Source organism: Nonomuraea sp. CX421, from assembly GCF_059358955.1.
Genome location: NZ_JCADBK010000004.1, coordinates 284,875 through 396,671, shown reverse-complemented (window position 1 = coordinate 396,671; position 111,797 = coordinate 284,875). Strand labels below are relative to the sequence as shown.

Genomic DNA, 111,797 nt, shown 5'->3' with positions numbered 1-111,797 from the left:
CCAGGTCGAGGCCCTGGACAACCAGATCGACACCGACACGCAGATCGCCATGCTGCTGGAGGGCCGCAAGCTGGCCGAGCGCGGCACCCGCTGGCTGCTCATCAACCGGCGTCCGCCGCTCGACCTCGCGGGCTCGGTCGGCTTCTTCGTCAAGGGCGTGGACGGTCTGCTCGCGCACATGCCGAAGCTGCTGGCCGGCCCCGACCTGACGGCCTTCGAGGATCGCCGCGACTCGTTCGTCGCCAGGGGAGTGCCGATCGAACTGGCCGAGCGGGTGGCGGCCATGGTGCCCGCCTACTCCACCTTCGACCTGGTGGAGATCTCGTCGCTGACGAGCCGGCCGGTCAACGAGGTGGCGGAGGTCTACTTCGACCTCGCCGAACGCCTGCAGCTGGCCCGGCTCAGGGAGCGCGTCATCGCGCTGCCCCGCGACAACCGGTGGAACTCGATGGCCCGATCGGCCCTGCGCGACGACCTCTACGCGGCCCACGCCTCGCTCACCCGGGACGTGCTGACCCACAGCACCCCCGGCCTGTCGCCGGAGGACCGCCTGGCCCACTGGACCGAGGGCAACGCGGCGGCGGTCAGGCGCTCGCGGCAGACGCTGTCGGAGATCTGGGAGAGCGACACCTTCGACCTGGCCACCCTGTCGGTCGCGCTGCGCGCGATCCGCACCCTGGTCGCGGCCAGTACGCTGCCTCCCCACACGGAGGCCTGACACCTCGTCCGGTACGGCGAGGCGTCGCGGCGGTGACCCCCACAGGTCACCGCCGCGCGTCGATCCGGGACAGCAGATCCTGGGTGGCCCGGCTGATCAGCGGGGCGACCCCCAGGTCGTCGAGCATGTCGGCGGCGGCCCGCATCTCGGCGGTGCGGCGCACGGCATGGCGATGAGTGCCCTCCACCAGCCGGCGCACGGTGCCGGCGTCAGCCCGGGTCAGCTCGTCGGCGATGTTGTCGCGGAGCCAGTCCTCGCAGCCGGCGGCGCGCGCCGCGGCCAGTGCCTCGATCACCGCGGCGGCCAGGCCCTTGAAGAACACGCTGCGCAGCAGCTTGCGCTCGGCCGCCAGCCCGGCGGGACCGTCGAGCACGTCGACCAAGGCACCGAGCGGGGTGAGCAGTCCGGCGTAGCGCCGCGCGCCGGCGCCGGAGACGAGCATCGGGGTGCGCAGCCCGCGTCCCGGCACGGGAGTCATCAGGGAGACGTCGGCGAAGCCGATGCCCCGCTCGGTGGCGATGCCGTCCAGCTCCCGCTTGACCTGCGGGGACGCGGTGTTGAGATCGGCCCACAGGGTGCCGGGGGCGCAGCCGTCGAGGCCCGCGCGCAGGGCGCCGGCCGACGCTGCGGAGCTGTTGACGCTCAGGACCAGGTCGCTACCGCGCGCGGCCTCCGCCTCGCCGGCTGCCTCGGTCACGCCCGGGGGCGCCGGCACGGCCGGGTCGTAGCCGCGTACCGAGGCGCCGGCGGCCACGAGGTCGATCGCGATGGCGCTGCCCGCCTCGCCCAGGCCGAGCACCGCGACGCGAGGGCGGCCGTTCACTTCGAGACTCAAGATCCGTTTCCTCTGGTCTTCGGCTACGGGAATGTAGCACCAGATTGGTGACAATATCGCTGACGTCTGGCCGCCAGAGGAGGCGGTCCGACGCAGTCGGGATGCCCAGGACGAGGGCGAGGAGCCGAGGGCGACGGGCCGCGGGCGGCGAACGGGTAGATGATCCCGGGCTTGACGCCGGCAGCCAAGATCGTTAACACTTCATTGCCCTTTATGTCGACAATCAGAGGTGGGCATGGCCGGCCAGCCGACGCCTTCCCGGCGGGCTCGCGAACTTGTGGCGGGCGCGTACGACATCCACATCCACGTCGCGCCCGACGTGATGCGCCGGCGCATCGACGACCTGTCCCTGGCTCCCCGGTTCGCCGAGACCGGTCTGGCCGGGTTCGTGCTCAAGTCCCACTACGTACCGACGGCCGAGCGGGCCGCGGTGGTGCGCGCCGCCGTGCCCGGCTTCGACGCGGTCGGCGCGATCACCCTGAACGGATCGGTCGGCGGCATGAACCCGGTCGCGGTGGAGTTGGCCGCCCGGAGCGGCGCTCGCGTCGTCTGGCTGCCGACCGTCGACAGCGCCAACCAGCGGGAGTGCGCCGCCCACGACCCCGAAGGAGCCCGGCCCCCGATGTGGGCGCGGCTCCAGGAGGAACTGCGGGCCGATGGGCTGGCGGCCGACCCGGTCGACGTCGTGGGCCCGGACGGCGGCGTGCTCGACCACACCCGGCAGGTGCTCCGGGTGATCGCCAAGCACGACCTGACCCTGGCCACCGGCCACGTCAGCTCGGCGGAGAGCGAGGCCGTGGTCGACGCCGCCGTCGAGGAGGGGGTGCGCCGGATGGTGATCACGCACCCTGAGTTCACCTCGCAGCGGATGGAGCCGGAGCGGCAGCGCCGGCTGGCCGCCAAGGGCGCGCTGCTCGAACGCTGCTTCACCACCCCGCACACCGGCAAGATCAGTTGGGAGACCTGGCTGCGCACCATCCGCGCCGTCGGTCCCCGGCACTCCGTCCTGTCCAGCGACCTCGGCCAGCCGTTCAACCCGCCGGTGGAGGACGGCCTGGCGCTGCTCGCCGACCGCCTGCTCGCCGCGGGGTTCACCGACGAGGAGATCCACGTCATGGCGGTGCGCAACTCGCGATGGCTGGCCGGCGCCGACGACCGCGCGTGAACCGCGGGCCGGTCACTCCCCGGAGGCGCGGGTCAGGGTGCCGTCGTGGGCGATGACCCGCGCGGCGGCCGGGGCCGACGAGGGGGGCACGGACGTGGCGTACTGGTGGGTCTCGGTGAGCCTGAGCGTGCGCCGCACCACGTGGGCGTCGACCGCCCACCGGGCGTTTTCGGGCACCGGGATGTAGTCGTCCTCGGCCGTCTTGGTGGTCGTGGTCGTGTTGCGCGACAGGGAATACTGGATCAGCGCCCCGCCGCCCTCGGTGCGCAGGGCGTAGACGGGATAGTCGTTGCCGCTGAAGATCGAGTCGTAGCTGAACCCGTCGGCCTTGGCCCGGTCGCGCTCCACGGTGATCTCCTCGGCGAGGTCCGTGGTGTAGGGGCCCGAGGCGATCAGACCCGCCGCGCCGGTGGCCCCGGTCTCCGCCACGGTGGCGTGCAGCGGCCCCATGTACTGAGGGCTGATCGTGACGCTCCTGTCGCCAGGGGCCACCACGGCCGCGTAGCCCTCGGCGTCGAGCGCGATCACCGGAGCCTTCTGCCCCGGCAGCAGCCGCGTCGCCGAGCTGAGCCGCCAGTCGCCGGACTTGGCGAAGGTCAGCAGCGTGGGCCGGTCGTCGCGGGTGACCAGCACGGTGAACCAGGGGGCGGCCTCACCCGCGCCGAACCGCGGCACGTAGAAGGTCGGAGACCCCCACCGGTAGCGGGGCGGCTTGTTGCCGGTGGACTTGAAGGCGGCCTCGGTCAGCTTGGCCTCGGCGTCGCGGTTGATCTCCAGGGCCAGCCGCAGGTCGCCGCCGGCCCGCAGCAGGTCGTCGGTGGCGACGAAGGTGGCGAAGGCCTCGGCGGCCTGGGCCCGCGTGACGGCGGGGGGCTGCGGCGCGGGCGTGGCGGGCCCGCTCGCGGCCGTCGTCGCCGCCGCCTCGGAAGGAGCGGGCGGCGAGGAGGCGGAGCAGGCGGTCGCCCCGGCCAGCAGGACGGCGGCGAGCGCCAGCGCCTTCCGCCGACCTTGTGTACGCACCTCGCCATGTTATTCGGGCGGGCGAGGGTCGCGTACCCTTGGGAGACGTGGCAGTCATCGATCCGGCAGAAGAGATCAACGAGCTCGCGGGCACCCTCCGGAGCATCCAGGACGTCCTCGACCTCGACGCGATGCGCAAGCAGATCGAAGAGCTGGAGCAGCAGGTTGCCGCCCCCGATCTGTGGGACGACCCCGACCAGGCCCAGAAGGTCACCAGCAAGCTGTCCCACCTCCAGGGGGAGCTCAACAGGGTCGACGGCCTGGTCCGCCGGCTCGACGACCTCGGCGTCCTCTACCAGCTCGCGGCCGAGGAGGGCGACGACGACACCAAGGCCGAGGCCGACAAGGAGCTCTCCTCGCTCCGTTCCGACATCGGCGCGCTCGAGGTCCGCACTTTGCTGTCCGGCGAGTACGACTCCCGCGAGGCGCTGCTGACGATCAACTCCCAGGCCGGCGGGGTCGACGCCGCCGACTGGGCCGAGATGCTGCTGCGGATGTATCTCCGCTGGGCCGAGCGCAAGGGCTACTCCACCGAGGTCTACGACACCTCCTACGCCGAGGAGGCCGGCATCAAGTCGGCCACCTTCACGATCAAGGCCCCCTACGCCTACGGCACGCTCCGCGGCGAGCACGGCACCCACCGGCTGGTCCGCATCAGCCCGTTCGACAACCAGGGCCGCCGCCAGACCTCGTTCGCGGGCGTCGACGTGGTGCCGGTCGTCGAGCAGACCGACCACATCGACATCAACGAGGACGAGATCCGCGTTGACGTCTACCGTTCGTCCGGCCCCGGCGGCCAGGGCGTCAACACGACCGACTCGGCGGTGCGCATCACCCACCTGCCGACCAACATCGTGGTCTCCTGCCAGAACGAGCGCTCGCAGTTGCAGAACCGCGCCTCGGCGATGGCCGTGCTGCAGGCCAAGCTGCTGGAGCGCAAGCGCCAGGAGGAGGCCGAGAAGATGTCGGAGCTGCGCGGCGCCAGCACGACGTCATGGGGCACGCAGATCCGCAACTACGTGCTGCACCCCTACCAGATCGTGAAGGACCTGCGCACGGGCACGGAGGCGGGCAACCCGACGGCCGTCCTCGACGGCGACATCGACGACTTCATCGAGTCGGAGATCCGCTGGATGCGTCGCCAGGAGTCAGAGACCGCCTGAAGGTCAGAGACCGCTCAGGTGCTTGAGCGCCAGGGTCAGGAAGAGCAGGACGACCAGCAGCAGGATGATCAGCGCGGGTGACAGCCCGCCGAATCCGTGGTGGTGCATCCGCTCGCGATTGGCTCGGCAGAGGGCGCAGCGGCCCTCGATGACCGGGTGGGCACACTGCGCGCATACGAGGTGTTCGCAACTCATGTCAGCCCCAAGTCTAGCCGCACAATCGTTTTGTTTCCGTTATGGACGTTCCATGCCAGTCTTCCCCCTAGACTGTCCTCTGGCCAATCGGAACGTCGATCTTTGGTAAAGAGAGACGTCCCCGATGGGCGAGCGGCGGGAAGTGGGCATGTGCCACCCTCGCTTCCGTCTCGACCTCTAGACTGGCATGCCGTGATGCTCTCGTGATCCATTTCGATAATGTCACCAAGGTCTACACGAACCAGAACCGGCCCGCGCTCGACCACGTCTCCGTCGACGTGGACAAGGGCGAGTTCGTGTTCCTCGTCGGCTCTTCGGGGTCAGGGAAGTCCACTTTCCTGCGCCTGATCCTCAAGGAGGAGCGGCCCAACTCCGGTGCGATCCACGTCGCCGGCAAGGACCTGGCCCGCCTCTCCAACTTCAAGGTGCCTCACCTGCGCCGCCGCATCGGCTGCGTGTTCCAGGACTTCAGGCTGCTCCCGAACAAGAACGTCTACGAGAACGTGGCGTTCGCGCTCGAGGTCATCGGAAAGCCGCGGCGGTTCATCCGCAAGGTGGTGCCCGAGGTCATCGAGCTGGTCGGCCTGGAAGGCAAGGCCCACCGGATGCCCGACGAGCTGTCCGGCGGCGAGCAGCAGCGCGTCGCCATGGCCCGCGCGTTCGTCAACCGGCCGATGATCCTGTTGGCCGACGAGCCGACGGGCAACATCGACCCCGCGACGAGCATCGGCATCATGAAGGTGCTCGACCGGATCAACAGGACTGGCACCACGGTCGTCATGGCCACGCACGACGCGGCCATCGTCGACTCCATGCGCAAGCGCGTCGTGGAGCTGGAGGACGGCAAGATCGTCCGTGACCAGTCGCGTGGCGTTTACGGCCAGGCGTACTGACAGGAGTAGCAGGCAGAAATGCGGGCGAATTTCATCTTCTCCGAGGTCTGGATCGGCCTCCGGCGCAACCTGACCATGACGATCGCGGTGATCATCACCGTGGCGGTCGGCATGGCGATGCTCGGCGTCGGCCTGATGATCAACACTCAGGTCTCGATGATGAAGGACTTCTGGTACGACAAGGTCGAGGTCTCGGTCTTCTTGTGCAACAAGGGTTCCGCCATCCCTGCCTGCAAGGGCAAGGCGATCACCGCCGAGCAGACCAAGGCCCTCCAGGCCCAGATCCAGCAGACCCCCGGGGTCAAGGAGGTCTTCTACGAGGACCAGGCCCAGGCGTACAAGAACTTCCAGCAGTCCTACGCCTCCAACAAGGCGCTCGTCGACGCCACCAAGGTCGAGGACATGCCGACGTCGTTCCGGGTCAAGCTGTCCGACCCCGACAACTACCAGCCGGTGGTCGCGGCGGTGGAGGGCAAGCCCGGCGTCTCGCAGGTGACCAACCAGAAGGACCTGATCGGCAACTTCTTCAGCATGCTCGACACGCTCCGCTGGGCCGCCCTGGTGGTGGCGGGTGTCCTGGTTTTGGCCGCGGCGCTGCTGATCGGCAACACCGTCCGGCTGTCGGCCTACAACCGGCGCCGCGAGACCGGCATCATGCGGCTGGTGGGGGCGTCCAACCTCTACATCCAGTTGCCCTTCGTGATGGAGGGCATGATCGCCGGCCTGATCGGTGGCGTGGTGGCCGCGGTCTTCCTGATCATGGCGAAGGTGCTCATCTTCGAGGAGGTGGCCCGCTACCTCGCGATCGGCAGCCAGCTGGGCTGGGACTCCGTTGCCACGGTCATCATGGGCACTTTGGGGATCGGCGTCGTGATCTGTGTGCTCGCGTCCTTTATCACGCTTCGCCGTTACCTCAGGGTCTAGCGGAACGCCGGTAAGGTCGAGTCATGCCACGTGAGACCGGGCGGAAAGTCATCGCCCAGAACAAGCGTGCCCGGCACGACTACCACGTCGAGGACACCTTCGAGGCGGGTCTGGTGCTGCAGGGCACTGAGGTCAAGTCCCTGCGTGAGGGCCGGGCCTCGCTCGCCGACGGCTACGCCACCATCGAGGGTGGCGAAGCGTGGCTGCTCAACGTCCACATCCCCGAATACACCCAGGGGACGTGGACCAACCACGCCGCCCGGCGCAAGCGCAAGCTTCTCCTGCACAAGAAGGAGATCGACAAGCTGGCCGCCAAGACCAAGGAGGGCGGGCTGACGATCATCCCGCTCCTGCTCTACTTCAAGGACGGCAGGGCCAAGGTCGAGATCGGCATCGCCCGAGGCAAGAAAGACTGGGACAAACGGCAGACACTGGCCGAGCAGCAGGCCAAGCGGGAGATGGCCCGGGCGCTGCGGCACCGTAGCCGATGAGCCGAGCTCGCCGTACTCTCAGCGCGACCGTCACGCTGGCGCTCGCGTGCACCACTCTGACCGGGTGCTTCGACGAGTCGTCGCCGCACGACGCGGTGCGCGACTTCCTCGTTGGGTGGCAGTCCGAGGACTACGACCTGGCCGCCGGCCGCACCGACGGCGAGCGGGCGGCGGTGCGCAAGGCACTGGCCAACGCCAAGCTGGAGCTCGACGCGGCGTCGTTCCGCTTCAAGATCAAGAGCGTGAGCATCGACGGCGACGAGTCACGGGCCGACTTCAGCGCCGAGGTCGACCTCGGCGAGAACAACCCGCTCTGGGTCTTCGACTCGGTGCTCCCGCTGCACCTGGTCGATGGCAGGTGGAAGGTGCGCTGGTCGCCCTCGGTGCTGCATCCGCAGCTGAAGGAGGGCCAGCGGTTCGCCGTCGACACCAAGCCCACCCGGCGCCAGCCGGTGGTCGACCGAAACGGCGCCTCGCTGCAGCGCCCCCAGTTCCTCTACGTGGCAGGTGTCATCCCGTCGCAGCTCGGCGACAAGGACGAAGAGGTGGTCAGGCGACTCTCGGCGATCACCGGGTTCGCCCAGGACCGTCTGCTGAGCCGGATCCGGTCGTCGCCGCCCAGTAAGTTCGTGGAGCTGGCCACGTTCGGGCGCACGCGCTACCTCGCGATGAAACCGAAGCTCGACACCATCAGCGAGATCACCACCCAGCGCCAGGAGCAGCTTTTCGCTCCCGACGCGCCGATGGAGATCGTCGGCAAGGTGAGCGCCCTCACCCCGGAGACCGAGCAGAAGCTCGGCGGCCCGCAGCGCGCCGGCGACTCCGTCGGGCAGAGCGGGCTCCAGCAGGCCTACCAGGACTACCTGACCGGGTCCACGCGGACCAGGGTGATCACCCTTGATCTGCGGACCGGCAAGGAGTCGGCCCTGCTGCAGGAGTGGCCCGGACGCGAGAACCTCTCGGTCAAGACCACGATCGACCGCGCGATCCAGGCCGCCGCCGAGTCAGCGGTCGACCAGGCCGAGGTCAGCGCCCTGGTGGCGGTCGACCGGTCCAACGGCGAGATCCGCGCCGTGGCGGCCAAGGGCCTGGACGAGGAGGACGACGGGCTGGCGGGCAAGTACCCGGCCGGCACCACCTTCTCCATCGTCGCCTCCGACGCGTTGATCAAGGCCGGGGTCAAGCCCACGCAGCGGCTGGCCTGCCCGGCCGAGCGCACCGTGGGCGGCGCCAGGTTCGCCGAGGCGGGCCAGGTGGGCGGCCCGTCTCCCACCTTCCAGGAGAACTTCGCCAAGGGCTGCGTCACCGCGCTGGCCTCGCTCGCGCGCCGGGTCGACGCGGCGGCGCTGGCCAAGAGCGCCAAGGCGTTCGGCATCGGGCAGTCCTGGCAGTTGCCGCTCCAGTCGTTCAGCGGCTCGCTGCCCAAGCTCGACAGCGACGCCGACAAGGCCAAGGCGATCTCCGGCCAGACCGTCCAGGTGAGCCCGCTGTCGATGGCGCTGGTCGCGGCCGCCGTCGCGTCCGGCACCTGGCGCCCGCCCGTGCTGGTGACCGAACCGAGCTCGCCCGACCCGACCGCGGAGATCGTCCCCGAGCCGCCGCCCCAGCCGGTCGCGCTCGACCCCAAGGTGCGCACCGCGCTGACCGCGATGATGCGCGCCGGGGCCGTCGGCACCCCCGCGCAGACCGGCAGCGGCCGGGTCTACGGGGTGGCCGCCCCGGCCGGCGACGAGGGCAGCAGGCAGGCGTGGTTCGTCGGGTGGCAGGGCGACGTCGCGATCGCCGTCCTGGCCCGCAACCACGATCCCGCTGCCGTGGCCGGCGACTTCTTCGCGACGCTGCACGACCCTTCGTGAAATCGTCGTCACGGTGAGCAACCGATCCGGGTGGCGCGGGCGTCTTACACAGTGACCGGGCCCGCTCGGGGGGTTGCGGACCCGGTCGCCGCGATGAGCCAGGACTTCATCTCGGGGGAAGTCCTGCCGTCCGGACCGGCTCGACCCTGCCGGTCGGCCCCCGGGAGCGTGTGCCTCGCGCCGCGCTCCCGGGGGTTCTGCCATGCCGGGAATCAAGTTGGCATCTCAGGCGTTAACCGGGGTATCGTCATGTTGCTCGGTTCTTCGGAACCGTGTTGACAACTGCACAGGGGGTGACTGGCTTCGACTTTGACTTTGCAAGTCAGGTGAAGCGGGCCGAGGACTGCGGACATAACCTCGTTAATCCTGTGACCGCAAACAACAAGTGCCAATTCTAAGCGCACTGTGGTCGGCCAGGGTTCCCTGGCCCTCGCTGCCTAAGTAGCGAAACCACTGTCAGCCCGGGAGTGCCTTCGGCCCGGTGTCTGGCATCGTTAGAAGGCTCAACCGAGCTACCCGGCCACGGGGGAGCTCGGGAAACCCAACAGTGGCTGAGCCCGTCGGTGACACGCCTGCGTGATCGCCGGGGCTGAGAAAAGCACAGCAGGCTGCGCCCGGAGAAGCCCTGCCTTGGAGTTGAAGGACGCGGGTTCGATTCCCGCCACCTCCACACGAGAAAACCGCCCTCTGCCTGCGGAGACATCGCAGGCAGAGGGCGGTTTTCGCTGTTTCAGGGTGCATCGTCGTCCCGTGTTCTGGAGGAGGCGTCAGCCCCTGACGGTGCCGCCGCCGCTCGGATGGCTCGTCACGTACGGCTCAGGGACGCCTGAACCCGGAGATCTCGCGGTCCCCTATGGTGGTCGGCCGGCTGGCGTCGGCCGCCCGATGCCAGGCGAGCGCTCCCGCGGCCGCCACCGGGATGAATTGCACGCAGGACAGGATCACCGAGGACAGCCGGGTGCCGAGGAACTCTGTGACGGGGCGCAGGGCGGGGTTGAACCGGGCCGCGATTCCGGCGCCTGCGATGGCGGCCAGGCTGACGCCGGAGAATGTCAGCGCGATGAGGTGGATACGGTTCAGGTCGCGAACCGTGTCGGACAGTGCGGCGGACAGGCGGTGTGTTCTCTCGGTGAGATGGTTGCCCGCGGCGATGAACTCGACCAGCCTCAGCTCGGCGGAGTTTTTGGCAAGCCCGTCCCAGGACGCGGCGATGGCCTCCCGTACGGCAAGGGTGTCGTGTCCGAAGATCTTTGCACAGTCGTAGGCGACGCTGTCCCAGCCCGCGATCGCGCGGTCGAGGTCCTCGTCTGAAGGGACGACCATGGAGATCCAGGCGAGTGCGGCGGCTGCCACCGTAGTGGAGAACGCCTTCGCGTACGTCAGGTTCCTCAGCGTGGCCTGGCTCCGCTCGGCGATCTTCGACGCCTCCAGCTGATAAGCCGAAGCGCCCCGCCACTGGTAGCGCTCCAGGCGCAGGTCATCGCTCTTAAGGGCCGGTCCCTGCTTCTTCTCCCACGCCACCCAGCTCCGGCCGATCAAGCTCGGCGCCACGAAGCTCAGGCCGATGGTGAACGACCACGGAGAGGACGGCATCCGATCGTCCACGTAGGGAGTGGGAACCGTGGCGGTAACCTGCTGGGATGTGTCCACGGCGGCGAGCACATTGTCTACGCTCCCGCTCTCAGCCGTGCTGTAGCCACGCTCGGTCGCCTCTAGGAGCCAGGTCAGGCGCTTGGCCTCCCTCCTGCCATGGGAAAGCTCTTGCTTGAGATCTTCCCAGGTGTTCATGAACTCGTGCCGGGCCGGCCACTCGCACGCCGCACTCAGGGCGGAGATGCCGAGCGAGACCTGTTGTGCCGCGTAATAGTCCACGCGGCCCAAATCTTCCGCCGCCGATCTCAGATATATCATCGCGGGCACAAAGTCGGCGCTCTCGAAGGCGAATCCGTCACGAGCCATTGTGATCATCCCATCGCGTGGCGATCGTCTCGTAAGTGTGATCACACGCTATCGGTCGGGGGAGTCTCGCTCAGACGGCGCAGTGACCGTCGTCGCAGCCGCCCGCCGCTTCCCGTGCCTACGCCGAGGTCGTCAGACCTTGGGGCAGACGGTGCCCTTCTTCGGCGGGACGCGGGTGATCAGGTAGCGGTCGACCGCGGTGTTCACGCAGCTCGACGGGCCTCCGTAGGCGGTGTGGCCGTCGCCGTCGAAGGTGAGCAGCACGCCCTTCGACAGCTGCGAGGCCAGCGACCTGGCCCAGGCGTACGGCGTGGCCGGGTCGCGTACGGTGCCGACCACCAGGATCGGGCCCGAGCCCCTGGCGTGCAGCGCCTTGGGCGTCGTCCTGCTCCTGACCGGCCAGTAGTCGCACGGGTTGGCGCTGGGCAGGCTCTGCTTGCCGGTCCTGGCGCGCTTGGAGGGGTGGTCGAGGCAGTTGATCGCGAGGCGGGCCTCGAAGTCGTTGGTGTAGGTGGCGTCCGGCCGCCGGTTGTTGCCCTGGTCGGAGAGCCACAGGAAGATCTCGCCGTCACCCTTGAACGCCTGGGCGAACGCCTTGCGCAGCAGGGGCCAGGACTCCTCGCTGTAGAGCGAGGTGAGGATGCCGTTGGTGACGATGGCCTCGTTGACCTGCCGGCCGTCCGCGTTGTTGCGCAGCGGCGCTCGATCCGTACGGCGGAGCAGGGCGTCGACCCGCTTGACGGACGGGCCGATCCGGTGCGTCCTGAACGGGCAGTCCTTCACCTTGAAGCAGTCCTTGAGGAACGACGTGAACGCCACGCCGAAGCCGCCGCCCTGCCCGGAGACCATCTCGGCCGACGACTTCGTCGGGTCGATCGCCCCGTCCAGCACCATGGCGCGCACCTTGGCAGGGAACAGGTCGGCGTAGGTCGCGCCGAGATAGGTGCCGTACGAGTAGCCAAGGTAGGTCAGGCGCGACTCGTCGAGGGCGGCCCTGAGCACGTCCATGTCACGGGCGGCGTCGGGGGTGCCCACGTGGGGCAGCAGCTTGCCCGAGTTGGCCTGGCAGCTCCGCGCGAACACGCGCTGCGCCAGGTCGAGCCGCTTCCGCTCGGCGCGCGTGTCGGGGGTGCCGTCCAGTGCGAAGTAGGCGTCGAACTGGGCGCTGGTGAAGCAGCGGACCGGCGCGGAGGCGCCCACGCCACGGGGATCGAAGCCGACGATGTCGAAGCGTGAGCGGATGCGGGCCGGGAAGACCGTTTTGGCGCTGGTCCTGGCGAACTGCACACCCGAGCTGCCGGGGCCGCCGGGGTTGACCAGCAGCGAGCCGAGCCGCTTGCCGCCGCGGGCGCGCAGCCGGGTGACCGCGATCTGGATCCCGGCGCCCGCCGGCTTGGCGTAGTCGAGCGGCACCTTGAGCTTCGCGCACTGGAAGCCGCCACCGCAGGCGGACCAGGCGAGCCGCTGGCCGTAGTAGGCGCTCAGGCCGGCGGGTCCGGTGGCCGTCCGGGCGTTGGCAGTCCAAGCGTTGGCTGTCTGGGCGGTGGCTGTCTGGGCGTTGGGTGTCTGGGTGGTGGCCGTCCGGGTGGTGGCCGTGTGGGCGTTGGCGGGCCCGGTGGCGAGGAGCCCCGCTGAAAGCAGTCCGATGATCAGGGGCGTGATGAGCCCCGCAAGGCGTCGCATGATCCTGTCCTCGTCTGGCGGCCGAGTGGATGCGGATGGTCTGGTCTTCTGATGGTTCGCCGGGCCGGTTGCGAGCGTCTTTAGAGCCGCTGGCGAGCCGCATGCAGGACACCACCCCCGTTTTCCGGCGCGCGGATGCGATCATCGCCTCATGACTCACCCATCGCTTGGCCCTGATGAGCTGCTCACGACCACCCGGAGCGTGCGGAAACGTCTTGATCTCAACCGTCCTGTTCCGATGGAGCTGGTACGGGAGTGTCTGGAGATCGCCCTGCAGGCACCGAGCGGCAGCAACCGCCAGGGCTGGCAGTGGATCGTGGTCACCGATCCCGGGATCCGCGCGAAGATCGGCGACTACTACCGCCGCTCGTTCGAGGTCTACTACCGCTCCGGCGGCTCGGCCGCGGCCCTGTTCGAGGACGACCCAGACCGTGCCGAGGTGCAGCGACGCGTCTCCGAGAGCGCGGCGTACCTGGGAGATCACATGGGCGAGGTGCCGGTGCTGTTGATCCCGTGCATCCAGGTGGGGTCGCGCGGGCTGCCCGAGGGCAACCAGGCGGGGCTCTGGGGCTCGTTGCTGCCGGCGGTGTGGAGTTACATGCTCGCCGCGCGGGCGCGCGGGCTGGGCACCGCGTGGACCACCCTGCACCTGGCCTACGAGCGCGAGGTGGCGGAGCTGCTGGGCATCCCCGACGACGTCCGGCAGGGGGCGCTCATCCCCACCGCCTACTACACGGGCGACAGCTTCCGGCCCGCTTCGCGCGTTCCGCTCGACGAGGTCCTCCATCTCGACGGGTGGTGACGTCCGGCCGGTACGAAGCCACTCGCTCATCCGGAAATATCGTGATCTGGCTAATGTGTCTGCGATGAGTGGAGAGCGGGTCATCGGCGGGTACGTGCTGCGGCGCGTCCTGGGGCGGGGCGGCATGGGTGAGGTGCACCTCGCCGCCACCCCGACCGGTGGCCTGGCCGCGGTCAAGCTGATCCATCCCGAGCTGGCCCGCGACCCCGCCTTCCGGCGCCGCTTCGAACGCGAGGTGGCCGCCGCCAGGCGCGTGGCCAGGTTCTGCACCGCTCCCGTTCTGGACGCCGGGATCGACGGTGACGTCGCCTACCTCGTCACCGAATACGTCAAGGGTCCCGACCTGGCGCGGGCCGTACGAGATCAGGGGCCGTTGTCCGGGTCCAACCTGGAAGCCCTGGCGGTGGGCATCGCGACCGCTCTCACCGCCATCCACGGCGCCGGGGTGATCCACCGGGACCTCAAGCCGTCGAACGTCCTGCTCTCACCCCTCGGGCCGCGTGTGATCGACTTCGGCATAGCGCAGCTCGTGGACGAGAGCCAGATCAGCCAGTCCATCCTGGGCACCCCCGCTTTTATGGCTCCCGAGCAGGTACGCGGTGAGCCGCTCAGCCCGGCCACCGACGTCTACGCCTGGGGCGGCGTGATCGCCTTCGCCGGCACGGGCCGGCTGCCGTTCGGCGGCGGCGCGCCGGGTGAGGTGCTGTATCGCATCGTCAACGAGGGGCCCGAACTGGACGGGCTCGACCACGGGCTGCGCGAGCTGGTCGAGCGGGCCCTGGCCAAACGGCCCGAGCTGCGGCCCACGGCCCAGCGGCTACTGGAGGCGCTGGTCGGCGGCGGCCACGCGCTCACCCCCGCCACGGCCACCCAGGTGGTCGAGCACACCTGGACCGGCCCCGCCACCCCGCCCGCGTCGGGCGCTCCGGTGTGGTCCGGCGCGGGTCGGCCTGATGGTCCGGTCGGGTTGGATGGTCCGGCTCGGTCTGGTGGTCTGGTCGGGTTGGATGGTCCGGGTCGGCCGGAGGTCCCGGCGTGGCCCCAGGTTTCCGTGCGGCCCGAAGGCGCGGGGCGGTCGGAGGCCCTGGTGCGGCCTGACGGTGCGGGTCGGCCGGAGGCCCTGATGCGGCCCGAGGGGTGGTCGGACAGGTGGTCGGATGGGGCAGGGGGTCGCCAGGGCGCGATGGACAGCACCCTGGCACACGGGCCTTCAGGGTCCGGTGGCGAGACGGGCGGAGGCGTCTCCGCCGTCCAGGGTGGTGGGACCGGGACCCGGCGGGCAGGCCGGCGGTGGTGGTACTGGGGGGTCGGCGTCGTGGTGGCGCTCGGTGTGGCCGGTGCCGTGGCGTTGTCGCAGGCCGGGCCGGAGAGCTGGCCGTACGAGGCCGACTTCGGTGACGGGTGGGCGGTCGGGACCTCGGAGGCGGGTGACGCGCGGCCGGTCGGGTCCGGCTACGTGCTGACCGTCAGGCCGGGATGGCGGCTGTGGAAGACGGCGCCGCGACTCGAGCCGGACGGGGTCGTGGTGGTGAGCGCGAAGGCGCGGCTGGAGCAGGGGGCCGGAGCGTACGGGGTGTGGTGCCGTGGGGCGGGCGCCGACGGGAGGTATGAGTTCGCGGTGAGCGGCGCCGGCCAGATCACGATCGCCAAGCGCCTCGGGGGGCAGGACCCCGTGATCCTGTACGGCCCCGAGAAGGCGCCGAAGGCGGACGCCGCCCGCGTCGTCGCCGAGTGCGGCCAGAGCGGTGGCAAGGCGAGGCTGCGGATGTGGCTGAACGAGGCGCTCGTCGCCGAGGCCACGGACCCCGGAACCCCGCTCGGCCGGGGCGAGTCCGGGGTCCACGCGGCGCCCGACGGCGCGGACGAGCTGCGCGTACGGTTCGAGTCGTTCGCCCTCCGGCCCGCGAAGGGGTAGTCGTGGAGCGCGTACGGTTCGGCGTGCTCGGGCCGCTCCAGGTCGAGGGCGGGCGGGTGCCCGGCCCGGCCAAGCACCGGGCGCTGCTCGCCGCCCTGCTGCTGTCGGCCGGGCGGGTGGTGCCGATCGAGCGGCTGATGGCCCTGGTCTGGGACGACCGGCCGCCGGCGTCGGCGGAGCCGGTGCTCAGGGTGTACGTCAGCGCGCTGCGCAAGGTGGTCGGCGGCATCACGACCGTGCCCGGCGGCTACCTGATCGACGTGCGGCCCGACGACGTCGACTGCCATCGGTTCGAGCGGCTCGTGGGTCAGGCGAGGACGGCCCGGGAGGCGGGGCGGGTCGCCGAGGCCGCCGCGGGGTTCAAGGCGGCGCTCGGCCTGTGGCGGGGGGCCGCGCTGGCCGATGTCGACTCGTCCGCGCTGCGGCGGTTGCACGGCGTGCCTCTGGAGGAGCTGCGGCTGACCGCGCTGGAGGAGCGCGTCGTGCTGGACCTGTCGCTGGGCAGGGGCGGGGAGGTGGTCGGCGAGCTGCGCGGGCTGGTGGCGGCCTACCCGTTGCGCGAGCGCGCGTGGGCTCGGCTCCTCGACGCGTTGTGCCAAGCCGGCCGGCGATCGGAGGCGCTGGAGGCGTACCAGGAGGCGCGGAAGACGCTCGTGGACGAGCTGGGGCTGGAGCCGGGGGCCGAGCTGCGGGAGGCGCACCGGCGGGCGCTGTCCAGCGAGCCGGCGCCGCCCCCGTCGCGGCGGATGCCTATAAATGAGACGCCGCCTGATATTTCGGACTTCACGGGCCGGGCCCACGTCCTCTCCTGGATCACCACCGCCGCCCAGGGGCGGACGCTCGCCTCCGGATCGGGCGCGGTGACATCAGGCGCGGTGACATCAGGCGCGGTGACCTCGGATGCGGTGGGTTCGGGCGCTTGCGCGTCGGGGGCGGTTGGATCGGGGGCGGGCGGATCCGGTGGGTCCGGGGTGGACGCTCGCCGGGCGCCGGTGGTGCTGGTGATCCATGGGCCGCCCGGCTGCGGCAAGTCGGCCGTCGCGGTGCACGCCGCCACCCGGCTCGACCTGCCCGACGGCCGCCTCTACGCCTCCCTGGACGCCCGGCCGCCGGGGGCGGTGCTGGAGGATCTGCTGCGGTCGCTGGGCTGCCCCGACGGGGCGGTCCCCGCCGCGCTCGACGAGCGGGTCCGGATGTACCGCAGCCTGACGGCCACCCGCGCCCTGCTCTTGGTCCTCGACGACGCTGCGGACGAGGCGCAGGTGCGCCCCCTGCTCCCGACCGGGCCGGGCAGCCTGACGCTGGTGACCAGCCGCTCACCGCTCGCCGGGCTGGAGGCCGCCAGAGCGTACGAGCTGGGTGTGCTCGATCCGGACGAGGCCGTGGCGATGCTCGCCGGGGTGGCGGGCCGGGACAGGGTGGCGGCCGAGCCCGAGGCGGCTCGGCGCATCGTACGGCTCTGCGACGGCCTGCCGCTGGCCCTGCGCATCGCGGGCTCCCGCCTGGCCAGGAAGCCGGGCTGGACGCTCGACCACCTGGCGGGGCGCCTGGGTGACGAGCGCCGCCGGCTGGACGAGCTGAGCGCGGGCGACCTGGCGGTGCGCAGCAGCCTGGCGCTGGGCTACCGGGGCCTGGCCGGCCCGCAGCGGCGGCTGCTGCGGAGTCTGGGCGCCCTGTCCGCGCCCGACTTCGCGCCGTGGGTGCTGGGCGCCGACCTCGAACCGCTGGCCGAGGCAGGTTTGCTGCAGTCGCGCGGCCTGGACGAGGCGGGCCAGGAGAGGTATGGCTGGCACGATCTGACCAGGCTCTACGCCGCCGAACGCCTGGCCGAGGAGCGGTCCGTCCCCGTCGCCGCCGAACCCGGAGGGGAACCGGCCGGCCGGTCCGGCGCCGAGGGGGAGGACGGGTCCGGGCGGGGCCGGGGTCCGGTGAGCGGGCGGGAGGCACGGGCGCGGGTGCTGGCGGAGATCGCCGGGGAGGTGCTCGACCGGACGAGGCGGGCCAGGACGGCCCTGTTGCCCGCCGAGCCGGGCTCCGGTCAGACGGTGGCGCGTACGGCTGAGGAGATCATGGAGACCGGCAGGCTCCGCGCCGAGGCTCGCTGGCTGGGCGCGGAGCGCAGGTTCCTGGTGGCGACCGTCGGCGACTTCCACGACGTGGGCCTGCACGAGGCGGCCTGGCGGCTGGCCTTCTACCTGACCCCGCTGTTCGAGCTGGGCGCGCACCACGACGACTGGCACGCCACCACCGCCACCGGGCTCGACGCGGCCCGCGCGGTGGGTCACCGGCAGGGTGAGGCGCTGCTGCTGCGCGGGCTGGCCGATCTGCATCGGGCCGAGGGCAGGCCGCAGTCGGCGGCGGCGGCGCTCAGGGCGGCCCAGCCGCTGGTGGAAGGGCTGGAACTGGCCAGGATCACCCTCCGGCTGGGCCTGGTCGAGCAGCGGCCGGAGGCGGCCGAGCGGGCGCTGGCGGGGTGCCTGCGGGTGTTCGAGGAGGCCGGTGACCGGCGTGGCAGGGCCGACGCACTGCGCGCGCTGGGCGCCGTCCGCCGGGACCTCGCGGTGCTGGAGAGCGCCCTGGCGGCGTACCGGGAGCTGGGGGACCCGCGCGGTGAGGCGGAATCGCTGCGTGACCTGGCCGGGCTGCATCTCGACGCCCGCCGCCACGCCGAGGCGCGCGAGTGCGCCGAGCGGCGCTTGCGCGTCAACCGGCGGCTGGGCGACCGGCTGCCGGAGGCGGCGTCGCTGCTGCTGCTGGCCCGGATCGCCACGTCGGAGGGCGTCCCGGGCGCGGCGGAGGCGTACGCGCGTGAGGCGGTGGCGACCTTCGAGCGCCACGGCGACCGCCGCGGGGCCGGCCGTGCCCTGCTCGTGCTGGCGCGGGCGCGTCTCGAGCTGGATGAGACGGATGGGGCGGTTGAGGCGATTACGCGCGCTATGGGAGAGTTTGACGTTCTTAGTGACACGCAGGGCAGGGCGGAGGCCGAAAGCCTGGCGCGGGAAGCGCGCGGGCGAGGCGGCCGGCCGTGGCGCGACTATGCGGATCCTGAAGGTCGTCGCCCTAACGTCGGTCATGAGTGAGACCCCTACGCGACAAAGGTGATCGAAAATGCGGAAAACGATCGCGCTGGCCGTCGCGGCCATCGCGTTGACCGGGTGCGGGATGCTACTGGGGCAGCCGGGCGGCGGCGGCGAGGAGAAGCAGGCCCAGCAGACGGCGGCCAAGGAGGACACCCCGTCCACGGCCGCGGACGGCGAGCCCGCGGAGAGCGCGCCCGCCCCGGCCGAGCAGCAGAGCGCGCCGCCACAGGGCGGCCAGGTGATCGCGACCCTGGAGGCCAAGGCGTCGTCGGGTGGCCAGTCCGGCACGGCGCGCGTCGACATCACGGCGCTCAAGCGACAGGGCCGGACCGTCAGCCTCAACTGGACCATCACCTCCGTCAAGGGCTCCGTCAACGTGCACAACGGTCTGGGCACCGGGGTCTTCGACTACTCGGTGGCGGCCGTCTCCCTGATCGACCCGGTCAACGCCAAGCGCTATCGCGTCGCCCGCAACGGCAGCGGCAGCGAGGCCAAGTGCGTCTGCTCCGGCACCCAGGGGCAGTTCCTGAAGGACGGCGAGGCGTCCACCCTCTACGCGGTCTTCGCGGCGCCGCCGGCCGACATCACGAAGATCAACATTGAGATGCCCATGCTGGGTGTGCTGACCGATGTTCCGATCTCTTAGCGCCGCCGCCATCGCCCTGACCACCTCGCTGAGCATGGCACCCACCTCGCCGCCCACCTCGCCGCCCACCGCCCCGCCCACCGCCCCGTCCGACGCGACGGGCGTCGTCGAGGACCTGGTCTTCCCCATCGAGGACGTCATCGGCGCGGTCGAGTCGCTGGACGGCTCGGAGAGCGAGACCAAGCAGGGCGCCCAGGTCACGGTCGCGCTCACCAGCGACGTGCTGTTCGCGCTGGACAAGTGGGTGCTGACCGCCAAGGCCAGGCAGCGCCTCAAGGAGGTGGCCGCCAAGGTCAACACCGAGGGCGCGGGCGGTGTCGTGAAGATCGAGGGGCACACCGACGACCAGGGCGCCGACGCGTACAACGCCACGCTGTCGCAGCGCCGGGCACAGGCGGTCGAACGGGTCATGCGCGGCCTGCTGACCGGCGCGGACGTGACCCTCCAGGCCAAGGGGTACGGCGAGAGCCGCCCCAAGCTGCCGAACGTCGTCGAGGGCAAGCCGGTGCCGGCCAACCGCGAGCGGAACCGCAGGGTGGAGATCGTCTACAACATCGAGCAGTGAGCGGCTCACTCGCCGGGCAGCTCGCCCAGGGTGGCGGTGACCGTCTCGGTGTCGCCGCTGGGGAGCAGCACCTCGACCTTGACCTGCTGGCCGGGCTTGCGGGTGGTCAGGTATTCGGACAGCTGGGCCATGGTGCGCGTCTCCTGGCCGTCGATGGAGAGGATCACGTCTCCCGGCTTGATCCCGGCCTTCTTGGCGCCGCTGCCGGCCTCGACCGAGATCACGCCGACGCCGGCGGGGTTGCCGGTTCGGCCGACGATCGTGCTGCCCCTGATGCCGAGGGCGGCCCGGTGCGTGTTGGTGACCTTGCCGTCGCGGACGATCTGTTCGGCGATGTCCGTGGCCGTGTTGCTCGGGATGGCGAAACCGATGCCGTTGGCCGCGCCGCCGCTCAGGTTGGGGTCGACGGCCGACAGCGTCGGGATGCCGATGACCTGACCGGCCAGGTCGACCAGGGCACCGCCGCTGTTGCCCGGGTTGATCGCGGCCGAGGTCTGGATCGCGTTCGCGATCGTCGCGCCCGGCGAGCCGGGCTCCTCCGGCTCGCTCACCGTGCGGCCGAGGGCCGAGACGATGCCGTTGGTCACGCTGCCCGACAGGCCCAGTGGGTTGCCCATGGCGAGCACTACCTGGCCGACCCGGAGCTTGGCGGAGTCGCCGAACCTGGCCGGGGTCAGCCCCTTCGTGTCGTCGACCTTGATGACCGCCAGGTCGCCGGGGGCGAAGCTCTTGACCAGCTTGGCGTCGCGTTCGGTGCCGCCGGTGGCCAGTGTCACCGTCATCCGCGTCGCCTCGCCGACCACGTGCGCGTTGGTGATGATGTGGCCCTTCGTGTCGTACACGATGCCGGAGCCGAGCCCCACCTTCGTGGTGATCTGCACGATCGACGGCAGCACGTCGTGGATGACCTGCTCGTAGGCGGCTTCCAGCTCATGTTGCGAGACGGTGGCGCTCGGGGTGGCGGCCGGTGTGGTGGCGCCGGGTGAGGGGGAGACGATGCTGGCCGGGACGCCGGCCGCGCAGCCGGTGAGCAGCACAGCGGCGGCGATGCCCGCGACGATCTTCCTCATGCGAGGATATCTGCCCAGCTCAGCGTGAAAGATACGCCTCGCGTACGTCCCTCCGGCTCAGCTTGCCGGTGGGGGTTCGGGGCAGGGTGTCGCGAAACTCGATGACCCGTGGGTGCTTGAGTTTGGCCAGGCGGGGCGCGCAGTGGCGGAGCAGTTCGGCGGTGAGCGCGTCGGTTCCGGGTGCTCCGGGGGCGGGCTGGACGAGCGCGACCACCGACTGCCCCCATTCGGGATCCGGCACGCCGATCACCGCGACGTCCGTGACCGCGGGATGTTCCATCAGCGCGGCCTCGATCTCGGCGGGATAGATGTTGACCCCGCCCGAGATGATCAGGTCGGTCCGGCGGTCGAGCAGGAACAGGTAGCCCTCCTCGTCGAGGTAGCCGATGTCGCCGGGCGTGTAGGCGTGCCCCCGCATGGAGGCCGCGGTCTTGGCCGGGTCGCCGTGGTACTCGAAGCGGTTGACGCCGCCGATGTAGACGAGGCCGGGCTCTCCCGGGGGCACCTCCTGACCGTCGTCGCCGACGATCGTGAAGGCCATCCCGTCCAGCGCCCGCCCGACCGTGCCCGGTCTGGCCAGCCATTCCTCGGAGGAGACCATGGTGGCGATGGCCGCCTCGGTGGAGCCGTAGTACTCCCACAGGACGGGCCCGAGCCAGTCGATCATCGCCTGCTTGGTCGCGGGCGGGCAGGGGGCGGCGCCGTGGTAGAGGTGGGTGAGCGACGACAGGTCGTACGACTCCCGATCGGGCACCGCGAGCAGCCGGTGGAACATGGTCGGCACCATGAAGGCGTTCGTCACCCGGTGCCGCTCGATCAGCCGCAGGGTCTCGGCCGCGTCGAACCTCTCGGGGGCCACGATCGCGTGCCCGAGCTGCAGCGCCATCATGGCCTGGCCGTACGGGGCGGAGTGGTAGAGCTGCGAGCACACCAGGTGCACGCCGCCGGGCGGCAGCCCGAAGTGCCGCCAGCTCTTGCGCGTCAGGATGGGGTGGAGCTCCTCGGGCGTGAGGTCGAGCAGCCGCCGGCGCACCCCCTTGGGGCGGCCGGTGGTGCCGGAGGTGTAGAGCATCATCGAGCCGGCCCGCCGGTGCTCGGGCGGGCCGTCGGGCTGCCCGTCCGCGAGCTCGGCGACCGTGAGCGCGCCGGGGGCGACGACCGTCCCGGCGCCGCAGTCGGCCACGATGTAGTCGATCTCCTCGGCGGTGAAATGCCAGTTGACCGGTACGAGATAGGCGCCCACCTGGTAGCTGGCCAGCATCATGGTCAGGGCGTCGGGGCCGTTCTTCAGCACGGTCACGACCGGGTCGCCGGGCCGCACGCCCCGCGCGACGAGGCCGTGTGAGGTCCGGTTGACCAGGGAGAGCAGCTCGCCGTAGGTCATGGCGTCGTCGCCGAGCAGGGCGGGGCGTCCGGGGTCGCCGGCCGCAATCTCGTAGAAACCGCGCATGACCGCGACCATACAGAATTACATTCTGCCGTGGGAATAGCGGAAAAATCCTTCTCGCTGGTGACGTAGCCTCATGGCCATGGCGGACGTTGGAGACCAAGGAAACGAGCATGACTCTCCTACCACCCCGTTCCGGAAGATCGTTCTTCCCGCCGAGGAGACGGTCCAGATCCGACGGCCGCCGGCTCCCCGACCGGTCCCCCCGCCGCCCCCTCCGCCCAAGCGGGGGCTGGCGGCACGCATCGGGGACATCCCGATCCGGGTCGTCTATCTGATCGGCGCCATCCTCGCGACGGTGGCGGCGGTGTTGCTGATCTTCACGCTGTTCTCGGGCGACGTGCCGGGCAAGGACGAGCAGTCCGCGCGGGTGGTCCCCGTCGCGCCGGTCCCCGGCAGCGTCACCCCCTCCGCCTCCGCCTCGGCCACGCCGTCGCCGACGGTCAGTGAGGTCGCGCTGCCCCCGGTGCCCAGGGCGAAGGTCTTCGCCGACCTGCCCGGCACGGCCTCGGTGGTCACCGGCATCATCAACGACACCAAGAACGGCATCAGCTATCCGCGGCTCGGCGACCCCTGGACGGCCAGGTCGTTCCCGCCGTTCACCGTCGCGCAGCGGGTCGGCAAGGTGGCGGTGCCGCACACGGTGATCGCCTCGGCCATGTTCCCGGCCGAGGCCCCGGAGACCAAGCCGTCGACCGACGCCGACTACCGGGAGATCGCGGCCCGCGCCGCCCGGTGGACGCTGCGCTCGCAGTATCCGGCCGGCGCCACGCTGGCCTGGACGGGGTCGCAGAAGGTCCCCGTCGGTAAGGGCTGGACCCTCGCCTACCGGGTCACCTACACCTTGTCCGGCAAGCGTCAGTCGGCGCAGGCGCTGGTGTCGGTGGTCGAGGTCGGCAAGACGAAGCCGGCGATGCTGCTCGCCTCGATCCCGCAGAGCGGCAGATCCCACTGGCGGGATCTGAACACTCTCGCGACCCGCGTTCGCCCGCTCTAGGCTAGAAGCGTCCTCTAGAATATGGTTCTGGCAAGAACAGGACCTGCTTGGAGGATGCGCGATGGCGATCGGATTGAGCGAGGAGCACGAGGCGCTCCGCGAATCGGTGCGCGGCTGGGCCGACCGGAACATTCCCGCCGAGCTGCTGCGCTCCGCGACCGACGAGCGCCCGCCCTTCTGGACGGGGCTCGCCGAGCAGGGGCTGCTCGGCCTGCACCTGCCTGAGGAGGCCGGCGGCTCCGGCTACGGGCTGCTGGAGGCGGCGGTCGCCATCGAGGCGCTGGCCGAGCGGATGGCGCCGGGGCCGTACGTGCCGACGGTCCTCGCGAGCGCGGTGATCCACGCCTCCAAGCGTCACGACCTGCTGTCCGGTCTCGCCGACGGCACGGTGACCGGCGCGGTCGCGCTGACGGGCGCGCTCAGTGGCACCCGCGCCGCCGACGGCTCACTCGTGGTCTCCGGCACGGCGGAGCCCGTGCTGGGCGCCTCCCAGGCCGGCGTGCTCGTGCTCCCGGTCTCAACCGCCGACGGCGAGGAGTGGATCGCGCTCGACGCCTCCGCCGCGACCGTCACCTCCGTGAAGTCGCTGGACCTGACCAGGTCGGTGGCGAAGGTCGAGCTGTCGGACGTGACCGTGCCGGCCGACCGCGTGCTCGACGGGGTCGAGGGCCCCGACGTGCTCAACCTGGCCGCCATCCTGCTCGGGGCCGAGGCCGCGGGGCTCGCCTCGTGGTGCGTCACCGCCGCCGCCGACTACGCCAAGGTACGCGTCCAGTTCGGCCGGCCGATCGGCCAGTTCCAGGGGATCAAGCACAAGCTGTCGCGGATGCTCGTCGCGCTGGAGCAGGCCCGTGCCACGGTGTGGGACGCCACCCGGGCCGAGGGACGTGAGCTGGAGTACGCCGCCGCGATCGCCGGGGTGATGGCCCCCGACGCGGCCGTCCAGTGCGCCAAGGACGCGATCCAGACGTTCGGCGGCATCGGCTACACCTACGAGCACGAGGCGCACCTCTACTACCGCCGCGCGCTCACCATCCGCGCGCTGCTCGGCTCCTCGGCCGAGTGGGCGGCCTCGGTCGCCGCGCTCGCCCTGCAGGGCGTCACCCGCGAGATGGAGATCGAGCTGCCCGAGGACGCCGAGGCCCGGCGCGAGTCGATCCGCGCGGAGATCGCGCAGATCGCCACCCTGGAGGGCAAGGAGCAGAAGCGGGCCCTGGCCGCGCAGGGCTTCGTCATGCCCCACCTGCCCGCGCCGTGGGGCCGTGGCGCCAAGCCGCTGGAGCAGGTGCTGATCGCGCAGGAGCTCAAGGCGGCCAAGGTGAAGCTGCCGGCGATGATCATCGGTGCCTGGGTGGTGCCGTCGCTGGTCAGCTACGGCACGCCGGAGCAGCAGGAGCGCTTCCTGCCCAAGACGCTCAGCGGCGAGATGATGTGGTGCCAGCTGTTCTCCGAGCCCGGCGCCGGGTCCGACCTGGCGTCCCTGCAGATGAAGGCGGAGCGGGTCGAGGGCGGCTGGAAGCTCAACGGCCAGAAGATCTGGACCTCCGTCGCGCACTTCGCCGAGTGGGGCATCTGCATCGCCCGCAACTCCTCCGAGGGCTCCAAGCACGAGGGCATCACCTACTTCCTCGTGGACATGAAGGGGCCCGGCGTGACGGTCCGGCCGCTGACCGAGATGACCGGCGAGAACCTGTTCAACGAGGTCTTCCTCGACGACGTGTTCGTGCCCGACGAGCTGGTCGTGGGCCAGGTCGGCGACGGCTGGAAGGTGGCCCGCAACACGCTGTCCAACGAGCGCGTCTCGCTCTCGTCCGGCTCCGGCGGCACCGGGTCCTCGGTGCCCGACCTGCTCGGGCTGATCGGCCGGCTCGGCCGCGAGCTCACCCCGGTCGAGGCGCGGCAGGTGGCCGAGGTGGTCTGCGAGGGCCACTCGATCAACGCGCTGTCGCTGCGGGTGACGCTCAAGCAGCTCGCCGGGGCGGAGCCGGGCGCCGACGCCTCGGTGCGCAAGCTGCTGTCGACCTCGCACGCCCAGCACGTCTCCGAGACCGCGGTCGACCTGCTCGGCGCCTCGGCCGTGGTGGCGGCGGACATGAAGCTCGGCGACGCGGGCTACTGGAACCGGGCCGTCCTGGCGACCCGGGCGATGACCATCTACGGCGGCACCACCGAGGTGCAGCTGAACATCATCGGCGAGCGCATGCTCGGCCTGCCCCGGGATCCCGAACCGGGCAAGTGAGCGGCGGGGGGCCGGGCATCGTCCGGCCCCCAGGGGTTAGTTCGTACACTGTCGCACGGCAGAAGCAAGGTGCAGCGGGCGAACGGCTTGACGCAGGGCCAGTTGGCCGAGGCGGTCAGCTATTCCCAGAGCTGGGTTTCCAAGATGCTGCGGAATCGTCAGCCGCTCACCGTGGAGCAGGTCCGGGAACGCCCTCACGGTGGGTGTCACCTACGGCTCCGAACGGAGCATTCAACGCGTCAGACGGTTCCGCCGCCCCCGTCTGGCAGGCGCCCCAGAAAAATGGGTCACCTAGCTTGACGTTGGTGCCGCCAACGCTGCAGTAATCCACGAGGTGTCAGCAGCATGGCGATAGGTCTCCTGTCGGCATTGGGGGCCTCAGCTCAAGCAGCGGAAACCCGTGGCGTCAGGCGAACCTCGACATCGGCGTCCAAGGCGCGTGCCAAGCGCTCCAGAACCGGCAACGTGGGCACGGTTCCGCCCGCCTCGAACCGTGCCACGGCCGACTGTGTCATGCCTGCCGCACGAGCCAGGTCGTTCTGGCTCCAGCCTCGCCCCTCGCGCATCCCCCGGACCGTCTTACCCAGTTCGTAGGCGAGACGTGTGGCCTCATAGGCCTCAGCCGCGCCCGGCTCGGTCATCCGACGATCTCTGAGCTCTCGCCAGCTTCCCTGCTCGCTCATGCTGTTTCCTCTTCCTCGTTGACGGTGTGCGCCGATTCGACACAGCGACGCATGGCCCGCCGAGCCCGCTCAACCTCACGGTCATCACGCATCCGCGTCTTGTGAAACACGGTCAAGAGCACGATCCGGCGATGAGGTGCGATCCAGTAGGTGATGCGCACGGCGAACTCGTCAAGGTGAAACCGGAGCTCGCGTAGCTTGCCGTCAAGCTGCTTCGTGTAGGGCTCCCCCAGCAGAGGCCCCTCCATCGCAAGCAGATCGACATAGAAAGCCACCCTCGCAAACGATGCCGCGGGCAGATCCTCAAGCCACTTCCGGACTTCCGGTTCCAGTTCTACGGTACCCCAGCTCATAGCGTTGATGCTATGAGACATGCGTCTGTCACGCTCTGCTTTCGCCTGAACACATCCTGACGCAAGCATTGCTTTCCACGAGAATGACGGCAAAGCCGCACAGTCGACGATGCGACTCCCAGAACAGGACGAGCAGCCATGCAAACGGAATTCGAGGACTACTCCTCGGTCGGGACCAGGTCCGTCTGGCAGGTGCCCCACTGTGACGGGTCCCCCAGCTTGACGTCAGTGCCCACGGGTGTGCGAGGTCCCGGTGGTCAGGGGGTGACGGGCTGCAGCGGGCTGGGCGTGCCCGACTTGGCGGGACGCGGGACGCCCACCTTGATCTGCCCGATGCACGCCGGGCGGCCGTCCGCCGTGCGGATCGTCAGCTCGGCCCCGCCGCCCTTGACCGCGGCGAACGTCCAGCCGAAGTCCTTGCCCGCCGGGACGACGGCCTGCCCGCCGCCCAGCCGTACGGCGAGGCTGGTGGGCGTCGGGTTTAGGTAGCCGACCTGCGCCGTCCACTCACCCTCGGGCAGCGTCGCCGGGAGGCGGAAGACCACCTCCCGGCCCGCGACCGGCACGCAGCCGGCGCTCTGCGGGATCGTCACGCCCACGATGTCCACCGGACGCAGGCGGCCCTGCGGGTCGAAGACGAGCGGGTTGCGCACCGGGCCGGTCAGCTGCCGGGTCCAGGTCACCGGGTACGGCGCGATCGGGCCGAGCACCTTGGAGACCCGCGCGTAGTCGTAGAAGAAGATCGGGTAGACGACCTTGGCGGGGACGTGCGTGTCGAGGACGACGGGGTTCGCCCCGGCCCGCTTGAGCGCCAGCCGGCCCGTCTCCACATAGCTCTTGACGTGCTCACCGAGCGGCAGGCGGGCGTAGGCGGTGACCGACCAGACCGAGCCTGCCGCGAACGCGACGCCCAGCGGGATCCACGCGCGCCTCAACCGGGGCGCGGCCGGCCGCCGCCAGGGCCGTTCCTCGCCGCGCAGCGGGATGAAGGCCAGCCCGATGACGATCGCCAGCACGGTGGCCGTGGGGGAGACGTAGCGCAGCTCGGAGCCGCCCAGGTCGGGACCGAGCTCCTCGATGCGTCCGATCATGACGGGCACCACGTCGGCGAGCACGAAGTAGGCGAGCAGCGCGGCCCAGGCCAGCCAGGCCCGCCGCCGGTAGAGCACGGAGACGGTGACCACGGCCGCCACGACGGCCAGGCTCACCCAGGCCATCACGGGCGGCGTCGCGGCGATGGCGTAGTCGTCGCCGATCGGCCGCCACTGCCACGGGCCGCCGAGGGCCGCGGGCACCAGGGAGTCGGTCAGCAGGTTCCAGGCGAAGCCGGCGGCGATCGCCGGGTCCGGCAGCCCCGGCCGTACCGTGTCGTTGGTGAGCTGCACGGACGTGAACAGCTGGCGGAAGAAGATCACGGCGTAGACCGCGATCACGGCGAGGTAGAGCAGCCAGACCGGCTTGCGCGCGGCCCGCGGAAACCAGCCCAGGGTCAGCACGAAGGCCAGCACCGGGATGAAGGGGGCCTTGACGAAGAACAGCATGGCGAGGATGACCCAGGCCGCGGCGGCGAGCGCGTGCCGGAAGCGGCCGGTCCGGTTGTAGAGGACGTGCGAGCTCAGCGCCATCGGCAGCGCGATCTGGAACGGCAGCGTCTCGATCACCACCGCCCACCACGACAGTGACGAGATCGTCAGCGGCGTGAGCAGGTAGAAGCCGAGCGGCACGAGGATCGCCGGCCGGGCGCCGAACAGCACCCAGAGCAGCCGCAACAGCGCCAGGCCGGCCGCGCCCAGCAGGCTGATCGTGATGGTGTGGGCGAGCATGTCGTTGTAGACGCCGAGCCGGCCCATCATCCACTGGATGGCGAACGGCCCGGGCACCAGGTGCCCGTAGTCCACCCGCATCAGGTAGTCCCAGGTGAGCCCGTGTTCCAGGCCGCGGGCGATGAAGGTGAAGTCGTCCTGGCGGAAGTAGGTCCGCTGCACCAGGCCGAACTTCCACACCAGCTGGACGGCGATCATCGTGATGGCCGTGGCCAGCACGGCGTCCGAGCGCGCCCATGGCCGGGCCGCCACCGTCACCTCGCTCGTCGCCACCCCGCCCTCCCCATCCGGAAGAGTAGCCACGGGATGATTTATACGGAATGCCCGTTGTGTGGTTGTGATGTCATAGGGGGATGCCGTACACGACCCGCGCCGGGCCGATGGCCGCCCTGCTCGGTCTCGCACTCGGCTGCCTCACCCTCGGCCCGGCTCTGGGCTGGGGGTTCGTCCTGGCGCAGGACATGGTCTTCGTCCCGGACCCGGCCTTCTCGCGGTTCACCTTCGGCCTGGCCGGGGGCGCGCCGCGGGTGGTGCCCAGCGACGCGGTGGTCACCGCCCTCTCCTGGGTGATCCCGGGGGAGCTGGTGCAGAAGGCGATCCTGCTCGGAATCTTCGTGCTGGGCTGCTCGGGGGCCGCGCTGCTGGTGCCGTCGGAGTCCCTGGCGCCCCGGCTGGTCGCGGGGGCGTTCTACGTGTGGAACCCGTACGTGGCCGAGCGTCTGCTGATGGGGCAGTGGGCGCTGCTGCTGGGCTACGCGGGACTGCCCTGGGTGGTGGGCGCGCTGGTCTCGGGCCGGCGGCAGGCCGTGGCGATCCTGCCGGCGGCGGTGGGCGGGTTCGCGGCGATGACGATCACCGCGCTGACGGCCCTCCCGCTGGCGCTGACCGGCACGCGGAGGTGGGCGGGGACGCTCCGGACGGGGGCGATCGTGGTGGCGTTCAGCCTGCCCTGGCTGCTGGTCGCGGTGCTTCGCCCCGACGGGGTGACGGGCGACGGGGTCGGCGTGGAGGCGTTCGCCGCGAGGGCCGACGGGCCGTTCGGGGCCGTGGGGAGCCTGCTCTCGCTCGGGGGGATCTGGAACTCCCACGCCGTTCCGGCGGGCTACGACACGCTGCCGGGTGCGGTGGCCAGGCTGGCGCTGGCCGTGGCGGGGATCGCCGGGTTCGCCATCCTGGGGCGGGTGGCGTACCGGAGGGGGCTCGCGGTGGCGGCGGCGGTGGGGTTCGCGATCGCCTGCCTGGGGGTGACCGAGCCGGGACGGGCGCTGCTCACCTGGCTGATCGGGGTGTGGGGCGGGTTCGCGGTGTTCCGGGACGCCCAGCAGTTCGTCGCTCCGCTGGCGCTGCTGGTGGCCGTCGGCCTCGGGCTGCTGACCGCCTCGGCCGCCTCGGTCGCTTCGGTGGCCCGCCGTGCCCCGGTGTGGGCGGGCGTCATGGTGCTGGTGCCCCTCGCCGTGCTGCCCACCCTGGCGTGGGGCGCGGCCGGGGCGCTGCGGGCCGTGAGCTATCCCGCCGACTGGACGGCCGCGCGCGAGCTCATCCGGCGGGACGGCGAGCCGGGCGACATCCTGGTGCTGCCGTTCGAGTCCTACCGGCGCTTTCCGTGGAACGGCCACCGGGCGGTGCTGGACCCGGCCCAGCGGTTCTTCGCCGTCCCCGGTCGCGACGTCGTCTCCAACGACACCGTACGGGTCGGTTCGATGGTCGTCGGAAGTGAGGACGGACGGGCCCGCCAGGTAGAACGCGTACTAGTAGAACCTTCACCGAACCTGCTCCGGGCCGGATTTCGGTACGTGGTCGTCGATGCGGGAACCCCGGACGAGCGCCGGGTATTCGAGGGGTGGCTCCGTGACGCGACGCTGGTGGTGGACGGTGTTGACCTGCGGCTGTACCGACTGGACCGCGCGCTTGGGCAGGGTACGTCCGAATAGGGTATTTGATCAGTGGGTTTATTAAGATTTCGTTTAGCTACTTCCGAGTAGCAAGAATAGGTTCTAGGTTTGTGACGGTCACCACTGCCGTGTCCGAGGAGGAACCCCCCAAGTGATCAAGATCCTCTTAGCAGCGATCATCGGTGTCGCCGTGGCTACGCTCGTGGCGACGGTCACCACCGTCTCCTTTACCGGCGCCACGGCCACACCGGTCAATCAGCCGCTCTACAACTACGGCGACCGGTAACCCGAGTCGTCATGCCGCCCTCCCTCCGAGGGGACGAGAGGACGAGCCGACCACCACTGCTCGAGATCGTCGTTCCGGCGTACAACGAGGAAGGACGACTCCCCGGGGGGCTCCTGCAGCTGTGCGCGAAGCTTGCCCGCATGCCGTTCCCGACCGCCGTCATCGTCGTTGACAACAACAGCACGGACGCCACCGCCGAGATCGTCAGAGCCTGGCCTGAGGGCACGGTCCCGGTCCGGCTGATCCAGTGTCCGGTTCCCGGCAAGGGCGCCGCCGTACGTGCCGGGTTGCTTGAGACTCACGCGCCTTTCGTGGGGTTCTGTGACGCCGACATGGCCACCGACCTGGACGCCATCGACGTCGCCTTCGGCCTGCTCCTGTCCGGGGAGCGTGTGGTCGTGGGTTCGCGCGCGCACACCTGCTCCGACGTGGAGAACCGGCACAGCCGGGTGCGCGAGCTGGGCGCCGTCGGCTTCCGCTCGCTGGCCAAGGTGCTCGTGCGCGGGGTGAACGACACCCAGTGCGGCTTCAAGTTCTTCGACGGCGCACTCGTCCGTCAGGTGGCGCCCCGGTTGCGCACTCCCGGGTTCGCCTTCGACGTCGAGCTGCTCGCGCGGTGCGCGGAACTCGGCGCCAAGGTGCTGGAGATCCCGGTGCAGTGGCGGGACATGCCGGGCTCGCGCTTCTCGCCGACCCGGCACAGCGCGGGCATCCTGCTCGAACTCGGCCGGATCTGGCTGACCCTGCGCACCGAACCGCGTGCCGGCCCCCGGCCCGCCTGGGACCAGCCGCTGGACTCCGTCGGATATCCGTGAGCCGGAGTTTCGTGAACATCGCCGTCGTCAACTGGCGCGATCCGTGGCATCCCGCCGCCGGAGGCGCCGAGACCTACGCCTGGGAGATGGCCCGGCGCTTCGCCGCGTCGGGCCACCGGGTCTGCTTCGTCACGGCCCGGGGCCCCGGCCAGCCCGCCAAGGACAAGCGGGACGGGGTACGGATCGCCCGGATGGGCGGCCCGTTCACCGTCTATCCCCTGGTGCTCGGCTGGCTGCTGCTCCGTCGCTCGCTGTTCGACGTGGTGCTCGACTGCCAGAACGGCATCCCGTTCTTCACCCCCTGGGTGCTGCCCCGCCGCGTGCGGATCTTCTGCGTGGTGCACCACGTGCACGACCGGCAGTTCGAGGTGCACCTGCCGCGCTGGCTGGCGACGGTCGGGCGGTTCCTGGAGGGGCCGGTCTCGCGGTGGACCTATCGCGGGCAGGTGAGCGTGGCCGTGTCGCCGTCGACGGTCAACGCCATGCGGGAGCGGCTCGGGTGGCGGGGGCCGATTCATATCGTCCCCAACGGCGTAAGCATCAATGGATCACGAAATATCGGGAGAAGTGGGGTGCCTCGACTCGTGTGCGTGGGCCGGCTCGTCGCGCACAAACGCGTCGACCTGTTGCTCGACGCCGTCGGAGAGCTGAGGAAGCGCTGGCCGGGCCTGACCGTGGACGTCATCGGCCGGGGTCCCGAGGAGGACCGCCTGCGCGCCCGGCTGCCGGAGGGCGTCACCATGCACGGCTACCTGTCCGAGGACGACAAGGAACGTCTCATCGCCTCCGCCTGGCTGCAGGTGAGCACCTCCCAGGGTGAGGGCTGGGGGCTGTGCGTGCTGGAGGCCGCCGCGCTCGGCGTCCCGACGGTCGCCTTCGACGTCGACGGACTCAGGGACGCGGTACGGCACGGCCGGACCGGCTGGCTGCTCCCCGAGGGCACCGACCTGGCCAAGGGCATCGCGGCGGCCCTGGAGGAACTGGAGGAGGCCGCCCCCGCCGACCCGTACGGAGACAGAAGCCGGCAGTGGGCGGCGAGGTTCTGCTGGGACCGCAGCGCCGAACGCATGGCTCGGCTGATGCGGGGCCACGCCGTGGAGCCCGTCTGGGAGGAGTCGTGAGCGAGCGAGCCCTGAGCGGTGGAGGCGCGCACGAGGGAGGCGCGCACGAGGGAGGCGCGCACGGGGGCGTCCGCGAAGGAGGCCCGCGCGGGGGAGGTGCCCGCGAGGAAGGCGTGAGCGCCAAGGCCCGGCACCGGCTCTGGCTGGTGATCTGCTGCCTGGGGTTCGCGGTGCTGTCGTTCACCACGGTCCCCGGCCAGATCATCTCCGACACCAAGATCGACCTGGCGCTCAACCCGGTCGGCTGGCTGGAGCGCGCCGCCCACCTGTGGGACCTGCAGCACTTCGGCCAGCTGCAGAACCAGGCCGCCGGCTACCTGTTCCCGATGGGCCCGTTCTTCGCCCTCGGCGACCTGGTCGGCATCGCGCCCTGGGTGACGCAGCGGCTCTGGCTGACGTTGCTGCTGTGCGTGGCGTTCCTCGGCGTGGAGCGGCTGGCCAGGCAGCTCGGCATCGGCACGCCCGGCACCCGCGTCGTCGGCGCGCTGGCGTACGCGCTGGCGCCCCGCGCGCTGTCCATCCTCGGCGAGATCTCGATCGAGTGGCTGCCCGCCGCGATGCTGCCGTGGATCCTGATCCCGCTGCTCACCGCGTCGGAGACCGGCCAGCGGGCCAGAGGCGCGATCCGGTCGGGCCTGGCCGTGGCGCTCTGCGGCGGCGTGAACGCCGTCGCGGTGCTGGCGGTGCTGGTCGCCCCGGTGATCTACATCCTCACCCGGCCCAGCCCGGTGCCGCGCTGGCGGATGCTCGGCTGGTGGACGGGCGCCGTCTCGGTGGCCACGCTGTTCTGGTGGCTGCCGCTGCTGCTCGTTGGCCGTTACGCGTTCTCCTTCCTGCCCTACACCGAGACGGCCTCCACCACCACGCAGGTCACCTCGCTGACGAACGTGCTGCGCGGCGCGTCCGACTGGGTGCGCTTCCTGACCGTCGGCGGGGTGAACGACCAGCCGGCCGGCTACGCGATCGCCACCTCGGCCGCGATGGTCGTGATCACCGGGCTGCTCGCCGCACTCGGCCTGGCCGGTCTGGCCCGGCGCGACCTGCCCGCCAAGGGTTTCCTGATCACGGTGTTCGTGGTGGGCGTGGCCGCGCTGGTCGCCGGGCACATGAGCGCGCTGGAGCCGGTCGTCGCCGAGCCGGTGCGCTGGCTGCTCGACGGGCCGCTCGCGCCGCTGCGCAACCTGCGCAAGTTCGACCCGCTCGTCCGCCTCGCGCTCGCTTTCGGGCTGGTCCACCTGCTGGCCGGGGCCCGGCTGCGGGTGCGGGCGGTGGCGCTGGTGGCCTTCGCCGGGCTCGTGCTGCCCGTCTTCAACCAGGGCCTGGCGGCCCCCGGCTCCTTCAAGGAGGTGCCCCTCTACTGGAAGGAGGCCGCCGCCTGGATCAACGAGAACGCCGGCGACGACGGCGTGCTGGTCGTGCCCGGCGCCAAGTTCGGCGAGTATCTGTGGGGCCGGCCGCTCGACGATCCCACGCAGCCGCTGCTCCAGGCCCGCTGGACGGCCAGGCAGGTCACCGCCGCCGGGTCCGTGGGCCTGACCAGGCTGCTCGACGCCATCGACCAGCGGCTCACCGCCGGCCACGGCTCAGCGGGCCTGACCGAGGTGCTGCGCCGGATGGGCGTGCGCTACCTGGTCGTCAGGAACGACCTGATCAGGGCCAACCTGCAGGGCGCCTGGCCGACCAGGATCTACGAGACGCTCCGCGAGTCGCCCGGCATCACCAAGATCCGCTCGTTCGGCGGCGAGGTGGGCGACAGCGTCACCGACGACGTGATCGAGTCCGTGGACTGGCCGTTCCCCGCGCTGGAGCTGTACGAGGTGTCGGGCAGCTCGGAGCTGGTCGACGTGCGGCCCGGAGCCGAGGCGCTACGGGTGCGCGGCGGCCCCGACTCGCTGCTCACGATGGGCGACCTCGGCCTGCTGGGCGACGGTCCGGTGCTGGTGAACGGCGACGCCGGCCGGCAGGAGGTGCCGGTCGTCGCGAGCGACGCGCTGAGGCTGCGCGAGCGGCAGTTCGGCGAGATCAGGTCCAACTGGACTCCCACCCTGACCGCCGACCGGCGCGACGACTTCACCGGCGTCAGAGCGCTGGACCTGCTGGAGAACGGCTGGCTGGAGGAGACCGCCACCGCCGAGTACGGCGGCATCTCGGCCATCACCGCCTCCTCCTCGGTCGCCGACGCCGGCGCGATCCCCGGCCTCAGCGCCACCGGCCGCAGCCCGTGGGCGGCCATGGACGGCGACTTCGAGACCACCTGGGAGAGCGGCGGCTGGAAGCGGCCCGAGGGCGAGTGGCTCCGCATCGACCTGCCCCAGGAGCGCGAGATCCCGTCCTTCCAGGCGACGTTCACCAACAACGTGCTGCTCGGCCAGTCGATCAAACGGGTGGCCGTGGTGACCGAGGGCGGCCGGCTGGTGCAGCAGGTCGCGCAGACCAACACCCCCCAGACCCTGCGCACGCCGCCCGGCCCGACGAGCTGGCTGAAGATCGAGGTCGTGGAGACGTACAACCAGCGCTGGAGCTTCGTGCAGCGGGTCGGCATCACCGAGATCGCGATCCCCGGGATCATCCCGAGCCGCACCATCCGGCTGCCCGGACAGGGCGGCGACGTCTACGTGATGGACACCGGCCTGGACGCGCGCCCCGAGTGCATGCGCGACCCGGCCCGCTGGATCTGCAACCCGCTGCTGGCCCGACCGGGCGAGGAGGGCGCCGGCTTCGACCGGACCTTCACCGTCGAGGAGGAGCGTACGGCCGCGGTCCAGGGCACCGCCGTGCTCCGCGACGCCGAGCTGGTCGACCGCTACACCCGGCTCAGCGCCGACGTGACCAGGGTCGAGGGCTCGTCCCAGGTGAACAAGGAGCCCGTGGTGGCCCCCCGGTCGGCGTTCGACGCCGACGCGTCCACCACCTGGGTGCCCTCGCCCTCCGACGCCGAGCCCACGCTCACGATCCGCTGGAAGGGCAAGCGGGCCGTCTCCCGGCTCCAGGTGGCCCGCCCCGGAGGCGACAAGCAGCCGCTCGACCTCGTGGTGATGGGCGACAAGGGCCAGGTGCGCAGCGGCCGGGCGGACGCCGGCGGCACCCTGGCCTTCCAGCCGATGTCCACGTCCTCCCTCAAACTGCGCTTCTATCCCGTCTCCAGGCGGCTCCAGGTCACCGAGCTGATCGTGCCCGGCGTCAGCCCGGCGAGCAGGCCGGAGGGCATCCCGTTCCGGCTCTCCTGCGGCCAGGGACCGCAGCTGCAGGTCAACGGCCAGACCATCCGCACCAAGGTCAGCGGCACCTACTCCGACCTGCTGGAGCAGCGTCCCGTGCGGTTCGCCGGCTGTTCGCGGGCGGAGCTCGGCGGCGGCGACAACCGGGTGCGGGTGGCCGGCTGGGACCCGTTCGAGATCACCAACCTGGTCGTCGGCTCGGTGCCCGAGCGGCCCGTTCCGGTGGAGGGCGTCGCGCTGCCCGGCACCTGGACCCCGGCGCTGCGCGAGGTGCGCGTGGCCGCCCGCCAGGACTCCTTCCTCGTCGTCAACGAGAACTTCAACGCGGGCTGGCACGCCACCGTCGAAGGGCAGATCCTCCGGCCCGTGCGGGTCGACGGCTGGAAGCAGGCCTGGGAGCTGCCCGCGGGCACCTCGGGGACCGTGCGGATGGAGTACGGGCCGGACAAGCCCTACCGCCTGGCGCTCGGGCTCGGGCTGGCCGGGATCGCGCTGCTCGTCCTGCTCGCCCTGGTGATGCGCGGCCCGCGGCCCGAGCACGTGCTGGAGACCGCTCCGGCGGCCGCCGCCCGCCTGTCCCGGTGGCGGGTGCCGTACGTGATCGTGCTGGGGCTGGGGTTCGGCGCCTGGGTGGCGGGCTGGCAGGGCATGCTCGTGGTGCTCGCCGGCGTCGTGGTCGTCCTGTGGCCGCGACTGCCGAGGCGGGCCGTGCCGTGGGTGGCCGCCGGCCTGTTCGGCGGGGCGACGGTGTCGCTGGCCGCGGCCATGGCGCTGCGCGACTACGGCGTGGACGTGGAGCTGCTGACCGACCACGTGCCGCAGCTCTTCGCCTGCGCGGCCATGGGCGTGCTGTTCGGGCAGCTCGTCAGCGCACCGGCGCCGCCTCCTTCGCCGCGGGAGCGTCCGGCGGCGGAGCAGGTGCTGACCCGCGCCGGCTCAGCCTGAGCGCGTTCTCCTCGATGAGGTGGTAGCTCGCGACGCTCACCAGCATCGTGCCGACGAACGTCAGGATCGCCACCTGCACGAAGTCGCCGGTGAACGGCTGGGTGCCGGTCACCTTGTAGTAGAGGGTGATCACCGGCGCGTGCCAGAGGAAGAAGCTGTAGGAGATCCGGCCCAGGTAGGCGGTGACCGGGTTGCCCAGCACCCGGTGCCGGAGCGAGTCGTGCCGGGGGGCCAGCGCGAACGGCGCGACCAGCAGGATCGCCACCGACGCCTCCAGGCCCATCCGCCAGAGCGACTGGCCCACGTCCGGCAGCGTCAGCGTGCGCGGCCCGGCCAGCTCCGTGCTCAGCACCACGTAGAGCAGCAGCGCCAGCACGAGCAGCTGCGGCGCCAGCGCGTCGATCGCTTTGATCTCCTTGCGCCACACCGACAGCACGGCCATCGCCATCCCGGCAGCGAAGTAGATCAGGTGGTGTGGCAGCCAGAGCGCCATCTCCGGCTCGTCGGCGGCGTGGGAGACGATCACACTGGCCACCGAGATCACCGGCAGCACGGCGATGCCGGCGAGCAGCCGCACCGGCCGGTTGCCGCGGCGCGCCCACTGGTGCAGCAGCCAGGCGAGCAGGGGCAGCACCAGGTAGAACGCCATCTCGATGGGCATCGTCCACATCTGGTAGAGCCCGTCGGGGGCGCGGTCCTGCTCGGTGTAGTTCTGCAGCAGGAGCAGCCACTTGGCCCAGCCGGTCCAGTCCATCGAGCTCCACGCCAGCAGCGCCAGGAACGTGACCACCCAGTAGGCCGGCATCACACGGAACACCCGGCGCCAGAGGTAGAGGCCGGGACGCGGCGCCGGGGAGTCCTCCAGCAGGGCCCGCACCCACGGCCGGTAGAGCAGCAGGCCGGAGAGCAGGAAGAAGATCGGCACCGCGACGCCCAGCCGGGTCGTCATCCAGGCGAACATGCCCTCGCGGTACATGACGCCGGTGTTGCCGGCCACGTGCAGCACCCAGACGCCGAGCGCGGCCAGGGCGCGGATGCCGTCGAGCGCGCCATCCCTCTTCACGGACGCTTTCTCAGTACCAGGACCAGGTTCCACGTTGCGAACTCCCTGACGATCGGGACGTGCAGCATCGGGCGGTACCACCAGGGCAGGTAGCGGGGGAAGGCGTCGACCAGGTCCACCCGCCGCTCGCTCCGGGCCCAGCGCAGGCCCTGGGCGACGGAGACGGGGTAGAGGCTCTGGCCGTAGCGGTTCTTCGGCGCCTTGCCGTGGGTGTTCTCGTATTTCTGGGCGGCTCGGTGGCCGCCCAGGTAGTGCCAGGGCGAGGTCTCGTGACCGCCCCAAGGGGAGAGCCAGTTGGTGTACGCCAGGAACACCAGGCCGCCGGGTCTGGTCACCCTGACCATCTCGGCGGCCATCCGCCACGGCTCGGGGACGTGCTCCAGCACGTTGGAGGAGAAGCAGACGTCGACCGAGGAGGTGCGCAGCGGCAGGTCGAGGGCGCTGCCGAGCAGTCCGCCGCCGGGCGTGCCCTGGCCGGTCAGCTCGCCCGCGTCGACGTCCACGCACACGCAGCGGGCGCCGTGGCGGCGGAACTCCGAGGCGAAGAAGCCGGGGCCGCCGCCCACGTCGAGGACGAGCCGGTCGCGGAGGTCCACGTACCGGCGTAGCTGGGCGGCCGTGTCCGCCGCCAGCGTCGTGTAGTAGCCCTGCTGGTCGTCCTGCTCGGAGCGGAACGCCCGGAATAACCGGATGGACCGCGCCAAGTCAGGGCGCCTAGGCATATCTCCTGCTTTCATATGCGGAGTCACTCTAGAACTTGTTTCTATCGATTTGATTGCGGCTCTGTTCCGGACGGTGACGCATGTCACGCACTGTCATACTTTGTTGCCGGATGTTCGAGCAAGATAACAACAGGTTCTAGGATCGCGGAGGCCGTTGATGGGTCGCATCTCCACGCTCGTCCTCATCGGGGTCGGTGCGTTCTTCATCGCACTCGCCCCGCTCGTGAAATTCTGGGCGGCAGAGAAGATCATTTCTGCCCCCGCGAACCAGTTCGGTATCACCCACCTGGAGGCCAAGGGCGCGCAGTACTTCTCCAAGCAGGACCTCAAGGTGCTGACGGCCGACCTTGACATCATCGTGACCACCCGTGGGGACGTGAAGGAGGCCAACTCCAACCGCGTCGTCTGGGACGAGGCCACCGTGGTCAACGACATCACGAACGGACGTCCGCAGATCGACCTCAGCGACCGTCGCAGCGCCTTCGACAAGTACTCCGGCGTGGGCGTGAACTGCTGTGGGGTCAACGTCGCCAAGGCCCCGGTGACGCTGGAGGGCCAGATCTACAAGTTCCCGTTCGACGCGGAGAAGAAGACCTACAAGGTGTTCAACTCCAGCGCGATGAAGGCGTTCGACGCGCGCTTCGTCCGTGAGGACAACGTCGGCGGCCTGCCCGTCTACGTCTACGAGCAGGACGTGCCGCCGACCAAGACCTCGACCCTCACCGCTCCCGCCTCGGTGCTCGGCATGACCGACACCACCGGCGACGTGCAGGTGGACCGCTGGTACGACGGCAAGGTCACCTACTGGATCGAGCCCGCCACCGGCGCTCCGGTCAAGCAGGAGCAGCAGCGGCACGAGGTGCTCAAGACCCAGGACGGCATCGAGCGCTCGGTGGCCTTCGTCGCCGTGGCCAAGATGACGGACGAGACGGTCGGCAAGCTGGTGCAGAGCGCGGAGGAGGGCAAGAGCCAGATCAACCTGCTGCGCAACATCATCCCGCTCGTGCTGCTGGTCATCGGGGTGGTGCTGGTCGTGGCCGGGGTGATGCTCGGCCGCCGCTCCCGCGAGTCCTGACCGTCCTTCCGGGGCCCCGCGTCGCGCGGGGCCCTTTTCGCTGCCCGGACCCCCTTCTGGCGGCCGGTCGGCTTGTCACGCTACGTAATTAGAACGGGTTCTCGACCAAGGTTACTGGCCAGTACCGATGAAAGGTTCTAGAGTAGAACGCGTTGCAGTTCGTTATTAGCCGGTCGTATTGTCGGTATATGCGGACACGTGTCACGGAGATGTTCGGGATCGAACTACCGATCTTCGCGTTCAGCCACTGCCGAGACGTCGTCGCGGAGGTCAGCCGCGCCGGCGGAATGGGCGTCCTCGGCGCCCTCTACTTCACCCCCGAAGAGCTCGAAATGGAGCTCAAGTGGATCGACGACCACGTCGACGGCAAGCCCTACGGCGTCGACGTCGTCATGCCCGCCTCCTACGAGGGCGCGGACTTCGCGGCCGACGAGCTGGTCGGCCGACTCCAGACGATGATCCCCCCGGGCCACCGGAAGTTCGTCGACGACCTGCTGGCCGCCCACGGCGTGCCGGCCCTGTCGGCCGACGCCGAAGCGGGCAAGGTGCTGCTCGGCTGGACCGACGCCACCGCGCGCCCGCAGGTCGAGGTGGCGCTCAGGCATCCGATCGCGCTGCTGGCCAACGCTCTCGGGCCGCCTCCGGCCGACGTGGTCGACCTGGCCCACGCCCACGGCGTCAAGGTCGCCGCCCTGGCCTCCACCCCGCGTCACGCGCTCAAGCAGGTCGAGGTCGGCGTCGACGTGGTGGTCGCGCAGGGCACCGAGGCCGGTGGACACACCGGCGAGATCTCCACCATGGTCCTCATTCCACAGGTCGTGGACGCGGTCGACGTGCCGGTGCTGGCGGCCGGCGGGATCGGCAACGGACGCCAGATGGCCGCCGGCATGGCCCTGGGCGCCGAGGGCGTCTGGACCGGCTCGCTCTGGCTCACGGTCGAGGAGGCCGACACGCCCCAGATGGCCAAGGAGCGCATCCTGGAGGCCACCTCGCGCGACACGGTCCGCTCCCGCAGTTGGACCGGCAAGCCGGCCCGGCTGCTCAAGAACGAGTGGACCGACGCCTGGGAGTCCCAGGAGTCGCCGGGGACGCTGCCGATGCCGCTGCAGTTCATGCTGGTCTCCGACGCCCTGCGGCGTATCGGCCGCTCCGACGCCGCCGAGCTGGCCACCTTCCCGGCGGGCCAGATCATCGGCATCACCAACCAGGTGCGCTCGACCCGTGACGTCATGTACTCGCTCGTCGAGGAGTACACCGAGGCCCTGGAACGCCTCGGCCAGATCACCGACGACTGACTCACACCGGAGCGACGGTCACCGGGATCAGCGGCCGTGGTAGGTGGCGGGGCGCTTCTCCTTGAAGGCGCGGGCGCCCTCGCGGGCGTCCTCGGAGCCGATCACCGGCCAGCCGAGCTCGTCCGACACCTTCAGCGCCTCGGGCTCGGACAGGCCGAGCGTGTCGCGGTAGGCGCGCAGGATGGCCTGGACGGCGAGCGGGCCCGAGGCGGCGACGTCGGCCGCGATCTCCCGGGCCACCGTCAGGGCCTGGCCGTCCGGCACCACGCGGTTGACCAGGCCCATCGTCAGGGCCTCGGCCGCGGTGATCGGGCGGCCGGTGAGCAGCAGGTCCATGGCGTGGCAGTAGGGGATCTGGCGGGCCAGCCGCACGGCGCTGCCGCCCATCGGGAACAGCGCGCGCTTGGCCTCGAAGAGCCCCAGGGTCGCCGACTCGGCGACCACCCGCAGGTCGGTGCCGACCAGCAGCTCCGTGCCGCCCGCGACCGCGTAGCCCTCCACCGCGCAGACGATCGGCTTGGTGGGCAGGTCCTCGCGGAGCAGGCCCTTCCAGTGGTAGTTGGCGATCTCGGCGGCGCGGGCCCGTACCTCGGGGTCCGTGGACGGCTGGCCCATGGCCTTCAGGTCGGCGCCGGCGCAGAAGGTGCCCTCGGCGCCGGTCAGGATGGCCACCCGGACCTCGGGCTCGGCCGTCACGTACGCCCACGCCGAGGCCAGGCCGATCAGCATGTCGGAGGAGAGGGCGTTGCGGGCCTCCGGCCGGTCCATGGTGACGATCACGAGTTGGCCGTCGCGCTCGACGCGGCAGTGGGACGTGCTGATCGGCAGGAGTTCCACGAGAGCCTCCGAGATGATTGAATCAAACGCTTGTTCAACGCCGCCGATGATAGCGCGCCGGGTGCCGGGAACCGGTCTTATCAAGCGCTTGCTCCCCTCTTCACCGGCGGGTTACGCTGCCCAAGCAAACGAGAACAGGTTCTCGTTTGACCTGCCTGGGCCGGTCATGCGCTTGTGGGTTCGGCCATCTCCGGCATCGAACACTGACGAGGAGTTCCATGGGCACGCTCGGTTTCTGGAGGCTGGCGCAGGCGGATCCCGACTGGATCGCCGCCGTGGACCCCGACGGCACGGAGCATCGCGCCGGCGACCTCCTCGCCCGGTCCAACCAGCTCGTGCACGGCCTCCGGGAGCTCGGTCTGCGGCCCGGCGACGGCTTCTCCGCCCTGGTGCCCAACGGGGCCGACGGCCTGGTCTTCTACCTGGCGGCGTTGCAGGCCGGTTGGTACTACACGCCGATCAACTGGCACCTGACCGGCCCGGAGATCGCCTACATCGTGGCCGACTCCGAGGCCAAGGCCTTCCTCGTGCATCCCCGGCACGGCGTGGAAGGGGCGCGCGGAGCCGAGGCGCTGGCGCCCGAGCGCCGCTTCGCGCTGCCGGGCGGCGACGTCCCCGGGTTCCGCCCGATCGGCGACCTCATCGACGGCAGGCCCGAGACCACGCCACCCGACCGTACGGCCGGGGCCACCATGCACTACACGTCAGGTACGACCGGCAAGCCCAAGGGCGTCAGGCGGCAGCTCTCCGGGCTCGATCCCGACGACTCCGCCGAACTGATGACGTTCCTGCTGGGCCTGTTCGGCATCACGCCGGGGCAGCCCAACGCCCACCTGGTCACCTCGCCCAACTACCACACCGCCGTCACCCAGTTCGGCGGCACGGCCCTGCACATGGGGCACACCATCGTGTTCACCGACAAGTGGGACGCGGAGGAGATGCTCCGGCTCTGCGAGCGCTACCGGATCACCAACTCGCACATGGTCCCCACCCACTTCAAGCGCCTGCTCGCGCTGCCGGAGGAGACCCGGCACGCGTACGACCTGTCCTCGCTGAAGTGGATGATCCACGCCGCCGCGCCCTGCCCGGTGCCGGTGAAGTGGGCCATGTTCGAGTGGTGGGGCGACTGTGTCTACGAGTACTACGCGGCCACCGAGGGCGGCGGCACCCTGGCCACCCCCGAGGGCTGGAAGTCCCACCCCGGCACGGTCGGCTCGGCCTGGCCGATCAGCGAGCTGCTCATCGTGGACGACGCGGGCGAGCCGGTGCCGACCGGGACCGCGGGGACGATCTACATGAAGATGCTCGGCGCGACCTTCGAGTACAAGGGCGATCCGGCCAAGACGCAGGCGAGCCGGCTCAAGGACTACTTCACGGTCGGCGACATCGGCTACCTGGACGAGGACGGCTTCCTCTTCCTCTGCGACCGCAAGGCCGACATGATCATCTCCGGAGGGGCGAACATCTACCCGGCCGAGATCGAGAACGAGCTCATGGTCCACCCCAAGGTCGCGGACGTCGCCGTCTTCGGCATCCCTGACGAGGAGTGGGGCGAGCAGATCAAGGCCGTGGTGGAGCCCGCCGAGGGGGTCGAGCCGGGGCCCGACCTGGTGGACGAGCTGCTGGCCTCCCTGGAGGGACGGCTGGCCCGGATGAAGTGGCCGAAGACCATCGACTTCATCGAGGAGATGCCCCGCGAGCCCAACGGCAAGCTGCTCAAACGCAAACTCCGTGCCCCCTACTGGGAGGGACACGACCGTGCCATCTGAGAGCGGGGCGCTGGTCGCCCGGCACGTGCTGGAGTTCCCCGGCGGTTACACCCGGACCACCGGGCCGGTGATCGGCCGGTTCCTGACCGAGCTGCGCGCCGGCCGGATCGTCGGGGTGCGGACCGCCGAGGGCACGGTGCTGGTGCCGCCCCTGGAGTACGATCCGGCCACCGGCGACGCCGTCACCTCGGAGTACGTCGAGGTGGGCCCGGCGGGGACCGTCACGGGCAGTGCCTGGGTGCACGAGCCCCGCCCCGGACACCCGCTCGACCGGCCGTTCGCCTGGGCGACCATCAAGCTCGACGGGGCCGACACCTCGCTGGTGCACGCCGTGGACGCGGGCAACCCGAAGGCGCTGGCGCCCGGGACCAGGGTGTGGCCGGTCTGGCGTCAGGCCCGCGATGGCCAGATAACCGACATTTCACACTTCGCTCCTGAGGTGACGAAGATCGTGTCCCAGGTGCGCGCCGAATACCGGCTCCAGGCCGGCGGGGCGCTCGGCGTCTTCCTCGAAGGCGTCGGCCGGGGCGTCTTCATCGGCGGCTCCTGCGCCACCTGCGGCCAGGTCTACGTGCCCTTCCGCGGCTCCTGCCCGGAGTGCGGCACCGTGATCACCGAGCAGGTCGAACTGCCCGACACCGGGACGATCACCACCTTCGCCATCAACAACCTGCCCGATCCCCGGGCCCCCGAGGTGCCGTTCGTCTCGGCGTACATCCTGCTGGACGGCTCGGACAGCCCGCTGATCGCCCTGGTTGGCGGGGTCCCCGCGCACGAGGTGCGGCAGGGCATGCGGGTCCGGGCCGAGTGGATCCCGCGCGAGGAGTGGACGCCGTCCATGGCGAACGTCCGGTGGTTCGCGCCCACCGGCGAGCCGGACGTGGAGCTGTGATGAGAGACGTGGAGCAGTGATGAGAGACGTCGCCATCGTCGCCTTCGCCCAGACCAGGCACACCGACCACGACACCGGCCTCTCCGAGGCCGAGATGATCCTGCCCGTGATCCACGAGGTCAAGGAGCGCACGGGGCTCCAGCGGTTCGGATTCACCTGCTCCGGCAGCTGCGACTACCTCGCCGGCGCGCCGTTCTCGTTCGTCTCCGCGCTCGACGCGGTCGGCGCCTGGCCGCCGATCTCCGAGAGCCACGTGGAGATGGACGGCGCCTGGGCGCTCTACGAGGCCTGGGTGCGGCTCCAGCACGGCGACATCGACAGCGCCCTGGTGTACGGCTTCGGCAAGTCGTCACTCGGCGACCTGCGCACGATCACGACACTCCAGCTCGACCCCTACTACCTGGCGCCGCTCGGCCTCGACCAGCTCTCCGTCGCCGCACTCCAGGCCGCCGCCGCGGGCGTGGACCGCGCCGAGCTCGACGAGATCGTCCGGCGCAGCCGCGCCGACGGCCGCGGCAACCCGTACGCGCTCGACCTGCCGGAGGAGGTGCCGGACGGGTTCGCGGTCGAGCCGCTGAAGACCGCCGACATCGCCCCCATCACCGACGGCGCGGCCGCCGTGGTGCTCGCCACGGGCGACCTGGCCACAAGGCTGTGCCCGAACCCCGCCTACATCAGGGGCATCGCCCATCGCATAGAGCCCCATTACCTGGGTATGCGGGATCTTGCCCGGTCGACCTCCGCGGCCGAAGCCGCACGCGCCGCGGGGGTCGGCAAGGGTGCGGTCGAGGTGGCCGAGCTGCACACCCAGTTCGCCCACGAGGAGCCGATCCTGCGCCGGGCGCTCGAACTCCCCGGCGACACCGTGATCAACCCCTCCGGCGGCCCACTCGCCGCCAACCCCGTCATGGCCACCGGGCTGATCCGCATCGGCGAGGCCGCCAGGCGCATCCACGACGGCACCGCCTCCCGGACCGTGGGCCACGCCGCGAGCGGCCCCTGCCTGCAGCACAACCTCGTCGCGGTCCTGGAGGCGTGAGCCCATGACCCGGCGAGGCCGCGTAGCGAACGAGGAGTGGTGAGCGACCAGTGAACAGATGCGCGGTCATCGGCGTCGGCCAGACGCACTACACGACCAAACGCAGGGACGTGTCGATCGCCGGCCTGGTCCGCGAGGCCGCGCTCAGGGCGCTCGACGACGCCGGGCTCACCTTCAAGGACATCGACGCGGTCGTCATCGGCAAGGCGCCCGACTTGTTCGAGGGCGTCATGATGCCCGAGTCCTACCTGGCCGACGCGCTGGGCGCGGCGGGCAAGCCGATGATGCGCGTGCACACCGCGGGCAGCGTCGGCGGCTCGACCGCCCTGGTCGGCGCCGGCCTCATCCAGGGCGGCGTGCACGACCGGGTGCTGGTCGTGGCGTTCGAGAAGCAGTCGGAGTCCAACGCCACCTGGGCGCTGACCACCCACCCGCCGTTCAGCTCGTCGCTGGTGGTGGGCGCCGGCGGCTACTTCGCGCCGCACATCCGCGAGTACATGCGCCGGACCGGCGCCCCCGACCACATCGGCACACTGGTCGCGGTCAAGGACCGGCTGAACGCGCTGAAGAACCCGTACGCGCACCTCAGGATCCCCGGCATCGACCGGGCGATGGTCGAGTCGACGCCGATGCTGTGGGAGCCGATCCGCTACCTGGAGACCTGCCCGTCCAGCGACGGCGCCTGCGCGATCGTCCTGTCGTCGGAGGACAAGGTCACCGGCACGCCCGCCTGGGTGCACGGTGCGGCCATGCGCTCCGAACCGATGTCCCGGGCCCGGCGCGACACGGTCAGCCCGCAGGCCGGCAAGGACTGCGCCGCCGACGTCTACCGTCAGGCCGGCATCACCGACCCCCGGCGACAGATCGACGTGGCCGAGGTGTACGTACCGTTCTCCTGGTATGAGCCGATGTGGCTGGAGAACCTGGGATTCACCGCGGAAGGAGAGGGCTGGAAGGTCACCGAGTCGGGGGCCACCGCGCTCGACGGTGACATCCCGTGGAACGCCTCCGGCGGGGTGCTGTCCAGCAACCCGATCGGCGCGTCCGGACTGATCAGATTCGCCGAGGCCGCGCTGCAGGTGCGCGGGATGGCGGGAGAGCACCAGGTGGACGGCGCCCGGCTCGCGCTCGGCCACGCGTACGGCGGGGGAGCCCAGTTCTTCGCGATGTGGATCGTCGGACGGGAGAAGCCCTGACCAGGGGGGACACCCGCACACCCTCGAACCGAGGAAGAAGAGGTCCGGATGGAGTTCAACCACGCTGACCTGTTCGAAGCGCTCGCGGACGCGATCGGGGACCGCGTCGCCGTCGTGTGCGGCGACGAGCGGCGCACCTACGCCGAGCTGGACGCCGAGGCCAACCGGCTCGCCCACTACCTGCTCGACCGGGGCATCCGGCCGGGCCATCACGTCGGCATCCACCTCTACAACGGCATCGAGTACATCGCCGCGCTGCTCGCCGCGCTGAAGATCCGGGCCGTGCCGATCAACGTCAACTACCGCTACGTCGAAGCCGAACTGCTCTACCTCTACCGCGACTCCGGCATCCGGGCGCTGTTCTACGACGTCGAGTTCGAGTCGCGGGTGGCCGCCGTCGCGTCCGACGCCCCCGAGCTGCGGCACCTGATCGCGGTGGGCGGGCAGCCGGCCACCCGCGACGCGGTGCCGTACTGGATGGCGCTGGAGAGCGGCAAGCCGGAGCGCGGCTTCGAACCACGCTCCGGGCAGGACGTCTACATCATCTACACCGGCGGCACGACCGGCATGCCCAAGGGCGCGATGTGGCACGTCGAGGACCTGTTCATGGGCTTCGGCGGCGGCAACCCGTACGGCGAGCCGCGCGCCACCCCGCAGGAGGTCGTCGACGAGGCCGTCAAGGCGAACCCGATCGTGATGATGGCCGCGCCGCCGCTGATGCACGGGGCGGCGCAGATGGCCACCTTCATCGCCTGGTGGATGGGCTCCACCATCGCGTACGTCCGCAAGTTCGACGCCGCCGACGTGTGGCGGACGATCGAGCGGGAGAAGGTGTTCACCGTCAACATCACCGGCGACGCGATGGCCAGGCCGCTCAGCGAAGAGCTCGAACGGGGCGGCTACGACGTCTCCTCACTGGTCGCGGTCAGCTCCACCGGCGCCATCCTGAGCGGCGCCGTCCGCGACCGGCTCCAGGAACTGCTGCCGAACGTGATGATCCTCGACAACTTCGGCTCCACCGAGTCGGGCTTCACCGCCTCGGGCGTCGAGGGCTCCTCGCCGGAGAAGGGGCTGCGCTACCAGCCCAACGCGACCTCCGGGCTGGCCGTGCTCGACGAGAAGCTGCGGCCCGTCGAGCCGGGCTCGGGACAGCTGGGCACCGTGGCCAAGGCCGGGCGGATCGCGTTCGGCTACCACAACGACCCGGACAAGACGGCGCGGACGTTCGTCACCGACGCCGACGGCACCCGCTGGCTGCTGACCGGCGACCTGGCGACCGTCGAGGCCGACGGCACCGTCACCATGTTCGGCAGGGGCTCGCAGTGCATCAACACCGGCGGCGAGAAGGTCTTCCCCGAGGAGGTCGAGGCCGTGCTCAAGGGCCACCCCGCCGTGTTCGACGCGGTGGTGACCGGCGTGCCCGACGAGCGCTGGGGCAACAGGGTGGCCGCCGTCGTCGAGCGGCGTCCCGGCGTCGAGGTCACCCCGGAGGAGCTCGACGCGCACTGCCGGCGATTACTGTCGGGCTACAAGGTGCCCCGCACGTACGCGTTCGTGACCGAGATGGTCCGCTCCCCGGCCGGCAAGGCCGACTACCGCTGGGCCAGACAGGTGGCCGAATCGACCGACTGACTCACGTCCGGCGACAGGGAACCCCAGCAGACCATGGAGGGATCAGGTCTCGACGGCCGCGACGGAGGGGATTCCTACTTCTTTGATAATCTCGGGCCATGGCTGAGACTTCCTACAGCATCGGTGAGGGGCCCTCGACTCGGGTGAGCCTCTCCTTGCCTGAGGGCACGGCCGAGGCGATTCGTCGTCGCGTAGGCAAGCGGGAGTTCTCCTCGTTCATCGCCGCAGCGGTGGAACGCGAGCTGCGTGGCCAGATTCTGGACGAATACCTGGCCGACTACGAGCGCCGTAACGGCCCCGTCCCCACCCAGGAGAAGGAGCGGGCACGCCAGGTGTTCGACGAGGTGTTCGCCGAGGAGGAAGATTGGCGCGCCACAGGTTGACCCATGAGGGGACCCTCGTGCTCGATTGCGAAGGGTTGTCGAAGTTCGTCGATGATCAACCGTCTGTCGTCGCCCTGGTCGCGGAAGCGCGCAGCCGCGGCATGGAGGCGGTGATCAGCGCTCTCACCGTCATCGAGGCCACTCACCGCCGAACGGACAAGACCCGGCTCGCCTGGCTCCTGTCCGGTATGCGGATCGTCCACGTTGGCGAAGAAGAGGCGAAAGCCGCCTCAGCGATGCTGATCGGGGCCGGACTGCATGGTCACAAGTACGCGATCGACGCCGTGGTGGCGGAGTTGGCGATCCGGCAACAGCGGCCGGTCGTCATGCTCACCTCCGACATCGACGACATGACCAAGCTCTGTGGTGATCGAGTTCGGCTCGTAGCCGTGTAGCACACAGGGTGAGGTAGGCCCGGACACCCGCCTGCGGGGTCAGGCCTTCTCGTTCGTCAGCAGGGCGGCCAGCCCGAGGTAGACGACGCCGCTGCCGATGTCGAGGCGGCGGCGGGCCCTGGCCGACCGGCGCAGGCGCCCGGCCAGGGCCGAGGCGGCCATCGCGTAGGTGCCGTCGCTGGCCATCCCGAGCAGCAGCCAGATCAGCCCGAGCAGCAGGATCTGCGGCCCGACCGGGCCCGCGGCAGGGTCGGTGAAGTGCGGCAGGAACGCCAGGAAGAAGATCGCGGTCTTTGGGTTGAGCACGTTGACCACGAACCCCTCCCAGAACATCCGCCGCCTGGAATGGGTCACCGCGGTGACGGACTCCTCAGTCTCGCCCCGGTGCATCAGCTTGCGCAGCCCGAGCCAGACCAGGTAGGCCACACCCGCGTACTTGACCACGGTGAACGCCGTGGCCGAGGCCGCCAGCAGCGCGCTGATGCCGAGCGCCGCGGCGAACACGTGAACCAGCGAGCCCGCGTGCACGCCGAGGACCGAGACCAGGCCGGCCGACCTGCCTTGGGCGACACTGCGCGTGACGATGAAGAGCACGGCGGGGCCGGGCACCACCAGCAGGGCGAGGGTGGCCAGGCAGAAGAGCGCGAGCGTCGCGAGATCCGGCATGGGGCCATCCTAAGGACGCGGTCAAAGGTTTTCCCGGCGCGCCCGAGGCGGTCAGCCGGCCTTCCCGGCCGAAGCGGTCAGCCGGTTTTCCCGGACGACCGCGCGGTCAAAGGCTCGCCCGGAGCGCCGACAGCAGCGCATCGGTTGCCGGCGGGTGCGGTGGCCCGCCGTAGACGGCGGCGTGGACGTGCCTGGTCGAGCCGGGGATCTCGGCGACCGTCACATCGGGATGGCGGTGCGCGGCCAGCGCCAGCCCCGGCAGCACGGTCAGCCCCATGCCGGCCGCCACCAGTGCCTGCACGGCCACGATGTCGTCACTGGTGAACGAGATGTGCGGCTCGAACCCGGCCTTGTCGCAGATGTCGAGCAGGTGGCTCCGGCACCGATCGCACCCGGCGATCCACGCCGCTCCCGCATGCTCCGCCAGCCTGGCTGGCTCGTACGTCGCGGAGGACACGCCCGCCGGGTCGCCGGTCGGTGAGGAGGGGGAGACGAGGTAGCTGGGGTCGTCGAAGAGGTGCGTCAGGTGGAGGCCGCTCTCCTCGGGCGTGGTGTCGTCGTAACGGAACATCACCGCCACGTCGACCCGTCCGGCCCGCAGCAGCCTGAGCGCCTCGGGCGGCTCGGTCTCGGTGAGCTCCAGCCGCAGCCCCGGATGGTTGCGGGCGATCCGCATGGCCGCCTTGGGGACGAACGTGCCCAGCGCCGAGGGGAACGCGGCGAGCCGTACCCGGCCTGAGCGCAGCCCGACGTGCGCGGCCAGTTCCTCGGCGGTGGCGTCGAGCCGTCCGATGATGTCGGCCGCCCGCTCGGCGAGCAGCCGCCCCGCCTCGGTCAGCCGGATGCCACGCCCGGCGCGCTGGATGAGCCGGGCGCCGGTCTCGGCCTCCAGTCGGGCCAGATGGTGGCTGACCGACGGCTGCGAATAGTGCAGGTCCTTGGCCGCCGCCGTCAGCGACCCCCTGCGGGCGACCGCCACGAGCACGCGTAGCCGTACGACATCGAGCATTCATCAAGCTTATCTATCGATGAGCAACAGAACTTCTGTTGGACCTATCGATGTGAGCTGTAGCAGGGTGGAAGGGGAAGGCAGATTAGCGTCTTTTCCTAGGGGGATACCATGGATATGACGACCATCGTCAGACCAGGACTGGACGAGCTCGTGCGGGGCGTCGGAGCGTTGACCGCCCGCCGGCTCGATCGCCGTGAGACCGCGTTCGCGGTCGCCGACCTGCTCCGCGCCCAGCTCCCGTCGCTCGACCTGCTCACGCCGGAGGAGCGCGAGGGCTCACCCGACGGGTACGTCTCGCAGGTGTTGCACGCCCAGGACGACTTCTCGATCGTGGCGGTCGTGTGGCGCCCCGGTCAGGGCACGGTGATCCACGACCACGTGTCGTGGTGCGCGTTCGGCGTCCTCAGTGGCATCGAGCACGAGACCCTCTATCGCGACCTCGGCGACCACCTGACCGAGATCGGCCGCGCGGACAACCGGCCGGGCGAGGTCAGCGGCTTCGCCCCGCCCGGCGACATCCACGCGGTGCTCAACACCAGCGACGAGGTGGGCGTCTCCGTCCACGTCTACGGCGCCGACGTTCGCCGCCTCGGCAGCAGCGTCCGCCGCGTCTACGACCTGCCCGTTCGCTAGGCCCCGCCCGGCTCGTCCGTCGCGCCTCGCGGTCTATACGTTGACCTTGGGAAAGTCCTGTGGCGGCACGTTGCCCGGCCCGGAGAACTCGGGCTGCCCATCCACGTCCATGTAGAGCTGGGTGGCCATCAGGGCACTGATCGCGGCGTGCGCGGCCACCACGGTCTTGGTCAGATTGCGTCCGATGTACTCCTGCGCCACCAGCCCGCCCAAGGGATTGACCGTGTAGGAAAGGCGGATCGTCCACAGCGCCATGACCCACACCACCGTCAGGGCGAAGATCTTGTCGTGCAGTGCGTTGAGGGATTTCACCGCCTGCTCGAGGTCGTGGGCGTGCGCCACGGCCTTGTCGGAGAGCTGGACACCCGCGGTCATGAAGGCCCGCAGCTTCTTGTCGGCCACTTTCATGGTCTCGCCCTGCCATGCCTGCGCGAGGACGGTCCGGCCGGTGGGTCCCCGCCACCGAAGAGACCGTCCAGGTCGCCCGCCATCGCGGCCCAGTAGGCGACGTGCCTGTCGAGGATCTCGTCGCGTGGGACCATGACGGCGGCCCAGACCATCATGCCCACGCTGGCGGCGATGGACATGCGCCCGGCGACCTTGAGCATCGCCGCGGTGCGGCCGCTCTGCAGCGCGATGCGCGAACGCTCGATCTGCGCGTAGACCTTGTCCCGCTCGGCGAAAGTCGTCGCTCGCGACAGTTTGCGCTGGGCGGATGGATCGTCGTAGTCATCCAGATACTGGACCCAGCGCTGCCGGTCGATCCGGTGGCGGAGCCGCCGCGCGCGCAGGCCGGCCTCGAACGCCCCCGCGGCCATGACCGCCGGCTGCCAGTACTTGTCGTCGCCCTGATGCTCGAACAAAGGGTTGGCGTCACCGGTCCGCAGCAGCGGCTGAAGGGTTGGCGTCACCGGTCCGCAGCAGCGGCTGATCGAGAGGGCGGTCCGCGTTGGCCTGCAGACTGAGCAGAGCCTGCACGCCCTGGTGCTCGGCCTGGGCGTAGCCGTGCTCGTTGGCGGTGATCACCTCGGCCATGGCCGAGGCACTCCGCGCTCCGTTCCGCAGGCGGTCACGGAAGTCGCGGAACGCCCGGCTGTAACGTATCCGGGCCGGCTCGCCGACCAGCCCGAGCGCGATCGGCATCAGCTCGGAGGCCCCTTCATCCCCCTCGCTGCGGACGTCGTGCAACTGGAGCAGTCGCTCGGCGACCTCTTTGAGATTGACGGCAGACTGTCGGAGGCCGGCGCGATTCACGTGGAGAGGCTGCTCCGTCATGCGATCAGCATCTCGGGCCGCAGCTTGGCGAGTTCACCGAACATCTGAACGTAGTGGAAGCGTGATCATTGCCACGCTCCGGACCGGGGAAGCGGGCGGCCGTCACGCCTGGTCGGGGCCGCAGGTCCATGACACTTCCTCCGTCTGGAGAGCGTCGCCGTACCGGTAGGGATCCCAGCCGTCGCGCAGGAAGAGCTGCGTCACCACGTCCGAGGGGGCGCCCAGCAGGTCTTCGGACGACTCCTCGCCGACGAGGCGCTCGGCGGCTTCCACGTCTGTCACGCGAATCCGGTAGTGGGCCTCCAGGTGCACCACCGGACTGTATTCGGTCGAGGTATCGCCGGCCTCCTCCGCTTCCTCGTCAGGGCCCGGTTCGTTCTCCAGGTCGCTGAACGGGTTGCCCCATCCGGTGAGATCGGCGCAGAGGGCAACGTAAGCGATGGCTGAGGCGCGGAGGTCGTTGACCGCCTCCACCACCCGCTTGTAGTCATCGGGCGTTTCAGCGAGGACTTGTGCGTGCTGTTCGATGGCGGACCCTAGCGTGGCGGCAGCCGCCGGCAGATCTGCGTGCCCGGGTGCGTCGGTGTCTGCCTGGGAGTCATTCATGCTGGTCAATCCTCGAAGTAGATGTGGTGGGTGCGCATGATCTCACCTTTGGCGTTCATGTACTCGACGTGCACATGATCCTTGCTCCCGCAGGGGCCACGGTAACGTGCCCTGCCGCCCTCTTTTGCCATCCGTTTTGCTTCCTCCTCTGCCTCGCTCCTCGTTGGTTTATTAGCCAGATTCCTATTACCGCTGTTCGTCTTGTTGGGTGAGTTCGGGGGTTCTTTCCGCCCCATCTGGGCGACCGTGGGGCCGTTGGGCCCATCTACCCCAGTGGGCCGGTTCCGGGGGAGTCGCATAGGCAGGCGGGGACCGCCGGCCAGGGCGAGCGGAGGGCCTCCACCCCACGGTCCTCGGGCGTTTCTGAGAATTCTGGCCAGGGGTTCTGTGACCCGCCGGGCGAGCCCGGGGGCGAGCACCCGGGCACCGCCCTCGCTGGCCTCCTTGAGGATCCTCCCCATCGCGTAACGGGTGCCGAGGACCGTGGCCGCGGCCGTACCGAGAGCGAGTGGCCCGCCCGCGAGCATGGTGGCCGAGAGCTTGACCGCGCACGACGCGGCGTACGAGAGGATCGCCACCTTGGTGGCGGTGACGACGTTGGCACCGCCGTCGAGGATCACCGGCGCGTACCTGGCCGCCGTCGACGCCTCGTTGAGGTGCCCGCCGCCACCCGTCTTCTCCCAGTAGCCGGCCAGGGCCGTGGCGGAATCGCCCTGGTAGACGGCAGGGCTCGTCGTCTGGGCGATGGTGTTGTCCGCATGGGCCGCGGCCGTCGAGGTGCCGGCGTGGACGGTGCGCCACGCGTCCGCGTCCAGCCGAAGCTCATCCTCGTTGGTTTTCAGCCAGGGGATCCCCGTCAGCGCCAGGATGACCTCGCCCCAGGGCGGCAGGATCACAGCCATGACGTGTCCGGCAGTCGGCCGATGTCCTGAGCGGTCCCCCTGTCGACGTCCGACACGCGCCGGCTCGACAGCGAAAGCGCGTCTCCGGTGGACTCCATCAGGTCGCCCATGTGGGTGTAGGCGGCCAGGGCGACCGCGGTGCACTCGCAGTACGCGGTGACGAGCGGGCGCAGCAGGCCGTCATCGCCCCAGGAGGCAGCGTTGCCGCGCTGCTGTAAACGTTGCAGAGCTGCCGTGTAGTCGGTTCCATCGCCCCTCAGGTGCGTGGAGGCGGTCTCGACCGACCCATGGATCATCCGAAGTTCCGAATCCATGGGGCGTAGATTAACCATGATTCGGATCGGTCTGGTGATAGGTCGATCTTTCGCGGGTTACCCGTCTCTGATGGCCGGCCGGGGGCTGGTATCTTACCGATCGTGTCGTCCCCGGCGTCTGGTGAAGGAGTCCGCGATGCCCGCCTCGGGCCCATGGAGCGATGACCTCGACCACCTGGAGCGGCTCGTCCGTCAGACCGAGGAGATCATGCGCGAGCTCGGATCCGCCCGGACCGAAATCGCGGAGATCACCGCTGGGGGCGAGGCGGGCGGCGGCATGGTGCGCGTCGTGGCGGGCGGTGGCGGGCGGCTCAAGGCGATCACGCTCAACCCCCGGGTCATGCGCCAGCCCGCCGACGAGCTGGCGAGGCAGGTCATGGCGGCGACACGGGCCGCGCAGGAGGCGGCCGCGCGCAGGTCGCAGGAGATCATCGAACGGGCGCGGGCGCGTGCCGATCGGCTGCCCGAGCCGCTGGACGAGACGTTCGTGCGCCGCCGGGTCGAGCAGGTCGCCCGCGAGATCGAATAGTCTCCCCATCGCCGCGGCCTCGGGGAGATGGCGGGTCCGTTGCTCCTGAGCTCGGGAGACCGAGCAGACCTCGCGAGCACGAGTGTGTGCGCGCCGAGGGGGCCGGATGCCAGGTGGCGCGTGAACCGTTACAGGTAAGGAGACAGAGTGCACCCACTCGACGCGGACCCCGCCAACTGGCGTGACGAGGATCTGGAGCAGAATGCGGAGAAGGCCGCGAAGATCCTCGCCTGGGTGGGCGACGGTGAGCGTGAGCTGGACGAGATCATCGGTACTGGCGAGGCCGCGGACGGTCAGGTGAAGGCCACCACAGAGGTGGACGGCAGCGTGCGGGAGATCGTCATCACGCCGCGCGCCATGCGGCTGGACAGCCAGTCGCTGGCCGAGCAGCTGATGCTGGCCGTCGGCCGGGCCCAGGATGACGCCGAGCGGCAGAGCCGGCAGCTGATGACCGACGCGCTGGCCGACCTGGTCCCTGACGGCGGGCCGGATCCCCAGGCCATCGAGGAGCAGATCGGTCGGTTGCTTCGCTCCTTCGAACGCCCCTGACCGGGACGATCCGTCTGGTGTGGGTGAGCCGTCTCGGCAGCGGTGTCCGCTGCGTCCGCGACCCGGCCCTCCGTTACGCGTCCGCGACCCGGACCTCCGTTACGCGTCCGCGACCCGGCCGTCCGTCAGAGGTAGCTCTCCAGGCGGTCGGCCAGCTCGATCGGGCGGGCCAGCATCGGGGTGTGGCCGCCGTCGATCTCGTCGGGCGTGATGCCCAGGCGGTCGCGGACGAGCCCGCGCATGAACTCCGGAGTGAAGAACCGGTCGTCACGGCAGAGCAGGAACCTCGTCGGCACGTCCGGCCACGCGGCCAGCGGCCACGGCTCCAGCAGCGCCTTCTCGGCGTGCTCCCGTCCCCGGGTCAGCGCCTCGGCGGCGACCTCGGCGGGAACGTCCTGCAGGAAGACGGCGACCGGATCGTCCATCGCGGGCGCGTGGAAGCCGGCCTTGGCCCACCAGTCGGCGGGCGGCTCGCCCGGAACCGGGATCATGGCCGTCACCAGCACCAGCAGGTCGGCCTGGACCCGGTCGCAGACCAGTGGAGCGACGAAGCCGCCCCACGAGTGGGCCACGACGACCAGGTCGCCGCGGTCGCCGACGGCCCGGACCACGGTGTCGGCGTAGTCGCCGAGGCTCGCTGACTCGTCCTCGAGCGGCAGGTCCACGGCGACCGCGTCGTGCCCTCTGCGGCGCAGCTCGGCGACGACCAGCTCCCAGTCCTGGGCGCTCCCACCGCCTCCATGGATCAGTGCGAACGTGGCCATAAGTCCTCCTCGAAGTCGTGTTCGACAGGAAGACCGGCCGGCGGCCGGAAAGTCATCGGAAGGAGCCGCAGGAAGAGCGGTCAGCGGCCGGACCCGCGACCCGAACCGTCAGATGCCGAGGGCCGACGGGAGGCTGAGCTCGTGCAGGAAGAGGGCCTCGGCGGTGGCGACGCGGCGCAGCTCCTCCAGGTCGACCCGCTCATTGGGCGCGTGGATGGCGGCGTCTTCGTCCTCCGCCCCGAACAGCAGGATCTCGGCCGCCGGGAACTGCTTGAGCAGCGTGTTGACCAGCGGGATCGAGCCGCCGGCGCCGACGTCGCGAGGCGGGCGCCCGAAGGCGCGCTCCATGGCCCGGTTGAGGGCCGAACGGGCCTTGCCGCCCGAGTCGGCCTGGAAGCCCGAACCCACGGTGAAGTCGCCGAACGAGACCTGCGCCCCCCACGGCGTGACCTGCTGGAGGAACTCCATCACCGCGTCGACCGTCGTCTTCGGATCGCCCGCCGGGGGCACCCGGACCGTGACGCGGGCCCGCGCCGCCGGCTGCACCGCGTTGACCGCCCCGGAGACGGTCGGCACGTCGAGGCCCGTCACGGTGATCGCGTAGGACGACCAGAGCCGGTCGGCCAGCGAGCCGGAGCCGACCAGTGACACGCCGTCGAGCACGCCCGAGGTCTTCCTGAACTCCTCCTCCGGCGGGCCCTGCCCGAGGAACGACCCCCTGGGCAGCCCCGGGACCCGGATGTCGCCGTTGTCGTCGTGCAGCGAGGTCAGCATGCGCATCAGGGCGGCGAGCGCGTCAGGGGCGGCGCCGCCGAACGACCCGCTGTGCACCGGCCCGCGCAGGGTGCGGACCTCGATGGTGAAGCCCGCCATGCCTCGCAGCGACGTGGTCACCGCGGGGTCGCCGACGCGTGGGTTGCCGGTGTCGGCCACCACGATGGCGTCGGCCCGCAGCAGGTCGGGGTTGCGCTCGACGAAGGCCTCCAGGCGCTCGCCGGCGTATTCCTCCTGGCCCTCGATGATGACCTTGATGCCCACGGGCAGCCGGCCCTGGAACGCGCGCAGCGCCGTGACGTGGGAGATGATGCCCGACTTGTCGTCGGCGACGCCCCGGCCGTACAGCTGCCCGTCGATCTGCGTGGGCTCGAACGGCGGGGTGCGCCACGCGGCGGGATCGCCGGCGGGCTGCACGTCGTAGTGGGCGTAGAGCAGGACCGTCGGGGCGCCGGGCGGGGCGGGCGACTCGCCGTAGACGGCGGGGAAGCTGCCCTCGACCGGGACCTGCTGGACATGCCGCAGGCCGGTGGAGCGCAGCAGCTCCTCGGTGGCGGCGGCCGCGGCGAACACGGGCTCCTCCGGGTGCCCGGGGAACGCGACGGAGGGGATGGCGGCGAGCCGCTTCAGCTCCTCGATGGCCTGTGGCATCGAGGCCGCGACGGCGCTCTCGATCTGGTCAGGTGTCACGGACGATCCCCCGGGGGTTGTTCGACGGTCAACGTCTCATTGCATCACACACGGCCCCGCGGCGCGGGATCGGCATGACCCGCGGATCAATCTACCTGCGGATTTCGTAGCAGTTACATGTTGCTGCTGCGGATCTCGGCTTGCGTGCAGAATGTCGCAACGTTTTCGCTTGGCAAAGCCGAAGTGAAGAGGCAGACTGTGGTGAGATCAGAGGCAAGGGAAGATAAACATGACGCAGCCGGACAACGACATCCTCAAGGCCGCGCAGGATCATTTGTGGCTCCACTTCACCAGGCACAGCTCCTACGAGCAGGCCGAGATCCCGACCATCGTGCGTGGTGAGGGCTCCTACATCTACGACATCCATGGCAAGCGCTACCTCGACGGCCTCGCCGGGCTCTTCGTGGTCCAGGCCGGTCACGGACGCAGCGAGCTGGCCGAGGCGGCGGCCAAGCAGGCCCAGGAGCTGGCCTTCTTCCCGCTGTGGTCCTACGCCCACCCCAAGGCGGCCGAGCTGGCCGCGAGGATCGCGGCCCTGACGCCTGGCGACCTCAACCGCGTCTTCTTCACCTCCGGTGGCGGCGAGGCGGTCGAGTCCGCCTGGAAGCTGGCCAAGCAGTACTTCAAGCTCACCGGCAAGCCGCTCAAGCACAAGGTCATCAGCCGCCAGATCGCCTACCACGGCACCCCGCACGGGGCTCTGTCGATCACCGGCATCCCGGCGTTCAAGGAGATGTTCGAGCCCCTGGTGCCCGGCTCCGTCCGGGTGCCCAACACCAACCACTACCGGGCCGACGAGATCTCCGGCATCAAGGGGATGACCCCCGAGGAGTACGGCTTCTGGGCCGCGGAGCGGGTCGCCCGCGCCATCGAGATGGAGGGCCCTGACACGGTGGCCGCCGTCGTCGCCGAGCCGGTGCAGAACGCCGGCGGCTGCTTCCCGCCCCCACCCGGCTACTGGCAGCGCCTGCGCGAGATCTGCGACGAGTACGACGTGCTGCTCGTCTCCGACGAGGTCATCTGCGCCTTCGGCCGTCTCGGCACCATGTTCGGCGGGCAGAAGTTCGACTACGTGCCCGACATCATCACCTGCGCCAAGGGCCTGACCAGCGGCTACTCACCACTCGGGGCGATGATCGCGAGCGAGCGGCTGTTCGAGCCGTTCAAGCGGGGCGACAACACCTTCGCCCACGGCTACACCTTCGGCGGCCACCCGGTCTCCGCCGCCGTGGCGCTGGCCAACCTCGACATCTTCGAGCGCGAGGACCTGCTCGGCCACGTCACCAAGAACGAGCCCGTCTTCCAGGCCACCCTCGAAGGTCTGAAGGACCTGCCGATCGTCGGCGACGTGCGCGGCTCCGGCTACTTCTGGGGCATCGAGCTGGTCAAGGACAAGACCACCAAGGAGACGTTCACCGCCGAGGAGTCGGAGCGGCTGCTGCGCGGCTTCCTGTCCAAGGCGCTGTTCGAGGCGGGGCTCTACTGCCGGGCCGACGACCGGGGCGACCCCGTCATCCAGCTGGCGCCCCCGCTGATCGCGGGGCCGAAGGAGTTCGACGAGATCGGCTCGATACTCCGCACCGTGCTCACCCAGGCGTGGGCCCGCCTGTAGAAACCCCCCTGTCCGGTACGGCATAGCCGTACCGGACTTTTCGTCCCGAAAGGAACCGGCGCAATGAAGATCGGTGTGCCCGCCGAGGTCAAGAACCATGAATACCGCGTGGCCGTCACCCCGGCGGGCGTGCACGAACTCGTCCGCAACGGCCACGACGTCACCGTCCAGAGCGAGGCCGGCCTCGGATCGCACATCACCGACGACGAGTATCTCGCCGCGGGCGCGAAGATCATCGACAGTGCCGACGCGGTGTGGGCCGAGGCGGAGCTGGTGCTCAAGGTGAAGGAGCCGATCTCCTCCGAATACCACCGCCTGCGCGAAGACCTCGTGCTCTTCACCTACCTGCACCTGGCCGCCTCGCACCCGTGCACCGACGCCCTGCTGTCCGCCGGGACGACCGGCATCGCGTACGAGACCGTCCAGGTCGGTGACGCGCTGCCGCTGCTCGCCCCCATGTCCGAGGTCGCCGGGCGGCTCGCCCCGCAGGTCGGCGCCTACAACCTGATGCGGTTCAACGGCGGCCGCGGCGTCCTGCCGGGTGGCGTGCCCGGCGTCGCCCCGGCCAAGGTCGTCGTCATCGGCGGCGGCGTCTCCGGCCTCAACGCCGCGCAGATCGCCGTCGGCATGGGCGCCGACGTCACCGTCCTCGACACCAACGTCGACCGGCTCCGCTTCATCGACGCCGTCTACCAGGGCCGCCTCAAAACCCTGGTCTCCACCTCGTACGCGATCGAGCGGGAGGTCCTCGAAGCCGACCTGGTGATCGGCGCCGTCCTCATCCCCGGCGCCAAAGCCCCCACCCTCGTCTCGAACGACCTGGTCTCCCGCATGAAGCCGGGCTCGGTGCTCGTCGACATCGCCATCGACCAGGGCGGCTGCTTCGCCGACTCGCGCCCCACCACCCACGCCGAGCCGACCTACCGGGTGCACGACTCGGTCTTCTACTGCGTGGCCAACATGCCGGGCTCGGTGGCCAACACCTCCACGTACGCGCTGACCAACGCCACCCTGCCGTACGCGGTCAAGCTGGCCAACCTGGGCTGGCGCGACGCGCTCAAGGGTGACGCGGGGCTCGCGCGCGGCCTCAACACGCACGGCGGACGCCTCACCAACGAGCCGGTCGCGCAGGCGCTCGACCTGCCCTACACGCCCGTCTCCGACGTGCTCGCCGCCTGACCTCCACCACGGCCCGCACCGCTATCGGCGCAGGCCGAAACGGCGGCGCAGCTCGCGGGCCGTGGCCAGGACGTGCTCGATCTCGGCCGGGCTGGGCCACGGCGCGCCGCCCGGCCGCAACAGCGTGACCCGCACCGCGGCCAGATGCTCGATCGCGCTGGTGTGCAGGCCGCTCCGCGCCACCAGCCAGCCGATCACGTCGGCGTGGTCGTGCAGCGGCCTGGTCACCACGTCCCAGGTGCCGAGAACCTCCGTCAGCGCGGGCACCGCCAGTGAGACACCGCCCCTGCGGCCGGTCGCCGCCGCCGCGAGCTCCGCCCGGGCGCACAACTCGGGCTCGGCCATCCTGCCCCACGACGGCGGCGGCGGATCGGCCAGCCACCGCCGGGCCTCGCCCACCTCCCCGGCCGCCGTCAGCAGGCCGCCCAGCTCAAGGGCCGCCTGGTGGTGCCCGGCCAGCGCCGCCTCATGGAACCAGTGCCGCCCCCCTTCGAGGTCGCCGAACTCCGCGATGAGCAACAGCCCGAAGTTGAACGCCGCCTCCGCATCGCCGCCGGCCGCCGCCCGGCCGAACCAGTGACTGGCCCCGCGCGAGTCGCCCAGCTCCACGCAGACGAACCCGGCCATCCGCTGGGCCTCCACCCGGCCCGCGCCCGCCGCCCGTTCGTACCAGCCGCGAGCCGTGCGCAGGTCGCCACGGGACAGCGCGATGCCGCCCAACTGGGCGGCGGCGCCGGGATGCTCACTCGCCGCGGCCAGCCGGAAGTAGGTCTCGGCGGCCTCGGGATCGCGGCTGGCCTGCAGGAACAGGCCCAGACAGTAGGCCGAGTCGGCCTGCCCGCCGCGCGTCGCGAACTCCCACCACCGCACGGTCTCCTCGTCGTCACCGGCCGAGTAGGCCAGGAACCCCAGGTCGTGGGCGCAGGCCGTGTCGCCGTCGGTGGCGGCCCGGCGATGCCACTCCCGCGCCGCGTGCAGCTCGCCCGCGTCCTCGCAGATCAGCGCCAGCCGCCGGGCCGCGGGCCGGGACCCGGCGCGGGCCGCGCACTCGAACCAGCCCCTCGCGCCCTCCAGGTCGCCGCGCTGCTCCAGCAGCAGCGTGGCCAGATTGACGGCCGCCTCCGCGTCACCCGTGCCGGCCGCCCGCTCGTACCAGAAGACCGCCTCCTCCAGGCTGCCATGCTTCTCGTGCCAGATGCCCAGGTTGAAGGCGCTGTCGACGTTGCCGCCCGAGGCCGCCATCTCCCACCAGTGCCGCGCCGCTGAACGGTCACCCCGCTGCGCGTGCAACCTGCCGAGCCGGTGCGCGGCCTGCGGGTCACCCGCCTGCGCGGCCAGCAGCAGCTCGGCCTCGTCGCCCACGCGCGGCGCCGGAACGGCCGGCGCCTCACCTTGCCACCACGACATGGCCCACAGGGTGACACGTAACCGGACGGAAGCGAGGGGTAATTGCCGGGTCTAGGAGAACTCGATGAACCCCGTGTACATCCCCATCGCGCAGGTGTAGCGCATCGTCCCGGCGGGCTGCGGAGGTAACGTCACGATCGCCGGCAGGGTGATGTCACGGCCGTCGAGCACCACCGTGCCCGTGCAGCCCTGGTCGACCAGCTTGAACACGACCTCCACCGGCACGCCCGCCCTGGCCGTCACGATGCCCGGCCGGTAGCCGTCGCGCATCGCCCACACCGTGACCCTGCGCCCGCCCTCCGCGACGGCCGTCCCGGTCGTGCCGGTTTCTTGCGTGCCGGTTTCGTGTGCGCGTGCGCTGCCGATTGTCGGTACGTCGGCCGAGGCCGCGGCGGAGAGCGTCGGCCGCGGCAGCCAACCGCCCAGGTTGAGCCCGGTGCCGATCGTCCAGAGCCCGGCCGCCAGCGCCACCACTCCGGCCAGCCTGGCCACCCTGGTCCGCGAGACGCGCCGGAGCACGTAGCCCAGCAGCGCGAACGCCGGAGCGGTGCCGAGCACGAACCCGGCCATCACCGCCGCCCCGCCGAGAGGGGATCCGCTGGAGACGGCGACCATCTCCATGCCGATCGTCACGCCGCACGGGACCAGGATGGTCGCCGCGCCCAGCAACGGCGCGGCCAGCCGCCTCGTCTGCCGTGCCGGCGGGGCGCAGCCGGGTTCCGTACGGCGCAGCAGTCGTACGGCGAACACGATCACCGTGACGCCCGCCGCCACGAGCAGCAGTGCCCTGACCGCGGGCGGCAGGCTGACGGCCGCGCCCAGCAGCCCGAGCAGCGCTCCCACCGCCGAGTAGGCGGCCAGCCTGCCCGCCAGGAACCACCCGATCAGCGACGGGTCACCGGCGGAAGGCTGCGCCGAACACGTCTCGTCCTCTCCGGCTCCGGTCGCTCCCGTTGATCGGGGGGCGGTGGCCTGGCCGGGGCTTCGGTCCATCAGGCCGACCAGAAGACCGCCCTGGACCGCCGCGCAGGACGCGGTGCCCGCCAGGAGACCGGCGGCGAGGCCGCTGGCGAGCAGGGCGGCGGCCTGCGCGCTCAGTGGACGAGAGCCAGGTCGTCCAGCGCCCCGCTCTTGGCCGCCTCCACTATCGAGCTGAACTGATCGCGGCTCATCTCGACGCGCTGCCCGAAGTCGTCGGTGATGATCACCTGACGGTCTTCTGGGGCTGCGTGGTCGACGAACAGCTCGGGGCAGCCACAGCTGCACTGGCCGCAGAATCGGGCGATCGACCGCATACTCGTCCCCACTCTCGATGTAGGTTGCCAGGAGCAACGTAACGTGTCTTATTGGACGCGGCCAGTAACAGTATGTTTACCGGCGTTGACCGAATCGGTGGGTTCGCCTGCTGGCCGCGGAGGCGCGTTGGGGGCCCTCTACGGCGGGTCTGTTCTGTGGGTGGCCGCGGAGGCGGGTGGGCGTTCCGGCCGACCGCGATTGCCCGGGGTCTGGTGATGTTCGCCTTCGGCGTTACTGCGGGCGCGGGGGTACTTGGCACGGTCTTAAGTCGGCCGGAACGCCCACCCGCCTCCGCTCTACGACGCCCCGCCATCCTGCCTGCCCACCGCAGAACGGGCCGGGGCTCGTCGCCTTCCTGCTCGCCGATGCTGAAGCGCCTGTTTCCGCCCTCTGGGCCTGCTCGCCGTAGCTGAAGCCCGAACTTTCCGGCACAGTGCGGGTTGCTCTCGAACTTTCCGGCACAGTGCGGATTGCTCTCCGTATGGGCTGCGCCTCAGTTCGTGTCCAATGTATGCGAAACGCATATAGTGGGCCGATGAATACTTCTGGGCTCACTCAAATGGCCGTTGAGCGCTGGCATGCGGCCGTCGACAGTAAGGATCCGGCTGCGGCGCGGCTGGTCGTGTGCGATCCGATCGTTGTCAGCGGGCCGAAGGGAGCTGGGCCCATCACCCCGGACGAGTTCATCGACTGGGTCATGCGGTCGGGCATCGAGTTGCGCGCGACGTCGTGGCATCCGATCAGCGACAGCGTGCTGGTCGTCGAGCAGGACGCGCGCTGGCCCCAAGGCGCCGGATGGACGCGTGTGGCGACCGTCTTCCGTGTCACCGGCGACCGGGTTTCCGCCGCACTGCGGTTTCCCGATCTGCCCGCCGCTCTCGGGTTCGCCCGCGTCCATGCCGAGTTGGTCGCGACCGAGTCGCCGCGCACGGCCCACAACGAGGCTGGGGCAGGGCAGGCGCTCTTTCAGTTCGTACGGCACTGGTCGCGCCGCTGGAACACCGACGGCGGGCTGGCCGAGCGAGGCAGGGACGTTCAGGTCGCCGAAGCGGTCTACGCGCTGAGGGCTCAGCAGCAGGTGACCGTCAACGACCTGGCCTCCGAGTTGGCCATCGACCAGTCCGGGGCGTCACGGATGGTGGCACACGCCGCCGAGCAGGGCTACCTCGTGACACACCCGGCGCCGGCGGACGCGCGGCGCCGCGCCGTCAGCCTGACCGACGCGGGGTTCGCCCTCCTGGAGGCGGCGCACTCCTGGCAGGAATCGATCTTCGCCACACTCACCTCGGGCTGGACCGATGCCGAACGAGCGGGATTCCACCGCGCCATGCTCCGCCTCCTCGGCCGATCTTCGGCGTTGGCCGCCGAAGACAGGTAGCCAGCTGATCATCTCAGGTCGGATCGGCCTTCGCCTCGATGAGGAAGCGGGCGGAGTGGGCGACGAACGGGCCGTCAGTTTGGATGCGGTCGTGCAGGTCGCGCAGCTCCTTGCGGTAGCGGTCGACGGAGAAGCCGGGCACGATCCAGATCACCTTGCGCAGGAAGTAGATCACCGCGCCCACATCGTGGAACTCTATTCGGAGCCGTTCCGCTCGCAGGTCGACGACGGACAGGCCGGCCGCCTCCGCCTCGCGCCGGGCCTGCTCCGGGTCGCGGGCCGAGCCGTCCAGTGGGCCCAGGAAGAACTCCGCCAGCTCGAAGACGCTGCGCTGGCCGACCTGTTGGGAGAAGTACGTGCCGCCGGGGCGGAGCACGCGGGCGATCTCGGTCCACCACGTACGCACCGGGTGCCGGCTGGACACCAGGTCGAAGGAGCCCGTCCGGAAGGGGAGGCGTGGCTCCTCGTCGTCGGCCACGACCGTGGCCCCTCTCTCGCGCAGCCTGGCGGCGGCCAGTTTGAGATTGGGCGGCCATGATTCGGTGGCGACGGTCACCGGCGGGAGCTTCGGGAGCCCGGCCAGGATCTCGCCGCCGCCGGTCTGGATGTCCAGCGCGGCCGTCGCGTCGGCCATCCGCTCACCGAGCAGCCGTGCGTACCCCCAGGAGGGGCGTTCCTCGCTCGCTCGTCCGGCGAGCCAGGAGAAGTCCCACCCGTCGACGGACACCGTCTCGGCTTCGGCCACCAAGTCCTCGAACAATCTCCCCATCGCCCGACCGTGCCATCCCGGCTGGCCCCCGGACAACCGATTTACCCCCGGCCGTGCCATCCGGTCTCGCCTCCGGACGATCGATTCGCATCCGGGACGGCGTCTCCTTGACCGGATACTTGATCAACCCGGTATGTCCAGAATGTGCCCAGCCCGCACTGTGCCGGAAAGTGACGGCTTCAGCTACGGTGAGCAGGCCAGGGGGCGGAAGCGGGCGCTTCAGCATCGGCGAGAAGCCAGGCGACGGGCCCCGGCCCGCTCTGCGGCGGGTGAGCGGAGTGGCCGGGCAGGGTGAAAGCGGAGGCGGGTGGGCGTTCCGGCCGACTTAAGACCGTGCCAAGTACCCCCGCGCCCGCAGCAACGCCGAAGGCGAACATCACCAGACCCCGGGCAATCGCGGTCGGCCGGAACGCCCACCCGTCTCCGCGGCTCCAACAGAAAGGCGGTCGGCCGGAACGCCCACCCGTCTCCGCGGCTCCAACAGAAAGGCGGTCGGCCGGAACGCCCACCCGTCTCCGCGGCTCCAACAGAAAGGCGGTCGGCCGGAACGCCCACCCGTCTCCGCGGCTCCAACAGAAAGGCGGTCGGCCGGAACGCCCACCCGTCTCCGCGGCTCCAACAGAAAGGCGGTCGGCCGGAACGCCCACCCGTCTCCGCGGCTCCAACAGAAAGGCGGTCGGCCGGGACGCCCACCCGTCTCCGCGGCCACCCACAGAAAGCACGGACCTGGGAACGGGCCGCGCCGAAGCGGCAGGTCAGAGCCAGCCGGGTCTGACCACGCCGGATTCGTACGCGATGACGACCAGTTGGGCGCGGTCGCGGGCGTTGAGTTTCATCATGGTCCGGCTCACGTGCGTCTTGGCCGTCGCCGGCGACATGAACAGCTTGGCCGCGATCTCGTCGTTGGTCATGCCGGCCCCGACCAGGGTGAGGACCTCGCGCTCGCGTTCGGTCAGCCGGTCGAGGTCGTCGGCGGCCAGCGGCTCCTTGGCGCGCGAGGCGTACTCGGAGATCAGGCGGCGGGTCACGCTCGGGGAGAGGAGGGCTTCGCCGGCGGCCACCACGCGCACCGCCTGGATGAGCTCGGCCGGCTCGGTGTCCTTCACCAGGAAGCCGCTGGCGCCGCCGCGCAGGGCCTCGAAGACGTACTCGTCCAGCTCGAAGGTGGTCAGGATGATGACGCGCGGGCCCGGGGGCATCTGGCGGGTGGCGGTGAGGCCGTCGGTGCCGGGCATCCGGATGTCCATCAGCACCACGTCCGGATCGTGCTCACGCGACAGGCGCACGGCCTCGGCGCCGTCGGCGGCCTCGGCGACCACGGTCATGTCGGGCTGGGCGTCGAGCAGGGCCTTGAAGCCCGCCCGCACCAGGGCCTGGTCGTCGGCGAGCAGCACGTTGATCAAGAGTTCTCCTCGGGAAGGGGGAGCCGGGCCGAGACCTGGAAGCCGTGCCCCGAGGGGCCGGCGACCAGCGAGCCGCCCAGGGCGGAGGCGCGTTCGCGCATGCCGGGGATGCCGTTGCCGCTGCCCACCTCCGCGTGCACGGCGGGTGACGTCGCGCCGGTGTCGCTGATCTGGATGCACAGCTCGTCCGCGCCGTACTCGAGGCGGACCGAGACCCGGGAGCCGGGGGCGTGGCGGGCGGCGTTGGTGAGCGACTCCTGCACGATGCGGTAGGCGGCGCGTTCGACCGGCCGGGGCAGCGGCCGGGAGCCGGCGTGTTTGATCGTCACGTCCACGCCGGACCGCTCGGCCAGCTCGTCGAGGCGGTCGAGCCCGGCGGTGGGGGAGCGGGGAGCGCCGTCGCGGAGCACGTTCAGCACCGAGCGCATCTCGCCGAGCACCTCCTTGGAGGCTAGTTTGATCGTGGCCAGCGCGGTGCGGGCCTGTTCGGGGTGGTCGTCGATGAGGTGCAGCGCGGTCGAGGCCTGGACGTGGATGAGCGAGATGTTGTGCGCCAGCACGTCGTGCAGCTCCTGGGCCATGATCAGTCGTTCCTCGCTGGCCTGCCGCCTGGTCTCCTCCTGGACCGCCCGCGACTGCTGGGCGCGGCGCTCCCGCAGGATCCTGAGCAGCTCGGCCGCCACCATGAACACCAGGATGAACGCGCTGATCGCCAGCGCGTGGTAGAGCCAGGGCCCTCCCTGGTAGGTGCCGAGCCCGGCGTAGACGAGGAAGACGGCGAGCGTGACTCCGGCCAGGATCCACGCGGCCAGCCGCCGCCCGTTCATGATCAGCAGGAACAGGACGACGATCGGGGCGAGGAAGATGGGGCCGTACGGGTAGCCCTGCCACACGTACACGTACGTCACCGCGAACGTGATGAACGACGAGATGAGCGGAAGCTTGCGGAACACCGCCAGCATCGCCGGACCGACCAGCAGCAACCCGTACGCCAGAGGGGTGAGCGGCTCCCTGAACGATTCCTGCCCATACTCCGCGCCAGGGGACAACCCCACCTGGACGACCGCGACGATCAGCGCGAGGTATGGGGTGTATCCGGACTTCATGCGCACATGCCCACGCTAGGTCAACGTCCTGACCAGCGCATCCCCCGCATGTCGCAGGGGGCCCTACCGCGACGGGCGTACCTGGTCCATCGTGGACACCATGCGCAGTGTGATCGTTTCCACAGCAGCAGTTCTCCTCATGCTGGCCGGCGCCCCTCCCGCGCTGGCCGTACCCCCTCACAAGGTCCCCGTAGCCGAGGGGACGGGTGGCGCGGTCGCCACCGTCGACCTCGACGCGAGCAAGGCGGCCATCGCCGTACTGAAGAGAGGCGGCAACGCCATCGACGCCGCCGTCGCCGCCGGCGCGGTGCTCGGGGTCACCGAGCCCTTCTCCGCCGGGCTGGCGGGCGGCGGCTTCATCGTCTACTACGACGCCCAGCGGCGTAAGGTGCACACGATCGACGGCCGCGAGACGGCCCCGAAGGCCATGCACGCGGCCACCTTCGAGGGCATCCCGTTCGAGGAGGCCGTGACCAGCGGCCTGTCGGCGGGAGTGCCGGGCGCGGTCGCGCAGTGGGATCTGGCGCTGCGCAGGTTCGGCACGTTCTCGCTCAAGCAGGCGCTGCAGCCGGCCATCGAGGTGGCGTCCAAGGGCTTCGTCGTCGACGAGACGTTCGCCGCCCAGACCGAGCAGAACCGGGCGAGGTTCAAGGACTTCTCCTCCACCGCCGCCCTCTACCTGCCGGGCGGCGCGCCGCCGGCCGTCGGCTCCGTCTTCAGGAACCCCGACCTCGCCGCCACCTACCGCGAGCTGGGCAGGCGCGGCCCCGACTGGTTGTACGGCGGGCAGCTCGGCAAGGAGATCGTCGCCACGGTCAAGCAGCCGCCGGTCGTGCCCGGCGCGACCCGCAACGTCCGGCCCGGCCTCATGGAGCAGTCGGACCTGCGGGCCTACCGTGCTCTGCTGCGTGAGCCCACGCGCGTCGACTTCCAGAACCTGCGGGTGTACGGCATGGCGCCCCCGTCCTCCGGCGGCTCGACCGTGGGTGAGGCGCTGAACATCCTCGACTCGCTGCCCCAGGTCGGGCTGCACGAGTACCTGGAGGCGTCCCGGCTGGCCTTCGCCGACCGCAACAAGTACGTCGCGGACGTGCCCGGGGTGCCGCTGAAGGAGCTGCTGTCCGACGGCTTCGCCAAGGAACGCGCCTGTCTGATCGGCCCCGACGCGATGGCGCACCCCGCCGCGCCGGGCGACCCGGACGGGAGTTACACGTTCTGCGAGGCCCCGAAGGGCGCCTCGACGCCGACGGCCGGCGAGGGCCCGGAGACCACCCACCTGGTGGTCGCCGACCGCTGGGGCAACGTGGTGGCCTACAACCTGACCATCGAGTCGACCGGCGGCAACGGCATCGTGGTGCCCGGCCGTGGGTTCCTGCTCAACAACGAGCTGACCGACTTCACCTTCGGCCCGGCTCCGGGCGACCCGAACCTGCCCGGTCCCGGCAAGCGGCCGCGCTCGTCGATGGCACCCACGATCGTGTTCCAGCACGGCAAGCCGGTGCTGGCGGTCGGCTCGCCCGGCGGTGCGACGATCATCACCACGGTGCTGCAGATCCTGGTCAACCGCTTCGAATGGGGCATGAGCCTGCCCGAGGCGCTCGCCGCGCCGCGGGCCTCGCAGCGCAACAGCGCGCAGACGCAGGCCGAGCAGGCGTTCCTGGACGCCCATCGGGCCGAGCTGGAGGCCCGCGGGCACAGCTTCGCGCTGACGGCCGAGATCGGGGCGGCGACCGCGCTGGAGTTCGTCGGTCGCGACAGGGTCCAGGCCGTGGCAGAGCCGACCAGGCGCGGCGGCGGCAGCGCGCTGGTGGTGAGACCTAGTAGATGAGCTCGTAGGCGTCGGGCTTCACCTTGCGGGTACGCGCCCAGTACTCGAAGGTGAAGCCCGGCCAGATCGTCCGGTTGACGCCTCGCTCGTCGAGATACCAGGAGTCGCAGCCGCCGGAGTTCCACACCAGCGGGTCGAGCCGTTCGAGCAGCCGCCTGCCGAACTCCCGCTGCCGCTCCGGCCGGACGTCGAGCGCCCTGGCCCGGGTCCTGGAGAGCAGGCGCAGGCAGTCCATGACGTAGCGGATCTGCGCCTCGATCATGAAGACGACCGAGTTGTGCCCCAGTCCCGTGTTGGGGCCGAGCAGGAAGAACAGGTTGGGGAAGCCGGCCGTGCTGATGCCGTAGTAGGTCTCGATGCCGTCCTGCCAGGCTTCCTGGATCTTCACGCCGTTCCGGCCGACGATGCGCTGGTCCTGCAGCGACTCGGTGACCTTGAAGCCGGTGCCGTAGACGATCACGTCGACCTCGTGCTCGGCGCCGGTCGCGTCGACGATCGAGTGCTCCCTGATCTCCGCGATGCCGTCGGTGACCAGGTCGACATTGTCGCGGGTCAGCGCCGGATAGTAGTCGCTGGAGATCAGGATGCGCTTGCAGCCGATCGTGTAGCCGGGGGTCAGCTTGCGGCGCAGCTCGGGGTCGGGCACCTGGCCCTCCAGGTGCCGGCGGGCGAGCGTCTGATGCACCTTCATCAGCCGGGGGTCCACGGTGAAGCCCAGCGCCCTGCTCTCCAGCAGCCAGTAGAGGCCGTGGCGCAGTGTCCTGGCCGCGCCCGGCAGCCGCAGCGCCCGCCGCATCCGGGGCGGGATGGCGAAGTCGGGTTTGGGATGGATCCACGGCGGTGTCCGCTGGAAGACGGTCAGCCTGGCGGCCCTGGGGGCGATCTGGGGGACGAACTGGATGGCCGAGGCGCCGGTGCCGATCACGGCCACGCGCTTGCCGGTGAGGTCGACCGAATGGTCCCATTCGGCGGAGTGGAAGGCCGGGCCCGCGAAGCTCTCCCGCCCCGCTATTTCCGGAAATGACGGGATATGGAGGGCGCCGATGCCGGAGACGACGGCATGCGACCGCAGGGTCTCGCCGTCCGCCGTGGCCACCTCCCACAGCCGGGCGCCGTCGTCGTACTCCAGGGAGACGACCCGCTTGCCGTACCTGAGATGGGGGGCGATGCCGTATCTGTCGACGCACGCCCGCATGTAGTCCCAGATCTCCTCCTGTGGGGAGAACATCCGCGACCAGTCGGGATTGAGGGCGAAGGAGTAGGAGTACATGTGCGACGGCACGTCGCAGGCGCAGCCGGGGTAGGTGTTGTCGCGCCAGGTGCCGCCGAGGTCCGGGGCCTTCTCCAGGATGACGAAGTCGTGGTAGCCGGCCTCTTTGAGCTTGATCGCCATGCCGATCCCGGCGAAGCCGGAGCCGATGATCACTATGCCTGGCTCAGCCACTGCTCCTCCTCCGTCCCGGGATTATTGGACGCGATGTCCAATGTAATCCGCGTCCCGCGTCCGGTCCAGGTTCTGTGTGGAGTGAACCACATCACACCGACTGGTCGGTATGGCCTGCCCGGGAAACACGAAAAGCGCCGAGAGCCGTAGCCGTCGGCGCACCCTCGGGCCGGGTCAGCGCAGGAGCAGGAAGACGCCCACGCCGACGATCGCGATCGCGAGCACGACGGCGATGGTCGGCAGAAGAGGCGACCTCTTGGGCGTCGCCGCCTCCTCCTGCTCGGACTGCTGCGCGAACGCGCGGAACTGCTGGGTGTTGCCCGCGGGGTCTATATGCTGGTCAGACATGGGCAGCAGCCTAGCGGGATCACATGCCGCAATTGCACTGCTTCGTGTGATTCGTAGACCCCGGGTTGATGGGGCGACCACCCGGATCGCCGGATAGCTTGTAACCATGCTGAGGACCCTGCTCTCACCCCGCATGCTGGGGTTGCACCTGCTGACGATCGGGGTCCTCGTCGCGTTCCTCTTCCTCGGGCGCTGGCAGCTCGGCGTCTTCCAGGACTCCGGCAAGCCGCACAGCGCGACCGACCCCGCGCCCGTCGCCGTCGCCACGCTCACCCAGGTGGGCGCGCAGATGCCGAGCGACTCCGTCGCGCGCAAGGTCACCGCCGAGGGCGTCTACGACGCCGCCCGCCAGCTGCTGGTCATCGACAGGCGGCCCAGCGTCGAGGCGCCGGGCGGCAACGTCGCGCGAGACGACGGCTACTGGGTGCTCACGCCGCTCAAGCTCGACGACGGCACACTGGTGCCCGTGGTGCGCGGCTGGGCGGCCACGGCCGACGACCCGGGCCTTGCGGTGCCGCAGGGCAGGGTCACCGTGGAGGGCCGGCTCAGGCCGCCGCAGGGCACCGACAGCGTCCAGCGACGCGCCGGAGCCCTGCCTGAAGGCCAGGTGCAGACCGTGTCGACGGGTGAGCTGATCAACCTGTGGGCCGGCGAGCAGGTGCGCAACGGCTTCGTCGTCGCCCAGCCGCCGTCGGGCTCGCTCACCCAGGTCGAGGTCGCGCCCCCGGTCGTCGGCGGCGCCCTCACCTGGCGCAACCTGGCCTACGCCGCCAACTGGTGGATCTTCGCCGGGTTCGCCGTGTTCATGTGGTTCCACTTCGTACGCGATGGCGTACGCGCGGATCGGGACCGTCGCACGTCCCCTGAAATGGTTCTGGAAGGTTAAACGGTGGAATCGGCTCTCAAGCCCTTCCGGGCGCTCGCCTACGTCGTCGGCGTGATGCTGCTCATCCTCTGCGTGGCGATGGTGCTCAGGTACGGCTTCGACAACGCGACCCTGTCCAAGGTCGTGGCGCCCATCCATGGATTTCTCTACATGGTCTACCTGGTGGCGGTGATGAACCTGGGCATGAAGGCGCGCTGGAACTGGCCGTACATGCTGGGCATCATGCTCGGCGGCACGGTGCCGTTCCTGTCGTTCGTCGTGGAGCGCAAGGTCACCGAGCGGGTGCGGAACGCCCAGCCGGCGGAGGCCTGAGGCCCCCGCCGCCCGGGGTCAGCGGCCGATGCCGCGCTTGCGCGACCTCTTGAGCCGCTCGCGCTGCGACGGGTCGAGCATCAGATAACCGACCACGGGGGCGCCGACCACGCCGAGGATGACCAGCAACGTGATCCATCCGGCCCCGAAGAAGATCAGAGAGAGCAGAACCGCTGCGCCGGCTCCGATGGCGTACTTCTGAACTGGCGACATCCTCAACGTCCTCCGAACGCGGGGCGCACGCCCCGCCTCTTCACTATTCTGCGTCGCCGGTCCAACGAGTGGCGCACGGACACGGTTCCGTACGCGATGTATCTCAACCGTTGCGTTCACCTGGAGCCGGTCCTCAGGCCCTCGGCCTCGGCGCCGACCGCCAGCAGCTCCTGGCGCAGCTCCGCCAGGTCACCCCGCTGGGCCGGGTCTCCCGACAGCAGCCGGAACAACACCGGCGCGAGCGTGCCCGCCCTGGTCAGCGGGGCGCCGGGGGCGGGCGACCGGCCCTCCACGGCCGCGAACAACGTGGCCCCCAGCGACCACAGGTCGGCGGCCTGGCTCGCGACCCCCTCGGGCGCGGTGTAGTCGGGCATGGGCGGCCCCGCCACCCGTGCCGAACGCAGCCGCGCGGGAGCGCCGCCCGCCGGCAGCAGGACCATCCCCGGATGCACGGCGCCGTGGTGCCGGCCGCGCGAGTGGATCGCGGCCAGCTGGTCGAGCACGGCCAGCCCGATCGCGACCACCTGACCGATCGGCACCGCCCCGGAGGAGGCGATCACCTGGTCGAGGGAGCGGTCGAGGGCGAGCCGGTCGAGCGTCTCGGCCACCACTTCGGCGGGCGGCGGTCCCGCCGGATCGAGCATCGCCCGGATCAGCGACCGCAGTGGATCGGCGCCCGCGACGGGCGCCGGGCCCGGCGGCCGGCCCTCCACGGCGAAGTGCAGTGTGGCGGCCAGCGACCAGAGGTCGGAGGCGGGCGACAGGCCGGGATCCGGGAACCCGAACCCCGAGAGCAGCGCCCGGCCGGTCGAGGTGAGCAGCACGTTGGCCGGATTGACCCGCCCGTGCACGATCCCCTCGGCGTGCGCGGCCAGCAGCGCCGAGAGCACGCAGACGCCCACCCGCGCGGCCTGCAGGACGGGCAGTGGATGGCGCGACAGCACGGTTCGCTCCAGCGAGGCGCCCGTGGCGGACTCCGTGACCAGCCACGGCTCGCCCTTCTCGACCACCACGTCGAGCACGCCGACGATCGAGGCGTGGCGCAGCCCGATGGCCCGCCGCGCGTCACGCACCGCGGCGTCGCGCAGCTCGGGCGGCACGTGCACGGCTCTGACCGTCACGTCGCGGTGCTCCAGCTCGTCGAAGGCCGGTCGTGCGACCCCACCGCCCAGGGGGTCCAGCAGCCGGTAACGCCCTGCGAGTTTCGTGGTCTTTCCCATCCCGAGGTGCACGATAGCGGCCTCTAACCGGCCAAGCCATGGATGAACGTCACGAGACTCGCGTACCGCATTTTCCCTGACAGGAGGCGTCAGGCCGGCGTCGCCGCGAGCCACTCCTCGTGCGCGTCGTGCAGCCTGCCGAACAGCGCGTCCTTCTCCCCGGCGCTCACGTCGTCGAGCGACAGCCCGAACACGTCGGCCAGCGCGGCGTAGTAGTCGCGGGCCGAGTCAAGCGTGACCGAGTGGCTGCCGCTGCCGACGCGGGACAGCCTGAGCCCGCGCAGGATGTCCGCCCCCGAGGCGTCGCGCCGCTGCACGGTGGCGACGCGGACGAAGCCGGAATCCGGCGAAGTGCTCAGGTGGTCATGCATTTTTGTGAAGGCCGACATGTCAGTGGGTGTCAGGGCGAAATCCATGCCCTCGAACGAGCCGCCCGGGTCATGGTCGAACCGCCAACCGCCCGGCACCACCTCCGACGGCCGCAGCCCGTACCTGAAGGGGCCCTGCAGGTACGTCCCCTCGACCAGCGGGAGCGGCTCGTGCAGGCCGTCGCCGAGCCCGAGGTCCACCAGCCACTCGCCGCCCGGGTTGTCGTCGGACGGCAGGCCGCGCGCGGTGAGCACCAGGTGGTTGCCGCTGACGCCGGGCTCGCCACCCTGCATCTGCGCGCCTCCGACGTGCCGGGTCACCTCGTACCCCAGCTCCATGGCCAGCCGGGAGAACGCGCCGTTCAGGTGGTAGCAGTAGCCGCCGCGCCCCCGCAGGATGCGTTCGGCCGACTCCAGCGGGTCGACGGTCGTCGCACGGCCCAGCCAGATCTCCAGCACTTCGTACGGCACCCGCTCGACGTGCGCGACGTGCAGGGCCCGCAGGCTCTCGGCCGAAGGCGGGGTGTTGAGCAGGCCGGGAAGCCCGAGACGGCGGAGATATTCGGCAGTATTCACTCGCCCAAGTCTGCACCGGATGTGCACAGTTAGGGGAGTGCCGTCTGCACGGGGCACTTCTAGGCTTTCGTCCGTGGCAGAGCAGCGACGCGTCCTCCTGGTAGAGGACGACGAGACCATCGCCAGGGCCGTACGCGACAGATTGGCGGCGGAGGGGTTCGACGTCCGGGTGGCCGGCGACGGCGAGACCGCCCTGACCGAGTACGGCAGGGCGGAGCCCGACCTGGTGATCCTGGACCGGTTGCTGCCGGGCCTCGACGGGCTGGAGGTGTGCCGCCGGATGCAGGCGGCCCGGCCGGTGCCGGTGCTCATGCTCACCGCGCTCGGCGAGGAGACCGACGTGCTCGTCGGGCTCGGCGTCGGCGCCGACGACTACCTCGCCAAGCCGTTCAGCATGCGCGAGCTGGTGGCGCGGATCCACGCGCTGCTGCGCCGGGTCGAGCGGGCCGCCCAGCTGGCCGCCGAGGACACCGTGCTCCGCGTGGGGGAGGTGGAGATCGACACCGCGGCCCGCCGGGTGTTCGTCCGCGGCACGGAGGCGCAGCTCACCAGGACCGAGTTCGACCTGCTGCGCCGGCTCGCCGAGCGGCCCGGCCAGGTGTTCGAGCGCGATCGGCTGCTGTCCGACGTGTGGGGCTTCTCCGAGGCCGCCGCCACCAGGACCGTCGACAGCCACGTGCGCGCGCTGCGCCGCAAGCTCGGCTCCGACGTCGTACGCACCGTCCACGGCGTCGGCTACGCCCTGGTACGGCCATGAGACCGCTCGACTTCCTCGGCCGGATCAAGGTCAAGCTCGGCATCGTGATCGTGCTGGCCGTCGGCACCGCGTTCGTCATCAACGAGGTCGGCATCTACTCCGGGTTCACCCGCGACGTCAGGATCGCCGTCGCCGTGGTGCTCGCCCTGATCATGGTGCAGGTGCTCGCCATGGGCATGACCAAGCCGCTGCGCGAGATGGCCCGCGCCGCCCAGACCATCGCCAAGGGCCGCTACACGCTGCGCGTCCGCGCCACCTCGCGCGACGAGGTCGGCGAGCTGGCCAGGGCGTTCAACGCGATGGCCGCCGACCTCGGCGAGGTCGACCGGCAGCGGCGCGAGCTCGTCGCCAACGTCAGCCACGAGCTCCGCACGCCCATCACCGGGCTGCGGGCCGTGCTGGAGAACGTCGTGGACGGCGTCTCCGCGCCCGACCCCGTCACCATGCGCACCGCGCTCGCCCAGACCGAACGACTCGGCAGGCTCGTCGCGCAACTGCTCGACCTGTCGCGGCTCGACTCCGGCGTCCGGCTGATCGAGCCCGAGACGATCGAGCTCGCGCCGCTGCTCGTCCAGGCGGTGCGGGAGAGCGCGCTCGCGCGCGAGGACGTCCGGCTCGCCGCGGCGGTCCCCGGCCGTCTCGTCGTCCGCGCCGACCCCGACCTGCTCGCCCAGGTGCTGGCCAACCTGCTCGACAACGCGGTACGGCACAGCCCGCCCGGTGGCGTGGTCACCGTGTCGGCCGCCCCGACGGAGGGCGGCGTCCAGATCACCGTCGCCGACCAGGGGCCCGGCATCCCCGCCTCGGCCCGGAGCCGCGTGTTCGAGCGCTTCTCCCGGCTCGACAGCGGCCGCGCCGCGGACGCCGGGGGAGCGGGGCTGGGGCTGGCCATCGTGAAGGAGATCGTCGAACTGCACGGCGGTTCGATCAGCATCGACGACTGCGCGGGGTGCCGCATGATCGTCGAACTACCAGGGAGGACGATGATGGCGAACGAGCCATTAGAGGGACGGCAGGTGGAGTCCGGCCTTCCGGCCACCCCCACGCTGACGCCGGTGACCAGTCCTGGGACGGCGGTTGCCAGCGTGTCGGCGTCCGCCTCTGTGACGCCGGTTGCGGGTGCGCTGGCGGCCAGCCCTGGGATGCCGGTTGCCGGTGTGTCGGAGCCGGGCGCTGTGACAGCAGTTGCGCCGGCGTCCGGCCCTCTGGCGGGCGCGGTCGAGCCGGGTGCCCCTGCCGTGGCGGCCATCCCGGCCGTGGAGGCAGGGGCGGCTGCGAGTGCCGACGGGGTGGCCGCTGCCCTGGCCGCGCTGATCGGGGCCGTTCCCGGCACCGAGGGCGCGGACGCGACCCGCGCTCCGGGCGGTGGCACGGACGCGGCAGGTGACCGGGCCACGCCGACCCCGGCGGTCACGGATGCCGCCCAGGCGACCGTCACCGGCATGGAAGACGCGGCCGGGACCGGCACTGGCACTGGCACTGGGACCGACATCGGTACTGGCACTGGCACCGGGACCGACATCGGTACCGGCATCGTCACCGGCACTGGTGCGGCCGGTAGGGAGGACGTGGCCGGCGTCGGTACGGCCGGTAAGGGAGTCGTGGCGCGCGAGCTTGGCGCAACCGGCTCCATGGGCGCGCTCGATGGGAGCGTCGAGACCACTACGGCGGCGATCGTCGGCCCGATGGACACCGTGGCCGTGCCGGGAGCTGGGCCGATGGCGTGGCCGGTGCCGGAGGCAGGGGTGCTGAGGGGGGCGCAATCCCGGCCGATGCCTGGAGAGACGGCAGGGCCGACGGCCGAGTCCGGGCCGAGGCTGGTGCGGATGGTGGTCGGGACCATCGTCGGGCTGCTCATCGGCTTCCTGGGCGGCATGTTCGCCGCCGTGTTCATGAGCGTCACCGTAGGCGACGGCATGGCGTTCATCACGCTCGTGCTCTGCACCGCGCTGGTCGGCGCCATCGGCATGGCCATCGGCGCGGGCCCCGGTCGCCGACCGGCTCCACACCAGGGCCACGGCGGGCCGCAGCAGGGCCACGGCGGGCCGCACCAGGGTCACGGCGGCCCATATCAGGGCGAGACCTACCCGAGATCGCCGTACCAGGGCGAGACGCACCACGGGGAGGGTGGGACACCGGCGCGGCCTGGTGCGCCACACCCCGCGCAGGCGTCCGGGCCGCGGCAACCGCCGCCACCGTACGTGCCGCCACCGCTGTTCCCGCGGCCGGAGCTGCCCGAGACGCCGCGCTGGCTGCTGCCCGCGGCGGCCGGGGCTGGGGTGTTCACGGCGGTGGCGCTGCCCGAGGCGCAGGCCGGGCTGGGGCTGGTGCTGGTCGCGATGGTGCTGGGCGCGGCGGCGCTGCCGGCGGTGCTGCGGAGGATGACGCCGTGGACGCTGGGGTTCGGGGTGCTGGCGTACTGGCTGATCTCGATGGCTGCGGTCAGGGACGCGGACTGGCTGGTCAGTCTGCTCGTCGTGGCGGGGGTCGGGCTGGCCGCGCTGGCGGTGTCGGGGGCCGGGCTCGGCTGGCTGGGCGTGATCAGGGGCGGCGTGTCGGTGCTGCTGGCGCTCGGGCCCGTGCCGTGGTTCCTGGGCAAACCGGTGAAGAAGCTGAAGTCCAGGCACCACGTCATGCCGACGCTGGTGGCGCTGGGCATCACGACCGTGCTGCTGCTGGTGTTCGGGCTGCTGTTCACGTCGGCCGACGCCGTGTTCGCCTCCTATGTGGAACGCCTGACCAGCACTCCCGACTGGGTGGAGTCCCTGCCGATTCGGATCTTCCTGTTCGTGGTCGGCGCGATGCTGCTGGCGGCCGTGGTGCTGGTCGCGCTCAGGCCGGTCGCCGATCCCGTGGGCCCCGAGGTCAAGGTCGTCGTGAGCCGGGCCATCTGGCTGCTGCCGCTCACGGCGGTCAACCTGCTGTTCGTCGCGTTCGTCGCGGTGCAGATCACCGCGCTGTTCGGCGGCGACGCCTGGGTGCTGGAGACGGCCGGGCTCACCTACGCCGAATACGCTCGTCAGGGCTTCTTCCAGCTCGTCGTGGTGAGCGTGTTCGTGCTCGGCATCGTCGCGGTGGCCAGCGGCATCCTCAGGACCTCCAACCGTGAGCGCTGGCTGCTGGCCGGGCAGCTCGGCGTGCTGTGCGCGCTGACCATGGTCGTCCTCGCCTCGGCGCTGCACCGGATGGACCTCTACACCGACGCGTACGGGCTGTCGCGGCTCCGCCTGTCGGTGCAGGCCACGGTCTGGTGGCTGGGCGCGGTGTTCGCGCTGGTGCTGCTCGCCGGTGCGGTACGCCTGGCCGGCCGTGGCTCCGGCTGGCTGCCGCGTACCGTGGTGCTGATCACCGCGATCGGGCTGGGCGCCTTCGCCATGGTGAACCCCGACCTGCAGGTGGCCCGCACACAGGTGGAGGTGCGGGGCATCGCCAAGATCGACCCCGACTACCTGGGAGACCTGGGGGCCGAGGCCGTGCCGGCGCTGGACCGGCTGCCGGAGCCGCAACGCAGCTGCGTGCTGGCCGACGTGGTGCGCGCCAACGGCCTGGACCGCCCGGACCCGTGGAACGGCTGGAACCTGGCCCGCGCGCAGGCCCGCGACCTGCTCGCCGAGCGGCCGGTCAACCAGGCGGCCCAATGCGCCGACCGCACGTACTGACGACCGGGCGGCCCAATGCGCCGACCGGACGGGGCTACGGCCGGGCGGTCTGATGCGACGGCCGGACGGGGCTGACGGCCGGGCGGTCTGACGTGACGACCGGACAGGGGTCCGGTCGGCGGTCCGATGGCCGGCCGGATGAGGTGGCGGATCGACGGCGGACCTGAAGCCGTACCGGCCGGACGATCGGGTTTAATCCTTGGGTGGCCTTCGATGTGATCATCAGCGGCGGACAGGTGCTCGACGGGACCGGCGCTCCGCCGTACCGGGCGGATCTGGCGATCACCGGCGACCGGGTCGCCGCCGTGGGCCGCCTCGACGGCGCCGAGGCGGCGACCGTGATCGACGCGAGCGGCCGGTTCGTGGCGCCGGGGTTCGTCGACTGCCACGCCCATGGCGACGCGGCGGTCTTCGACCCGGTGGTGCAGCTGGCGGCGCTGCGGCAGGGGGTCACGACGTTCGTGCTCGGCCAGGACGGCCTCTCCTTCGCGCCGGGCTCCGCCGCGACCGTCGCGTACGCGTCCCGCTACTTCGCCGCCGTCAACGGGCCGCTGACCGGAAGGCCGCTCATAAAGGACCCGCTCGTCGAGGGCCCGCTCGTTGAGGGCCCGCTGACCGTGGGGGAGTTGCTCGGCGGTTACGACCGGACCGTCCCGCTCAACACCGCCTACCTGCTCCCGCACGGCACCATCCGCTACGACGTGATGGGGCCGTCCCCTGCCGCGCCCACGCGCGACGAGCTGGCCTGGATGGTCGGCCACGTCGAGCGGGGGCTGTCGGAGGGCGCGGCGGGGCTGTCGAGCGGGCTCGAGTACCTGCCGGGCCGCTACGCCTCCGCCGCCGAGCTGACCGCGCTCTGCGAGCCGCTCGGCGGCCGCCCGTACGTCACCCACATGCGGGCCTACGGCGCCCAGGCCGGGGTGGGCATGGCGGAGGTCGTGGAGATCGCCACCCGCTCGGGCGCGGCCGCGCACGTCTCCCATCTGCACGGGCCCGCCGACGTGCTGCTGCCCCTGGTGGAGGACGCGCTCGCCGGTGACGTCGACCTGACCTTCGACACCTACCCCTACCTGCGCGGCAACACGATCCTGGCGATGGTCGTGCTGCCGCCCGAGGTGCCCGGAGCCGACACCGGCCGGGCTCTGGAGATGCTCGGCTCCGGCGAGCTCGACGACTGGTGGCCGCGGCTGGCCGAGACCTGGCCGCGGCTGACGATCTCGCACGCCCCCGGTCTCGCCTGGGCCGAGGGGCTGGGCATGGTGGAGGCGGCCGAGCGGGCGGGTGTCGCGCCGGCTGAGTTCTGCCGCCGCCTGCTCGTGGAGACCCGGCTGGAGGCGGGCTGCGTGACGGCCCGCCCCGACGAGGGCCCACAAGGGGAGGATTCTGTACGAAGGATGCTCCGCCACCCGTCGCACACCGGCGGCTCCGACGGCATCTACGTGGGCGGTCATCCGCATCCACGCGGGTTCGGGGCGTTCGCCCGGTTCCTTGGGCGGCACGTCCGGGAGCTGGGTGACTGGACCTGGGAGCAGGCCACGGTCCATCTGGCCTCGCATCCGGCGCGGCGCTTCGGGCTGGCGGACAGAGGGCTGCTGCGAGACGGGTTCGCGGCGGACGTGGTGGTGTTCGACCCCGCCACGGTGGCCGACCGGGCGACCTACGCGGCTCCGCGGCTGCCCGCGACGGGAGTCGAGGACGTGCTGGTGTCGGGTGTACGGGTGCTGGCGGCGGGCGAGCCCACCGGCGCGACACCTGGCCGAGCCCTCCGCCCCGCCTGATCGAAATTCGGGCGAGATAGGGTCATGCCCGACAAAGGGGGTGTCGTGCAGGGATCGTTCAAGCAAACGGTCTTCGAGGGAGGGCTCTCCTTCCCGCTGATGGTCGCGCGACGCGAGGCACTCGAACACAACATCGCCACTATGGCGGCCTTCGCCCGCGACCACGGCATGGAGCTGGCGCCGCACGTCAAGACGCACATGTCACGCGAGATCGCCGCCATGCAGCTCGGAGCGGGCGCGTGGGGTCTCACCGTGGCCACCACGCGGCAGGCCATGGCGGCCCGGGGCTTCGGCGCCACCCGCGTCATGGTGGCCAACCAGGTCGTCGACCCGGCCGGGCTGGAATGGGCCGCCGGCGAGCTAGCGCGCGACCCGGGCTTCGAGTTCCTCAGCTTCGCCGACTCGGTGACGGGCGTCGACATCCTCGCCCGGCACGCGTCGGCCCGGCCGTTCACCGTGCTGGCCGAGCTGGGACACGACGGCGGGCGAGCCGGCTGCCGGTCGCTGGAGCAGTTGCTCGACGTCGCCCGGCACATCCAGGAGACGCCCGGCGTCGAACTGGCCGGAGTCGCCGGGTACGAAGGCGCGCTGCGGAACGCCGAGGAGGTCAAGGCGTACCTCCGCCGGTTGCAGGACGCGGTCGAGCACCTGAGGGTCAGAAACCCCATTCTGTCGGTCGGCGGCAGCCAGTGGTTCGACGTGATCGGCCGCGAACTCGTCGCCACCCAGGCCACGATCGTGCTGCGCAGCGGCGCCTACGCCGCCCACGACGACGGCTACTACCGCGACCGCACCCCGTTCAACCGCGTGGCGGGCGAGCTGCGGCCCGCGCTCGAGATCTGGGCGCACGTGCTGTCCACGCCCGAGCCGGGCCTGGCGATCGTCGGCATGGGCAAGCGCGACGCCCCGTACGACGAGGGGCTGCCCATCCCCAGGCGCGAGGGCGTCACGGTCGTGGCGATCCAGGACCAGCACACGGTGGTACGCGCCGACGGGGTCCAACCAGGCGACCTGCTCGCGTTCGGCATCTCCCACCCGTGCACGGCGTTCGACAAGTGGCGCACGCTCCCGCTGGTCGACCGCGACTACCGGGTGGTCGGCGAGATCACCACGTACTTCTGAGACCCGCACCGTTGCACCCCTACCGATGAGGAGAACCATGAAGAAGGAACTGAAGACCACCGACGGCCCCGCCCCCAAGGGCTCCTACTCCCAGGGAGTGGTCGTCGGCGACTTCGTCTTCACCTCCGGCGCGTCCGGGGTCGACCCGCAGACCGGTGAGCTGGCCGGCGACGACGTGGTCGCGCAGACCCACCAGGTGATGCGCAACCTCGGCGCCATCCTCGCCGCCCACGGCCTCGGCTACGACGACGTGGTGAAGGCGACCGTGCACCTGCAGCACCTCAAGCGCGACTTCGACGCCTACGACGCGGTCTACAAGTCCTACTTCACCAAGCCGTACCCCGTGCGCACCACGGTGGGATCGGACCTCTTGGACATCCTCGTCGAGATCGACTTCGTGGCGCACAAGAGCACCTGACCAGAACTGTAAGGTCGGCTCGTGGACAGTTCGGTGTACGCCTTCGTCGAGGACCTGCGGGGCGAAGGCGTGGAGCGGGTGCTCGAGAGGGTCAGCGGATACGGCGCGGCGGGCGTCACCGTCGGCGTCGTGCACCACGCCTCACGCGACGTCACCCCCCACGGACTGTCCCGGCTGACCGTGCGCCACGACGGCGCCCACTTCCCGGTGCCCGCCGAGCTGTTCGCCGGGCTTCGGCTCAAGCCCACCCCCGGCCACGCCGACGCCCTCGACGGCGTGCGCCAGGCCTGCTCCGAGCGCGGGCTCAAGCTGCACGGCTGGACCGTCTTCCTGCGCAACGCCACCCTGGGCGGCCAGCACCCCGACGTGACCGTGCGTGACTGCTTCGGTGACCGCGGCTCGCTCACCGACCTGTGCCCGGCTCATCCCGACGTACGCGACTACGCCGTCGCCCTGGCCCGCGCCGTCGCCCGGCTCGGCGTCGACAGCGTGGTGGCCGAGTCGCTGCACTTCAGGCCGCTCAAGCCGCAGCGGTCGTTCGTGCCGCTGGGACCGATGGACGCCTACCTGTTCGGGCTCTGCTTCTGCGACTACTGCATGCGGCGCGCCACCGACCTGGGCGTGGACGCCGACGTGGCACGCGACGAGTGCGCCCGGATCGTGGGCGGCGTGCTCGACGGCGACGCTCCCGCGCAGGGCGAGGTGACCCGCGCCGCGCTGACCGCCTACGCCGGCCCCGACGTGGTGGCCTACGCCCGGGCCCGTTCCGAGACGGTGACCACGCTGGTGTCGGAGGTCGCGTCCGCGGTGGCCGACGAAGGGTCGAAACTCGTGTTCATCGATTCGACCGGAGCCGTCAAGGGCTACACCGACGGCCTGCCCACCCCCGGGCTCGCGGCCCACGACGCCTGGCAGCTCGGCGTCGACCTGGTCGCCCTGGGCGACCTGGTGCCCGCGTTCGGGGTGCTGGCCTACGCCCGCGACGCGGCCCGGGTGGCCGACGACGTCGGCGCCTACCTGCGGTCCGTGGGCAAGGACCGCGAGGTGCGGGCGGTGTTACGGCCCGGATTCCCGGACAGCGACTCGGCCGACCGGCTCGTCGCCAAGGCGCGCGGAGCGAAGGCGGCCGGGGCGATGGCGATCGACTTCTACGCCTACGGCCTGGTGCCGCATCCGGTCCTTGACCGCATCCCCGTCGCCCTCGCCGAAGTGCTCTGAGGCCCCGGGTCAGCCGGCCCCCACCCCGTCCAGGACCGCCGACACCGCCTCGGCCGCGAACCCGTCGGAGACCGGCAGCCCCCGGAACACCGCCCGGACCCACACCGCCCCGGCCAGCAGGTCGACGACCAGCATCGGGTCCACCGACCCGGCCAGCTCGCCGCGCCGTACGGCTCGCTCGAAGATCTGACGCTCGCGTACGAACCGGTCGACGAAGAAGCGGCGCCCGTCGAGCTCGGGATGGCGGACGGCGGCGCCGAGCGCGGCGACCGCGATGTCGCTGGCCGGAGGCTCGGTGAGCAGCCGCCGGACGCCCTCGACCAGCGCGACCAGGTCGCCCCGCAGGCTGCCCGTGTCAGGAGGCTCGAACCCCAGCACGTCGGCCTCCACCAGCGCCGCCCCGAGCAGCGCCGCCTTCGACGGCCACCATCGGTAGATCGTCGTCTTGTTGACGCCGGACCGCTCGGCCACGCCCTCCACGGTCAGCCCGTCATAGCCCTTCTCCGCGACGAGCCACAGCGTCGCGTCGAAGATCTCCTGCTGCTTCCTCGGCGCCATCTGGTCATTTTCTCCCGGCGAACGCGGCGAGGACGCCCATCCCCAGGTAGACCACCCCGCTGAAGTGGCGCAGCGCCTTCGCCCCGCCTGCCAGCCGGCTGCCCAGGGTGCCGGCCGTGAGCGCGTACGCGATGTCGGACAGCAGCCCGAGCAGCAGCAGCGTGACCCCGAGCAGCACGATCTGCAGCGCGGCCGACCCGGCGGCCGGGTCCACGAACTGCGGCAGGAACGCCAGGAAGAACAGCATGACCTTGGGATTGAGCACGTTCACCACCACGCCCTCCAGGAAGACCGCACGCAGCGGCTGCGGCCTCAGCGTCTCGGCCCGAGCCGGCTCCTTGGCGGTGAAGGCGCGGATCCCCAGGTAGACGAGGTAGCCGACACCCGCCCACTTGACGATCGCGAACAGCGTCGCCGATTTCGTGATCAGGTAGGACAGCCCCGCGGCGGCGGCCGCGATGTGCACCAGCGTGCCCGTCTCCACCCCGAACGCGCTGGCCAGCGCCGCCGCCCTGCCCTGCGTGAGACCTCGCGCGGCGATGTAGAGATGGTTGGGCCCAGGGATCAGCACCAGCGCCAGCGAAGCGGCCAGGAACGGCACCAACGTCGACCAAGAGATCATGAATCCTCAGCGTAGAACGGCTTTGGTCCGGTCATCAGAGCCAATCGACGCCTTTGTTTGTGGACCAATGGGAATGTCGGCAGAACATGGGATAGTGGCGGGCGTGAATGGTCTTCTCGTCGGGCGTGGCGCCGAGCTGGAAAGACTCGTGCGGGTGCTCGAGTCCGCCGTCGCGGGCACGGCGGGAGTCGCCCTGGTCGGCGGCGACGCCGGCATCGGCAAGACCAGGCTGGTGACCGAGCTGGCCGGCCGGGCCCGAGAGCTGGGCTTCCACGTGCTGGCCGGCCAGTGCGCCGAGCTCGGCGACACCCTGCCCTACCTCCCGCTGGCCGACGCGCTGCGCGGCGCCGAGCCCGCGGTCCGCGAGGCCGTGGCCGCCCACCCCATGCTCGGCCAGCTGCTGCCCGGTGTGGAGACCGCCCCCTCGTCGGGGCTCACCCAGCAGCGGCTGTTCGGCTCGCTGCTCGGGCTGCTGGCCGACCTCCAGCCGGTGCTGTTCGTCATCGAAGACCTCCACTGGGCCGACCGGTCCAGCCGTGACCTGCTGGTCTTCCTGAGCCGGATGGTGCAGACCGAGCAGGTGTGCGTGGTCGGCACCTACCGCACCGACGACCTCCACCGCCGCCACCCCCTGCGGCCCGTGCTGGCCGAGCTGAAGCGCCTGCCCACGGTGACCTCGATCGACCTCGGCCCGCTCGACACCGGCGAAATGACCGACTACGTGGCGACCATGGGCGAGATCGAGGCCGGGGAGCTGGGGGAGATCGTCGCCCGCGCCGACGGCAACCCCTTCTACGCCGAAGAGCTCTACGCCGCCCTCGCCGAGGGCGACAGCCTGCCCGACGGCCTCGCCAGCCTGCTGATGTCGCGCGTCGAAGTGCTGTCCGAGCCCGGACAGCGGGTGCTCAGGGCCGCCGCCGTGGCCGGCCGGCGCGTCGAGGACGACCTGCTGCGCGAGGTCTCCGGCCTGCCGCTCGACGCCTTCGAGGAGGCCGTCCGCGAGATCGTCTCCCGCGGCCTGCTCCGCGTCACCGGCCACGGCTACACCTTCCGCCACGCCCTGCTGCAGGAGGCCGTCTACACCGACCTGCTGCCAGGCGAGCGCACCCGGCTGCACGCCGCCTTCGCCCGGCTGCTCACCTCACCCGCCGAGCTGGCCCACCACCACCTGGCCGGCCACGACCTGGCCGGCGCCCTCGCCGCCTCTGCCGAAGCCGGCCGGCTGGCCGAGCGGCTCGGCGCGCCGGCGGAGGCGCACAACCACTATGACCAGGCGCTCAGCCTGTGGGAGCGCGTCGACGACGCCGCCTCGCTGGCCGGGGCGAGCCGCGTCCGGCTGGCCTTCCGCAGCGCCGTCATGGCCGCCGACAGCGGCGACAAGCACCGGGCCGTCACCCAGCTCCGCGCCCTGCCCCAGACCAGTGAGGTCAGCGAGCGCCTCGCCTACTACCTGATCGAGCTGGACGACCAGGACAGGGCCATCGAAACCGCCGAGCGGGCCGTCGCCACCGCCACCGGCCAGGCCGACCTGGCTCGCGCCTTGGCCACCCATGCCCGCACCCTCACCTGGAGCCCCCGCCACACCGAAGGCGAGCGACTCGCCCACCGCGCCCTCGACACCGCCCGCGCCGCCGGCGCCCGCGATGCCGAGGTCGGCGCACTGCTCACGCTGACCATCCACGCCGAAGCCCGAGGCGACCTGGCCCGGGCCCACGACCTCCTCGGCGTCGCGCTCACCGAGAGCACCGGAGATCTCGCGATGGACCTGCGAGCCCGGTTCCACCACGCCCGGATCCACTTCGAGGAGGGGGCGCTCCACCATGCGGCGGCTGCCGCCGACGAGGGCGTCCAACTGGCCTTCGAGAGCGGGCTCAAGTGGAGCACCTACGGCACCGACCTGCGCTTCCTGCGCTTCCTGATCTACTACGTGTCCGGCGACTGGGATCAGGCTGAGGCCGTGGCCGCGTCCTTCGGCGCCCGCGTGGGCACCTCTCCCGAGGCCGTGCTCTCGTCCTTCGCGCTGTTCCTGGAGGTGGGCCGAGGGCTGCCGGCCGTCGAGAGCCGCCTCGAATGGCTGCGCCCGTTCTGGTCCGACACACTCGCCTCCTACATCTCGCGCGGGCTGGCCGCCGAGCACGCCCTGTGGAAGGGCGACCCGGCCGCCGCCCTCGATCACGTACGCGCCGTGCTCGACGACCTGGTCCCCGGCGAGCCCGGCACGCTCCGCGTCGCCGCCATCGGGCTGTGGGCGCTCGCCGACCTCGGGATCACGGAGGGAGCCGACGAACTGGCCGAACGGGCCCGGTTCGCCGTCACCCACGGCACGGCAGGACATGGCAGCCGACTGGGCCCCGAAGGTCAGGCCTGGGCCCTGCGGGCCGAAGCCGAATGGCACCGGGTCCACGGGCGGCTCGACCCCGACCTGTGGCGGGCCGTGGTGACGGCGTTCGACTTCGGCTTCGTCTACGAGACGGCCCGAGCCCGCTGGCGGCTCGCCGAAGCCCTGCTGGCGACCGGCGACCGCGACGGCGCCCAGGCGGAGTGGGAGCTGGCCAGGGAGACGGCCGGCAAGCTACGCGCCGTGCCGTTGGAGAACGCCCTGGCGGAGTTCGCCAGGAGAGCCCGCTTCGCCGGCGGGCAAGCGGACGGGGGCCTGACGGCCCGGGAGATCGAGGTGCTGCGCCTCGTGGCCGAGGGGCTGACCAACCGGGAGATCGCGCAACGCCTGTTCATCGCCCAGAAGACGGTCAGCGTGCACGTGTCCAACATCCTCGGCAAGCTCGACGCCTCCACCCGCACCCAGGCCGCCGCCGCGGCCCGTCGGCGCGGGCTGCTCTGATCCGTTACGTGCTCGCGTCCGCGGCCAGGTCTCGTACGACCTGGATGAGCTCCGCCGGATCGAACGGCTTGGTCAGGTAGGCGTCCACGCCGATGCCCCTGCCGCGCCTCTTGTCGTCATCCTGCGCCCGGGCCGTGATCAGCACCACCTTGATGTGGCTGGTGGCCTCGCCCATGCGCAACCGCTGGGCCGTCACCCACCCATCGAGGCACGGCATCATCACGTCCAGGGTGATCACATCGGGCATGACGTCGAGCACCCGCTCGAGGCAGTCCTGCCCATCGGTGGCCGTCGCGACCTCGAACCCTTCCAGGCTCAGGTTGACCGCGATCAGCTGACGGATGACCTCGTCATCGTCCACTACCAGTACTTTGCCAAGAACCTCGCCCACGGCGGCAAAGCTACCCGTAGTGGCGCGGTCACGTGCGGTTTTCCAGGATGTGTGATCGGAGGTTTATCGCGTGACGAGTGGTGGCCTGATGCTGGTAGCCTTGTCACACGTTGAGCCCCCTTAGCTCAGGGGATAGAGCACCGGCCTCCGGAGCCGGGTGCGTAGGTTCGAATCCTACAGGGGGCACTCTGTGATGTATCAGGACATCGGAAACCCTCGAACCTACGGGTTCGGGGGTTTCGTCGTTTTGGGGTTTGCCTGGGGTTGGTAGTCGCGGGTGGGGTTGATGGTCAGCTCGCGCAGGAGTTCTCCGGTGATGGCGTTGACGACGCGGACGTGCAGATCGTCGACGAGGAGGATGACGTGGGTTCGGGCGTGGGTTCGTCCGATGCCGATGTGGTGGAGGCGGCCGTTGACGCGCAGGGTGACGACGCCGGAGGGGTCGATGCGGTCGTGACGTACGCGGGCGTGGGTGTCGGTGTCGCGGTTGCCGTCAGGTAGCGCCTTGGGCAGGGCGCGGTAGACGGCCGCGGGTGTGGCGCGGTGCGGCAGGGACCGGTGCGGGCGGTGGTGGTTGTAGGCGTCGGCGAAGCGGTCGAGGAGGGCCTGCAGGTCGGTGAGGGTGGCCGGCTGGTCGGGCTGGGCGCGTAGCCAGTTCTTCATGGTCTGCTGGAAGCGTTCGACCTTGCCGCGGGTGGTGGGGTGGTTGGGGGCGCGTGTTCTTCTGCCGCACGTGCAGGCGGCGTAGGTCGTGTTCGAAGGCGTTGCGGCCGCCGCGGCCGCCGGCCAGGCGGGTGGTGAAGACCATGCCGTTGTCGGTGAGGGTGGAGGCGGGCACGCCGTGTGCGGTGACTGCGGCGCGGAAGGTGTCGCGCACGATCGGGCCGGTGACGCGGGCGTGCGCGGTCACCGACAGGGCGTAGCGGGAGTGGTCGTCCAGCCAGGACAGGATCTCGGTGTCGGTGCCGTCGGCCAGCCGGTAGTGGGTGAAGTCGGCCTGCCAGGTCTCGTTCGGTTGCGCGGCCTCGAAGCGGATGTAGGACGAGCGGGGACGTTTCTTCGGCTTGGGGGTTACCAGCCCGCGACGGGCCAGGTGGCGGCTGATCGTGGCTCGGGACACTGTCCGCCCGTGATGCTGCCGCAGGTGCCAGGCGATCGTGTCCGGTCCGGCGTCCAGCCCTTGGTCGGTGAGTTCCTTGCGGAGCCGGACGATCAGCTCGACGGTGTCGGCGTCGATCGCGTTCGGCGAGGTGTGCGGTCGTCGTGACCGGGGCTCGAACGCCGCCTCGCCCTCGGCCCGGTAGCGCGCGAGGAGCTTGGACACCCAGCCCTTGGACACCCCGTAGGCGCGGGCGACCTCTGCCTGGGAGCGTCCTTCGACGATGACGGCGGTGATGACAACTCTGGCCTTGGACACACCGCCCACACTGTTGATCGCGGTGGTTGCCTATGTCCCGAGACACACCCTGGTGAAGTTTCCTATGTCTCGCGACATGGGTTTCCTATGTCCTGAACCAGCACACTACAGGGGGCACTCGATCTTGACCGGCGGTTCCGGCCGCTGACCAGGACGAACATCGTACGAACGGGCGGGCCTTCAGTCTCACGGAGGCCCGCCCGTTCTCGTTGACGCTCGCTAGCTGTGGGCCAGTGTGGGCAAGAATGGAGCATTCCTCCGGGCCTCGCAGAGATGACATGGGTCAGCAGGGCCGTCGGATCAACAGTCGCTGATCAGTCGTCGGCGGTCACGATCAGGGGGATCAACCGACAGTCGCATGGGGTCACGTCCACGGACGTGGTGTATGGAGGGTCCGTGTGATCAGCGCGGGCGGCTGAGAGCGGCCTCGGCCAGATCCGTCCACTTCTCGGCCGAGGAGTGAGGCACGACCACCCAGTCCTTCACCACCCTGCCCTGGCCCGTCGGGTCGAACAGGGACGCCCCGGCCAGCTGGAGCGCGGCCGTGTACTCAGGGGTGTCCCTGACCAGCCGGAAAACCATCGCACCGTCGCGCTGCAGGCTCGCGAACACCTTCCCCGCCTGGTTCTTGAGCGCGGGCCTGCCCATCATCCTGGAGACCCCCACACCCAGATCGGCCAACTCGGCGCCGACCTGCTGGAAATCCTCTTCCGCGCTCATCGTCATCTGATCGCCTCGACCTCGCCTGCCTGCAGCACAGCTATCAGCTTAGTAGTCGGCGATCAAGGGCCTGACCTCGCCAGGAAGGTACAGATGCGATCACGTCGTTGTTCGGCACCCGCAGCCGTTCCCACCGCAACCTACGGGAGCAGTGCGTCGGCGTTGGCCTCCAGGAGGGCGCGGCCGAGGTCGGTCAGGTGATGCAGCGTACGGTTGTGGTCGCGGTGGCTGAAAACCAGGCCGGAGTGCCGCAGTACGGTCGTGTGCTCGCTGGCCGAGGCCAGGGAGATGCCCAGGTGGCGGGCCAGCACCGTGGTGCTCGTCTCCTCGCGGGTGCCGACGGCCTCCAGCACCGCGGCCCGGGTCGATCCGATCAGCGCGCCGAGCGCCGCCGGCACCCCCGAGGCGCGCGACGGCACAGCCTCCGGCCCGCGTACCGCGGGGTAGACCAGCACGGGCGGCAGGTCCGGGTCGAGCATCGTCAAAGGGCCGCTCACGCAGAAGTACGTCGGGATGAGCAGCAGTCCTCGGCCGTGCAGGTGAAGCTCCTGGTCGCGATGCCCAGGGATGCGGAGTTCGCCCGAGGACCAGGTCATCATCGGCCGCAGGCTCGTCAGCAGTCCTTCCACGCCGTCGGCGGCCAAGGCTGAGGCACGGATCCGGCGCTCCCTCTCAAGGGCGGCGTCGACGCTGCGCCGATAGGGCAGGACGATCAGCTCGTAGCAGATCCGCATGGCCTCGGTCAGGTCGGTGAGCATGGCGGGCTCGCCGTCGGCCACGCGCCGCGCGTTCGAGGGCAGCCGGCGCGTCGCGGCCAGGCGGCGGACGTCCCGCTTGAGCATCGTGACAGGGGTGCTGCGCAGCGCCTCGATACCCTGATCCAGACCGTGGATCGCCTTGCTGGGGTTGAGGAAATCGGGGAAGTAGCCCACGTTCGGGGTCAGGGCCAGCAGCAGGTTCAGCATCTCCCCGAGTTTCGCCTGCCGTACCGTCCGGCACGCTTCCCGGCGCCACGCGGTGAAAAGCAGATCGCCTCGCTGCGGCCTGAGCATCTGCAGGCCGAGCACCAGTTCCCACAGCGGATCCGGCCCGGTGGCGATTCTGGTCCGCGCGATGTCATCACTCGTGAAATAGATCCTGAGCATGAGCGGGGCCCTCCGATGCAGGGTGCCGGACTCTCTTACTCTTTCGGGTGACGTTTGCCGTTCATCAGCATTCTGAATGACGTTCGCCGTTCATGTGCTGTTGGCGCGTTCCAGGCCCTGACCTGCCCGGAGCTGGGTGTTTCGGACACAACCGAATGACATCGACAACGGCGTGGGCCCGGCTCACGATCCCAGGAAGAAACCGGGGTCCGCAATCGAGAGGGTATGACAATGCGTTCGATCATTCGGCTGGCAGGGGCCCTTTGCCTCGCGTTTCCTCTTTTCGCGCCCAGCCCGGCTGTCGCGTCCGGCGCCGCCGACTCCTGGCATCGGGATCCCATCCCGTACACGCTTCACGCGGGCTCCGTGAATGGCGTATGGCGGAATGTCGCCCGCCTCGGCGAGGGGGAACTGTACTGGACCGACTATGGGGCACGGGTGACGGTCTCGTTCTGGCTCAAGGACTTCGCCACGGACGGATACTGCGCGGCAGGCTGGGTCGACGAGTACAGCTACGAACCCGTGCAGACGCACACCCGTCTGGAGTGCAACGGCGTGGACAAATGGGTCTCGGTGAGTCTCCCGTCCACCGGGCAGCGCATCTGCATGATCACCGTACGGGTGGGACGCCAGAAGAGCAGCGGAGCTCTCCCGCCCAGCAGCGCCGGCCCTTACTACACAACGGTGGGCAGCTGGAACAACCGCGACGGGTGCTGACGGCGGTCCGACTCCGGCACGAATTCGGCCCTCGATGGCTGCGAGCTCGGCGACCCCGGCGGCGCCGAGCTCGGTGGCGGGCGTCAGTTGCGGCGGTACGTGGCGAAGCCGATGCCGAGCTGGGCGCGGCGGGATTCATCGGCGGCGTATCCGGCGAGACTCACGGCGTCCGACTATTCGGCCGGTCTCCGCTCGTCATGCTGCACTCTCTTGCCATGACCCGTGGTCTTAGCAACCCGTTGAGCACTGAAGCGCGTGGTGGATGACCTTGGCCACTTGAGGCTGTGGGTCAGCTTGGCGGACCTGGCCCACGTCTCGGCCATGCGGCCAGGGCCAGTTCGGCGATGTCGGAGAGTTCGGTGGCGTCGGCTCCGTCCCGGGCGCGCTGCGACATTCCTTGGATGACGGCGGCGAAGTAGCCGGCCAGCGCACGGGGATCGGCGTATGGGGGTAGTTCGCCGTCCTGCTGAGCGGTGCGCAGGCGGTCCTTGAAGACCGCGAGGTTGGCGTTGCGCAGATCGCGCAGGAACGCTGCTATCTCGGCGTCCTGGACGGTGACGTTGGTGGCGGCGGTGATGGTCAGGCAGCCGGCGGGGTGGGAGGGGTCGGGGTAGATCGTCGCGGCCTCGCGCAGGATGCGAGCGAAAGCCTGGTAAGCCGTGGGCTCCTCGTGGAGGGCGACGCCGATGAACGCGCCGACGGGCGAGCGAGCATAGGCGTGCACGACCTCCTTGAACAGCGCCTTCTTGCCGCCGAAGGCGGCGTACAGGCTGCCTGGCCGGATGCCCATCGCCTCGGTGAGCTCGTTGAGCGAGGTGGCCTCGTAGCCGTGCTCCCAGAACAGTCGCGTGGCTGCGGCGAGTGCCACGTCACGGTCGAACGTGCGCGGACGGCCCCGTGCCGTGCCTGCTTTACTCATGCGTCACATTCTAGAGCGTTCACTCAAAAAATCATGCTAGCGTGATTGTTGAGCAATCACTCAAGAAACAGGAGGTGGCACATCATGGGCGGACGCAGGCTGGACGACAAGGTGGCGCTGGTCACCGGCGGCAGCAGGGGAATCGGGCGGGCCATCGCCGAGCGGCTCGGCCGGGACGGCGCGGTCGTGGCCGTCGCCTTCGCCCGTGATCAAGCCGCGGCCGACGAGGTCGTCCAAACAATCGGCAAGGACGGCGGCCGGGCGTTCGCGATCCGGGCCGAGCTGGGCAGGCACGGCGACGCGGCCGCCCTGTGGGCCGCCTTCGACGCCCAGACCCAACGGCACTCGCTCCGGGCGGGCGTCGACATCATCGTCAACAACGCCGGCATCGGCCGCAGCTCAGACCTGGCCTCGCTCACCGAAGAGGAGTTCGACGAGGTCTTCGCGGTGAACGTCCGGGCACCGTTCTTCATCGTGCAGCAGGGGCTGAGCCGGCTGCGCGACGGCGGGCGGATCATCAACATCTCCAGCGGCGCGGCCCGCCTGGCCATGCCGGAGATCATCGCCTACAGCTCCACCAAGGGGGCCCTGGACACCTTCACCCTCAACCTGGCCAAGCAACTGGGCCCGCGGGGCATCACGGCGAACTCGGTGGCCCCCGGAATCGTGGATACCGACGTCAACGCAGGATGGCTGCGCGGCAACGCGGAAGCCGAGGCGCACGCCGCGTCGCTGGCCGCGCTGGGCCGGGTCGGGCAGCCCGAAGACATCGCCGACATCGTGGCATTCCTTGCCTCCGGCGAGGCTCGCTGGGTGACCGGCAGGGTGATCGACGCGACCGGTGGTGCCGGATTGTGACCCTCTTCTCGGGTGGGGCCCACTGAACGGTCAGTCCGTCGGCAGCGGCGTCAGAACCCGCATGTCGACGTACTGACGAATGCCGGCAGTCGGTACGGCGGCCCACGCTCGCTACATCGAGCCGGGGCTCCTGGCGGGAGCCATGGCCGCGCCGGTCGGCAGGGGTGTCTGGCTCTCATCGCCATGCTGTCGGCGCACGATCTCGTTGATCCAGATGGGTGCGAACGGCGACGTGCAGCCCGGCGAAGTCGGGTAGTCCTTGAGCACCTCCAGGCGCTCACCGATGTCGATCGCACGGGCGCGGTGCTCGGCGTACTCGATGCCGATCTGAGCCAGGCAGTGGTTCATCGCCCACTGCAGGCGATCCGGGGCGTCCTTCATCTCGGCCTCGATGACGTCGAGCAGTCCTGCGAGGTCGAGGCCGTCGGGCTTCTTCGCCACGCGTTCGGTGGTCAGTGCCCAGCCGGCGCTCGCGACCACTGGATCCGCATCGGCGGACCAGACCTGGCGCAGCTCCTCGGCGTGCGGGTTCTTCTTCACCACGTAGTTCACGAGCCAGTCGTGCACCTTGGGTGTGCGCGCCTCGCGCATCATGGCGTCCAACTCGTCACGCTCGAACGCCTTCGGACGGCAGATCAGGGTCGCCAGCAGTCTCGCCGCGGTGTCACCCGTCTCCCAGAGCCGGCACGCGAGCTCCTGCCGCGTCTTCAGCCGCTTCGCGAGCGCGCGCAGCTTGCCGAGGTTCACACCGTGATCGTCGCCGTGTTTCTCGTTCACCTCGCGTATCTTCGGGTCCTCGAGCTCGGCCAGCTCGGCCATCACCTCGACTACGGTCGTCTCGGTCACTCCGGCCTCCCGTCCGTCACGCGCGGGATTCAGCCTACGACGGAAGTCGGCCTCCTGTCGTACCCGCCGGTGCGGCATCGGATGGTGTGATCAACGGCGGCGGGTGGCGCGTACGACGACGTCGTGGAGGGGGACGGCTTGGTCGCCGTGGCCGGTGAGTGTGCGGAGGTGTTCTTCGGCGGTGACGATCTCCCACTCCGTGTCGTTCAGGCGCGCGGTGATGGACGTGGAGGTGGCCGCCGCTTCGGCGGGAGGGTGGTGCCCGTGGCCGGTAGCGTCCTGGGTGTGCGGGTGCCCCACGATGAGCAGCGTGCCGCCGGGGGCCACCCAGCCGGCGATGCCACGGTCGGCATCATGCTCTGACCGCCCCGGACCTCGGGCCTGATGAATGCTCACGTGGCAGCAGCCGGAAAGCCGATGAACGAGCCTGGCAGCCGAATGGAGGATCCCCGAGTCGGTGGGGACATGCTCGAAGCAGCGCTTTCAACCGCTGGGTTGACCGATGGGCGGCCCACGGTCTACGGTCCTTTCAACCGTTGGGTTGAAAGTAAGGGAGACGACCACGGACACGCTGTCCCGGGTCTTCGCCGCCCTCGCCGATCCGACTCGGCGCGACATGGTGGCCCGGCTCGCCGAGGGCGACGCGACTGTGAGTCAGTTGGCTGAGCCGTACCGGATGACGCTGCAGGCCGTCTACAAGCACCTGCGGGTGCTCGAGGACGCCGGGCTCGTCAGCCGGCCGCGAGGGCCGCAGCCCCGGCCGGTGCGCCTGGAGGTCCAGGCCCTCGACCTGATGGACACCTGGATCGAGCGCCACCGGGACCGCGTCGAGCAGCGCAACCGCCGCCTTGACGCCGTCCTGGCGGAGATGAACGGAGAGGAACATGGACAGGTTCACGGAGACGGTCATCGAAGTCGACCCGAAGCTGCCGATCATCCTGACAACACGTGACTTCGCGGCGACGCCCGAGCAACTGTTCCGCGCCCACACCGATCCCGAGTTGTTCGCCCGTTGGGTGGGCCCCCACGCCCTGGCCACCCGGATCGAGCACTGGGACGCCCGTACCGGCGGCAGCTGGCGGTACGTCTCGGCGCAGGACGGCACGGAGTACGGCTTCCATGGCTGCTTCCACGAGGTGAGGCCGGACCGCATCGTGCAGACCTTGACGTACGAGGGCGATCCCGACGGAGTCACGTTGGAGACGTTGTGGTTCGAGGACCTGGGCGGCGGCCGTACCCGCCTGCGGACGCAGGCGTTGGTCGACAGCTTCGAAGGCCGCGACGCGTGGCTGCGCAGCGGTATGGAGATCGGTGTGAACGAGGGTTACGCGAAGCTGGAGAGGATGCTCGCCGATGGTGCTGTCTGATCACCCGGCCGAGCGGCACCGGCAGGTCGCCGGGCTGTTCACGGACCGGGTCCGAGGTACCCGGTCCTGGGACGCGCCGTCGCCGGTCGCCGGTTGGGCCGCCCGCGACGTCGTGCGTCACCTGACCGAATGGTTCCCCGGGTTTCTCGCCTCCGGCGCCGGCATCGAGCTGCCCCAGGGAGCGTCGGTGGATGAGGACCCGGTCGCCGCGTGGCAGGTGCACTGCGACGGCGTGCAGGCGGTGCTGGACGACGCGGCGACGGCGCACCGGGAACTCGTCAACCGACACGTCGGCAGCCTGCCTGTGGCGGCCGCGATCGACCAGTTCTACACCGTTGACGTGTTCATGCACACCTGGGATCTCTCCAGGGCCACCGGCCAGGACGACCGGCTGGACCCCGAGTTCTGTGCTCGGCTTCTCGCCCAGATGGAGCAGATGGAGGAGGCTCTGCGCGCTTCCGGCCAGTACGGTGCCCCGGTCGAGGTGCCCGCCGGTGCGGACGCCCAGACCAGACTGCTCGGTTTCATCGGCCGGGACCCGTTCTGGGCAGGGCGGTGAGCCGGACTCCGTAACAGGGAGACTCGGGGGCGCTGACCCCTCACCCGGGGCTTCGGGCATGCACAGCTGGCAGGTACGTTGCATGGGTTTTGCCTAGGGACTCAGCGAACTGCCTTACTCCGCGAGCAAGCTTGGCGGAAGTGAGATCGATTGCAGCTCATTCGCGCGTTAAGTTGCATATGTATCCGGTTCTGAGGCTGTTTCCCCAGGTCACGTCGATAGAGACGTCGTGGCCTGGGGAGGCTTTTGTTGGAATTCGCGCGAAGGGCGTTTGCTATGGCGAGATATGGCTATCGCTGTCCGCACTGCTCCGACATTGATGCTGCCTTTCCGATCGGCAGCGCACCGGCTGATATGCCGTGCCCGGACTGCGGAGCGACCTCGGTCCGGGTGTTCTCGCCGCCGATGCTCACGCGCACTCCGGCTGCCGTGTCGGCTCAGTTGCGACGCGCGGAGCGCAGCGCCTCCGAGCCCGAAGTCGTCACGTCCCTGCCACGGCGCCGCGCCGTGGGGGCGGTGGCCACCCATCCCGCCACCAGACGCCTGCCGCGCCCGTGACCGTCCCTGTGCCGAAAGGAATCCAGCCGTGCCAGAGCTGATCTTCCCGCTCGACTCGACCAAGAAGTTCACCGACCAGGCCAAGATCGGTCACAACCGTTGGCATCCCGAGATCCCGCCGGTGGCACGGGTCAAGCCGGGCGACAGCTTCCGGGTCCACTGCCGGGAGTGGTTCGACGGCGCGATCCACAACGACGACTCCGCCGAGGACATCCGTGACGCCCCGCTGACGACGGTGCACGCGCTCAGCGGCCCGTTCGCGGTCGAGGGGGCCGAGCCGGGCGACCTGCTGATCGTGGACATCCTGGACGTGGGGCCCATTCCGCAGGAGGACAGCGGCCCGCTGGCCGGCCAGGGCTGGGGCTACACCGGCGTCTTCCCCACCAAGAACGGCGGCGGGTTCCTCACCGAGCAGTTCCCCGATGCCTACAAGGCGATCTGGGACTTCTCCGGTCAGGAGGCCACGTCGCGTCACATCCCGGCGGTGTCGTTCATCGGCATCGTCCACCCCGGCCTCATGGGCACCGCGCCGTCGGCGGAGCTGCTGGCGAAATGGAACTCCCGGGAGGGCGCGCTGATCGCCACCGACCCGCAGAGAGTGCCGCCGCTGGCCCTGCCCCCCGAGCCTCAGGACGCCGTCCTCGGGTCGGTGCCCTCGTCTGAGTTCGACCGGGTCGCCGGCGAGGCCGCCCGCACCGCGCCGCCCCGGGAGAACGGCGGCAACCAGGACATCAAGAACCTGACCCAGGGCTCCCGCATCTTCTACCCGGTGTTCGTCTCCGGCGCGAACCTGTCGGTCGGTGACCTGCACTTCTCACAGGGCGACGGCGAGATCACCTTCTGCGGCGCCATCGAGATGGGCGGCTTCATCGACCTGCACGTCGACCTCATCAAGGGCGGCATGGAGACGTACCGCGTCGGCGAGAACGCCATCTTCATGCCGGGCCGCACCGCCCCCCAGTACAGCGAGTGGCTCGCGTTCTCCGGGACGTCCGTCACGCTGGACGGCGAGCAGCGCTACCTCGACTCGCAGCTGGCCTACCAGCGCGCCTGCCTGCACGCGATCGACTACCTGACGACCTTCGGCTACAGCCCTGAGCAGGCGTATCTGTTGCTCGGCGCCGCGCCGATCGAGGGTCGGCTGTCGGGAGTGGTGGACATCCCCAACTCCTGCGCCACCGTCTACCTGCCCACCGCGATCTTCGACTTCGATGTCCGTCCCGGCACGTCCGGCCCGGCCCGCGTGCCCCAGGGCACCAGCGCACCGCACGCCAGCTTCGGCTGAACCGCCGACGGGCGGGCACCTGGCCCGATCGTGCCCTGCCCGTGACCCGTCTTCGGCATGATCACGTCTCATGAAGAAGACGATCACGACCCTGGTGGTCTGCGGCTCCCTGTTGGTGGCCGTACCCGCCGAGGCGGCCCCCGTTCAGGTTGTCCCTGTTCAGGCCGTTTCCATAGATCCTGTCCGAGCCCTGAAGGGCAAGCTGGCCACCGGGCGAGGGGTGCGCTTCACCGAGACCACCACCCTCTCGGGCGAGGACGAGACCAAGGTGCAGAGCCGTAAGGGCACCTTCCAGTTCAACGCCAAGGGGCTCGCGGGCTCCGACATCGTGGCCACCTCGGATCTGGGACGCGAGCGGACCATCACCGTTGGCAAGGTCGGCTACACCTCGGGCGGCGTGTGGAAGGACCGGTTGCCGGCGGGCAAGACCTGGCTCAAGAGCCGCGGCTCGTTCGGCGGCGGCGCCGGTTACCGCGGGCAGGTCATCAACCCGGTCGAGCCCAAGACCCTGGCCGCCCTGATCAAGAAGGGCAAGCTGACCAGGAGCGCCATCACGGGGAAGATCACCTTCAAGGAGCTCGACAAGGTGTCGCCCTGGTTCGCCGGGTCGATCCCGCTGCGCATGCACGACGACACGAAGGTCTCCTACACCCTCACGCTCACCTCCGCCGGGCTCGTGAGCAAGGTGAAGAGCTCGTACGCGGCGACGGGGATATTCGACGTGAACGGTCACGACGGCAAGACCATCACCATCGAGAGTCGCTTCACCGGATGGGGCACCAAGGTGTCGATCAAGGCGCCGAACCCCAAGTCGGTGACCACCAAGATGATCGACTGATCGACTCGTTCAGCTGCTGTCGCCCGTAGATCTTCGAGGTCTTGACGGAACACGAAGGAGCCTGCCCGTTTGTCGCTGGGCGGCCCCTCTCACGTTCGATCGGATTCGAACTGACGTACCGATCGCCGGCGATCAGGCCGGATGCGGGTCCGGCTTGCGGGCGACGCCACCCACCAGGGTGTGGTACGTGATGCCCTGCGCGGCCTGGTCGCCGGGGCCGGGCCGCCACTCGGCCACCGGCACCAGGCCGGGGTCGAGGACCTCGAAGTCCCCGAAGTAGGCGAGGATCTCGGCGTGGAAGCGCCAGCGGCCGGTGCCCAGGTGCTCGTTGAACAGCTTCTCGGCCGACGCCGCCTGCTCGGCGATCTCGGGCCGGGCGGCACCCGGATTGTGGAAGTGGGAGATGGCCAGGTAGCTGCCCGGAGGCAGCGCGTTCCTGAGCCGGGCGGCGATCCCCTCGGGGTCCTCGGCGTCGTTGAGATGATGCAGGATCGAGAAGAGCAGCAGGGCGACGGGTTGCGAGAAGTCGACGAGCCGGCGCAGCTCCGGGTGGCTCAGGATGTCGTCGGCCTGGCGGATGTCGGCCTGGATGACCGTCGTGGTGTCGTTCTTGGCCAGCAGGGCGCGGCCGTGCACGAGAACGATCGGGTCGTTGTCGACATAGACCACCCGCGCCCGTGGGTCCACGCCTTGGGCGATCTCGTGCACGTTTCCCTGGGTGGGGAGGCCCGAGCCGATGTCGACGAACTGCCGGATCCCCGCTTCGGCCGCCAGGTGGCGCACGACCCGGCGGAGGAACTCACGGTTGGCCCGCGCGGCCTCGGGGGCGTCCGGCGCGATCTGGAGGGCCATCTCGGCGACCTTGCGGTCGGAGGCGAAGTTGTCCTTGCCGCCCAGCATGTAGTCGTAGACCCGCGCGATGCTCGGCTTGCTGATCTCGATGCCGGCCGGAGCCCGGTCCTGTGCGCCTTCGGCCGAGCTCAGATCTTCGGACATGATTCTTCCTCCTGCTCGATCGCACACTGACCGATCGACAGCGATCTTAGTCATCTTCTATGGCGATAAATCAAGATTTCTTCCGTTCTAGCTGGAATTAGCGAGAAAATCAGATCTCTGGCAGAAATTAGGAAGAGGTAGAACTAGCGTCCTTGTCATCCGATATCGGCTTTTATGTCATATTCGGGGTGCCAGGTCGGTCTTGATCTAGAACGATACGGCTGGAAGGGTCTCGGCAGCGGATGACCCGTTATCTACGATGGACCGGTACTCGGGGCGGTGATGATGAAGGCGTCCGGCTTATTCCTTGCGCTGATCTTCGGCGTGCTGCTCGCGACGACATACGACGGACCGGCCACCGAGGTGGGAGGGTCGCCTCCGGCCCAGACCATGCCGGTGTCGCCTTCCGCTTCCCCTGTGCCGGTGACCGTTCCCGTGCCGACGGTGACGGTGACGCGGATCGCGCAGCCGCCGCCTCGCGACTCCGGGACGCTCAGTGTCGGGGACGGCGTGCTGATGATGATCTGCGCCGCCGCCGTGACCTTCGCCCTCTCGGCCTGCTGGGCCACGTACGCGAGGAGGGACTCCTGGTGAGTGTGGTCGTGGCGGTCACCTGCCTGCTCGTCGCCGTCGCGGCGCTCGGCATCGTGCTCCGGTTCCGCAACGAGGTCGGTCTCTTCCAGAGGGACCTCGACCAGGTCAAGGACAAAGAGGCGGCGAGGAGCGAGGCGCTGGAGAGCCAGCGGTCCGCGCACCACGAACTGCTGGACAGGCTGGGCGAAGTGCGGGACGAACTCGCCGTTCTGAGAGATTCCCAGGATTCGCGGATCGCGAGCGTGCTGGACCGGCACATGGCGGAACGAGGGTTCCGCGAAACGCTCGCGGCGGGCGCCGCGGAGGTGGGCGCGACGGTGGCCGTGGAGGTCCGGGGACTGGACCACGCGCACGAACCCACCGTCGTCCAGTACGTCGAACGATTCTTGGAAGCCCTTTCACCGGTGCGGATAGTGCCGAAGGCGGCGAGGGCGAATTCCTGGAGAGTCGGATATCTGGTCGAGTTCGCCGCAGGCCAGACATTCGACAGCATTCGGCAGCGCCTCTCGGAGGCACTGCCCGCCGCGGGCGGAGAGGATGACGGCACGGATGCCTCCATCGCCCTGCGGCGGCTGCTCGTCGCGATCCGAGCCACCACGGTGACCATGTACGTGGGTCCCCTCGCGGCCGTCGCGGAGAGCGGCCGGCTGACCGTCGCGTTACTCGACCGCGAGGAGCTCCGGTCCTTCGTGGCGGAGGACACCATCGGCGACGTGGCACGCACCCGGACCTATCTGGAGAGCCTCGCTCCGGGCCGTGCCAGGGACCTCGCCGACTGGACGGCGAGCCGGGACCCCGCTCCCAGAGGTCATCCTTACCGCATGGACCTGGGGGAGCGCCCCGCCTCAACCGACCTGATCCCGCCGGTCAGGGATGACCGTCCCGAGAGGGATGACCGTCCCGGCAGGGGTGGCCGTCCCGGCAGAGGTGGCCGTCCCGGGCCTTATGAGCCGCCGGGCTCGCGTGACGACTTCGGGCCGGATGGGCGGTAGGAGGGTGTGATGGGTGCGATCCTCGCGCAGGTGAGCAGCACGATCGCCGCTCTCATCGCCGCCGCCGCGGCCATCTCGGTGGCGTACTTCGCGCGCAGGCAGATCCGGGTGGAGGCCGACCGCGCCCATCGACGGGAAGTCGAAGGCCGGGCGGCCCAGTTCGAGCACGAGAGGCAGACTCGCCTCTACGAGGCCCGGTCCAGCGGGTACGCGAAACTGCTGGCGGCGCTGCACGACACGCAGGAGGCGTTGATCCGCTATCAGCAGGCTCCGGCCGACGAGGCGCGGACCGCGTGCGACAGCACGTTGATCGCGCTGGGGCTCGTCAGGGCGGAGGTCCGGCTGATCGCGAAGCCCGAGACCGATGCGAGAGCCAACGAGGTGTGCAGGTCGCTGACCGCGGCGGTGGCCCACGCGCTGAGCGGAGGCCGGCGGCCGTCCGGGCTGGACCGGGATCTCAAGCCTCTTCTCGACAGCATGCGAGCGGATCTGGGCAGCGACGGAGACCTTCCCGAACAACGCCGACCCCACTGACGCACGCCAACGCGCTGTGAACCCGGCAAAGAGTTGGTGCGGATGTGGGCAGTGTGTCGGATGAATCATCGCTTTGCTGGCGTTAGTGGGCACCCTCCTACATAACTCGACATAGGACGCATTGTCAGACTCGGGTTACCGACCGTCACAGGCCACGCCCGAGGAGGGACATGTACCGCCAGCTCAGTGCCGTGGGAACCGCCGTCCTGACCGCCCTGGTCGTCATGACGGGGACCGCGTCCGCGTCGCCGCGCGAGGTCGACACCATCGCGCATCGGGGCGCCTCCGCGTACGCGCCCGAGAACACGCTCGCGGCGTGCGCCGTGGCCCGGATCCAGCGGGCCGACGTGTGCGAGTTCGACATCCAGCAGACCAAGGACCACCAGCTCGTCCTCATGCACGACGCCACGCTGACCCGTACCACCGATGTCGAGAAGGTCTTTCCCCGGCGTTCGCCGTGGCGGGTCTCCAACTTCACGCTCGCGGAGATCCAGCGGCTGGACGCCGGCTCGTGGTTCTCCTCGCGGTACCGGGGCGAACGGGTGCCCACGCTCGGCCAGGCCATGCGGGCGCTGCGGAACACCGAGATCGGCCTGCTGCTGGAGATCAAACACCCGCCGGACAGCCCGGACATCGACCAGCGGGTGGCCGCCGAGCTGCAGGACGCCCGTGCCTGGTGGGGGCGCAAGCGGCTGGCCGTGCAGGCGTTCGACTGGCGCTCGATGCGGGCCTTCCACAGCATGGTGCCCCATGTCCCGATCGCGCTGCTCGGCAAACCGGCGGCCGATCGGCTGCCCGAGCTGGCCCAGTACGCCAGCGGGATCAACCTGCCGCACCGCGACCTCACCCCCGGATACGTCGAGGACGTCCACGACCACGGCATGCGGGTCTTCACCTGGTCGACGAGGAGGCCGCCCGTGATCCGCCGACTGATCTCGTACGGCGTGGACGGCATCATGACCAACAAGCCCGACCGGCTGGAGAACGTGAAGCGTCAGCCGTGACCGGCCCCACGGCTCACCCGGCGAAGGTCCGGAAGGGGGCGCAGCGTGGCCGATCGGGGGTGTCGAGCACGGCGGCAGGGGTAGACGGGCGGCGTGGACAACACCGACAGTGGCGCGGGCCCGGGCGAAGAGCTCCTGGTCACCAGCATGAACGGCGCAAAGATGGAGGCGGCCCCCGCCGAGCTGCTCGACACGGCGGAGGCGCCCCCTGCCGAGCTGCTCGACGACCTCTCCGACCTCCGGGTGATCGACGACGATGACGACGATCCGGTCCTGGTCGACCTCGACGGCCGTCCGTACGACACCTGGCGCGAGCACTACCCCTACCGGAGCCGGATGGACCGCGCCGAGTACGAGCGGACCAAGCGGCTGCTGCAGATCGAGCTGGTGAAGCTGCAGTACTGGATCAAGGACACCGGGGTCCGGCTCGTGGTCCTGTTCGAGGGGCGCGACGCGGCGGGCAAGGGCGGCACGATCAAACGGTTCCAGCAGCATCTGAACCCCCGGGGCGCGGCCGTGGTGGCGCTGGACAAGCCCAGCGAACGCGAGAGCACCCAGTGGTACTTCCAGCGCTACATCGCCCACCTGCCGTCGGCGGGGGAGATGGTGTTCTTCGATCGCTCCTGGTACAACCGCGCGGGGGTCGAGCGGGTGATGGAGTTCTGCACCCCGCGCGAATACCTGGAGTTTCTGCGTCAGGCGCCGCTGTTCGAGCAGATGCTCGTCGAGGACGGCATCCAGCTGGTCAAGTTCTACTTCTCGGTCTCGCGCGGCGAGCAGCTCACCCGCTTCGTCATCCGGTCGATCGACCCGGTCCGGCGCTGGAAGCTGTCACGGATGGACCTGGCGTCCCGCCAGAAATGGGACGAGTACACCGACGCCAAGGAGGACATGTTCCAGCACACCGACACCGACTACGCGCCCTGGACGGTGATCAAGAGCAACGACAAGAAACGCGCCCGGGTCGAGGCGATCCGGCACGTGCTGAGCCTGTTCGACTACGAGGGCAAGAATCACGAAGTGGTCGGGGTGCCCGATCCGCTCATCGTCCGTACGGCCGCCGACGTCCTCGACGAGGACCGCGACTCCTACCCCGGCTCGCCCCGGCCCGCCGGGTAGCGGCCTCGGAGGGGCGGCCTGCCGCCTCGTGCGAGGCGAGCCGTCAGGAGTGGACGGCGCGGATCTCGGTCACGGCGAAGTCGTCGACGATGTGCCGGTTCTGCAGGAGGAACCCGACCACGCCCGCCACCGCCTCCGCGCCCAGGGTGGCCCGCACCTGTCCGCTCAGCAGGTAGACCAGGGGAGTCGAGGGCTGGTCGAGCGCGAAACGGTGGCCGTGGCGGTGGACGTCCTGCAACGCCCTGATCGGGATCGGCCGCCTGGTGGTGAACCAGGCCGCGACCTCCCACAGCGGCAACTCCGGATCGGCCTCGGCGGTGGCGTCGTAGCAGGTGACGCAGCCGTGGCCGGCGTGCTGGCCGTGCGGGCAGGTCCACTCGACGAGGTCGGCCGGGCTCAGGGCGCTCAAGATCGCCGCCTTGGTCACGCGGCGGCGCACGCGCGGTGGCGGGTCCTCGAACGGGTAGTTGTCGTTGACGATGATCGGATCCCTTCGCGCCCATGTGCCGACGCATCCGAGCCTAACCCCGAGCCACAGGGGAGCGGTCTAGCGCTCCGGCACGGCCATCTCGCCGAGGAGCGACCAGTCGTCCTGCGGGACGTTGACGTTGACGATGCGCGGGGTCTCCGCCAGGTGGGCCGGGAGGGTCCGCCGCGCCTCGGCGAAGTGCTCGGACCCGACGTGGGCGGCTCCGGCCTCGTCGTCGCGGAACGCCTCGACCAGGACGTACACGTCCGGCTCCTCGACGCTGCGCGACCAGTCGAACCACAGGCACCCGGGCTCGGCGCGGGTCGCCCTGGTGAAGTCGGCAGTGATCTCCGGCCACCGGTCGGCATGCTCCGGGAGAACGCGGAACCTCGCGGTAATGAAGATCATTGACACACTCCTCCGGCTCGACATGCGCCCATGCTCGCCGACGACAGACGGCTTCGACGACATACGGTTTCGACCACCTGAGGCTAACGCAGGCCATCGCCCCTTTCGGGGAGGTGGCGACGGCCGCGCTCAGCCGCACACCTCCTGGTAGGGCAGATCGGCTCCCACGTGCTCGCGCCACTCCTCGCGGGTCAGCGCGCGTCCCGCCCGCGCGCACGCCTCCGAGGCCGCGCGCGCCGGATCGACCGGCAACTCCTGTACGGTCCCGTCGCGCCCCGCCACGTGCAGCAGGGCGCCGTCGGGCGAGAACGCGAGGGCGGGCACCGGATCGTCCGAGTCCCGCGGATCGGACAGGTCGGTGACGACGGTGCGGCCATCGCCGAGCTGACGTCCCGTGGCCACGTCGAACAGCGAGACCCTGTCGTCGTGCGCCACCGCCAGGATCCGCCCGTCAAGGGAGAAGACCGCGCCCAGCGCGTCGCCCGGCAGCCTGAACACCCGTCCCGTGGTCCGCCAGGTGCGGCTGTCCCACAGCACCACCGCCCTGTTGCCGTACGGCGAGGCGGCCAGCCCGCCCTTGGGCGCGAGCTCCATCCACCCGCGCGCCAGCGTGCCCGGCCCCTCGGACCGGGGGAGCACCTTCCGCGAGACCAGATCGATCACGTCGGCGCCCGCGGGATCGGCGGTGACGAGGAACCTGCCGTCGGCGCTGAAGGACAGCGCGCCTCCCGCGACCGGCCCGAACCGCATGATCTGTTCGCGCCGCGCGAGGTCGATGACGACGACCTCGCCGCTGCCGTAGACGTCGCCGGGCAGGGTGTGGCTGACGGCGAGCAGCCGGTTGTCGGGGCTGATCTCCATGTCCGCCCGCTCCGTCTCGGAGCTCAGCGGAACCCGGCCCAGCTCGCGCCCGGTGGCGGCGTCCCAGAGCGTGACGCCCTCCGTATGGTCGTCCCAGTGGCCGGTGACGATCGTCCGCCCGTCGGGGCTGACCAGTATGACCGGGCCGCGGTCCGTGGAGATGTCGACGCGCGACCTCGTCTCGGTGAGGCCGGGCAGCGACCAGCCGCGCACGGCGCCGCCGGTCCGGGCGAACAGGGCGTCCACGCCGGCGGTGAACCGCCTGTCCCGGGCCCTGGCCGGCAGGACGAGCGGCGGACGGGTCCGCCGGCCGACGTCGTAGCCGGTCACCCGCCCCGACTCGTCCAGCAGGCTCAGCGTCCGGTTCTCCGGGTCCAGGCGCGGTGGGCCGGTCAGCGTGGACGCGATCGTCAGCCGCAGCAGCGGGGCCCCGTCGTCCAGCCGCCACAGCGACAACGGGCTGCCCGCCTGCCTGCCGGAGGTGATCAGAAACCGGCCGTCGTCGCTGAAGACGGCGTCGCTGACGTCACCGGGGAACACCCGCTCGGCCCGCTTGCCGGTGAACAGGTTCCACAGCTCCGTCCTCGTCCCTTCTCCCACGGCGGCCACGGAGCCGTCGGGGCTGAACGCGAGGACGGGACCGGGCAGGCGCTCGGGAAGCCGCCGGCCCGCGAGTCCTTTCTGGTCGGGGAAACCCCGCAGCGAGGTCTCCGACCGCTCGGCCGTGACCTCGACGGAGCCGAAGCGGTCGCCCGGCCCGAGCCGCGCGTCGCCCAGCGGCTCGGGCCCCCATCCCGTCTCCAGGCTCCGCCGCGTCACGTTCCACAGCCCGACGTAGGGGCCGCCGAGGTTCTGGCGGACGATGAGATAGCCCCCGCCGGGGCTGAACTCCAGACTGCCGGGAAGGCCGGTGGGCAGCCCGGATCCCTCCGGCACGTACCTGCCCTCGCCCAGCCGGGCGCCGGTCCGCAGGCTCCACAGGGCGACCGTGCCCTGCCTGGCGAGCGCGAGCGTGTCGCCGTCCGGGCTGAGCGCGGCGGTGAAGGGGCCCGCGCCGACCCCGCCGAACGTCCGGACCGCTCGTCCCGTCCACACGTCGTAGGCGGTCACCCGATCGGCGCCCGCGCTGACCAGTGTCCGGCCGTCGGCGCTCAGCGCCCGCCCGGCGTTGGCGGACGCCGGATCCGTGAAGACCCGCTGCTCCTGCTGGGCGAGCGAGCTCAGCACCGCCGCCCCCGCCTCGGGCACCGGCGCGATGCGGTGGGCCGCGACGCTGAGCAGCATCGCCTTCACCGGATCGGTCCCGCGCAGCGCGTCGGCCTGGAGCGCGACCCGTCTGGCCGTGGCCTTCGCCCGCTCCTCGGCCAGAACCCGGTCGCTCGCGTCGCTCCTCAGCGACTGCTGCCACGCGAGGCCGCCCGCGGTGAGCGACACGGCGAGCAGGGCCGCGACGCCCGTCGTGAGCAGGCGCCGCCGCCTGGTCCGCCGCGCCGACCTGGCCCGGCTCGCCTCCACGAACTCCTTCTCCGTCAGGTTCAGCGTCAGCCGCGTGGCGCTCGTCCAGGACAGCGCCTGCCGCAGAGCCGACCCCTGGAGGAGATCCTCGGGACGGCGTCCGCCGCCCGCCCAGCGGCGGGCGGCCTCGCCCAGCTCCCGGTGGACCCCGAGATCCGCGCGGTCGCTGCTCACCCACTCGTGCAGCCGGGGCCAGGCGTACAGCAGGGCGGCCCTGGCGAGGGTGACGGTGTCGTCCTGACGCTGGACCAGCGTGGCCTCTTCGAACGCGGCGAGCACCTGTCCGGCGGTCGAGTGCGGCATCTCGGTCAACTCGGTCACCGTCGCGCGGCGCGGCGTCTCGTCGCCGTCGCTCACGTTCACCAGCCGCAGCAGCAGGTCTCGGCCCACCTCGCGGTCGGCGGCCGGCAGCGCCGCGTAGACCTCCTCGGCCACCGTGCCCAGCGCGGGCTCGGCGGCGAGTTCGCGCGGCGGCCGTACGCCCGCCGCGGCCTCGGCGCCCTCGGCGAGCACCGTGTGGCCGCCGCCCCCGAGGAGGGTCAGCAGGAGCCGCTCGGCGGAGGGACGCGCGGCGGGGTCCTTCGAGAGCGTCGCGCCCACCAACTCGCGCAACCCCTCGGGCAGGGGGCCGAGGTCGGGATCGTGATGGAGCACCCGGTTGATCACCGCGATCGTCGTCGGACCGGCGAACGCGTCACGGCCCGTCGCGGCGAAGTAGACCACCGCGCCCCAGGCGAACACGTCCGCCGCCGCTTCGGCCCGGCCGCCGGAGAACAACTCGGGCGCCATGTACATCGGGGTGCCGGTCAGCTCGCCGGTCGAGGTCATCGACAGGCCCGCGGCCCGGGCGATGCCGAAATCGATCACTCGCGGCCCGTCGTGCCCGAGCAGCACGTTCTCCGGCTTCAGGTCGCGGTGCACCACCCCGGCCTGGTGGATCGCGGTCAGCGCGGTGCCCATGCCGACGGCCAGCCGGTGCAGCCCGTCACGGTCCAGCGCGGGCCGTTGCGTCACCGCCCGGCGCAGGCTCGGGCCCGACACGAACTCGGTGACGATGTACGGGCGCTCGCCCTCCAGATCGTGGTCCAGGATGCGGGCCGTGCAGAAGGACGCCACGCGCTGGGCGGCGCTCACCTCCCGGGTGAAGCGCCGGCGCAGCGGGGAGTCACCGGCCAGGTAGGCGTGCAGCACCTTGACCGCCACCCGGTTGGCCGCCCGGTCATAGCCCTCGTAGACGACGCCCTGGCCCCCTGCGCCGAGCCTGCTCGCCAGCCGGTAGCCGCCCAGCCTCGACGGGTCTCCCGGGCGTAACTCGTCCGCGTTCATGATCCCTTGGACGACCCGTCGCGCTGAGAGGTTCGGCCGGACACCGACTCGGCCGGCGAGGGTGATCGATCAGCGATCCGGCCGCAGGCCGGTGGCCGCCCGGCCGGTCTCGGAGTCGACCGGGTAGGAGACGTGCTGGTGGATCATCTTCCACGCGCCGTCGATCCGCTGGAACACCCGGGTGCCGCGCGACCAGAGCTCGACCGGCTCCCCGCCGGGCTCCTGGGCGCGCATGCGGTTGAGCCCCCAGCTGACGGCAAGGTCGTCGCGGACCATGACGCGCAGGTCGGGGATGTCCCAGCGGAGTTCGCCGGCCATCACCTCGAAGCCCTGACGGCAGCTCTCGCGGATGGCTCGCGCGCCCGTGTAGACGAGCGGGGCGTCGTGCTCGTACGAGACGGCGTCGTCGGCGATCTTCGTCATCACGGCGTCGAGATCCTTCGCGGCGGCGTCCCTGAACCACTCCTCGAAGTGCTCCCGGATCTCCTTCTCGGCGGTCTTGTCGGCGGTCTTGCTCATGTCGGTCGCTCCTCGTGGTAGCCGGTCGTGGTCAGGTCGTGGTGGTCGTCGGGGTCGGCCAGGCGGTCACCGGGTGGTCGTCAGGTGGTCACCGGGCGGGTCACCGGGCGGGTCGCCGGGCGGGTCGCCGGGCGGGTCGCCGGGCGGGTCGCCGGGCGGTCAGGTGGTCAGGTGGTGGTCGAGGTTGGCGAAGCACTCCCGCCAGCCCTCGGTGTTGCCGTCGCGCGTGGCCGCCGAGTCGAAGCCGGTCTGCTCGAAGGTCATCTCCGTCTTGGAGCCGTGCTCGGCGAAGGCGACGGTCACCAGGGTCTCGGGGCCGGTGTGCCCGTCGTCGCCCTGCTGGGTGAGGGTGAAGACCAGCCTTTCCGGCCGCCGCACCTCGCGGAACTCGCCGTACTCGCGGTGCCCCTCGCCTGAGGCGGACCGGAACCGTACGTGCCATCGCCCGCCGGGACGGGCGTCGACCGCGCAGTCGGTGACGGTGAAGCCGTCCGGCGCGAACCAGGCGGCGACGTCCTCGGCCTGGGTCCAGGTGCGGAAAACCAACTCGCGCGGAGCGTCGAAGAGCCGGACGATCGAGATGGGAGGGGCTGTGTGGCCTTCGGCGTGAGTGGACGCCATCAGGCTCTCCTTTCGCTGGTGGGGGAGTCGCTCACGAGGGAGTCGCTCGCAAGGCTTTCGCTGGTGGGGGAACTGGTGGGGGAGTCGTCCTCGCGCGGCCGGGTGAGCCGCTCGTCGAGCCGGTCGAAGCGGTCCTGCCAGACCTGCCGGTAGGAGTCGAGCCACGCGTCGACGTCGACGAGGGGCTCCACGCGGATCCGGCTGGGCCGTCGCTGCGCGTCGCGGGCCCGGGTGATCAGGCCCGCGGACTCCAGGACGGCGATGTGCTTGGACACGGCCCGCGGCGTCATGGCGAACGGTTCGGCGAGCTCCGCGACCGACGCGTCACCGTCGAGGAGACGGGAGAGAATCGCGCGCCGCGTCGGGTCGGCCAGGGCCGCGAAGACCGTGCTGAGCGTATCCATGCGAACCTCCAAGTTCCGGAACCAGTCAGTACTATAAGTCGATACTTAATAAAAGACAAGACGGGTTCGCGGGTTCCGGGGAGGCGGCTGTTGACATGCATACCTACTTTTCCTACTGTTTAACTAGGTATTAGCAAGGAGTTTCATGACTGCTTCCACCCCGACGGACTTCACCGACCTCCGCGAGCACGCCCCAGACCTCTGCCGGCGCCTGCGCGTGCTCCGGCGCGTCACCGGGGCGGACGAGGTGCCGGTCACCACCATCACCCACGCGCACGCCGACCGCGTGCGCTCCTACGAGCTGCTGGCCCGAGCCTGGGGGAGCCGGTGAACCCGGCCGGAGTCGGGCTCCGCGGAGTCCGGCACGTCTTCGGCGGCGACCACACGGTCCTGCGGGATCTGGAGCTGGACGTCCGGCCGGGCGAGATCGTGGCCATCCTCGGGCCGTCGGGATGCGGGAAGTCGACCCTGCTCAGGCTCGTCGGGGGTCTCGACCGGCCGACCGGTGGCGAGGTCCTGGTGGACGGCCGCGAGGTGAGCGGGGTGGACGAGCGCTGCGCGGTGGTCTTCCAGGAGCCCCGGCTGCTGCCCTGGCGGGGTCTGGCCGGGAACGTCGCCCTCGGCCTGCCGAGGGGCACCGGACGGGAACGCGGCCGGGAGATCGTCCGCCACTGGCTGGAGGTGGTCG

General features: G+C 70.6%; 109 protein-coding genes, 1 tRNA gene, 1 other RNA gene and 2 pseudogenes (2 of these 113 only partly in view). 61 read left to right on the top strand and 52 right to left on the bottom strand.

The features are described from left to right. Positions 1–718 carry the 3' end of an NAD-glutamate dehydrogenase gene (locus tag AC5L3X_RS10575; RefSeq protein ID WP_494856660.1) on the top strand. The gene continues 4,169 nt to the left of window position 1, outside the view, so only the last 718 of its 4,887 coding nucleotides appear in the window; its start codon lies beyond the left edge, outside the window; its stop codon occupies positions 716–718. Between the two features lie 46 nt (positions 719–764). Here AC5L3X_RS10575 and AC5L3X_RS10570 read toward each other — a convergent pair whose 3' ends face one another. Continuing rightward, entirely contained in the window at positions 765–1,553 is a 789-nt protein-coding gene (locus AC5L3X_RS10570; protein ID WP_494856659.1) for an NAD(P)-dependent oxidoreductase, read from the bottom strand. Positions 1,554–1,788: 235 nt separating this feature from the next. Between AC5L3X_RS10570 and AC5L3X_RS10565 the strand changes: the two genes are divergently transcribed. After that, a complete protein-coding gene (locus AC5L3X_RS10565) occupies positions 1,789–2,718 on the top strand; it encodes a DUF6282 family protein (protein WP_494856657.1) in 930 nt (309 codons plus the stop codon). 12 nt (positions 2,719–2,730) lie between these two features. Here AC5L3X_RS10565 and AC5L3X_RS10560 read toward each other — a convergent pair whose 3' ends face one another. Beyond that, on the bottom strand, positions 2,731–3,738 hold the full coding sequence (locus tag AC5L3X_RS10560; protein ID WP_494856656.1) for a DUF8094 domain-containing protein: 1,008 nt from the start codon (positions 3,736–3,738) through the stop codon (positions 2,731–2,733). 47 nt (positions 3,739–3,785) lie between these two features. Between AC5L3X_RS10560 and prfB the strand changes: the two genes are divergently transcribed. Next, positions 3,786–4,901, top strand: a complete 1,116-nt coding sequence (gene prfB / locus AC5L3X_RS10555; RefSeq protein WP_494856654.1) for a peptide chain release factor 2 — start codon at positions 3,786–3,788, stop codon at positions 4,899–4,901. A 3-nt stretch (positions 4,902–4,904) separates the two neighbouring features. Here prfB and AC5L3X_RS10550 read toward each other — a convergent pair whose 3' ends face one another. Next, positions 4,905–5,096, bottom strand: coding sequence for a hypothetical protein (locus AC5L3X_RS10550; protein WP_189124782.1), 192 nt, complete (start codon positions 5,094–5,096; stop codon positions 4,905–4,907). Positions 5,097–5,299: 203 nt separating this feature from the next. Between AC5L3X_RS10550 and ftsE the strand changes: the two genes are divergently transcribed. The 5 genes from ftsE (at position 5,300) to ssrA (ending at position 9,933) form a co-directional block, all read left to right on the top strand. Then, a complete protein-coding gene (ftsE, locus tag AC5L3X_RS10545) occupies positions 5,300–5,989 on the top strand; it encodes a cell division ATP-binding protein FtsE (protein ID WP_189124781.1) in 690 nt (229 codons plus the stop codon). A gap of 18 nt (positions 5,990–6,007) precedes the next feature. Further along, positions 6,008–6,913 carry a permease-like cell division protein FtsX gene (ftsX, locus tag AC5L3X_RS10540; RefSeq protein WP_189124780.1) on the top strand — a complete coding sequence of 302 codons (906 nt, stop codon included), beginning with the start codon at positions 6,008–6,010 and terminating at the stop codon, positions 6,911–6,913. Between the two features lie 23 nt (positions 6,914–6,936). Beyond that, positions 6,937–7,404 carry an SsrA-binding protein SmpB gene (gene smpB / locus AC5L3X_RS10535; protein ID WP_189124779.1) on the top strand — a complete coding sequence of 156 codons (468 nt, stop codon included), beginning with the start codon at positions 6,937–6,939 and terminating at the stop codon, positions 7,402–7,404. Beyond that, entirely contained in the window at positions 7,401–9,260 is a 1,860-nt protein-coding gene (locus AC5L3X_RS10530; RefSeq protein WP_189124778.1) for a penicillin-binding transpeptidase domain-containing protein, read from the top strand. Before smpB ends, AC5L3X_RS10530 begins: the two co-directional genes overlap by 4 nt. 289 nt (positions 9,261–9,549) lie before the next feature. Further along, positions 9,550–9,933, top strand: a transfer-messenger RNA (tmRNA) gene (gene ssrA, locus AC5L3X_RS10525). Positions 9,934–10,076: 143 nt separating this feature from the next. On the opposite strand, the gene AC5L3X_RS10520 is transcribed toward ssrA, so the two are convergent. Further along, the gene (locus tag AC5L3X_RS10520; RefSeq protein WP_494856651.1) at positions 10,077–11,219 is read right to left on the bottom strand and encodes a hypothetical protein; all 1,143 of its coding nucleotides are present in this window, start codon (positions 11,217–11,219) and stop codon (positions 10,077–10,079) included. 132 nt (positions 11,220–11,351) lie between these two features. Continuing rightward, positions 11,352–12,902, bottom strand: a complete 1,551-nt coding sequence (locus AC5L3X_RS10515) for an alpha/beta hydrolase (RefSeq protein WP_494856649.1) — start codon at positions 12,900–12,902, stop codon at positions 11,352–11,354. A 238-nt stretch (positions 12,903–13,140) separates the two neighbouring features. Here AC5L3X_RS10515 and AC5L3X_RS10510 point away from each other — a divergent pair, with 238 nt between their 5' ends. From AC5L3X_RS10510 to AC5L3X_RS10490, 5 genes are all read left to right on the top strand, one after another. Beyond that, on the top strand, positions 13,141–13,704 hold the full coding sequence (locus AC5L3X_RS10510; RefSeq protein ID WP_494856647.1) for a nitroreductase family protein: 564 nt from the start codon (positions 13,141–13,143) through the stop codon (positions 13,702–13,704). A gap of 64 nt (positions 13,705–13,768) precedes the next feature. Continuing rightward, entirely contained in the window at positions 13,769–15,619 is a 1,851-nt protein-coding gene (locus AC5L3X_RS10505; RefSeq protein ID WP_494856645.1) for a serine/threonine-protein kinase, read from the top strand. Positions 15,620–15,621: 2 nt separating this feature from the next. After that, entirely contained in the window at positions 15,622–18,699 is a 3,078-nt protein-coding gene (locus AC5L3X_RS10500) for an AfsR/SARP family transcriptional regulator (RefSeq protein WP_494856644.1), read from the top strand. A gap of 28 nt (positions 18,700–18,727) precedes the next feature. Then, positions 18,728–19,345 (top strand): hypothetical protein, encoded by a 618-nt coding sequence (locus AC5L3X_RS10495; protein WP_494856642.1) that lies wholly within the window; start codon positions 18,728–18,730, stop codon positions 19,343–19,345. Beyond that, a complete protein-coding gene (locus AC5L3X_RS10490) occupies positions 19,329–19,910 on the top strand; it encodes an OmpA family protein (protein WP_494856640.1) in 582 nt (193 codons plus the stop codon). Before AC5L3X_RS10495 ends, AC5L3X_RS10490 begins: the two co-directional genes overlap by 17 nt. Before the next feature lie 5 nt (positions 19,911–19,915). Here AC5L3X_RS10490 and AC5L3X_RS10485 read toward each other — a convergent pair whose 3' ends face one another. After that, the gene (locus AC5L3X_RS10485; protein ID WP_494856638.1) at positions 19,916–20,980 is read right to left on the bottom strand and encodes a S1C family serine protease; all 1,065 of its coding nucleotides are present in this window, start codon (positions 20,978–20,980) and stop codon (positions 19,916–19,918) included. Positions 20,981–20,999: 19 nt separating this feature from the next. Further along, a complete protein-coding gene (locus AC5L3X_RS10480) occupies positions 21,000–22,430 on the bottom strand; it encodes an AMP-binding protein (RefSeq protein ID WP_494856637.1) in 1,431 nt (476 codons plus the stop codon). A 79-nt stretch (positions 22,431–22,509) separates the two neighbouring features. On the opposite strand from AC5L3X_RS10480, the gene AC5L3X_RS10475 reads away from it, so the two are divergent. The 3 genes from AC5L3X_RS10475 to AC5L3X_RS10465 all read left to right on the top strand — a co-directional run bounded on the left by AC5L3X_RS10475 (position 22,510) and on the right by AC5L3X_RS10465 (position 25,963). Next, a complete protein-coding gene (locus AC5L3X_RS10475; protein WP_494856635.1) occupies positions 22,510–23,424 on the top strand; it encodes a hypothetical protein in 915 nt (304 codons plus the stop codon). Positions 23,425–23,485: 61 nt separating this feature from the next. Beyond that, positions 23,486–25,663: an acyl-CoA dehydrogenase family protein gene (locus tag AC5L3X_RS10470; protein WP_494856633.1), complete on the top strand. Its 2,178-nt coding sequence runs from the start codon at positions 23,486–23,488 to the stop codon at positions 25,661–25,663. Positions 25,664–25,732: 69 nt separating this feature from the next. Next, the gene (locus AC5L3X_RS10465) at positions 25,733–25,963 is read left to right on the top strand and encodes a helix-turn-helix domain-containing protein (protein ID WP_494856632.1); all 231 of its coding nucleotides are present in this window, start codon (positions 25,733–25,735) and stop codon (positions 25,961–25,963) included. Positions 25,964–26,046: 83 nt separating this feature from the next. On the opposite strand, the gene AC5L3X_RS10460 is transcribed toward AC5L3X_RS10465, so the two are convergent. The 3 genes from AC5L3X_RS10460 to AC5L3X_RS10450 all read right to left on the bottom strand — a co-directional run bounded on the left by AC5L3X_RS10460 (position 26,047) and on the right by AC5L3X_RS10450 (position 28,825). Next, complete coding sequence (locus AC5L3X_RS10460) at positions 26,047–26,346, bottom strand: helix-turn-helix domain-containing protein (RefSeq protein ID WP_494856630.1); 300 nt, start codon at positions 26,344–26,346, stop codon at positions 26,047–26,049. Beyond that, complete coding sequence (locus AC5L3X_RS10455) at positions 26,343–26,699, bottom strand: type II toxin-antitoxin system RelE/ParE family toxin (protein WP_494856628.1); 357 nt, start codon at positions 26,697–26,699, stop codon at positions 26,343–26,345. The genes AC5L3X_RS10460 and AC5L3X_RS10455 overlap by 4 nt, the downstream gene beginning before the upstream one ends. Positions 26,700–26,956: 257 nt before the next feature. Continuing rightward, positions 26,957–28,825, bottom strand: coding sequence for a hypothetical protein (locus AC5L3X_RS10450; RefSeq protein WP_494856627.1), 1,869 nt, complete (start codon positions 28,823–28,825; stop codon positions 26,957–26,959). Between the two features lie 50 nt (positions 28,826–28,875). On the opposite strand from AC5L3X_RS10450, the gene AC5L3X_RS10445 reads away from it, so the two are divergent. From AC5L3X_RS10445 to AC5L3X_RS10425, 5 genes are all read left to right on the top strand, one after another. Further along, positions 28,876–30,453: an MmpA family trehalose lipid delivery protein gene (locus AC5L3X_RS10445; RefSeq protein WP_494856625.1), complete on the top strand. Its 1,578-nt coding sequence runs from the start codon at positions 28,876–28,878 to the stop codon at positions 30,451–30,453. Positions 30,454–30,565: 112 nt separating this feature from the next. After that, positions 30,566–30,700: a hypothetical protein gene (locus AC5L3X_RS10440; RefSeq protein ID WP_263647871.1), complete on the top strand. Its 135-nt coding sequence runs from the start codon at positions 30,566–30,568 to the stop codon at positions 30,698–30,700. A gap of 11 nt (positions 30,701–30,711) precedes the next feature. Continuing rightward, complete coding sequence (locus tag AC5L3X_RS10435) at positions 30,712–31,515, top strand: glycosyltransferase (RefSeq protein WP_494856624.1); 804 nt, start codon at positions 30,712–30,714, stop codon at positions 31,513–31,515. An 11-nt stretch (positions 31,516–31,526) separates the two neighbouring features. Further along, entirely contained in the window at positions 31,527–32,636 is a 1,110-nt protein-coding gene (locus AC5L3X_RS10430) for a glycosyltransferase family 4 protein (protein WP_494856622.1), read from the top strand. Beyond that, positions 32,633–36,799, top strand: coding sequence for an alpha-(1->3)-arabinofuranosyltransferase domain-containing protein (locus AC5L3X_RS10425; protein WP_494856621.1), 4,167 nt, complete (start codon positions 32,633–32,635; stop codon positions 36,797–36,799). The genes AC5L3X_RS10430 and AC5L3X_RS10425 overlap by 4 nt, the downstream gene beginning before the upstream one ends. Here the strand turns inward: AC5L3X_RS10425 and AC5L3X_RS10420 are convergent. Both AC5L3X_RS10420 and AC5L3X_RS10415 read right to left on the bottom strand, forming a co-directional pair. After that, positions 36,720–37,862: an acyltransferase family protein gene (locus AC5L3X_RS10420; RefSeq protein ID WP_189124758.1), complete on the bottom strand. Its 1,143-nt coding sequence runs from the start codon at positions 37,860–37,862 to the stop codon at positions 36,720–36,722. The genes AC5L3X_RS10425 and AC5L3X_RS10420 overlap by 80 nt on opposite strands. After that, positions 37,859–38,599: a class I SAM-dependent methyltransferase gene (locus tag AC5L3X_RS10415; protein ID WP_494856620.1), complete on the bottom strand. Its 741-nt coding sequence runs from the start codon at positions 38,597–38,599 to the stop codon at positions 37,859–37,861. The genes AC5L3X_RS10420 and AC5L3X_RS10415 overlap by 4 nt, the downstream gene beginning before the upstream one ends. Before the next feature lie 142 nt (positions 38,600–38,741). Here AC5L3X_RS10415 and pgfA point away from each other — a divergent pair, with 142 nt between their 5' ends. Continuing rightward, positions 38,742–39,659, top strand: a complete 918-nt coding sequence (gene pgfA / locus AC5L3X_RS10410) for a cell envelope lipid trafficking protein PgfA (RefSeq protein WP_189124756.1) — start codon at positions 38,742–38,744, stop codon at positions 39,657–39,659. Positions 39,660–39,847: 188 nt separating this feature from the next. Next, positions 39,848–40,954 (top strand): NAD(P)H-dependent flavin oxidoreductase, encoded by a 1,107-nt coding sequence (locus tag AC5L3X_RS10405; RefSeq protein WP_189124755.1) that lies wholly within the window; start codon positions 39,848–39,850, stop codon positions 40,952–40,954. Positions 40,955–40,981: 27 nt separating this feature from the next. On the opposite strand, the gene AC5L3X_RS10400 is transcribed toward AC5L3X_RS10405, so the two are convergent. Next, the gene (locus tag AC5L3X_RS10400; RefSeq protein ID WP_494856618.1) at positions 40,982–41,791 is read right to left on the bottom strand and encodes a crotonase/enoyl-CoA hydratase family protein; all 810 of its coding nucleotides are present in this window, start codon (positions 41,789–41,791) and stop codon (positions 40,982–40,984) included. Between the two features lie 218 nt (positions 41,792–42,009). Here AC5L3X_RS10400 and AC5L3X_RS10395 point away from each other — a divergent pair, with 218 nt between their 5' ends. From AC5L3X_RS10395 to AC5L3X_RS10365, 7 genes are all read left to right on the top strand, one after another. Then, entirely contained in the window at positions 42,010–43,560 is a 1,551-nt protein-coding gene (locus AC5L3X_RS10395; RefSeq protein ID WP_494856616.1) for an acyl-CoA synthetase, read from the top strand. Next, positions 43,550–44,452 carry a Zn-ribbon domain-containing OB-fold protein gene (locus tag AC5L3X_RS10390; protein ID WP_494856615.1) on the top strand — a complete coding sequence of 301 codons (903 nt, stop codon included), beginning with the start codon at positions 43,550–43,552 and terminating at the stop codon, positions 44,450–44,452. Before AC5L3X_RS10395 ends, AC5L3X_RS10390 begins: the two co-directional genes overlap by 11 nt. A gap of 19 nt (positions 44,453–44,471) precedes the next feature. Beyond that, a complete protein-coding gene (locus AC5L3X_RS10385; protein WP_494856613.1) occupies positions 44,472–45,491 on the top strand; it encodes a thiolase family protein in 1,020 nt (339 codons plus the stop codon). A 50-nt stretch (positions 45,492–45,541) separates the two neighbouring features. Then, positions 45,542–46,687: a thiolase family protein gene (locus tag AC5L3X_RS10380; protein WP_494856611.1), complete on the top strand. Its 1,146-nt coding sequence runs from the start codon at positions 45,542–45,544 to the stop codon at positions 46,685–46,687. A 48-nt stretch (positions 46,688–46,735) separates the two neighbouring features. Continuing rightward, positions 46,736–48,319 carry an acyl-CoA synthetase gene (locus AC5L3X_RS10375; RefSeq protein ID WP_494856609.1) on the top strand — a complete coding sequence of 528 codons (1,584 nt, stop codon included), beginning with the start codon at positions 46,736–46,738 and terminating at the stop codon, positions 48,317–48,319. Between the two features lie 98 nt (positions 48,320–48,417). Continuing rightward, positions 48,418–48,702, top strand: a complete 285-nt coding sequence (locus tag AC5L3X_RS10370; protein WP_494856608.1) for a hypothetical protein — start codon at positions 48,418–48,420, stop codon at positions 48,700–48,702. A gap of 17 nt (positions 48,703–48,719) precedes the next feature. Continuing rightward, positions 48,720–49,097 (top strand): DNA-binding protein, encoded by a 378-nt coding sequence (locus AC5L3X_RS10365; RefSeq protein WP_494856606.1) that lies wholly within the window; start codon positions 48,720–48,722, stop codon positions 49,095–49,097. Positions 49,098–49,136: 39 nt separating this feature from the next. Here AC5L3X_RS10365 and AC5L3X_RS10360 read toward each other — a convergent pair whose 3' ends face one another. Continuing rightward, entirely contained in the window at positions 49,137–49,763 is a 627-nt protein-coding gene (locus AC5L3X_RS10360) for a LysE family translocator (protein ID WP_494856604.1), read from the bottom strand. 106 nt (positions 49,764–49,869) lie between these two features. Further along, positions 49,870–50,772, bottom strand: coding sequence for a LysR family transcriptional regulator (locus tag AC5L3X_RS10355; RefSeq protein ID WP_494856602.1), 903 nt, complete (start codon positions 50,770–50,772; stop codon positions 49,870–49,872). Between the two features lie 111 nt (positions 50,773–50,883). Here AC5L3X_RS10355 and AC5L3X_RS10350 point away from each other — a divergent pair, with 111 nt between their 5' ends. Further along, a complete protein-coding gene (locus tag AC5L3X_RS10350; RefSeq protein ID WP_494856601.1) occupies positions 50,884–51,408 on the top strand; it encodes a cysteine dioxygenase family protein in 525 nt (174 codons plus the stop codon). 33 nt (positions 51,409–51,441) lie between these two features. Here the strand turns inward: AC5L3X_RS10350 and AC5L3X_RS10345 are convergent, their stop codons facing one another. The 6 genes from AC5L3X_RS10345 to AC5L3X_RS10320 form a co-directional block, all read right to left on the bottom strand. Further along, positions 51,442–51,816 (bottom strand): hypothetical protein, encoded by a 375-nt coding sequence (locus AC5L3X_RS10345; RefSeq protein WP_494856600.1) that lies wholly within the window; start codon positions 51,814–51,816, stop codon positions 51,442–51,444. Further along, the gene (locus AC5L3X_RS10340; protein ID WP_494856599.1) at positions 51,813–52,319 is read right to left on the bottom strand and encodes a hypothetical protein; all 507 of its coding nucleotides are present in this window, start codon (positions 52,317–52,319) and stop codon (positions 51,813–51,815) included. Before AC5L3X_RS10340 ends, AC5L3X_RS10345 begins: the two co-directional genes overlap by 4 nt. Then, on the bottom strand, positions 52,282–52,662 hold the full coding sequence (locus AC5L3X_RS10335; RefSeq protein WP_494856598.1) for a hypothetical protein: 381 nt from the start codon (positions 52,660–52,662) through the stop codon (positions 52,282–52,284). Before AC5L3X_RS10335 ends, AC5L3X_RS10340 begins: the two co-directional genes overlap by 38 nt. Positions 52,663–52,785: 123 nt before the next feature. Next, on the bottom strand, positions 52,786–53,289 hold the full coding sequence (locus AC5L3X_RS10330) for a hypothetical protein (RefSeq protein WP_494856597.1): 504 nt from the start codon (positions 53,287–53,289) through the stop codon (positions 52,786–52,788). Between the two features lie 5 nt (positions 53,290–53,294). Then, positions 53,295–54,191 (bottom strand): hypothetical protein, encoded by an 897-nt coding sequence (locus tag AC5L3X_RS10325; RefSeq protein WP_494856596.1) that lies wholly within the window; start codon positions 54,189–54,191, stop codon positions 53,295–53,297. Then, the gene (locus tag AC5L3X_RS10320; RefSeq protein ID WP_494856595.1) at positions 54,182–54,505 is read right to left on the bottom strand and encodes a hypothetical protein; all 324 of its coding nucleotides are present in this window, start codon (positions 54,503–54,505) and stop codon (positions 54,182–54,184) included. Before AC5L3X_RS10320 ends, AC5L3X_RS10325 begins: the two co-directional genes overlap by 10 nt. 136 nt (positions 54,506–54,641) lie before the next feature. On the opposite strand from AC5L3X_RS10320, the gene AC5L3X_RS10315 reads away from it, so the two are divergent. After that, entirely contained in the window at positions 54,642–55,034 is a 393-nt protein-coding gene (locus tag AC5L3X_RS10315; protein ID WP_494856594.1) for a YbaB/EbfC family nucleoid-associated protein, read from the top strand. Positions 55,035–55,181: 147 nt separating this feature from the next. Then, a complete protein-coding gene (locus AC5L3X_RS10310; RefSeq protein WP_494856593.1) occupies positions 55,182–55,583 on the top strand; it encodes a YbaB/EbfC family nucleoid-associated protein in 402 nt (133 codons plus the stop codon). Between the two features lie 125 nt (positions 55,584–55,708). Here the strand turns inward: AC5L3X_RS10310 and AC5L3X_RS10305 are convergent, their stop codons facing one another. Both AC5L3X_RS10305 and AC5L3X_RS10300 read right to left on the bottom strand, forming a co-directional pair. Further along, positions 55,709–56,347, bottom strand: coding sequence for an alpha/beta fold hydrolase (locus AC5L3X_RS10305; RefSeq protein WP_494856592.1), 639 nt, complete (start codon positions 56,345–56,347; stop codon positions 55,709–55,711). A 108-nt stretch (positions 56,348–56,455) separates the two neighbouring features. Then, entirely contained in the window at positions 56,456–57,811 is a 1,356-nt protein-coding gene (locus AC5L3X_RS10300) for a dipeptidase (RefSeq protein WP_494856591.1), read from the bottom strand. Positions 57,812–58,040: 229 nt separating this feature from the next. Between AC5L3X_RS10300 and AC5L3X_RS10295 the strand changes: the two genes are divergently transcribed. Together AC5L3X_RS10295 and ald are read left to right on the top strand one after the other, a co-directional pair. Next, entirely contained in the window at positions 58,041–59,423 is a 1,383-nt protein-coding gene (locus tag AC5L3X_RS10295) for an aspartate aminotransferase family protein (protein ID WP_494856590.1), read from the top strand. Positions 59,424–59,486: 63 nt separating this feature from the next. Then, complete coding sequence (ald, locus tag AC5L3X_RS10290; RefSeq protein WP_494856588.1) at positions 59,487–60,602, top strand: alanine dehydrogenase; 1,116 nt, start codon at positions 59,487–59,489, stop codon at positions 60,600–60,602. A 21-nt stretch (positions 60,603–60,623) separates the two neighbouring features. On the opposite strand, the gene AC5L3X_RS10285 is transcribed toward ald, so the two are convergent. From AC5L3X_RS10285 to AC5L3X_RS10275, 3 genes are read right to left on the bottom strand one after another with little or no spacing between them, the layout of a single operon-like run. Continuing rightward, positions 60,624–62,009, bottom strand: coding sequence for a tetratricopeptide repeat protein (locus AC5L3X_RS10285; RefSeq protein ID WP_494856586.1), 1,386 nt, complete (start codon positions 62,007–62,009; stop codon positions 60,624–60,626). Between the two features lie 51 nt (positions 62,010–62,060). Continuing rightward, positions 62,061–63,086, bottom strand: coding sequence for an urease accessory protein UreH domain-containing protein (locus tag AC5L3X_RS10280; protein ID WP_494856820.1), 1,026 nt, complete (start codon positions 63,084–63,086; stop codon positions 62,061–62,063). A gap of 17 nt (positions 63,087–63,103) precedes the next feature. Further along, entirely contained in the window at positions 63,104–63,304 is a 201-nt protein-coding gene (locus AC5L3X_RS10275) for a hypothetical protein (RefSeq protein WP_189124737.1), read from the bottom strand. A gap of 560 nt (positions 63,305–63,864) precedes the next feature. Between AC5L3X_RS10275 and AC5L3X_RS10270 the strand changes: the two genes are divergently transcribed. After that, positions 63,865–64,683, top strand: coding sequence for a MarR family winged helix-turn-helix transcriptional regulator (locus tag AC5L3X_RS10270; protein WP_494856584.1), 819 nt, complete (start codon positions 63,865–63,867; stop codon positions 64,681–64,683). 13 nt (positions 64,684–64,696) lie between these two features. Here AC5L3X_RS10270 and AC5L3X_RS10265 read toward each other — a convergent pair whose 3' ends face one another. From AC5L3X_RS10265 to AC5L3X_RS10255, 3 genes are all read right to left on the bottom strand, one after another. Further along, positions 64,697–65,452, bottom strand: coding sequence for a class I SAM-dependent methyltransferase (locus tag AC5L3X_RS10265; protein ID WP_494856582.1), 756 nt, complete (start codon positions 65,450–65,452; stop codon positions 64,697–64,699). A gap of 755 nt (positions 65,453–66,207) precedes the next feature. Then, a complete protein-coding gene (locus tag AC5L3X_RS10260; RefSeq protein ID WP_189124735.1) occupies positions 66,208–66,855 on the bottom strand; it encodes a response regulator in 648 nt (215 codons plus the stop codon). Then, positions 66,852–67,961: a sensor histidine kinase gene (locus AC5L3X_RS10255; RefSeq protein ID WP_494856819.1), complete on the bottom strand. Its 1,110-nt coding sequence runs from the start codon at positions 67,959–67,961 to the stop codon at positions 66,852–66,854. Before AC5L3X_RS10255 ends, AC5L3X_RS10260 begins: the two co-directional genes overlap by 4 nt. Positions 67,962–68,061: 100 nt before the next feature. On the opposite strand from AC5L3X_RS10255, the gene ggt reads away from it, so the two are divergent. Next, complete coding sequence (ggt, locus tag AC5L3X_RS10250; protein ID WP_494856580.1) at positions 68,062–69,789, top strand: gamma-glutamyltransferase; 1,728 nt, start codon at positions 68,062–68,064, stop codon at positions 69,787–69,789. On the opposite strand, the gene AC5L3X_RS10245 is transcribed toward ggt, so the two are convergent. Beyond that, positions 69,779–71,182 (bottom strand): flavin-containing monooxygenase, encoded by a 1,404-nt coding sequence (locus AC5L3X_RS10245; RefSeq protein WP_494856818.1) that lies wholly within the window; start codon positions 71,180–71,182, stop codon positions 69,779–69,781. The two genes, ggt and AC5L3X_RS10245, sit on opposite strands and share 11 nt — an antisense overlap. 225 nt (positions 71,183–71,407) lie before the next feature. Then, positions 71,408–71,581, bottom strand: coding sequence for a hypothetical protein (locus AC5L3X_RS10240; protein ID WP_494856579.1), 174 nt, complete (start codon positions 71,579–71,581; stop codon positions 71,408–71,410). A gap of 106 nt (positions 71,582–71,687) precedes the next feature. Between AC5L3X_RS10240 and AC5L3X_RS10235 the strand changes: the two genes are divergently transcribed. Beyond that, the gene (locus AC5L3X_RS10235; RefSeq protein WP_494856578.1) at positions 71,688–72,467 is read left to right on the top strand and encodes an SURF1 family protein; all 780 of its coding nucleotides are present in this window, start codon (positions 71,688–71,690) and stop codon (positions 72,465–72,467) included. 3 nt (positions 72,468–72,470) lie between these two features. Then, complete coding sequence (locus tag AC5L3X_RS10230; protein WP_189124729.1) at positions 72,471–72,779, top strand: DUF3817 domain-containing protein; 309 nt, start codon at positions 72,471–72,473, stop codon at positions 72,777–72,779. Between the two features lie 18 nt (positions 72,780–72,797). Here AC5L3X_RS10230 and AC5L3X_RS10225 read toward each other — a convergent pair whose 3' ends face one another. From AC5L3X_RS10225 to AC5L3X_RS10215, 3 genes are all read right to left on the bottom strand, one after another. Further along, positions 72,798–72,992, bottom strand: a complete 195-nt coding sequence (locus AC5L3X_RS10225) for a tail-anchor membrane protein (RefSeq protein ID WP_189124728.1) — start codon at positions 72,990–72,992, stop codon at positions 72,798–72,800. A 116-nt stretch (positions 72,993–73,108) separates the two neighbouring features. Further along, the gene (locus AC5L3X_RS10220; RefSeq protein ID WP_189124727.1) at positions 73,109–74,212 is read right to left on the bottom strand and encodes a protein kinase domain-containing protein; all 1,104 of its coding nucleotides are present in this window, start codon (positions 74,210–74,212) and stop codon (positions 73,109–73,111) included. Between the two features lie 89 nt (positions 74,213–74,301). Then, positions 74,302–75,156 (bottom strand): arylamine N-acetyltransferase family protein, encoded by an 855-nt coding sequence (locus tag AC5L3X_RS10215; RefSeq protein WP_494856576.1) that lies wholly within the window; start codon positions 75,154–75,156, stop codon positions 74,302–74,304. A gap of 73 nt (positions 75,157–75,229) precedes the next feature. On the opposite strand from AC5L3X_RS10215, the gene AC5L3X_RS10210 reads away from it, so the two are divergent. From AC5L3X_RS10210 to AC5L3X_RS10185, 6 genes are all read left to right on the top strand, one after another. Next, positions 75,230–75,913, top strand: coding sequence for a response regulator transcription factor (locus tag AC5L3X_RS10210; RefSeq protein ID WP_358463833.1), 684 nt, complete (start codon positions 75,230–75,232; stop codon positions 75,911–75,913). Next, positions 75,910–79,572 carry a DUF4153 domain-containing protein gene (locus AC5L3X_RS10205; RefSeq protein ID WP_494856574.1) on the top strand — a complete coding sequence of 1,221 codons (3,663 nt, stop codon included), beginning with the start codon at positions 75,910–75,912 and terminating at the stop codon, positions 79,570–79,572. Before AC5L3X_RS10210 ends, AC5L3X_RS10205 begins: the two co-directional genes overlap by 4 nt. Positions 79,573–79,775: 203 nt before the next feature. Then, complete coding sequence (locus AC5L3X_RS10200) at positions 79,776–81,350, top strand: N-acyl-D-amino-acid deacylase family protein (RefSeq protein ID WP_494856573.1); 1,575 nt, start codon at positions 79,776–79,778, stop codon at positions 81,348–81,350. A gap of 45 nt (positions 81,351–81,395) precedes the next feature. After that, positions 81,396–82,472 carry an alanine racemase gene (locus tag AC5L3X_RS10195; RefSeq protein ID WP_494856572.1) on the top strand — a complete coding sequence of 359 codons (1,077 nt, stop codon included), beginning with the start codon at positions 81,396–81,398 and terminating at the stop codon, positions 82,470–82,472. 37 nt (positions 82,473–82,509) lie between these two features. Next, positions 82,510–82,890, top strand: coding sequence for a RidA family protein (locus AC5L3X_RS10190; RefSeq protein ID WP_189124722.1), 381 nt, complete (start codon positions 82,510–82,512; stop codon positions 82,888–82,890). Positions 82,891–82,911: 21 nt separating this feature from the next. Further along, positions 82,912–84,108: a hypothetical protein gene (locus AC5L3X_RS10185; RefSeq protein WP_494856569.1), complete on the top strand. Its 1,197-nt coding sequence runs from the start codon at positions 82,912–82,914 to the stop codon at positions 84,106–84,108. A gap of 9 nt (positions 84,109–84,117) precedes the next feature. On the opposite strand, the gene AC5L3X_RS10180 is transcribed toward AC5L3X_RS10185, so the two are convergent. Beyond that, positions 84,118–84,666, bottom strand: coding sequence for a TetR/AcrR family transcriptional regulator (locus AC5L3X_RS10180; RefSeq protein WP_189124720.1), 549 nt, complete (start codon positions 84,664–84,666; stop codon positions 84,118–84,120). A 4-nt stretch (positions 84,667–84,670) separates the two neighbouring features. After that, positions 84,671–85,288, bottom strand: a complete 618-nt coding sequence (locus AC5L3X_RS10175; protein ID WP_494856567.1) for a LysE family translocator — start codon at positions 85,286–85,288, stop codon at positions 84,671–84,673. A 103-nt stretch (positions 85,289–85,391) separates the two neighbouring features. Here AC5L3X_RS10175 and AC5L3X_RS10170 point away from each other — a divergent pair, with 103 nt between their 5' ends. Next, positions 85,392–88,127 (top strand): helix-turn-helix transcriptional regulator, encoded by a 2,736-nt coding sequence (locus AC5L3X_RS10170; RefSeq protein WP_494856566.1) that lies wholly within the window; start codon positions 85,392–85,394, stop codon positions 88,125–88,127. Positions 88,128–88,131: 4 nt separating this feature from the next. Here the strand turns inward: AC5L3X_RS10170 and AC5L3X_RS10165 are convergent, their stop codons facing one another. Further along, positions 88,132–88,518 (bottom strand): response regulator transcription factor, encoded by a 387-nt coding sequence (locus AC5L3X_RS10165; RefSeq protein WP_189124717.1) that lies wholly within the window; start codon positions 88,516–88,518, stop codon positions 88,132–88,134. 114 nt (positions 88,519–88,632) lie between these two features. Here AC5L3X_RS10165 and AC5L3X_RS10160 point away from each other — a divergent pair. Beyond that, positions 88,633–88,704: transfer RNA gene (locus AC5L3X_RS10160), tRNA-Arg, on the top strand. A gap of 150 nt (positions 88,705–88,854) precedes the next feature. Next, complete coding sequence (locus AC5L3X_RS10155; protein ID WP_494856828.1) at positions 88,855–89,019, top strand: hypothetical protein; 165 nt, start codon at positions 88,855–88,857, stop codon at positions 89,017–89,019. 102 nt (positions 89,020–89,121) lie between these two features. Here the strand turns inward: AC5L3X_RS10155 and AC5L3X_RS10150 are convergent. The 4 genes and pseudogenes from AC5L3X_RS10150 to AC5L3X_RS10135 all read right to left on the bottom strand — a co-directional run. Continuing rightward, positions 89,122–89,181, bottom strand: a pseudogene (locus tag AC5L3X_RS10150) (hypothetical protein); the annotation flags it as partial. A 52-nt stretch (positions 89,182–89,233) separates the two neighbouring features. After that, positions 89,234–89,935, bottom strand: a pseudogene (locus AC5L3X_RS10145) (helix-turn-helix domain-containing protein); the annotation flags it as partial. A gap of 402 nt (positions 89,936–90,337) precedes the next feature. Then, complete coding sequence (locus AC5L3X_RS10140; RefSeq protein ID WP_189124804.1) at positions 90,338–90,655, bottom strand: hypothetical protein; 318 nt, start codon at positions 90,653–90,655, stop codon at positions 90,338–90,340. A gap of 140 nt (positions 90,656–90,795) precedes the next feature. Beyond that, on the bottom strand, positions 90,796–91,800 hold the full coding sequence (locus AC5L3X_RS10135; protein WP_494856563.1) for an ArsR/SmtB family transcription factor: 1,005 nt from the start codon (positions 91,798–91,800) through the stop codon (positions 90,796–90,798). A gap of 438 nt (positions 91,801–92,238) precedes the next feature. Between AC5L3X_RS10135 and AC5L3X_RS10130 the strand changes: the two genes are divergently transcribed. Continuing rightward, positions 92,239–92,517 (top strand): hypothetical protein, encoded by a 279-nt coding sequence (locus AC5L3X_RS10130; protein WP_494856561.1) that lies wholly within the window; start codon positions 92,239–92,241, stop codon positions 92,515–92,517. 289 nt (positions 92,518–92,806) lie between these two features. Here AC5L3X_RS10130 and AC5L3X_RS10125 read toward each other — a convergent pair whose 3' ends face one another. Beyond that, positions 92,807–93,436, bottom strand: coding sequence for a TetR/AcrR family transcriptional regulator (locus tag AC5L3X_RS10125; protein ID WP_494856559.1), 630 nt, complete (start codon positions 93,434–93,436; stop codon positions 92,807–92,809). Between the two features lie 84 nt (positions 93,437–93,520). Between AC5L3X_RS10125 and AC5L3X_RS10120 the strand changes: the two genes are divergently transcribed. Continuing rightward, the gene (locus AC5L3X_RS10120) at positions 93,521–94,294 is read left to right on the top strand and encodes an SDR family oxidoreductase (RefSeq protein WP_494856557.1); all 774 of its coding nucleotides are present in this window, start codon (positions 93,521–93,523) and stop codon (positions 94,292–94,294) included. A gap of 111 nt (positions 94,295–94,405) precedes the next feature. On the opposite strand, the gene AC5L3X_RS10115 is transcribed toward AC5L3X_RS10120, so the two are convergent. Continuing rightward, positions 94,406–95,113, bottom strand: coding sequence for a DNA alkylation repair protein (locus AC5L3X_RS10115; protein ID WP_494856817.1), 708 nt, complete (start codon positions 95,111–95,113; stop codon positions 94,406–94,408). Between the two features lie 117 nt (positions 95,114–95,230). Beyond that, positions 95,231–95,536 (bottom strand): hypothetical protein, encoded by a 306-nt coding sequence (locus AC5L3X_RS10110; RefSeq protein WP_494856555.1) that lies wholly within the window; start codon positions 95,534–95,536, stop codon positions 95,231–95,233. Positions 95,537–95,642: 106 nt separating this feature from the next. On the opposite strand from AC5L3X_RS10110, the gene AC5L3X_RS10105 reads away from it, so the two are divergent. The 5 genes from AC5L3X_RS10105 (at position 95,643) to AC5L3X_RS10085 (ending at position 99,747) form a co-directional block, all read left to right on the top strand. Continuing rightward, positions 95,643–96,092, top strand: a complete 450-nt coding sequence (locus tag AC5L3X_RS10105; RefSeq protein ID WP_494856554.1) for an ArsR/SmtB family transcription factor — start codon at positions 95,643–95,645, stop codon at positions 96,090–96,092. Further along, a complete protein-coding gene (locus tag AC5L3X_RS10100) occupies positions 96,025–96,507 on the top strand; it encodes an SRPBCC family protein (protein WP_189124710.1) in 483 nt (160 codons plus the stop codon). Before AC5L3X_RS10105 ends, AC5L3X_RS10100 begins: the two co-directional genes overlap by 68 nt. Continuing rightward, positions 96,494–97,066: a TIGR03086 family metal-binding protein gene (locus tag AC5L3X_RS10095; RefSeq protein WP_494856553.1), complete on the top strand. Its 573-nt coding sequence runs from the start codon at positions 96,494–96,496 to the stop codon at positions 97,064–97,066. Before AC5L3X_RS10100 ends, AC5L3X_RS10095 begins: the two co-directional genes overlap by 14 nt. Positions 97,067–97,652: 586 nt before the next feature. Beyond that, positions 97,653–98,909: a formamidase gene (fmdA, locus tag AC5L3X_RS10090; RefSeq protein WP_494856551.1), complete on the top strand. Its 1,257-nt coding sequence runs from the start codon at positions 97,653–97,655 to the stop codon at positions 98,907–98,909. A gap of 70 nt (positions 98,910–98,979) precedes the next feature. Further along, positions 98,980–99,747, top strand: coding sequence for a hypothetical protein (locus AC5L3X_RS10085; protein WP_494856550.1), 768 nt, complete (start codon positions 98,980–98,982; stop codon positions 99,745–99,747). A gap of 132 nt (positions 99,748–99,879) precedes the next feature. Here the strand turns inward: AC5L3X_RS10085 and AC5L3X_RS10080 are convergent, their stop codons facing one another. Both AC5L3X_RS10080 and AC5L3X_RS10075 read right to left on the bottom strand, forming a co-directional pair. Next, the gene (locus AC5L3X_RS10080; protein WP_494856549.1) at positions 99,880–100,743 is read right to left on the bottom strand and encodes an SAM-dependent methyltransferase; all 864 of its coding nucleotides are present in this window, start codon (positions 100,741–100,743) and stop codon (positions 99,880–99,882) included. 254 nt (positions 100,744–100,997) lie between these two features. Next, entirely contained in the window at positions 100,998–101,312 is a 315-nt protein-coding gene (locus AC5L3X_RS10075; RefSeq protein ID WP_494856548.1) for a hypothetical protein, read from the bottom strand. 21 nt (positions 101,313–101,333) lie between these two features. Here AC5L3X_RS10075 and AC5L3X_RS10070 point away from each other — a divergent pair, with 21 nt between their 5' ends. The 4 genes from AC5L3X_RS10070 to ppk2 all read left to right on the top strand — a co-directional run bounded on the left by AC5L3X_RS10070 (position 101,334) and on the right by ppk2 (position 104,986). After that, positions 101,334–102,329, top strand: coding sequence for a hypothetical protein (locus tag AC5L3X_RS10070; protein WP_494856547.1), 996 nt, complete (start codon positions 101,334–101,336; stop codon positions 102,327–102,329). A 9-nt stretch (positions 102,330–102,338) separates the two neighbouring features. After that, the gene (locus AC5L3X_RS10065; RefSeq protein ID WP_494856546.1) at positions 102,339–102,863 is read left to right on the top strand and encodes a hypothetical protein; all 525 of its coding nucleotides are present in this window, start codon (positions 102,339–102,341) and stop codon (positions 102,861–102,863) included. A 170-nt stretch (positions 102,864–103,033) separates the two neighbouring features. Then, a complete protein-coding gene (locus AC5L3X_RS10060; protein ID WP_494856545.1) occupies positions 103,034–103,867 on the top strand; it encodes a glycerophosphodiester phosphodiesterase in 834 nt (277 codons plus the stop codon). Between the two features lie 93 nt (positions 103,868–103,960). Continuing rightward, a complete protein-coding gene (gene ppk2 / locus AC5L3X_RS10055) occupies positions 103,961–104,986 on the top strand; it encodes a polyphosphate kinase 2 (protein WP_494856543.1) in 1,026 nt (341 codons plus the stop codon). Between the two features lie 43 nt (positions 104,987–105,029). Here the strand turns inward: ppk2 and AC5L3X_RS10050 are convergent, their stop codons facing one another. The 6 genes from AC5L3X_RS10050 to AC5L3X_RS10025 form a co-directional block, all read right to left on the bottom strand. Continuing rightward, the gene (locus tag AC5L3X_RS10050) at positions 105,030–105,395 is read right to left on the bottom strand and encodes a hypothetical protein (protein ID WP_494856542.1); all 366 of its coding nucleotides are present in this window, start codon (positions 105,393–105,395) and stop codon (positions 105,030–105,032) included. 138 nt (positions 105,396–105,533) lie between these two features. Further along, positions 105,534–105,863 (bottom strand): putative quinol monooxygenase, encoded by a 330-nt coding sequence (locus AC5L3X_RS10045; RefSeq protein WP_494856541.1) that lies wholly within the window; start codon positions 105,861–105,863, stop codon positions 105,534–105,536. Positions 105,864–105,992: 129 nt separating this feature from the next. Then, positions 105,993–109,565: a WD40 repeat domain-containing serine/threonine protein kinase gene (locus AC5L3X_RS10040; RefSeq protein ID WP_494856539.1), complete on the bottom strand. Its 3,573-nt coding sequence runs from the start codon at positions 109,563–109,565 to the stop codon at positions 105,993–105,995. Between the two features lie 69 nt (positions 109,566–109,634). Beyond that, the gene (locus AC5L3X_RS10035) at positions 109,635–110,084 is read right to left on the bottom strand and encodes a nuclear transport factor 2 family protein (RefSeq protein ID WP_189124801.1); all 450 of its coding nucleotides are present in this window, start codon (positions 110,082–110,084) and stop codon (positions 109,635–109,637) included. Positions 110,085–110,243: 159 nt separating this feature from the next. Continuing rightward, positions 110,244–110,705 (bottom strand): SRPBCC family protein, encoded by a 462-nt coding sequence (locus tag AC5L3X_RS10030; protein ID WP_494856538.1) that lies wholly within the window; start codon positions 110,703–110,705, stop codon positions 110,244–110,246. Then, a complete protein-coding gene (locus AC5L3X_RS10025; RefSeq protein WP_494856537.1) occupies positions 110,705–111,109 on the bottom strand; it encodes an ArsR/SmtB family transcription factor in 405 nt (134 codons plus the stop codon). The genes AC5L3X_RS10030 and AC5L3X_RS10025 overlap by 1 nt, the downstream gene beginning before the upstream one ends. 145 nt (positions 111,110–111,254) lie before the next feature. On the opposite strand from AC5L3X_RS10025, the gene AC5L3X_RS10020 reads away from it, so the two are divergent. Further along, entirely contained in the window at positions 111,255–111,440 is a 186-nt protein-coding gene (locus tag AC5L3X_RS10020; RefSeq protein ID WP_494856535.1) for a hypothetical protein, read from the top strand. Beyond that, on the top strand, positions 111,437–111,797 hold the beginning of the coding sequence (locus tag AC5L3X_RS10015) for an ABC transporter ATP-binding protein (protein ID WP_494856533.1). Its footprint extends 422 nt past the window's final position; the window shows 361 of its 783 coding nt (coding positions 1–361); it begins with the start codon at positions 111,437–111,439; its stop codon lies off the right edge, out of view. The genes AC5L3X_RS10020 and AC5L3X_RS10015 overlap by 4 nt, the downstream gene beginning before the upstream one ends.

Coding starts and splice junctions, on each gene's coding strand:
- AC5L3X_RS10565 (WP_494856657.1), top strand. CDS start 1,789: ATGGCCGGCCAGCCGACGCCTTCCCGGCGGGCTCGCGAACTTGTGGCG.
- AC5L3X_RS10550 (WP_189124782.1), bottom strand. CDS start 5,096: ATGAGTTGCGAACACCTCGTATGCGCGCAGTGTGCCCACCCGGTCATC.
- ftsX (WP_189124780.1), top strand. CDS start 6,008: ATGCGGGCGAATTTCATCTTCTCCGAGGTCTGGATCGGCCTCCGGCGC.
- smpB (WP_189124779.1), top strand. CDS start 6,937: ATGCCACGTGAGACCGGGCGGAAAGTCATCGCCCAGAACAAGCGTGCC.
- AC5L3X_RS10530 (WP_189124778.1), top strand. CDS start 7,401: ATGAGCCGAGCTCGCCGTACTCTCAGCGCGACCGTCACGCTGGCGCTC.
- AC5L3X_RS10520 (WP_494856651.1), bottom strand. CDS start 11,219: ATGGCTCGTGACGGATTCGCCTTCGAGAGCGCCGACTTTGTGCCCGCG.
- AC5L3X_RS10515 (WP_494856649.1), bottom strand. CDS start 12,902: ATGCGACGCCTTGCGGGGCTCATCACGCCCCTGATCATCGGACTGCTT.
- AC5L3X_RS10510 (WP_494856647.1), top strand. CDS start 13,141: ATGGAGCTGGTACGGGAGTGTCTGGAGATCGCCCTGCAGGCACCGAGC.
- AC5L3X_RS10505 (WP_494856645.1), top strand. CDS start 13,769: ATGAGTGGAGAGCGGGTCATCGGCGGGTACGTGCTGCGGCGCGTCCTG.
- AC5L3X_RS10495 (WP_494856642.1), top strand. CDS start 18,728: ATGCGGAAAACGATCGCGCTGGCCGTCGCGGCCATCGCGTTGACCGGG.
- AC5L3X_RS10490 (WP_494856640.1), top strand. CDS start 19,329: ATGTTCCGATCTCTTAGCGCCGCCGCCATCGCCCTGACCACCTCGCTG.
- AC5L3X_RS10485 (WP_494856638.1), bottom strand. CDS start 20,980: ATGAGGAAGATCGTCGCGGGCATCGCCGCCGCTGTGCTGCTCACCGGC.
- AC5L3X_RS10480 (WP_494856637.1), bottom strand. CDS start 22,430: ATGCGCGGTTTCTACGAGATTGCGGCCGGCGACCCCGGACGCCCCGCC.
- AC5L3X_RS10475 (WP_494856635.1), top strand. CDS start 22,510: ATGGCGGACGTTGGAGACCAAGGAAACGAGCATGACTCTCCTACCACC.
- AC5L3X_RS10470 (WP_494856633.1), top strand. CDS start 23,486: ATGGCGATCGGATTGAGCGAGGAGCACGAGGCGCTCCGCGAATCGGTG.
- AC5L3X_RS10460 (WP_494856630.1), bottom strand. CDS start 26,346: ATGAGCGAGCAGGGAAGCTGGCGAGAGCTCAGAGATCGTCGGATGACC.
- AC5L3X_RS10455 (WP_494856628.1), bottom strand. CDS start 26,699: ATGAGCTGGGGTACCGTAGAACTGGAACCGGAAGTCCGGAAGTGGCTT.
- AC5L3X_RS10445 (WP_494856625.1), top strand. CDS start 28,876: ATGCCGTACACGACCCGCGCCGGGCCGATGGCCGCCCTGCTCGGTCTC.
- AC5L3X_RS10435 (WP_494856624.1), top strand. CDS start 30,712: ATGCCGCCCTCCCTCCGAGGGGACGAGAGGACGAGCCGACCACCACTG.
- AC5L3X_RS10415 (WP_494856620.1), bottom strand. CDS start 38,599: ATGAAAGCAGGAGATATGCCTAGGCGCCCTGACTTGGCGCGGTCCATC.
- pgfA (WP_189124756.1), top strand. CDS start 38,742: ATGGGTCGCATCTCCACGCTCGTCCTCATCGGGGTCGGTGCGTTCTTC.
- AC5L3X_RS10405 (WP_189124755.1), top strand. CDS start 39,848: ATGCGGACACGTGTCACGGAGATGTTCGGGATCGAACTACCGATCTTC.
- AC5L3X_RS10395 (WP_494856616.1), top strand. CDS start 42,010: ATGGGCACGCTCGGTTTCTGGAGGCTGGCGCAGGCGGATCCCGACTGG.
- AC5L3X_RS10385 (WP_494856613.1), top strand. CDS start 44,472: ATGAGAGACGTCGCCATCGTCGCCTTCGCCCAGACCAGGCACACCGAC.
- AC5L3X_RS10375 (WP_494856609.1), top strand. CDS start 46,736: ATGGAGTTCAACCACGCTGACCTGTTCGAAGCGCTCGCGGACGCGATC.
- AC5L3X_RS10370 (WP_494856608.1), top strand. CDS start 48,418: ATGGCTGAGACTTCCTACAGCATCGGTGAGGGGCCCTCGACTCGGGTG.
- AC5L3X_RS10360 (WP_494856604.1), bottom strand. CDS start 49,763: ATGCCGGATCTCGCGACGCTCGCGCTCTTCTGCCTGGCCACCCTCGCC.
- AC5L3X_RS10355 (WP_494856602.1), bottom strand. CDS start 50,772: ATGCTCGATGTCGTACGGCTACGCGTGCTCGTGGCGGTCGCCCGCAGG.
- AC5L3X_RS10350 (WP_494856601.1), top strand. CDS start 50,884: ATGGATATGACGACCATCGTCAGACCAGGACTGGACGAGCTCGTGCGG.
- AC5L3X_RS10345 (WP_494856600.1), bottom strand. CDS start 51,816: ATGAAAGTGGCCGACAAGAAGCTGCGGGCCTTCATGACCGCGGGTGTC.
- AC5L3X_RS10330 (WP_494856597.1), bottom strand. CDS start 53,289: ATGAATGACTCCCAGGCAGACACCGACGCACCCGGGCACGCAGATCTG.
- AC5L3X_RS10325 (WP_494856596.1), bottom strand. CDS start 54,191: ATGGCTGTGATCCTGCCGCCCTGGGGCGAGGTCATCCTGGCGCTGACG.
- AC5L3X_RS10320 (WP_494856595.1), bottom strand. CDS start 54,505: ATGGATTCGGAACTTCGGATGATCCATGGGTCGGTCGAGACCGCCTCC.
- AC5L3X_RS10315 (WP_494856594.1), top strand. CDS start 54,642: ATGCCCGCCTCGGGCCCATGGAGCGATGACCTCGACCACCTGGAGCGG.
- AC5L3X_RS10305 (WP_494856592.1), bottom strand. CDS start 56,347: ATGGCCACGTTCGCACTGATCCATGGAGGCGGTGGGAGCGCCCAGGAC.
- AC5L3X_RS10295 (WP_494856590.1), top strand. CDS start 58,041: ATGACGCAGCCGGACAACGACATCCTCAAGGCCGCGCAGGATCATTTG.
- ald (WP_494856588.1), top strand. CDS start 59,487: ATGAAGATCGGTGTGCCCGCCGAGGTCAAGAACCATGAATACCGCGTG.
- AC5L3X_RS10285 (WP_494856586.1), bottom strand. CDS start 62,009: ATGTCGTGGTGGCAAGGTGAGGCGCCGGCCGTTCCGGCGCCGCGCGTG.
- AC5L3X_RS10275 (WP_189124737.1), bottom strand. CDS start 63,304: ATGCGGTCGATCGCCCGATTCTGCGGCCAGTGCAGCTGTGGCTGCCCC.
- AC5L3X_RS10270 (WP_494856584.1), top strand. CDS start 63,865: ATGGCCGTTGAGCGCTGGCATGCGGCCGTCGACAGTAAGGATCCGGCT.
- AC5L3X_RS10265 (WP_494856582.1), bottom strand. CDS start 65,452: ATGGGGAGATTGTTCGAGGACTTGGTGGCCGAAGCCGAGACGGTGTCC.
- AC5L3X_RS10255 (WP_494856819.1), bottom strand. CDS start 67,961: ATGAAGTCCGGATACACCCCATACCTCGCGCTGATCGTCGCGGTCGTC.
- ggt (WP_494856580.1), top strand. CDS start 68,062: ATGCGCAGTGTGATCGTTTCCACAGCAGCAGTTCTCCTCATGCTGGCC.
- AC5L3X_RS10245 (WP_494856818.1), bottom strand. CDS start 71,182: ATGGCGATCAAGCTCAAAGAGGCCGGCTACCACGACTTCGTCATCCTG.
- AC5L3X_RS10240 (WP_494856579.1), bottom strand. CDS start 71,581: ATGTCTGACCAGCATATAGACCCCGCGGGCAACACCCAGCAGTTCCGC.
- AC5L3X_RS10235 (WP_494856578.1), top strand. CDS start 71,688: ATGCTGAGGACCCTGCTCTCACCCCGCATGCTGGGGTTGCACCTGCTG.
- AC5L3X_RS10225 (WP_189124728.1), bottom strand. CDS start 72,992: ATGTCGCCAGTTCAGAAGTACGCCATCGGAGCCGGCGCAGCGGTTCTG.
- AC5L3X_RS10220 (WP_189124727.1), bottom strand. CDS start 74,212: ATGGGAAAGACCACGAAACTCGCAGGGCGTTACCGGCTGCTGGACCCC.
- AC5L3X_RS10205 (WP_494856574.1), top strand. CDS start 75,910: ATGAGACCGCTCGACTTCCTCGGCCGGATCAAGGTCAAGCTCGGCATC.
- AC5L3X_RS10190 (WP_189124722.1), top strand. CDS start 82,510: ATGAAGAAGGAACTGAAGACCACCGACGGCCCCGCCCCCAAGGGCTCC.
- AC5L3X_RS10180 (WP_189124720.1), bottom strand. CDS start 84,666: ATGGCGCCGAGGAAGCAGCAGGAGATCTTCGACGCGACGCTGTGGCTC.
- AC5L3X_RS10175 (WP_494856567.1), bottom strand. CDS start 85,288: ATGATCTCTTGGTCGACGTTGGTGCCGTTCCTGGCCGCTTCGCTGGCG.
- AC5L3X_RS10140 (WP_189124804.1), bottom strand. CDS start 90,655: ATGAGCGCGGAAGAGGATTTCCAGCAGGTCGGCGCCGAGTTGGCCGAT.
- AC5L3X_RS10135 (WP_494856563.1), bottom strand. CDS start 91,800: ATGCTCAGGATCTATTTCACGAGTGATGACATCGCGCGGACCAGAATC.
- AC5L3X_RS10125 (WP_494856559.1), bottom strand. CDS start 93,436: ATGAGTAAAGCAGGCACGGCACGGGGCCGTCCGCGCACGTTCGACCGT.
- AC5L3X_RS10120 (WP_494856557.1), top strand. CDS start 93,521: ATGGGCGGACGCAGGCTGGACGACAAGGTGGCGCTGGTCACCGGCGGC.
- AC5L3X_RS10115 (WP_494856817.1), bottom strand. CDS start 95,113: ATGGCCGAGCTGGCCGAGCTCGAGGACCCGAAGATACGCGAGGTGAAC.
- AC5L3X_RS10105 (WP_494856554.1), top strand. CDS start 95,643: ATGGGCGGCCCACGGTCTACGGTCCTTTCAACCGTTGGGTTGAAAGTA.
- AC5L3X_RS10100 (WP_189124710.1), top strand. CDS start 96,025: ATGGACAGGTTCACGGAGACGGTCATCGAAGTCGACCCGAAGCTGCCG.
- AC5L3X_RS10095 (WP_494856553.1), top strand. CDS start 96,494: ATGGTGCTGTCTGATCACCCGGCCGAGCGGCACCGGCAGGTCGCCGGG.
- AC5L3X_RS10085 (WP_494856550.1), top strand. CDS start 98,980: ATGAAGAAGACGATCACGACCCTGGTGGTCTGCGGCTCCCTGTTGGTG.
- AC5L3X_RS10080 (WP_494856549.1), bottom strand. CDS start 100,743: ATGTCCGAAGATCTGAGCTCGGCCGAAGGCGCACAGGACCGGGCTCCG.
- AC5L3X_RS10065 (WP_494856546.1), top strand. CDS start 102,339: ATGGGTGCGATCCTCGCGCAGGTGAGCAGCACGATCGCCGCTCTCATC.
- AC5L3X_RS10060 (WP_494856545.1), top strand. CDS start 103,034: ATGTACCGCCAGCTCAGTGCCGTGGGAACCGCCGTCCTGACCGCCCTG.
- AC5L3X_RS10045 (WP_494856541.1), bottom strand. CDS start 105,863: ATGATCTTCATTACCGCGAGGTTCCGCGTTCTCCCGGAGCATGCCGAC.
- AC5L3X_RS10040 (WP_494856539.1), bottom strand. CDS start 109,565: ATGAACGCGGACGAGTTACGCCCGGGAGACCCGTCGAGGCTGGGCGGC.
- AC5L3X_RS10035 (WP_189124801.1), bottom strand. CDS start 110,084: ATGAGCAAGACCGCCGACAAGACCGCCGAGAAGGAGATCCGGGAGCAC.
- AC5L3X_RS10030 (WP_494856538.1), bottom strand. CDS start 110,705: ATGGCGTCCACTCACGCCGAAGGCCACACAGCCCCTCCCATCTCGATC.
- AC5L3X_RS10025 (WP_494856537.1), bottom strand. CDS start 111,109: ATGGATACGCTCAGCACGGTCTTCGCGGCCCTGGCCGACCCGACGCGG.
- AC5L3X_RS10020 (WP_494856535.1), top strand. CDS start 111,255: ATGACTGCTTCCACCCCGACGGACTTCACCGACCTCCGCGAGCACGCC.